This window comes from Pseudomonas sp. GL-R-26, from assembly GCF_019947365.1.
Lineage (GTDB): Bacteria > Pseudomonadota > Gammaproteobacteria > Pseudomonadales > Pseudomonadaceae > Aquipseudomonas.
Map to the genome: position 1 here is coordinate 1 of NZ_JAGYGI010000011.1, position 115,343 is coordinate 115,343.

Genomic DNA, 115,343 nt, shown 5'->3' on the forward strand with positions numbered 1-115,343 from the left:
GTGGCTCGATGTCGTAGAGCAGGTCGATACGCCCGGAAACCGGGGTCCAGCCCAGGCTCACCGAGAAGAACATGATCAGGATCAGGCCCCACCAGAAGATCGGCATCGAGTATCCCGCCAGGGAGACACCCATCACCCCATGGTCGAACAGGGATCCTCGCTTGAGTGCCGCGATCACCCCGGCCAAGAGGCCCAGGACACCGGCGAACAACAGCGCGGCCGAGGACAGTTCCAGGGTCGCGGGGAATAGGGAGGTGAATTCGCTCCACACGCTTTCACGGGTTCGCAGGGATTCCCCGAGATCGCCGTGGGCCAGTTTGCCGATGTAATCCAGGTACTGGGCATACAGGGGTTTGTTCAGACCTAGGCGTTCCATTGCCTGAGCGTGCATTTGCGGGTCGACTCTGCGTTCGCCCATCATGACTTCTACGGGGTCGCCAGGGATCATGCGAATCAACGCGAAAGTCAGCAAGGTGATGCCGAAAAACGTGGGGATCAGTAACCCCAGTCGGCGGGCAATAAAACTCAGCATTTGGGTTTATCACTCCTTATTATTTTTGTAATGCCGGTCAGCGTGCTGGCCGTTCCCACCAGTTTTGGCCGCGTGGGTAAAGGCTCCGGCTCGACGTTTCCCGGTGTGGCGCTTGATTGTATTCGTTGTCGCAGGTGAGAAAGTCCTCACCGGTCTGGCGCCGGCTCGAGGAAGGGGAAAGGGGCCCTTGGCCGGCCCCTGTCGCTCACTGTTTGTTGTAGACGCCGTAGAAGCTGCTGAGTCCGAAGGGGCTGATCTGGAAGTCCTGCACACTGGTGCGCATCGGCTGGTAGACCGTGGAGTGGGCGATCGGGGTCATCGGCACCTGCGCTTTGAGGACATGCTGCGCTTCTTTGTACAGCGCGGTGCGCTTTTCCACATCGGCGGTGGCCTCGGCGGCGTTTACCAGTTTGTCGTAGCCAGCATCGCACCACTTGGAGAAGTTGTTGCCGTTGACCGCGTTACAGGTGTAGAGGGTGCCCAGCCAGTTGTCCGGGTCACCGTTGTCGCCAGTGAAGCCGATCAGCATGGCGTCGTGCTCGCCGGCGTGGCCGCGCTTGATGTACTCGCCCCATTCGTAGCTGACGATGTTGGCCTTGATGCCGATTTTGGCCCAGTCGGCCTGGAGCATTTCGGCCATCAGCTTGGCGTTGGGGTTGTAGGGGCGCTGCACCGGCATAGCCCAGAGGGTGATTTCTGTGCCTTCTTTCACGCCTGCAGCCTTCAGCAGCGCCTTGGCTTTTTCCGGGTTGTAGCCGGCGTCCTTGATGGTCTCGTCGTAGGACCATTGGGTCGGCGGCAGGCCGTTGACGGCCAACTGGCCGGCGCCCTGGTAAACGGCGTCGATGATGGCTTTCTTGTTTACCGCCATGTCTAGCGCCTGGCGTACTTCGAGCTTGTCGAACGGCTTGCGGGTGAAGTTGTAGGCGATGTAGCCAAGGTTGAAGCCTGGTTGACTAGGCATCTTGATGTTCTTGTCTTCCTGCAGCGGCTTGATATCGGCCGGGCGCGGGAAGGAGGTGATCTGGCATTCGTTCTTTTTCAGCTTTTGCATGCGCACCGAGGCGTCGGTGGTGATGGCGAAGATCAGATTGTCGATCTTCACGTCTTCAGGCTTCCAGTAATCCTTGTTGCCCTTGTAGCGAATCTGGGCGTCTTTCTGGTACTTGCTGAACACGAACGGGCCAGTGCCGATCGGCTTTTGGTTGATGTCCTGGGCCTTGCCTTCCTTGAGCAACTGGTCGGTGTATTCGGCCGACTGGATCGAGGCGAAGCTCATGGCCAGGTTCTGGATGAAGGCTGCGTCGACACCCTTGAGGGTGAACTTGACGGTATGGTCGTCGACTTTTTCGACCTTGGTGATGTTTTCGTTCATCCCCATGTCGGTGAAGTAGGGGAATTCGGTGGGGTAGGCCTTGCGGAACGGCATGTCCTTGTCGAGCATGCGGTTGAAGGTGAACAGCACGTCGTCGGCGTTGAAGTCGCGGGTCGGCTTGAAGTAGTCGGTGGTGTGGAACTTGACCCCGTCACGCAGGTGGAAGGTGTAGGTCAGGCCATCGGGAGAAACGTCCCAGCTGGTTGCCAGTCCCGGGATGACCTTGGTGCCGCCACGTTCGAACTGCGAGAGACGGTTGAATACGGTTTCGGCTGAGGCGTCGAAGTCGGTCCCGGTGGTGTATTGGCCTGGGTCGAAGCCAGCTGGGCTGCCTTCGGAGCAGAACACCAGGTTGCTGGCGGCGTGGGTGAGGCCGGAACCGAGGATCAGGCCGGCGGCGATCATAGTCTTGAACGTGGCTTTTTTGCGCATGCGAACCTCATTGTTGTTATTTTTGAGGGCGGCAGATCAGGTAGACCATTCCTGGGGGGATGCACCTGACCCTGCGGCTTTATGGGCGGTAGGCTGCCCGTCATTTACGAGCAGGCAGCCGAAGGCCGTCGTCATGGCTCGGGCGGTAGCGCTGAAGGGAAGAGGGGTGCTCGCGCCGCCGTCGGCCGAGGCAAAAATTAAGTCAATCTAAAATTAATTTCAACTTAAATTCAGTGATACTTACTTTTTGAAGGCGGCCGATCAGGCCGTGGGGTGATCGTCGAGCAGGCCCCCCATGGTGGTAACGACCAGCACTTCGGCAACTTCGTCGCCAGAATTGGCAATGGAATGCTGCTTGGTGGAGTCGAAATGCACCGATCCCCCCGGGCCGAGCGGGTAGGTGTGGCCTTCGATGGTGTAGACGATTTGCCCGGAGAGCACATAGGTAAACTCTGCGCCTTCGTGGGAGATGAGCTCGGACTGGTAGCCCACCGCCATGGTCATCTTCATCGCGTTGATCAGGTTGCCGGGGAAGTTGCTGGACAGGCGCTCGTAGACCAGTGGCTGGCTGCCGATGGAGTACCGTACGCGCAGGCCCTGGTGGGAGTCGGGCTGGGGCTGGGCGGGCTGGTCGAACAGGGTGTTGAGCGGAATGCCCAAGGCATTTGCGATTCTCGCCAGCGAGGAGATGGACACGCCAGTGAGGTTACGCTCCGCCTGGGACAGGAAGCTGGCTGTGAGGCCTGTTTCAGTGGCGACTTGGTTCAGGGTCTTGTTGGCGGCACGGCGGTGGCGGCGCAGCCGTTCCCCGATCTGTTCTGCGGTCATTGGCGTGGCTCGTGTTCTGAAAGGCGCCAGTATAGCGGGCAGCGCATTGTCGAAAAGGCTTTTCGCCTGATTGAAATTAAGTGGAGCTGAAAATACGTATTGACGCATTTTTAAGTCAGGCTTAAATTTCGAGCACTGCAACATAACTCAGGAGAATGAGATGACAGTGGGTGTAGGTGGCAAAACTCCGGAACAGGCGCTGGCCGGCCTGGCGAAGATGACCGCGGGCATGCAGCCCATCGGCCTCGACGAATACCAGTCACGCATTGCCAAGGCCCAGGGCCTGATGCGAGAGCAGGGCATCGCCGCCCTCTACCTGAACGCTGGCAGCAACCTGTACTACTTCACCGGGGTGAAGTGGAGCCCGAGCGAACGCATGGTCGGCGCCGTGCTGCCCGCCAACGGCCCGCTGGCCTATATCGCCCCGGCATTCGAAGAGGGCACCATCCGTGACTTCCGCGAGGTGGATGGGGTTATCCATGGTTGGCATGAGCATGAGAGTCCCTACCGCCTGCTGCTCGACATGCTCGCAGGAATGGGCATCGCCGCCAACGCAGTGGTGGGACTGTGCCCATCCCTGGCGTTCTTCATGTTCGACGCAATCCGCCGCCTCGGATCGGGCTTCGAGTTCGTAGACGCTTCTTGCGTGATAAACCTGTGTCGCTATCACAAGTCCGCTACAGAATTGGCGCTGATGCAGCGCGCCAAAGACATGACCTTGCAAGTGCAAAAGGCTGCCGCCAGCATCCTGCGCGCAGGCATCAGCACCACCGAGGTTGCCGAGTTCATCCGCGAGGCGCACCGCAAGGTGGGCGCGCCGGGTTCGACCTTCTGCATCGTGCTGTTCGGCGAGGCCAGCGCCTTTCCCCATGGGGTGAAGCACGCGCAGGTGCTCAAGGACGGCGACATGGTGCTGATCGACACGGGCTGCCTGCTCCACGGCTACCAGTCGGATATCACTCGCAGTTACGTGTTCGGCACCCCGAGCGACCGCCAGCGCGCCATGTGGAACCTGGAAAAGGCCGCCCAACAGGCCGCCTTCGACGCCGCGCGCCTGGGCGAACCCTGCCTGGTGGTGGATGCCGCCGCGCGGCTTAGCCTGGAAGCCGCCGGCCTCGGCCCGGACTACCAGTTACCCGGCTTGCCGCACCGCACCGGACATGGCATCGGCCTGGACATTCACGAGGGACCCTACCTGGTGCGTGGTGACCAGACGCCGCTGGCCGAGGGCATGTGCTTCTCCAATGAGCCGATGATTTGCGTGCCGGGCGAGTTCGGCATTCGCCTGGAGGATCATTTCTACATGACCGCCACTGGCCCGCGCTGGTTTACCGAGCCGAGCTATTCCGTAGACGACCCGTTCGGGTTGGAGGCCTGAGGGCAGGCGATTGTCCGAGGTGGCCAGCCATTCAAGAGGACTTGAGGTGGATTGCACGCAGCCTTTTTAGAACAACCGCATGCGAAGCAAATGTCCTGATTTTGCCTTATCCCGGCATGACCCCATCTTCATTCGAAGCTGTGTGCCGGTGAGGCAGGTATGCCAAACGACGGAGTTATCTGTCAGGGTCCGGTAGCGATCGCGATCGGGCCTGGCATTGATGATAGGGCTCTCAAACCGCCACTCAATGACATCAGCGACGTCAGCAAAAACAATCCCATCGGCATTTTTGATGGGAAAGTTTCAAATTCATGGAGTCACAAGGGTGCAGAGGAAGAAGCGTGATGGATTCACTGATACTTGATTTAACATAATATACATTACACGCAATACGATATTGCCAGATTGACCCCGACACACACAGATCTTGAAGCAAGCAACCACCTCATCCTCGCGTCAGCTTTCCGATCAATGCCCAATGCTCAGGAAACTGTTGCCCAAGCTTTTGCCGGTCACCCATTTCCATATCCGCGAAATCAAAGCCTGGCGAAACCGCTTCACTGATCAAACCGAATCCTGCTGCGCCGTGCATCACCTGCGAAGCTTTCCAGATGCCACCGGGCACGTGCAGTTGCAAGCATTGTCCGGCGAGAACGTCGTGACCCATCACGATGGTTTTCAATGTGCCGTCTGGAAAAATCAGCGTGTACTGAATCGGATCGCCCAGATGATAGTAATGAACGATGTCTGACTGGTTCAGATGGAAATGACCGATTGGAGCGTCCTGGGTCAACAGATAGTAAATCGACGTCATGCAATGTCGTTGGCCAGCGGACTTCAGGATCATGTTCTGGTCGTCCGATTGGAAGGTTCTGCGAAAGAAACCGCCTTCGATATGAGGCTCAAAACCCAGGGTTTTGATCAGCTCTGCAATTTTCGGGGTGCTTTGAGTCATTTTGTCTCCCTGCTTTTAAATCGTGACTTTATTGGCATAATCGAAGCACTTGACAACATAACTCGACTAAATAGTGCTTTAGTCGAGTTGGCTTTTATCCTTGCCCCGCACCCTGTCCTGCCATTTTACTCGCCCGGTTATCAATCGCCGACCGTTTGCTGCGCCCGCCAGTTTCTCGGAGAAAACCCGGTCCATTGCTTGAAATGGCGACTGAACACCGAGACGTCGGCATACCCAAGATTCAACGCCAGATCGGTGATGCTGGTTTTGTCTCGCAGCAGGTTTTGCTTGGCGATTTCCAGACGGGTTTCCTGTAGCAGTTGACTGAAACGGCTGCCTTCGGCTTGCAAGCGCTTCTGCAGGACCCGCGGTTGCAGACCCAGTGAGTTGCTCACCGCCTCGATACTGCACTCGCCCGTGTGCAAGAGTCCGCCGATCAAATGACAGACCTGGGCCTTGAGGTTGTCCGGGTACTGGTTCTTGAGCAGTTGCATACGATGCAACAGGTGTGTGCGCATCAGTTCTTCATTGGCCCGGGGTGAGCGCTTGAGGAACTCCAGAGGTTCGCAATAAAGCAAGTTTTGCTCCTCTGAAGTCAACTGGAACTTCGAAGTCCATGGCAGAAATCCGAACGACTTCCCTCCCCTCAGTCTCAGCTAAGTTTCGGTCCGTATCGTCTCCCTTGCGCAACTTCGGCGCTGCTCAGGAGAGGCAACCCGCCCATGAACCCCCTTACAGCCGGATGGCTCAACAAAGTACCCGAGGTGACGCTGTCATTCTGGGTGATCAAGATCCTGTCCACGACGGTGGGTGAAACCGGCGCGGACTTCCTCGCTGTCGATGCCGGCCTCGGCCTGGGCTGGACCAGCCTTGGCATGGCGACATTGCTGGCCATCGCACTGTTCATACAGATGCGCAAGACCGCCTGTTCGCCCGGGACCTACTGGCTGACCGTGGTGCTGGTAAGCATCGTCGGGACCCAGCTCACCGACATCCTGACCGACGTCCTCGACGTCAGCCTGTACACCAGCACCGCGGTGTTTTCTGTCCTGCTGGCACTGAATTTTCTGGTCTGGTACCGGATGGAGCACAACCTGTCGATCCGCGAGATCGTCACCCCGCGCCGGGAATGGTTCTACTGGACGACCGTGCTCTGCACCTTTGCGCTCGGCACGGCGGCCGGTGACCTGGCCACCGAGGCACTGGGCCTGGGCTTCACCCTCGGCGCCGTGATTTTCGCCGCGCTGCTCGCCGCGACCCTGGTGGCCTGGCGCCTGGGTGCCAATGTGGTACTGGCCTTCTGGATCGCCTACATCCTTACCCGTCCGTTCGGTGCATCTCTGGGCGATTTGCTGACCCAGTCCAAGACCTACGGTGGCCTCGGCATGGGTGCGACTTGGACCAGCGCGATCTTCCTGTGCGTCATCGTCCTGCTGGTTGCTGTCGCGCAGATGAGCGTCGGCAACCGCAATTCCGTCACTGAGTAACCTTTTCAATAGTTCATCAAGGAATCGTCATGCGCACTTTTCAAAACATCATTCGCCACGTCGCCATTGTCTCGTCGATCTTCCTCCTCAGCATTGCTGCCGGCTGCTCGAAACCTGCCGACAAGCCTGCTGCGGGTAGCCAATCCGGTGCAATGAGTGCACAACCCCAATCTGGTTCAAAACTGGGTGACCTGTCCGAGTTCCGCACCATCGCCGCCGACGTTGCCGCTATCGTCGATAAAAACGACCTGCCGGGCGCGAAGGCCCGCATCAAGGACCTGGAGAGCGCCTGGGACTCGGCCGAAGCCGGCATCAAGCCGCGCGCCGCGAGCGACTGGCATGTCGTGGACAAGGCCATCGACCGCGCGCTCGACACGTTGCGTGCCAGCAATCCGCAACTGAACGACTGCAAGGCCCGCATGGACGAGCTGATGAAGGCCTTCGATTCGATGAAAGGCGCGTAATAACCGGGCGGACAAACGCCGGTACAGGTGCTTCAATACAGGCGCGACGGTCATGACCGCCGCGCCTTTTTTTAGGAGCGGGACATGCGCATATTGCTGGTCGAAGATGACCCGATGATCGGGGACGCCATCCAGGGCGCACTGAGTGATGCGAGCTACGCCACCGACTGGGTGAAAAACGGCCTGACCGCACTCTCGGCGCTGGAAACCCAGCCCTATGACTTGGTGCTGCTGGACCTCGGGCTGCCAGGCAAGGATGGGCTGGATGTGCTCGACAGCATTCGCGGCCGCAACAACCCGGTGCCGCTGCTGATCATCACCGCCCGGGACAGCCTCGACGACCGCCTGCGCGGCCTTGACGGTGGCGCCGACGATTACTTGCTCAAACCCTTCGACATGGCCGAACTGTTGGCCCGCATGCGCGCCGTGCTGCGCCGCAAAGGCGGCAGCGCCCAGTCATTGCTCGACAACGGCGTGGTGGCACTGGACCTAGTGTCGAAACAGGCCAGCACGGCCGATAACCCCGGTGTGCAACTGTCCAGCCGCGAGTTCGCCCTGTTGCAGGCGCTGTTGATCCGCCCGGGGGCGATCCTCTCGCGCAGCGAACTCGAAGACCGCCTCTACGGCTGGGGTAATGAAGTGGAAAGCAACGCCGTGGAGTTTCTGATTCATTCGCTGCGACGCAAGTTGGGCAACCAGGTCATCAAGAACGTCAGGGGTATGGGATGGATGGTTTCAAAAAGCGCTTGAGCGACTCGGTCCAGGTACGGCTGTCGGTCGCACTGTCGCTGGCCATCCTGATCGTTGCGGTGCTGGCCGGGATATTTGCGTTCGTCTCGGCCCTCGACGAAGCCCACGAAATGCAGGACGAAACCCTGCGTCATGTGGCGGTCCTGTTCGATCGACAACGGATGACACTGCACTACCCCGCCGCTGAAAAAATCGCCGGTGACGACGAAGAATCGAGGGTCATCGTGCAATACCTGGCTGACAGCAACAAAGCCGTCGGCAACAACGACGACAGCGTCCTGCCACTGCCCTTCCCCACGACGCTGGCCGATGGTCTGTCGACCTTGAACATCGCGGGCGAAGACTTTCGCGCGCTGGTCCGCACCACCGCCCGGGGCGAGCGCATCGTCGTCGCCCAAGAGACGGGGGTTCGCGACAAGGAGGCACGTGAGAGCGCCTGGCGCAGCCTGCTGCCGTTTCTCATTCTGTTTCCTGTGCTGTTGCTGGTGGTGAGCGATCTGGTGCACAAGCTGTTTCGTCCCATCGCCACCCTCTCCGATGACATAGACCGACGCGACAAACAGGCCCTGCACCCGATCGACGAACACCATCTGCCCACCGAGATCCGCCCTTTCGTCGTGGCCATCAATCGCTTGCTGGCACGGGTTGCGCAATCCATGGAAACCCAGCGCCGCTTCATCGCCGACGCTGCCCACGAACTGCGCTCGCCCATGACCGCCCTGTCGCTGCAAGCCGAGCGACTGAAAGCCACGCCCATGCCGACACAAGCCGTCGAACGCCTGCTGCCGTTGTCCCGCGGCATCGAGCGCAGCAGAAAGCTGATTGATCAGTTGCTGGCCCTGGCCGCCGCGCAATCGAATTCAGAGCGGCCGCAGACCACGGTTTCGGTCCTTGCGGTCTATCGGCGGGTGCTGGAGGACCTGTTGCCCTTGGCGGAACGCAAGAGCATCGACATCGGCGTTGAAAGTACCGAAGACGTGCAGGTCGTCATCAACGAAATGGACCTGCTGATCCTGATCAAGAATCTGGTGGACAACGCGATTCGCTACACCCCAAGTGGCGGACGCGTCGACCTGTCGGTGGAGCAGGCGCAGGACACCGTGATCCTTCAGGTCAAGGATTCCGGCCCTGGTATTACGGCCGACGAGCAGATGCGCGTGTTTGACCCGTTCTATCGCAGCGTGGGAACAGAGGAAGCAGGCTCCGGGTTGGGCTTGTCCATCGTCAACGCCATCGCCGAGCGTACGGGGGCTCGGGTGCGCCTGGGTTTCTCGGATGAGACGAACAAGCGCGGGTTATGTGTCTCGGTCGAGTTGCAAAGAGGCTCAGGCTAAATCCCTATGTATCACAGTGTGTCAGCGCGACCTCTCGATACACTGACTTTCATCCGGCCGGCGATTCGACACAGGCCGGATACGTTGCCGCGTTTCAATGCAAGCAAGGTTTGAAGGGGCACAGACCGGCCCCCTGACCCATGGCTGGTAATGGAGACATCCCATGAAGAAGGCACTGCACAACAGCAAAACCAGCAACACTCGCCGCCACCTGGTCGGCCCTTCGATCCTCGCGCTGACACTGTTTGGCGTGCTCGGCGCGGCCCACGCGCAAACGGCCGCCACCGCGCAGCCAGCGGCGACCCCTGCCGCGACCACGCAGGCGGCGCCCTTGCCCTTCGGCCCACTCAAGCATGTCAACGCCGGACTGCTGAACGTGGCGTACGCCGAAACTGGCCCGGCCAACGGGCCGGTGGTGATCCTGCTGCACGGCTGGCCGTACGACATTCACAGTTATGACGAGGTCGCGCCGTTGTTGGCCGCCAAGGGCTATCGGGTGCTGATGCCCTATGCGCGCGGCTATGGCGATACGCGTTTCCTGTCCGTAGAAACCGAGCGCAATGGCCAGCCGGCTGCGTTGGCCAGTGATGTCATCGACTTTATGGATGCCCTGAAGATCAAACAAGCGGTGCTCGGTGGTTATGACTGGGGGGCGCGTTCGGCCGATATTGTCTCGGCGCTGTGGCCGGAGCGGGTCAAGGCACTGGTCTCGGTCAGCGGTTATCTGATCGGCAACCAGGCAGCCGGCAAGAACCCGCTGCCCCCCAAGGCGGAATTGCAGTGGTGGTATCAGTTCTACTTCGCCACTGACCGCGGACGCGCCGGTTACGAGAGAAACACCCATGACTTCGCCAAGCTGATCTGGCAACTGGCTTCGCCGAAATGGGCGTTCGATGACGCCACCTTTGACCGCAGCGCCAAGGCACTGGACAACCCCGACCATGTCGACATCACCGTGTTCAACTACCGCTGGCGCCTGGGCTTGGTCCAGGGTGAAAGCCGATACGAAGCGCTGGAGCAGAAACTGGCCACGGCGCCGTCCATCAGCGTGCCGACCATTACCCTTGAAGGCGATGCCAACGGCGCACCGCACCCGGCTCCTGAGGACTATGCCAAGCGCTTCACCGGCAAATACCAGTTCCGGCTGATCACCGGCGGCATCGGCCACAACCTGCCGCAGGAAGATCCGCAGGCGTTCGCAAAGGCGGTGATTGATGCCGATCATCTTTGAGGTCCATCTGACGTCCTCGCGCCTGCGCTGAACAGCTGCCGGCACAAAAGCGGCTCGTTTCACTCAACGGGCCGTTTTTGTGCGCGCCGTGAAGCTGAAGTGTGTCGTGATCGACGATTATTCACCATGTGCATCAACAACATCGGGATAAAGATGGGCTATCTTGTCAGCAACTCACCTGCATCAGGTGACTGCCAACAAGTAAGGACGCTTCATGAATCGTTTGCCCCGGCGCCACGCCCTCTTCGCCTTGACTTTCGCCAGTACGCTCACAGCCGCAGCCCTGTTGAGTACTCCGGGTTACGCAGCGCAAGCCACTGGCGCCGCTCCGGCCGCCAGCCCTGTCTCGGGCCCTGTTGCCGGCACCAAAGTAACTGAATCGTACGTACGCATGATGGCGCGCGAGGCGTATTTCTGGGGTTGGCCGATGGCCAACATTTTCAATCGTCGCCAGACCTTCAAGGACTTGCCGGAACCCGGCTTGATGGGCGGCATCGTACCCGTGGCCCCGATCAATCGGCTGTCAATGCTCAGCGACTACATCGACCCGGCCGAACGGCTGGTGGCCTGCCCGAACCAGGACGTGGTGTACGGCGCCGGCAGCATCGCCCTGGACATTGAGCCGGTGGTGCTGCAAGTGCCGGACTTCGACGGCCGCTTCTGGGTGTATCAGGTGGTGGACCTGCGTTCCGACAGCTTTGCCGAGATGGGTAAGATGTATAACACCCAACCGGGCTTCTACCTGCTGGTCGGCCCGGACTGGAACGGCAAGGTGCCGCCAGGCATCAAGCGGGTATACCGGGCGCGTACGAACACCGGGTTCGTGATCCCTCGGGTATTCCAGGACGACACCGCCGCCGACCGTCTGGCCGTGCAGCCGGCATTGTCGGGCATCGACATGTACCCGCTGTCGCAGTACGACGGCAATATGAAAAAGCGCAACTGGGCCAGGCTGCCGAAATTCCCGGCCCAGGCTTCTGAAGGCAGCGCCGAAACCAAATGGGTGGTGCCGGAGAAGTTCTTCGACGAACTGCCGGCCCTGCTCAAGGACGCCAAGCCATTGCCGGGCGAAGAAGCCCGCTACGCACAAATGGCTGCCCTCGCGGCCATCGCCAAGGCCGACCCGCAACTGCGCGCCGTGATGATCGACGAGGCGAAAAAGGCCGACAGCGAAGTGATCGACCCGCTGTTGCAGTTCCGCAACTACGGCCTGCAATTGCCCAATCACTGGAGCACCGTCAGCAACGGCGCAGCGTTCGGCACCGACTATTTCACCCGTACCGCCGTCGCGCGCTCGAACATATTCGTCAATCAGCAGAAAGAGACCAAATACTTCTACCAGGACCTGGATGAAAACGGCCTGCGCCTCAACGGTCAGTACGGCTACAGCGTCACGTTCGCCAAAGGCAAGCTGCCACCGGTCAAGGGGTTCTGGTCGCTGACGCTGTACAACGAACAGCACTTCTTCTCGCCGAACGAGCTCAAGCGTTACTCCATCGGCACCAAGAACAAGTCCCTGCAAACCAACCCTGACGGCTCGCTGACCATTTACGTGCAAAGCGAATCACCGGGCAAGGACAAGGAAAGCAACTGGCTGCCCTCGCCCAAAGGCGCCGAATTCTCGCTGTACATCCGCGCCTACTGGCCGCAAGCCGATGCCCTCGACGGCGACTGGACCCCGCCGGCGGTGGTGAAAACCAATTGAACAGGACCTGAAAAAATGAGCGCCCAGGTGGCGCTCATTTCATTTTGGTGGCATGGAAACCCCAAAACCCTGTGGGAGCGAACTTGCTCGCGATGGCGGAGTGTCAGCTGACATCAATGCTGGATGTACCGGCCACATCGCGAGCAAGCTCGCTCCCACTGGGTATACCGGCTCCCTCCGGCATCCGCTCCCGAAGCAAACCTCAGGTCGACGACTGACAGGCGCCCTTTTGCGGTACCAGACGAATATCGACACGACGGTTGGCATCCCGCCCCGCCTCGGTGTTATCAAAGACAGCACACCGATTCAATATTCCCGACCCGATCTACGTAACCATGACCACCTCACTCACCCTCGTAAGGACAGTGTCATGGCCATTGCAAAGGCAGTACCCGGCAAAACCCTGCTGACCCCGACCGACCACACCCTGATCATGATCGACCACCAGTCGCAGATGTCCTTCGCGACCAAGTCGATCGACGCCGTCACCCTGCGCAACAACGCCGCACTGGTGGCCAAGGCAGCGCGTGGCTTCAAGGTCTCGACCATTCTCACCACCGTCGCCGAGAAGAGTTTTTCCGGACCGATCTTCGACGAAATCAAGGCTGTGTTCCCGGAACACAACGTGATCGACCGCACCAGCATGAACACCTGGGAGGACGAGCGCATTGCCGTGGAAGTCAACGCCATCGGCAAGCAGAAGATTGTCCTCGCCGGTCTGTGGACCTCCGTTTGCATCGTTGGCCCGGCGTTGTCGGCGATTGACCAGGGTTTCGAGGTGTATGTGATTGCCGACGCCTGCGGCGACGTCAGCACCGAGGCCCATGAAATGGCCATGCAGCGCATGATCCAGATCGGTGCCCGGCCGATGACCTCGCTGCAATACCTGCTGGAACTGCAACGCGACTGGGCCCGCAGCGAGACGTACGACGAAACGGTGAAAACCTCGATTGCCAACGGTGGTGCCTACGGTCTGGGCCTGATCTACGCCAAGACCATGTTTGGTGCGTCCGAAGGCCATTAAGGTCCGTTGAAAAAACCGGCGACTGCGTTCCGACGCAGTCGCTGGCCCGGTGGTGACCCATTGATGATCCTTTCCCCGCAAGACTCCCGGGCGGCCATTGCCCTGTGCTTCTGCCTATTGACTACCCACGCACTGGCCGAAGAATCGGCGAAAGACTCCGTAGGATTTTTCGAGGGTGCGAGCCTCGGCGTGCTCAGCCGGAACTTCTATCTGAACAGCGACTATCGATCGCCCTCGCCGACCGGCAAGAACTACAAGGCTGAATGGGCCCAAGGTTTTATCAGTGCTTTTGAATCCGGCTTTACACCGGGCACGGTCGGCTTCGGCCTCGATGCCCATGCCTTTTTGGGACTCAAGCTCGATGGCGGCAAGGGCCATTCCGGGACCGGATTGCTGCCAGTAAGCAGTGACGGTCGTAGCGAAAGCAACTACTCCAGCGGTGGCGGCGCGATCAAGCTCAAGGCATCGAACACCACCTTGGCATTTGGCGAAATGGAGGTCGAATCCCCGGTGTTCGACACCGCGGACAAGCGCCTGCAGCCGGAGTACGCCACAGGTTTTCTGCTCAACAGCCGCGAAATCGATGGCATGAACCTGCAGGCCGGGCACTTCACGGCGTTCAAGAATCAGGACAGTGCTTCAGGCAAGGGCAACTTTTTCGGTTATGGCGCCAATACCGAGGCCGGCGGCATTTCGTTTGTCGGCGCCGATCTGTTTACCCAAAGCCCGGTTGGCGGCGCCCTGTATGCATCGGATCTGACTGACACCTGGCATCAGTACTACGGCAACCTGCACTTCAAGCAGGCCGAGGTGTTCCTCGACGCCAATCTCTATCACACCCGGGACACCGGCCAGGCGCTGGCCGGTGCCATCGACAATACGGCGTATAGCCTGTCCGGCCAATACACGCTGGGCGCCCATGGGTTCACCCTGGCGTACCAGAAAGTCGACGGTGATACGCCGTTCGATTTCGTCGGCGGCGACTCCATCTATCTCGCCAACTCGATCAAGTACGCCGACTTCAACGGCGCCCACGAACGCTCCTGGCAGGTTCGTTATGACCTGGACCTGACTGCCTTCGGGATACCCGGTCTGAAATTCATGACCCGCTACGTCACCGGCGACCAGATCGACGGCACCCATGCGCCACAAGGCGGGGCCTACAACCCGTTCGACCCGGCGACCGGCACCTTCGCGCCGCAACAAGGTGATGGGGGCAAGCACTGGGAGCGAGACATTGATTTGAAGTACATGATCCAGACGGGTGCGGCGAAGGACCTGTCGGTGCAGGTATCGCACGTTTCGCACCGGGCCAATGAGGCGCAGGCGGGTGATGACATAGACCGGATATATGTAGTGATTCAGTACCCGCTGGGGTTCTGAGAAAAGTATTCGGCAATGTTTGGAATGCATTCAATTGTTGGAGCGGACTTGCCGCAAAGCTGCAATTTCTGTTGGGATTGGATGGATCGCAATAGAGGCTCGATTGCTCGATACCGCACCAAGAGTATGATAGTTTGCACGCAGTCGACCATCTCCGTGGAGGCCCAATCATGGGAACCGTACGAAAAACCATCACTGTGACTGACCAGCAGGACAACTGGATCAAAGCGCAGATAGAAGCGGGCCATTACACCAACGACAGCGAATATATTCGCGATCTGATCCGTCGTGAACAGGAGCGCAGCGCTGAACTCGAAACGATCCGTGCCGCCCTTCGGGAAGGTGAATCCAGCGGAAAACCTCGCCCATTCGATCCAGCTGCATTCAAACAGAGAATGTTAACCGCGCATGGCTGAGTATCGTCTAACGCCTGCCGCAGAGGGTGACCTTGAGGCAATCTGGAGTTATACCGCTCGCCAGTGGGGCCTGGATCAGGCCAATCGCTATATTGACATTCTTACCTCAGCATTTGCGCAATTGGCCGAGCGCCCGAAAAAGGCGCCGGCCTGCGACACTATCCGTCCTGGTTATCGGCGCTGCAGTGTGGAGCGGCACATGATCTATTTTCGAATCACTGCGTACGGAATTGCGATCATCAGGGTCCTTCATGATCGGATGGAAGCGCAGCGCAATCTCTGACGATCCATTTCGCAATCCCGTGTAAAAACTGGACGAATGTATTGCTTCGAGCAACTGCCATCGCGAGCAGGCTCGCTCCCACAGGGGATTGGGTTGAGTCAGAAGGTTTGGGGATGATTGGCGGAAGGCAGCCGGAGTCGAACCTGCCCGGGAACGGATGCCGTCCCCAACCGGGTTTGAAGCCCGGCCGCGCCACCGGGCGCGATTGCCTTCCTTGAAGTCATGCCTTTGAATCAGTGCTCTGTGCGCTGGGCCAACGCACTGTCCAGGCGTATCTGCCGACGATCACCAAAACGCCGGGTCAGGCCGATACGGTCGAAGTACTCCAGGATCTGGATGCTGCGCTTGCGACCCAGACCCACCGCATCACGAAACGCTGCCACCTGGATCACCGGGTTTGCGTTTGCCAGTTGCAACAGCATAGCCGCCAATCGTCGAATCATGCTGTCGGTGTAAAACAGATCGCGCACCACTTGATGGAGCAGCCCCAGCCGGGCCATTTTGAGCAGCAATGCGCGGACGGTTGGCTCATCATGCCCCAGGTCGCGCACCCAGGGCGGATCGAATCCGGCTTGTTCGAACAACGGCTGCAAGCATTGCCACAAGGCCTCATCTTCCTCACTTAAGCGCACCTGATGTTCGGGCAGGTGCAACCACGGTCCACTGCTGACCATAACGCCGCTGACCAGCAGTTCATCGAGCAGGCTGATAAACGTCGAGCGTTCCAGAGTGCTACCGGCAAATCGGCGCAGGCGATCCCGGTCCGGCCCCATCTGATCCGGTTCTTGCTGATGAAAACGTGCGAGGTGCTCCAGTACTGCTGCCTTCAAGGCTTCCCAACGGCTGGCACTGAACAGCAACGGGCCTTGGCGGGTGTCGATCAGGCGCACGTCAGCGGGCAACAGCCAACTGCTGCGCGGTCGGTTGAACTGCCGCTCCAGGCGCTGCGGATCAAGCCCTGTGTCGCTATGGGCCAGCAATGCCGGCAAAACATCTTCCAGCCCGGCACTGCTCGCCAGCGCACCCAGTTGAGCCAGACGTTCGGGGCTTCGGCGTTGCCGGGTGGGTGCAAACGGATCGAGCACCCGGCCACCACCCAGCGTACGTTGGGCACTCTGGTCGCGCAGGATCAGCGGGTCGCCTTTCACCGCATGCACCGCTATGTTGAGCAGCAGTTGCGCAAACATCCGTCCACCGGGTGCCAGGCTGGTGCCTTCCAGCAAGGCGACTCGCCCGGTGACGTCCTGGGTGCCGAGGTGCACGTGCACCGGTTGAAAGTGCTCGAAGGCCCGGGGTTCGCCGGCCAGCAACTGCATGTCGATATCCAGGCGCTGGGTGGGCGCATACAGGCCTTCGGCGAGTAACCAGTGGCCGCGATGGATGTGTTCCAGGGCCAGCCGTTCGGCACTCAGATTCAGTGCCACGCGCTGGCCGGAAAAAGCATGGTCGGCGGCCTGGTTTTGCGCGTGCAGGCCGCGAATGCGCACCGGTTTGCCTTGTGGTCCCAACAGCAGGGTATCGCCCACCGCGACCTGGCCGGACAGCGCCGTGCCGGTCACCACGATACCGGCCCCGGCCACGCTGAAGGCCCGATCGATCGCCAGGCGAAAACCACCTTCGGTGCTGCGTTGCTGTACTTCACGCTGGGCTTGCAGCAATTGTTGGCGCAGGGTTTCGATGCCCTCGCCGGTCACGCTCGACAGCACAATCAGCGGTGCATCGGCATAGGGTCCGGGCGCCAGCAAGGTACGGATCTGCTCGCGCACGTCCTGTACTCGGGCGCTGTCGACCCGGTCGCACTTACTGATCGCCACCAATGCCCGGGGGATACCCAGCAACTGGACAATCGCCAGGTGCTCGCGAGTCTGCGGCATCACCCCGTCATCGGCGGCCACCACCAGCAACACCAGATCGATGCCCTGCGCCCCGGCCAGCATGTTGTGGGTGAAGCGCTCATGGCCGGGAACGTCGATGAATCCGGTCAGCGGCGCGTCCGCCTCCAGCGCGGCATACAGGTAGCCGAGGTCGATGGTCATGCCGCGCTCGCGCTCTTCGCGGCGCCGGTCACCCGCCTGACCGGTCAGCGCCTGGAGCAGCGCCGTCTTGCCATGGTCGATGTGCCCTGCGGTGCCGACAATCACCCTGCCCGGCCCTCCACCTGTAATTGATCGAGTTGCGCCAGCCATGCCGGTTCGTCGTCCAGTTGCCGCAGGTCCAGCCACAGGGCGTCGTCGTCGATGCGCCCGAGGACCGCAATCGGCAAGGCGCGAAAGGCTTCTTCCAGCGTCAACAGGGATCGCCCGCGCAAGCGCTTGGACGTCAGCGGGCGCAGACACAGCGCGGCGCTGGCCAGCCGCGCCACCGGTTGGCTGCCACTGCCGATCATGCCCAGCGCCGGCATGGCGCTGACGCTCCAGCCATCACCCAGCACCTGGGCCAGCGCCGGTCGCAAACGCTCGGCCTGGGCGAGAATCTCGGCCTGTGGCCGAGTCAACAAACGCAGGCTTGGCAAACGCTCGGCGAGGCGATCAGGGTTGCGGTACAAACCCAGCACCGCTTCCAGGGCGGCCAGAGTCATTTTGTCGACCCGCAGCGCCCGTTTGAGCGGGTTTTTCTTGATCCTGGCGATCAGATCCTTGCGCCCGACAATCAACCCGGCCTGTGGTCCGCCGAGCAGTTTGTCGCCACTGAAGGTGACGATGTCCGCACCATCCAGCAGGGCCTGGCGCACCGTCGGCTCTGCCGGCAAACCCCAGCGGGTCAAGTCCAGCAGGCTGCCGCTGCCGAGGTCTTCGAGCAGCGGCAAACCGTGCAGGTGGGCCAGTTGCGCCAGTTCGGCGGTCGGCACGCTCGTTGTGAAGCCTTGAATGCTGTAGTTGCTTGCATGCACGCGCATGATCAAGCCGCTGCGCGGACCGATGGCCGCCTCGTAGTCGCGGACATGGGTGCGGTTGGTGGTGCCGACCTCAATCAGCTTCACCCCGGCGCGGGCCATGATGTCGGGAATACGGAAAGCACCGCCGATTTCAATCAGTTCGCCCCGGGAGATAATCCCTTCCTTGCGCGCACCGAGGCTGTTGAGGGTCAAGAGGACGGCTGCGGCATTGTTGTTGACCACGGTCACCGCTTCGGCGCCGGTCAGTTCGCGGATCAAGCCTTCGATCAGGTCGTCGCGATCTCCGCGCTTGCCGCTACGCAGGTCGAATTCGAGGTTGAGCGGATAGCGCGCGGCCATTTGCACCGCCTCGATCGCTTCTTCGGGCAACAGTGCCCGGCCGAGGTTAGTGTGCAAGACCGTGCCGGTGAGGTTGAACACCCGACGCACATGGCTGCGATGCTGGATTGCCAAGCGCTCGCCGACCCTGCCCGCCAGTACCTCAGGGCTGACTTCAACAGCTTCGAGCAAACCCTGCCGTACCCCTTCGCGCAGTTCATCCAGCAATAGCCGCAAGGTGGTCAACAAGGCGTCGCGCCCATAGCGCTCGGCCAACGGCTGGCACGCCGGGTGACGCAACAGACTGTCGATGGAAGGTAGACGCAGGGGTTGGCTGGCACTGCGTGCAGACATCTGGCGCTCCTGAAAACGAATGACCCTCGCGCCAGAGTGTAGACGCTGCGGTTACTCGTCTCCCGGCGCCAGCAACAGATTCGGTGCCAGACGCTGATAACCGTCCTGAGTCAGGCGCATGTCGAGCATCAGACTGGACAGGTCGGCCGACAACGCTTCGGCGTCCGCATCGTTCTCCAGATAGAGCAACTTCAGATAGCTGTTGCAACCGGGGCAGATTTCGGCGCGCAACGGCGCCTGGTTGGCGGCATGGCGATCATCTTCAAGGCTGAGGTATTCCAGGCCCTTGCTCTGCTCGCAATACACGCACTTGACCCGCACCACATGCCACTCGCAGGCGCACAGCGAACAGACCAGATAACGCAAACCGTTGTGCTTGCCGCGATGACGGATGACCCCGGCCATGGCCGGCGAGCCACAGGCCGGGCATTGGCTGAGGCTGTCGCCAGCGGTCAGCGCAAGGTTCGGCGTACTCAACAGCCAGTGGCTCCAGGCTGTTTGCAACGCCGCACCGAGGAACGGTACCAGCGCGGCCGGTACCAGCGAATACTGGCCGCTGACCAGCGCCACTGCCCAGGCACGACGTTGTCCGGTACCGGCCAGGCGCAAGCTGTCCACGGCATCGGCCACGACGGATTGCGGCGGTGCGCTATAGCGCTGCAACAAGGCATCGAGGTAAAGCTGCCAATCGTCTTCGCGCGCCAGGCTGTCGGCCGCGAACGGCGGCAAGCCGTGTTGCTGGCACAATTCGATGCGTTGTCGGTCGAGGGGTTCACTTTGCGGCGGGTCGTCCAGCACCTGTTGCTGCACCCGGCACAACCCGGCGATCAGGCGCAGGTAGTCGGCCAGCGGGTGCCCTTTGGCCAGGGTTTCCAGACGCTGGGCGCGCAGGCTGAACAGGTCATGCGGTGGCATGTAAAGAAACGGCGGCGAACTGGCCGCCGCTTCGATTTCTCCAGGTTCGAGGATGGTTGGCAAATGTCAGCCCTTTTTGGTGATCGGTCGCTTGGGTGCTTCGTCGCGGGTCTCATCTTGAGTCACTTGGCGATACCAGAGTTCGTGGTGTTTCCTGGCCCAGCCGCGGCTGACCCAGCCGTGCAACATGGCGCTGACCGAGCCCTTGATCCAGATGCCGGCATAGATGTGCACGATGATGCTCAGGATCAGCACAAAAGCGGCCAACGCATGCAGTAACATCGCCCAGCGTATCGCGGTGATGCCGAAATACTCGCTGAAGTACGCACGCCAGATCACCAGCCCGCTGAACAACAGCACCAGCATGCACAGCAGTAAAGTCCAGAACAGCAACTTCTGCCCGGGGTTGTACTTGCCGATGGGCGGGACGCCCTCCTCTTCATTTTTCATCACCCTATCGATGCGCTTGAGCCACAGGCGGTCATTGGCGATGAAGTAGTTGGCGCGCCAGAAGCGAATGACCAGGCCGAGGAACAGCAGGAACATCAGCACGCCCATGAACGGGTGCAGGATGCGTGTCCATGGCCCGCCGCCGAACAGGTTGCTGAGCCAGAACAGCGCCGGGTGGAACAGCGCCAGCCCGGACAGCCCGGCCATGAGGAACAGAATCGCCACCAGCCAGTGATTGGTGCGCTGGTTGCTGGTGTAGCGCAGGATCGTCTTGTTGCTCATGGCCTGCCCTCCCCACGGGGATCGAAGGTGTGCACCGACGGATCGACTTCATGCACGGCGTTGTCCGGTGGGTCCGGATGTTCATCCTCTTCGACGATTTGCGGGCCGACGCGCACGTAGTGGAAGAACCCTGCCAGCACCGCTGCGCCCATGGCCAGCAGCGCCAGGGGTTTGCTGATGCCTTTCCACAGTCCCACCAACGGGCTGATCGCCGGGTGATCGGGCAAGCCGGCGTACAACCTTGGCGTGTCGGCGTGGTGCAGCACGTACATCACGTGGGTGCCGCCGACGCCTTCGGGGTCGTACAGGCCGGCGTTTTCAAAGCCCCGGCTCTTGAGGTCGACGATGCGCTCGGCCGCGTGTTCTTTCATGTCGTCCTTGGAGCCGAACACGATGGCGCCGGTCGGGCAGGTTTTCACGCAGGCCGGTTCCAGCCCTACCGCCACCCGGTCCGAACACAAGGTGCATTTGTAGGCTTTGTGATCCTTTTGCGAGATCCGTGGAATGTTGAACGGACACCCTGTGATGCAATAGCCGCAACCGATGCAATGATCCTGATCGAAATCGACGATGCCATTGGCGTGCTTGATGATCGCCCCCGGGCTGGGGCATGCCGCCAGACAACCGGGCTCGGCGCAGTGCATGCAGCCGTCCTTGCGAATCAGCCACTCCAGGTTGCCGGCGTCGGTTTCATGCTCGGTGAAGCGCATCAACGTCCAGGTTTCTGCGGTGAGGTCTTGCGGGTTGTCGTAGGTGCCGTGGTTGTGACCGACTTCGTCCCGCAGTTCGTTCCATTCAGAACAGGCGACCTGGCAGGCCTTGCAGCCGATGCATTTGGTGGTGTCGATCAGCTTGGCGACTTCCTCCATGCCGCGCACCGAGGGCGCGGGTGTGGTGGTGGCCGAGCGGGCAATGATGTCTTGGCTGGCCATTTAGACTTTCTCCACGTTGACCAGGAATGACTTGGATTCCGGGGTCTGGGTGTTGCCATCGCCGAGGAACGGCACCAGGGTGTTGGTCAGGTAACCGTGGCGCGTGAGGCCGGTGAAGCCCCAGTGCAACGGAATGCCGATCTGGTGCACCACCTGATTGTTGACCTGCAGCGGACGAATCCGCTTGGTCACCACGGCCACCGCTTCAATGAAGCCACGCTTGCTGCTGACCCGTACCCGGTCGCCAGCGACGATGCCTTTTTCCTTGGCCAGCACTTCGCCGATTTCCACGAACTGCTCCGGCTGGGCAATCGCGTTGAGCTTGCAATGCTTGCTCCAGAAGTGGAAATGCTCGGTCAGCCGGTAACTGGTGGCGGCGTACGGGTAATCCTTGGCCACGCCGAGGGAATCCCACACCGAATCGAAGATCCGCGCCGCCGGGTTGCTGGTGGCTTTCTTGTTTTGCGGGTGCAGCGGGTTGATGCCGATCGGCGTCTCGAACGGCTCGTAGTGTTCCGGGAACGGGCCTTCGTTCATCTTGTCGACGGCGAAGAATCGCGCCACGCCCTCGGGGTTCATGATGAACGGATTCATCCCCGCTTCCGGCGGCACGTCGGCCTTGTAGTCCGGCACATCGGTGCCGGCCCAGGTTTTGCCGTTCCACCACACCAGGCGTTTTTTCGGATCCCACGGCTTGCCTTGCAGGTCCGCCGAGGCGCGGTTGTAGAGGATCCGCCGGTTGGCCGGCCAGGCCCATGCCCAGCCTTGATGCTGGTGCATGCCGAATGGGTCGCTGTTGTCGCGGCGGGCCATCTGGTTGCCCAGTTCGGTCCAGCTGCCGCAGAAAATCCAGCAGCCGGACGCGGTGCTGCCGTCATCCTTGAGTTGGCCAAACCCGGCCAATTGTGAATTGCCCTTGATTGCCGCGCCCGTCGCGTCGGTGAAGTCCGTGGTGGCGTAGCCGTTGATTTCCTTGGCCAGCTCTTCAGGCGAAGGCTCGTCGGGGATTTTGTACGCCCAAGACAATTTGAGCATCGGATCGGGGTATTTGCCGCCATTAGCCTGGTAACGTTGGCGCAGACGCAGGAACAGTTCGCTCATGATCCGTATGTCGGTGCGCGCTTCGCCAGGACCATCCGCGCCCTTCCAGTGCCATTGCAACCAGCGACTGCTGTTGACCAGCGAACCGTCCTCCTCGGCAAAACAGGTGGTGGGCAGGCGAATGACTTCGGTCTGGATGTCGGCGCTGTTCACGTCATTGTACGGCCCGACCTTATGCCAGAACTCCGAGGTCTCGGTGGCCAGCGGATCCATCACCACCAGCCACTTCAACTTCGCCAACGCGAGCATCACCCGGTTTTTGTCCGGCAGCGCCGCGATAGGGTTGAAGCCCTGGCACAGGTAGCCATTGACCTTGCCCTGGCCCATCAGGTCGAACACCTTGAGGATGTCGTATTGGGGAATGTCCAGTTTCGGCAGGTAGTCGTAGGCCCAGTTGTTCTCGGCCGTGGCGTTGGCGCCGTACCAGGCTTTCATCAGGCTGACGTGGAATTTGCCGTAGTTCTGCCAGTAGGACAGTTGCCCCGGGCGTAACGGTTTTTGCGTGCGCTTGACGATGTAGGCGTTGTAGTCCTGCTCGGCATCGCCGGGTAGCGAGAGGTAGCCCGGCAGTGAGTTGGACAATAAGCCCAGGTCGGTCAGCCCCTGGATGTTGGAGTGCCCGCGCAAGGCGTTCACGCCCCCGCCCGGCATGCCGACGTTACCCAGCAGCAGTTGCACCATCGCCGCGCTGCGGATCATCTGCGCGCCAGTCGAGTGCTGGGTCCAGCCCAGGGCATAGAGGATGGTCATGGTCTTGCCCGGCGTCGAGCAAGTGGCGATCTCCTCCCAGATTTTCTGCATGGCATCGACCGGCATGCCGCAGATCTGGCTCGCCAGGTCAATGTTGTAGCGGCTGTAATGCTGCTTCATCAATTGATAGACGCAGCGTGGGTTCTGCAGGGTTGGGTCGACTTTGGCAAAACCGTCTTCACCGAGCTCATAGCCCCAGCCAGATTTATCGGTGTAGAGGCGCTTGGCCGCGTCGTAGCCGCTGAAAATCCCGTCCTCGAAGCCATAGCCGGCTCTGACGATGAACGACACGTCGGTGTAGTTGCGCACGTATTCGTGCTGGATCTTGTCCTCGGTCAGCAGGTAATTGATCAGCCCGCCCATGAAGGCAATGTCGGTGCCGGTACGGATTGGCGCGTAATAGTCGGCCACCGAGGCGGTCCGGGTAAAACGCGGATCGATCACGATCAGCCGCGCCTTGTTGTGCGCCTTGGCTTCGGTCACCCATTTGAAGCCGCACGGGTGCGCTTCTGCTGCGTTGCCGCCCATCACCAGAACCAGATTCGCGTTGGCGATATCAGTCCAGGTGTTGGTCATGGCACCACGGCCGTACGTCGGGGCAAGACTTGCCACCGTCGGGCCGTGTCAGACACGCGCCTGGTTATCAAACCCCAGCATGCCGAGACTGCGCACCACCTTGTGGGTGATGTAGCCGGCTTCGTTGGACGCCGCCGACGCCGCGAGGAACCCGGTGGTCAGCCAGCGGTTCACCGTTTGGCCCTGGGCGTTCTTCTCGATGAAGTTGGCGTCGCGGTCGGCCTTCATCAGGTCGGCGATGCGATCGAGGGCTTCATCCCAGGAGACGCGGGTCCATTCGGTGCTGCCGGGTTTGCGCACCTGCGGGTATTGCAGGCGGCCGGGGCTGTGAATGAAGTCCAGCAGGCCTGCGCCTTTGGGGCAAAGGGTGCCACGGTTTACCGGGTGGTCGGCGTCGCCTTCGATGTGGATGATGTTTTGTGCGACGTTCTTCGCCGTATCGCCCTGGCTGTACATGATCACGCCGCAACCGACCGAGCAATACGGGCAGGTGTTGCGGGTTTCATGGGTGTGGGCGAGCTTGAAGTGACGCACCTGTTCGGCAAAGGCAACCGTCGGGGCCATGCCCAACGCGCCCAGGCTAGAGCCTGCAAGGCCGATACCGGCGACCTTGAAGAACTGACGACGGCTGAGATCCATCGTGCACTCCTGATCAGGTGGAGCCCGGTACATGGCCGGGCTTTTTTGAACAACCACGGTCGGGGCAGTCTGGCTGCCGACACTACAAACTGTAGTCAATGCTGTCGAATTCACCATGACAGCCGACCGTCGGACGATTTCCGGTGGGCGCCCAAGGCACACAACCTGTGGGAGCGAGCTTGCTCCGGGCGGCGATCCGACGATGGCGGTGGGTCATGCAACATCGATGCTGACTGTACTGGCCCCATCGCGAGCAAGCTCGCTCCCACAGGGCTTGGCGTTTATCATGGTCAGCATTCCAATCCAGCTTTCATGAGACTACGCATGACTTTCGATTTTGATCAGGTGTTCGACCGCCACAACACCGGCAGTACCAAGTGGAGCCGCTACCCGGCCGACGTGTTGCCGATGTGGGTCGCCGACATGGACTTCGCCGCGCCACCGGTGATCATCCAGGCCCTGCAAAAGCGACTGGAACACCCGATGGTCGGCTACAGCGTGGCCCAGGATGACCTGCGCGAGGCGATCGTTGCCGATCTCTGGAACAAGTACGCCTGGCGCGTAGAGCCCCAGGAGTTGATTTTCCTGCCGGGCGTCGAGTCCGGTTTCAACATGGCGTTGAAGGCACTGGTGCAGGCGCCACAGAATGTCGTTGTGCAGGTGCCGAACTACCCGCCGCTGCGCCATGCGCCCGGGCATTGGGGCCTGAACAAGGTCGAGTTGAATTTCGATGCGCAAGCCGACGGCACCTACACCACGCCGCTGGATACCCTGAGCCAGTCGCTGCAAGGTGGTGGCGCACTGCTGCTGAGCAACCCGCACAACCCGCTGGGCAAGGCCTTTCCCCGCGCAGAGCTGCAAGCCATTGCCGATATTTGCCTTGAGCATGATGCCTGGATCATTTCCGACGAGATCCACGCCGAGTTGTGCTTCGACGGCCGCACGCACATTCCGATGGCGACCCTGAGCCCGCAAGTCGCCCAGCGCACCATCACGCTGATGTCGGCAAGCAAGGCCTACAACATTGCCGGCCTGAAGACCTCGTTCATGATCATCCAGGACCGCCATCTGCGCGAGAAGGTCAACCACGCCCGTTGCGGCATGGTCGACAGCGTCAATCCGCTGGGCATGGAAGCCACCCGGATCGCCTACAGCGAAGCCGCGCCATGGCTGGCCGAGCTGAAGGTCTACCTGCAAGGCAATCGCGACTTCCTGGCCGAGGCCGTGCGCACCCGCCTGCCGGGCGTCACCATGAACCTGCCGCAAAGCACCTACCTGGCGTGGCTCGATTGCACGGCACTGGGGCTGGACGACCCGCAGCAGTTCTTCATTGAGCAGGCCAAGGTCGGTTTGAGCGCCGGCCTGGACTTCGGCGATGACTGCAAGCAGTTCGTACGCCTGAACTTCGGCTGCCCACGGTCGCTGCTGGAAGAAGGCATTGCGCGGATGGAGCGCAGCTTGCGCCATCTCAAGGCCTGACCCGCTCTCAGCAATAACGAAGATCCCTGTGGGAGCGAGCTTGCTCGCTCCCACAGGGCGCCCGATGCTGTGATGCTACGAACAATTGCCTGCCATGGCCCACCAACGCGGCAGCAACTGCCTGACCTTGCTCTCGCCAAAACGGTCGTCGATCAACATCACCACCCCTTGATCCTGTTGCGTACGGATCACCCGTCCAGCGGCCTGTACCACTTTCTGCACACCGGGATAAAGGTAGGTGTAGTCATAACCGGCACCGAAAATCGCGGCCATGCGCCGTTTCAGTTGCTCGTTCACCGGATTGAGCTGCGCCAGCCCCAACGTGGCGATAAACGCGCCGATCAATCGGGCGCCGGGCAAATCGATGCCTTCACCAAAGGCCCCGCCCAGCACCGCAAAGCCGACACCCTGGCCGTCGGCGTGAAACTGATCGAGAAACTGCTGACGCTGCGCCTCGCCCATGCCTCGGGATTGCGACCACAGGTTGATGTGCGGATGTTTCTCGGCGAGTAACTGCGCCACCTGCTGCAAGTAATCGAAACTGCTGAAAAACGCCAGGTAATTGCCGGGGCGCTCGCAGAACTGTCTGGCGATCAAGTCCACGATCGGTTCGAGTGATGCCTGGCGATGTACGAACCGCGTGGAGATCTGGTCAACGATGTGCACTTGCAGTTGATCGGCGTGAAACGGTGACTCGACGTCGATGCACACCGTGTCCGCCGGTGTCCCCAGTAAATCGGCGTAATAGTGCCGGGGGCTGAGAGTCGCGGAAAACAGCACCGTGCTACGCGCGGCGGTCAGGCGCGGGCGGATGAACCCGGCGGGGACCACATTGCGCAGGCACAGTTGCGAGAGATTGCGCTGGCGCTCGAGGTCGCGCTTGCTGATGTCGAACAGGAACTGCTCATCGAACAGTTCGGCGACCCGGCAAAAGTGCAGCATGTCGAAGTAGAACCCCTGCAGTGCGCTATCCAGGCCTTGTGGGTGATCGTTGAGGTAGTCACCGATGCTGGCGCTGCACGATGACAGTGCCTGAAGCAGCTTTTCCGGTGCCTTGTCATAGGCCTGATAGGCGCCGGTTTGCGCGTTATGCAGGGCATTCCACTCGCGGTTGACCCGCTGCATCGGTTTTTTCAGCACTTCGGGCGCGGTTTTGCGCACGCCATTGAAGGTCGCCTGATCGAGGCTGGCGCTGTACATCTGCCGGCCGCGTTCCACCAGGTTGTGGGCTTCGTCGACCAGCACCGCGACCTTCCAGTTGTTGGCCTGGGCCAGGCCGAACAGCAACGCGCTGAAATCGAAGTAATAGTTGTAGTCGGCAACCACCACGTCGGCCCAACGCGCCATCTCCTGGCTCAGGTAATACGGGCAGACGTCGTGGTCCAGGGCAACCTCGCGCAAGGCGCTCTGGTTCAACAGGCTCAGTTGGCTGGCCGCCTGCCGTGCGGCGGGCAGGCGATCGTAGAACCCCCGGGCCAGTGGGCAGGACTCGCCGTGGCAGGCTTTGTCCGGATGTTCACAGGCCTTGTCCCGGGCGATCATCTCCAGCACCCGCAACGGCGGCGCATCGGCGCTGGTTAGAATCACTTGCGCGGCGTCCAGGGCCAGTTGCCGTCCCGGTGTTTTCGCCGTGAGGAAGAACACTTTGTCCAGTTGCTGCGGCGCCAGGGCCTTGAGCATGGGGAACAAGGTGCCCAGGGTCTTGCCGATGCCCGTGGGCGCCTGGGCCATCAGGCAGCGCCCCGTGCTGATGGCCTTGAACACCGACTCGGCCAGATGGCGTTGCCCCGGTCGAAAACCGGCATGGGGAAAGGCCAGGCCCTGCGCCGCCCGATTGCGCCCTTCTCGATGGGCGACTTCCTGCTCGGCCCATTGCAGGAACAGCGCGCAATGCCGCTCGAAGAATTGTTGCAGCTCGATGGCGTCGAAAGGTTCGACCAGGCAGGTTTCCTTTTCGCTGACGATGTCGAAATACACCAGAGCCAAGTTGATCCGTGCCAGTTCCAGTTTGCGGCACATCAACCAGCCGTAGATTTTCACCTGGGCCCAATGCAACTGGCGGTGGTTGGCCGGTTGTTTGCCCAAGTCGCCGCGGTAGGTCTTGACCTCTTCCAGGCAGTTTTGCCCGGGGTCATAGCCATCCGCCCTGCCCTTGACCGTCAAGGTCTGATGCTGGCCCTCGAGGGCGACTTCGCTTTGGTAGCCCTCGCTGCGCCGCGAGGCCACCGTACGGTGACCGACGATACCTTCCAGCGCGGTCGGTGACGGTGTGAAGCGCAGGTCGAGGTCGCCGACCTTGGCGGTGAACTCGCACAGCGCCCGCACCGCAATGCTGTAGCTCAATCGTCCTGCTCCGCCCATTGCACGTAGCACACGGCGATGGGCATCTGGTGTTCGTGGCAGAACTCCAGCCAGCGCAACTGGTTGTCCTGAAGGCGATCGCCCGGGCCTTTGACTTCGATCATGCGGTAGGTCTTTTGCTGCGGCCAGAACTGGATAAGGTCCGGCATGCCGGCGCGATTGGCCTTGATGTCCAGCAAGAGGCGGTTGAACCAGTGCTTGAGGTGTTCGGCCGGGAGGCAATCGAGGGCCTGCTCCAGCAACTCTTCGCTGAGCACGCTCCAGAACACGAACGGTGACTGCACGCCCCACTTGGCGGCATACCGTTCGCGGATGGTCTGCCGATAGCGCCCGTCATCGAGTTCGGCCAGGCACGCCTGAAACAGCTCGGCCCGGCGGACCTGGAAGTCTTCGCTGAGCAGATCCACCGGCCCGCGCTGGAACGGGTGAAAAAACGCACCCGGCAACGGCGCGAAAATCGCTGGCCAGCACAGCAGGCCAAACAGTGAATTGACCAGGCTGTTTTCCACGTAGTGCACCGGCGCCGCTTCTTGCGCCAGATGCGCCTGAACGTAGAACTCCACCGATAACGCCGGGTCAGTCCTGGGCAATTGCAGGTCCAGGCGCTGCATTTCCCGAGGCGCAGCCCGCTTGATGGGCGGCCCGCCGAGCTTGCGCCGCAGGCGTGGCAGCACGCGGAGCAACTGCTGGTGTTCGGCGGCGCTTTCCGGCGCCTGCTCGGCCTTCTCGGCCAGGTCCATGGCCTGTTCAAACTGACCGCTGCGTTCCAGCACGCGAATCAGCCGCGCCCGCGCGCCGGGATAAGCACATTCGCGGTACAGGTTCAGGGCCATGGAGAAATCCGCGATGCGCTCGCAGTACTGGGCCATCTGGAACAGCAGCTTGCCGCGCCGGCGTTGCAACCACGGATTATCCAGCGCCAGTCCCTTGATCCGCTCCGCCACCTCTTCCAGCGTTTCACCGGCCTCGAATTGTTGCTGGTACGCGTGCAAGAGGACGCAGGCATCCACGTCTTCGCGGCTGCGCAAACCGCGGGACTCGGCGCAGAATTCGACTTTTTCGTAGGTGTAGATACCGAGGTCAGCCAACACGAACTCCGACCAGTCCTGATACAGGTTGCCGAAAAACATCAGGCGCAGGCGATCGCACAATTGCATGATGGTCAGGCTGAACAGGCGCTCGTCCAGGGCCGGGCACCAGTCGTTGAAGCTTTGTACCTGGGGAAACTGCTCGCACAGCGCCGGCAGCCAATCGGCTTTCTTGCCTTTGGGGTGATCGATTGCCGGGCCAAAGGCCTGGAGGATTTCACCCTTGAGCAGCACCTCGAACAGAGCGTCGACTGTCAACGGTATTCGCTCATCGACCCAGCCAAGCGCTAACAGCGGCCCGACGGCGCTGCCGGTATCGCCGATTTCCTCGTAATGCAGTTTGCTCGCCCTGAAATGAACGCCCTTGCGCATGACCATTCTGACCAGCAGTGCCTGCGATTCACGGGGCAACCGCTTAAACTCATTAATGAAACGCAGCTCGTCGACGCTCAGCACATCGGCAAAGCGCTGATCAAGCCAATCAAGCACTTGCATGAAGTTGTTCAAGTAATAGAACGGATCGTCGAGGGGATTTGCGGTCACTGGAAAAAGGGCCATGGCGATGGATACTGGTTATGCATACAGATACCAGTTCCACGCCGCGTGGCGCAATCGGAAAAGGATAAATGGCGGCGCTGTACAGAATTTTCCCAAGGCAGTAGAACTTTCCGCCCCCTGGCGGCACCAACCGCCATACAGGTGCAGTGACAGCCTCGGGCTGATGGCGCTGCCTTAACCTACGGGAGGTGATCATGGACATCAAGACATTGGGCCTGCCCCTGGCTGTAGCGGCCTTGCTGGCGCTGGCCGGTTGCTCGACGCCAACGGTGGTGACGCTGCAGAACGGCACTCAATACCTGACCAAGGACATGCCGAAGACCAAAACCAAGGACGGGTTCTTTGAGTTTGAGGACATTTCCGGTGCGATGGTGAAAGTCAGGGCCGATGAAGTAGCGACGATTCGCGAAGAAGACTGACGTTTCTCCTGGCACGATGTGGCAGGTTTCGAGCACTGCTTTACACTCGATAGACCCCGTGCGACCGAATGACTGTGCAACGCTTCGACACAGGCGTTGCAATACGGGCATCACGCAAAGACTCAGGTGACGCCGAAATGAAAATGGTCATGCCACTTCTGGCCTCTGTGCTCGCCGTCAGCACGTGCATGACGGCGAGCCTGTGTGATGCCGCCACAAAGGCAAAACCCAAGCCAAAGCCCTTGCCAACGTACAAAACCAGTTTCGATTGCGCCACCCCCCAGGCATCCGCCGAAAAGCTTGTCTGTCACGACGCTCAACTGGCGCGCATGGATCTGGAGCTCAATCGTCTTTATCTCCTGGCGCTCACCGACGAACACTCAGTGCCGCGCCCGAATAAAGTCGAGATTGACCAGCGGTTCTGGCTTGAGTCCCGTAACCAGTGTGGTGGCGGGACTCAAGCCAAGGCCTGCGTCGTGCGAAGTTATGCCGAGCGTGCGTTCCAACTGCGCCAGGGTTCGGCCATTGCGAGAACCAAGGACCCAAGCAGGCTCACGGAAGGCCCGTTGGCTTATCGTTGCGCAGGGTTTAATGCATTGGTTGCCGCCACCTTCTTTACGGTCGAACCGGGCGTGGTGTTCCTCAAATGGGCCAACTCCTCGGTGACGCTGAACCAGGTGCCGAACAATTCAGGAAACCAATACACGGGCAAGGATTACAAGGGCAGCTACAGCTTCTGGCAAATCGGCGATGAGGTGTTTTTCCAGATACCCGGCTCAGGCCAGATGAGTTGCGCAGCCGAGCCGGTCGGCTGATGACGATGGCAACGGGACGTCCTGTCCCGTTCGCCTGACCAGCTTTCAGCTGCCGGTGCGAATCTTGTTCCACGCTCGCGTGCGAATCCGGTCGATATTCAACGGCATGGCTTCCAGGGCAAACAGCTTGCCCATCATTTCCGGACTTGGGTAAACCTTGGTGTCGTTCTTGATGGCTGGATCGATCAGGCTGTCAGCCTGTTCATTGCCATTGGCGTAATGCACATAATTGCTGATGCCGGCCATGACGTCCGGGCGCAGCAGGTAGTTCATAAAGGCGTAACCGGCCTTTTCATCCGGGGCATCGACCGGCATGGCAACCATGTCGAACCAGATCGCGGCGCCCTCCTTGGGAATCGAGTAGCCGATGTCGATACCGTTCTTGGCTTCCCTGGCGCGGTTTTCCGCTTGCAGGATGTCACCGGAAAAGCCGACCGCGACGCAGATATCGCCATTGGCCAGGTCACTGGTGTACTTGGACGAGTGGAAATAGCTGACATATGGCCGCACCTTCATCAGCAGGGCTTCGGCCTTCTTGTAGTCTTCCGGGTTCTTGCTGTGATGGGGCAGCCCGAGGTAGTTCAACGCCGCCGGCAGCAGCTCCGGGCCGTTGTCGAGGATGGCCACCCCGCACTTCTGCAACTTCTGCATGTTCTCGGGCTTGAAGATCAGGTCCCAGGAGTCCACCGGGGCGTTGTCCCCCAGCACGGCCTTGACCTTGGCAATGTTGTAGCCGATGCCGGTGCTGCCCCACAGGTACGGGAAGCCGCGCTCGTTGCCCGGATCATTGGTCTGCAACGCCTTGAGCAACACAGGGTTGAGGTTCTTCCAGTTCGGCAGCTGACTCTTGTCGAGTTTCTTCAGCGCGCCGCCTTCAATTTGCCGGGCCATGAAGTGGTTGGACGGGAACACCACGTCGTAGCCGGATTTGCCGGTCATCAACTTGCCATCGAGGGTTTCGTTGCTGTCATAGACGTCATAGGTGACGTCGATGCCGGTTTCTTTCTGGAAGTTTTTCGTGGTGTCTGGCGCGATGTAATCCGACCAGTTGTAGATCTTGACGGTTTCGGCGGCGTGGCTGATCGATGCAACCAGCATCAGCGGGGCCAGAGTCAGTGTCTTTCGCAGCATGGGTCGATTCCTGTAGGTTTTTTTTGTTGGCAGGCAATCAAAGGATCAGCTTTCAAATTTCAAAGAATTGAAAATTCAAAAAATCAGGACATAGGTCTTGCGCACGGTTTCCTGGATGTCCCAAATGCCGAGGCTGTTGGCCGGCAACATCAGTGCGTCGCCGGCTTCTATGTACAGGGGCTCGCCGCCGTCCGGGGTAAAGGTGCAGCGGCCCTGGATGAAGTGACAGAATTCCTGGGCGACGATCTGCCGCCGCCAGCGCCCGGGGGTGCATTCCCAGACGCCGGTCTCGACGCCGTCGTCGCGTTCGACGCTGGTGGTCGAAGCCACGGCCACCGGGGTGCCCAGGGGCACGGCGACCGGATTGGACTCTTCCAGTTTCAGGGTTGCGGTGTTCTTGAATTGCGTGATGCTCATGGGAATACCTGTCGATATAGCCTGTAGATGAGGAGCGTGCCGTTTAGTGCATGAAACCTTCCATGAAACCGGCCACCCCGCTGGCCAGCTTGCGCCGCCAGGGCGCAGTGGCCGGGTTGGCGAGGGTCTGGTCCTCATGGACAAAGCTGCGGATGATCGCGTTGTAGCCGAGCCAGCGGATCGGCTCCGGCTCCCAGGCCCGCAGTGCATCGAGGCCACGCTGGGGAATGACCCACGGCTGGCGCACCAGATCGGTGTCGCGCCCCAGGATCAGGTCGGCCAGCGTGCGGCCCCCCAGGTTGCTGGCACCAACGCCCTCCCCGCCATAACCGCCCGACAGGGCAATGCCGTTGGCCCGGTCGCAAAGCATGTGCGGCTGGAAATGCCGGGACATGCCCAGGTTGCCGCCCCAGGAATGGGTGATCTGCACGTTCTTCAACTGCGGGAACAGTTCGCCGAACAGGTAGCGCCGCAGCTGTATTTCGTCAGTGGTCAGGTCGAAGTCGTGCCGCAGCTTGCCGGCGAACTGGTAGCCACCACGGGCGCCGAAGATCAGTCGGTTGTCAGCGGTGCGCTGACCGTAGGTGACCTGGCGACTGGCCTCGCTGAACGCCTGGCCACGACTCAGGCCGATTTCGTCCCAGGTGGCCGCCGACAAGGGCTCGGTCGCGACGATCAGGCTCTGCACCGGCATCTGGAAACGCCCCAATGGCGGCAGCGTGACGGAATAGCCCTCTACCGCCGGCACCACCCAGCGACTACGCACCGAAGCTTTCGCCGTGCGCAGGCTGCCGGACTGCCAATGGGTGACCGGGCTGTTTTCATAGATTCTGACGCCCAGGCGCTCCACCGCCCGGGCCAGCCCCCGTACCAGCCTAGCCGGGTGGATGGTCGCCACGTGCGGCGCGTAGATGCCGCCGTAGGGTTTGGCGATGCGGATCTGTTGCGCCAGTTGTTCCGGGGTCAGCCAGCGATAGTGGCTGTCGTTGAGGCCCCGACGGTGGAGATCGTCCAGGTAATGACGCAGGCTGGCCTCCTGCTCCGGGTAGCGCGCGGCGCAATACAGCACCCCGCCTTTACGGTAATCGCAGTCGATCCCCTCACGTTCGAGGACAATCTCCACTTCATCCGGAATGCTGTGCAACAGATGGTAGGAGGCCCGGCGATCTTCGACTGATAGATTGGCCAACAGGCGATCCTCACCCAGCAAATTGCCCATCAGCCAGCCACCATTGCGCCCCGACGCGCCGAAACCGGCGGTTTGCGCCTCGACAATCGCGATGTTCAGGTCTGGTTTGTGCTGCTTGAGGTAGTACGCGGTCCAGAGCCCGGTGTAGCCCGCGCCGATGATCGCCACGTCGACATCCAGGTCCCGCTCCAGCGCAGGACGCGCCAACAGAGGCTCGTCGAGTTGGTCCATCCACAAACTGATAGTGCGCCACGCCGGCATGCAAGACTCCGCCACTCAAACTTCGATGGCATCGATCCTAGTGCGTGGGCTCAGGCGCTGTCTTGCGCGCGTGCACGCAAAGAAATTTGTTTGACGTAGGCCTTGGGCGACTGGCCGGTGTGCTGGCGGAAACAGCTGTAGAACGCCGACAGCGAATTGAATCCGGCAGCGAAGGCCAGCTCATCGATGCGCACTGGCGGCGTCGCGGCATCCAGCGCTGCGAGCAAATGTTGCAGGCGCGCCTGGTTGACGTAGCGGTAGAAGCTCTGGCCCAGCACCTGATTCAACAGGTAGGAAATCTGGTTGCGGCTGTAGCCACACTCCTTCGCCACCCGTTGCAGATCGAGCTCCGGGTCCAGATAAGGCTGTTGACCCTGGAAATACTGCTGCAGGTCATCGGCCATAAAGCTCAATTGGCGCGGCGACAGGCCGAGCCGGCTGACCGCCGGGCGCTGATTGCCGGACGTTTTGCTGCCGGGTTGCTCGTGCACCAATGACGCATATTCATTGACCCGCCAGATCAGCCCGTCCTTGACGGTAATCGCTTCGCTGGCGCGAAACGACACCAGCCCTTCACCGCCGCGCAGGGTGATGCGGTACTGAATGAACGCCGTGTTGCCGTCCAGTCGAATGCGGTCGGAATGCTCCAGCGCTTCATCCGGATCCCGGGGCATGCTGCTGCGCACATACTCGCGCAACTCGGCCAGGCCCATGACCTTGTTCTGGAAGAAATCGTTGTACTGGACTTCAGGGTGATAAAGCGCCATGACGCCATCCAGATCCCGGTGCTTCCAGCGCAAGTGATAGCGCATGACCGTCTCGCCCGTGGCCTGGGTTTGCAGCGGGCCATCATCATCGGCGTGCATTGTACATCTCTGCGGGAAAACACCGAGCTTGCCCAACTTGTGCGTTGTCTTCAACGACTAAACCGATGATGGCGGGCGCCCGCAATCGGCCGATAAGCGTGAGCCGGATCAAAAAAAACGCCGGCAATCGCCAAACGACCTGAAAACTCCACATTATTTTCACATCCGGATGCTACTTTTAAAAACTGTCACTGGTTGAACCAATGAAGGTTCTTCCCTCCTACCATGAGCTAACGGACGCGCTCGATAATGAAGGCGGGCAACACATGAATATAGGGTTCAGTAAGGTCACGTTTCCAAACGCCTGCCAGCTGATGCGCTGGCATTTTCATCCCATGGGTTTCGAGGCGAGCATGGACGCGCCGGGCAGCATGATTGCCCGTCTTTTTGATCGTGCCACTGGCGAGACCATGATCGCCATTGCCGGTATTCCGTGCGCCACCGTCATGAATGCTGCGGATGTAGAACTGATAATCGAAGCGGTGGAGGATGAACTTGAAGCCTTCGTACCACCACAAGCCCTCAGGAGTTATGCCTGAAGGCTGAACGCCCACAAAAAAGCCCACGTCAGGTGTAATACCGTTCATTTAAGAGATAGAGCGAGCAATAAGTAACCTGTGGCGAGGGAGCTTGCTCCCGCTGGACTGCGCAGCAGTCCCATTTTAGGGCCGCTTCGCGCCCCAGCGGGAGCAAGCTCCCTCGCCACAGATACAGTGTTCGTCCTTAAGTGAACAGCATTACACGTCAGGTGGGCTTTTTTGTGGGCGAACTGGTGGTATCCCCCCCGCAAAAATGGTCATGCGTCAACTGTCACTTCTGAGCGTTTACAGGGTATCGATGGGCGGGCTGAATGAGCACTGCCGTGCCACGGCATGCAAATTCATCGGATGGAGTGAAGTCATGACGACTCAAGATGCTGCTCGAACATTGGATCAATCCGGCAGCCTGGACCCCGGTTTTGGCGACAATCAAAACGGCACTATCTTATTGCAAGGTACAAAAGTAGAAGCCATCGCTGTCTTGAAAGCTGAAGGCGCTAATCAAGGAAAAATCATCGGCGCCATCAGCAATGGTTCCAGCGCATTCACACTGTTTCGCCTCGACAAGACAGGATTGCTGGACAGATCATTCGGACCAGACGGAACAGGTTATGCGACAGGGCGCTTTGGCGCAGATACAACCCTCCCCACTGTAAGAACCCTGACCATAATCGACAACGGCAGCATTCTGGTAACGGGAGATGTACGACAATCCTCGCTAGGTCCCCACTACCCTGCTGCGGCGCTTTTCAATAGCAATGGAACACCGAATCTGGTGTTTGGCACCTTCAGGTTTGAAGAAGCGCCACCTACATTGCCTGTTGAATCGAGTGTCCCGATTCCCCTGAACGACGCCGAAGCGAAGGCCGGGAAAATCCTGTTTGCCGTCAACAACAGCTCCCCGGGGCCTTACCGCAATTGGGGCTTGTTGATTCAATTGACGCTCAATGGTGAGCTGGACAAAGACCTTGATGGGCGAGGCTACGTCTACTTTCGGCACAATAACGAAAACACGACAACGGTCGGCGCGGTAACACAGACTGACGGCACAATCGTGTTGGCCGGATATACATCCAGTCATGCCTTTCTGGCCGGATTCACCTCCAATGGCAAGATCGACACGACGTTTGGAACAGGAGGTATCAAAACATTTGAGTCCCCCGAAGGTGCGATCAGGCTCAGTAAAGTGCTTGCACAACCCGATAACAAACTGATTGCTGTCGGCACAGTGACAAAGAGCCCTCAGCGAGGATGGGTGACAAGGACACTCAGTAACGGAACTTCGGACAACACCTTTAATAACGGCAATGAATTCATTACCCAGTTCCCCTTTCGGAGCTTGCAGTGGAACTCGGCAGACATTGACTCGAAAGGATCGATCGTGGTGGCAGGGGAAATAGATCAACGCTTATGCATAGTCGGCCGAATCACTGAAGATGGCCGCGTAGACACCACCTTCACTCCCACGGGTTTAAGTGACCCGAACGCGGCAGACACACCCAATGTGACGACCAGTGTCGCTGTGCAGAGCGATGCTCGAATCATTGTCGCCGGGATCAAAACAGATGCGTCGGTGAGTGGTTACGTTGGTTAAAGCATCGAAGGCGTCCTGACCTGTTTCTGATACTGAACATGTTTGCCCAGGCTGACGCCTTCGCGAGCAGGCTCTCTCCCACAGTATCCGGTGTTGTTCATAAATCTCGACCAGCACCAATTCCAGTGGGAGCGAGCTTGCTCGCGTCAAGGCCGCATTGGGAGTACCAGGTTGAACTCTGCATGTTCGCCATCTGGCGAATGCCCATCTTGTCGAAATATTGGGCTCAAGCAGAAGCCTTGCCCTGTCGATGGTCGACAAAGAACGCCTTGCCCTTGCCGATCCGGTCGGAGGCCTTGGGCATGTTCGCGGCCTGGGTGTCTTGGGCGTCGACGTACCAGTAGCAATGGCTGACGGCGCGGGTTATACCCACGTACGCCAGCCGCAGGATCTCGTCCTTCTGGGCGTTGTCGTAGGGTTCGCTGTCACCGGCCTTGCCCAGGCCCGCCATCCGGTAAACCTGATTCTTGTAAGGCGAGCTGGTCAGGTGCTGGCAATCGCCTAGCAAAAACACTGCATCGGCCTGGAGGCCCTTGGCGCTGTGATAGGTCAGTTGCTTGAGCCTGCGAGCCTCATACGGCAAGCTCGAATCAGCATTAAGTACTGGCTGAATATGTTGTTCTATCAATGCCTTATCGCTACTTCTTCGATAAAGCATCAAGATCGAATCACCCTTGCGGTAATGCTCCATCAGGCGTTGGGCCATGCCCTGGTCATCACGATCGAGGACGTTCACCGGCAGCAATGCCTTGGGTTCACCGCTGGCCTTGGCTTTTTTCCCGGCAATCGCCGGTGCTGCACGCACGATGTGCTCGGCGGCATCGATGATGTGCTGGTGGCTGCGGTAGTTGTCGCTGAGCATGACCTTGGTGGTGCTCGGCGACGGGAACTCCTTGTTGAACTCCATGAAGTAGGTCGGCGAACTGCCGCGCCAACCATAGATGGACTGCCAGTCATCGCCCACACAGAGCAGCGAGGAACGCTGGGCTCCGCGCCCTACGTGCATGGCCGGTCCGCGACTGCGGATCTCTGCCAGGCTGGCCCTGATCCAGGAGACGATTTGCGGCGAGACATCCTGGAATTCGTCGATCATCAGGTGTGACAGCGGCCGCAGCAGCTCATCGCCGAGCAGCTTGAGGTTCTCCGGCGAATGCTCGCTGAACAAGGCGAACATCCGGTTGTAGGTCATGATCGGCGGCTTCTGATCCAGCAAGTGATCTTCCAGCGCCCGCCAGTAAAGGCTCAAGGCTTCGAAGAAGAATCGGTCGGGATCGTCCTTGGCGAAACTCATCTGAGCCACGGCGCCCGGCACGTCCAGCCCGAGGTTTTCGATGAACCCGGCGGCGGCGACAAAACAATCGAGCAGCGGTGCGGAAGCGAGCTCGCCCTTGACCTTGTAATCGAAGCCCGGCCCGGCACTGGCATCGCCGGCAAGCGAGGCCAAAACGCGCTTTGATGACTCGTAACTATCAAGCCATATCAAAGGCTTACGACAGAAAGCTTGAAACAGGGTGCGCTTTACTGCCCACTCTGCGCGCACCGTCAGCTTGGCGTTCGGTCGCGTGACCTGCGGGTTTTCCCGAGGATCGAACCCGAGTACCACCCAGGCATCCAGGGACGGGATGTAGCCGTGACAATGGAACGTCGAACCGTTGATATCGAACGACTGGCGATTCGGTTCGATGCCCTTGAAGGGCCAGGCACCTGCGCGAAACCATAGGTCCTCGATGGCATCGCACAGTTCTTCATCGCGTTTGGCCGCCAGTTCGGTCACGCCCATGCGTTTCTGCACATCCGGGTGATCGCGCTCCAGCTCCTTGAGTTGCAGGGCATGCCGGGACAATGGCTTGATCAGCTCGCGAAAATGCTCATCGTCACTGTGCAGACGGTGATAGCAGGCGTTGAGCTGCTGGCGTTGAGCGTCGTTGATCCGTAGATCGAACGGATTGCTATCGGCCTCATTATCACCCTGTGCGGCCCGCAGGCTGAGGTTCTCGAAAGCCTGCAGGCGCTCGAAACCCGGAAGGTTGCGCACCATCGGCAGGATCCGCGAGTGAAAGGTGCGCACCAGATCCCGCGCCTCCTTGAAACTGATCGCGCGGCCCCAGAGCGCAAACAGTTCGATCAGCTTGTTGATGAAGTCCTTGCGCGATTCACGGGTGAAGGTCACCACCGTCATCGAACTCAGTTCGAAGCCCAGGTAATGGGTCAACAGTAAGATACGCAGCACCAGGGTGGTTGATTTGCCTGCACCGGCACCCGCGATCACCGAGGTGGACGGTGTGTCGCTGAAGATCATTTTCCACTGTGCGGCACTGGGTTGGGCATGGGCCGGCAACAACCGGACGACATCGGCCTTCATGCGCTTCTTCAACTCGGCGCTCAACGGCAGGCGCCAGTCGTCGAACAGCAGGTCATCGACATTCGGCGGTCGGTGTTCAGTGCTGCGCGAGTCGCGGATCAGCAGGACCTGCCGACCCTCCTCCAGGCCTTCGAGCTTGCCTTCCTTGTAGCCGTAATCGACCCCGGCGCTGTGACCGCTGCGAAATCCGTCGGCCTGGCCATGCAACCACGACGCACGATGCTGTGCGTGCAGGCGGGTCAGGCTGTAGCCGAAGAATCGGGCGAGCAATCGCTTGACCAGCGGCATCTCGGCCAGGGGGCGAAGTTCAGGCGGAAGATCGGGGGTGTGTTGCGGCACGCGGACTGACTCCAGGGTGTGAGGCTGTTGAGCGCTATGGTGTCTGCATTTGCCGTCGAGTTCTAGTCAATTGCTTATGACTCATTGGCTTATGCGATGAAGTGAAAGCTGGATGAGAAACTTTCGAGTTCGTTTTATATCAATCCATTCGATGGGAATGCTGCATTTTTTACGCTTTTTATCGATTGTTGCCTGTTGGATGATGGCCGTCATCACTCACCGGTCTCGCTTCGTGGCTCAGGCACCTGGCCCCATGACGAACCTTTTCTGGAGACGATCATGCTTGAACTCAGACCTTTCAACTCCCTCGGCGGCGCTCACCACGGCTGGTTGGATGCTCACCACCATTTTTCGTTCGCCGAATACTACGATCCCAAGCGCATGAACTGGGGCAACCTGCGAGTCTGGAACGACGACGTGATCGCTCCCGGCACCGGTTTCCCGCAACACCCGCACCGGGACATGGAAATCATCACCTATGTCCGTGAAGGCGCCATTACCCACCAGGACAACCTTGGCAACAAGGGCCGCACCGAAGCCGGTGACGTCCAGGTCATGAGTGCCGGTACCGGGATCGCCCACAGCGAGTACAACCTGGAAGCGACGCCGACCAGGATTTTCCAGATATGGATCATCCCGAACGAGTCCGGCCTGGCCCCGTCCTGGGGCGCCAAGCCGTTCCCGAAGGGCAACCGCGAAGGTTTTGTCACCCTGGCCAGCGGCAAGGATGGCGACGATCAGAGCCTGCGCATTCGCGCCGATGCCCGGCTGGTAGCGGCCAACCTGAAGGCCGGCGAGTCTGCCGAATACCCGCTGGACAAGGGGCGTCGTGCGTACCTGGTGCCGGCCACTGGGGTCATTGAAGTCAATGGCTTGCGTGCACAAGCTCGAGATGGTGTCGCGGTTGCTGATGAGCAGGTTTTGCGAGTGACTGCCATCGAGGACAGCGAGATTGTTCTGGTGGATCTGGCTTGATTCGGTAATTGCCGGACGGCACAAAAAAAGGGCGACCGTGAATGGTCGCCCCTTTTTTTGCTGATCCGGAATCCCTTTGTGGCGAGGGGGCTTGCTCCCGCTGGGGTGCGAAGCGACCCTGAAACCGGCAAACGCGGTTTCATGAAACACCGCATCGTCTGGATTTACGACTGCTTCGCAGTCGAGCGGGAGCAAGCTCCCTCGCCACAGTTCTCACTCACCACAGTGCCCGCGATCACTTCGCGGAAATGGCACCATCCACCAGTGTTTGCGCCTCGGCCACCAGTTGCTTGAGGTGGTCGTCGCTGACAAAGCTTTCGGCGTAGATCTTGTAGATGTCTTCCGTGCCCGATGGGCGCGCCGCGAACCAGCCGTTCTCGGTCATGACCTTGAGGCCGCCAATGGCCTGGTCATTGCCCGGTGCGTGGCTGAGGATGCTCTGGATCGGCTCGCCTGCCAGTTGGGTCGAGGTGACCTGTTGCGGCGACAGCTTGCTCAACAGCGCTTTCTGCTCCGGATTGGCCTTGGCATCGACCCGCACCGAGAACGGCTCACCCAGTTCATCGGTCAAGGCACGGTACGCCTGGCTCGGGTCGCGACCGGTCCGCGCGGTCATCTCGGCGGCCAGCAGGGCCGGAATCAAACCGTCCTTGTCGGTGCTCCAGACGCCGCCGTCCTTGCGCAGGAACGAGGCACCGGCGCTTTCTTCGCCGCCGAAACCGAGGGATCCATCGAACAGGCCGTCGGCAAACCATTTGAAACCGACCGGCACTTCGTACAGGCGGCGATCCAGGCGCTTGGCCACGCGATCGATCAGGCCGCTGCTGACCACGGTTTTACCCACGGCGGCATCGGCGCGCCATTGCGGACGATTCTGGAACAGGTAGTCGATGGCCACGGCGAGGTAGTTGTTCGGCGCCAGCAAACCACCAGACGGCGTGACGATGCCATGGCGGTCGTGGTCCGGGTCGCAGGCAAATGCCACGTCGAAGCGCTCTTTCAAGCCGATCAGGCCTTGCATGGCGTGGCTGGACGATGGGTCCATGCGGATCTGGCCGTCCCAGTCGACGGTCATGAAACGGAAGGTCGGGTCGACCTCTTTGTTCACCACGTCCAGGTCCAGGCGGTAATGCTCGGCGATCGCCGACCAGTAGCGCACCCCCGCTCCACCCAACGGATCGACACCCAGGCGCAGCTTGGCGTCGCGGATGGCGTCGAAGTCGATCACGTTGATCAGGTCGGCGACATAGGTGTTGAGGTAATCGTGACGATGGGTGGTGCTGGCCTTCAGTGCCTGCTCGTAGCTGATGCGCTTGACGCCAGCGAGCTTGTTGGCCAGCAGTTCGTTGGCCTTGGCTTCGATCCACTTGGTGATGTGGGTATCGGCCGGACCACCGTTGGTTGGGTTGTACTTGTAGCCACCGCTTTGCGGCGGGTTGTGGGACGGCGTGATGACAATGCCGTCTGCCAGGCCGCTGGTGCGACCGCGGTTGTAGCAGAGAATCGCATGGGAAATGGCCGGTGTCGGCGTGTACTCGTCACCCTCGGCGATCATCACGGTCACGCCGTTGGCCGCCAGTACTTCGAGGGCGCTGGCGCCGGCCGGCGTGGACAGCGCGTGGGTGTCGATGCCGACAAACAGCGGGCCATCGATGCCTTGAGCTTCGCGGTACAGGCAGATCGCCTGACTGATCGCCAGCACGTGCCATTCGTTGAAACTCAAGTCGAACGAGCTGCCCCGGTGCCCGGACGTGCCAAAGGCAACGCGCTGGGTCGAAATCGCAGCATCAGGCTGGCCGGTGTAATAGGCCGTTACCAGTCGCGGGATGTCGACCAACAATTGTGCCGGTGCCGGTTTACCCGCAAAAGGACTGAGTGTCATGCAAAACCTCTGGAATAGAGTGGTTCAGGAATTGGGTCGCAGTTTACTGGCAGTTTGACCGCAACGCGATGAGATCGATCCAATACAGTGGGGGTTGTTATTTTTTGTCTCACTCACTCGATTGATTCCAGGCGCAGCGCATCCCCCAGCAGTCCCAGCGCGGCCGCCAGGTTGTGATCGCCGCCGAAGGTATGACTCAGGCGCAAATGCTGCCCGTACAGTCCGTGGAGGCTGAACAGCTCGCCCGGCGCGATGACCACCTGATGCGCCAGCAGGCGCTGGAACACACGACGGACATTGACCCGACGCAACGAGCGCACCCAGATCGTTGCGCCACCTTCTGGTTCGACGAAATGCAAGGCATCACCCAATCGCTCCTGCAACAACAGGGTCATTTGACACTTGCGCTCCTTGAGCAGCCGGCGCAGCACCAGCAGGTGTTGATCGATACGACCGCTGCTGTACAAGCGGGCGATGGCTTTCTGGCGAATCGGTGAAAGACGAAAGGAACGCAGTAGAAAGTGCCGTTGCAGCTCAGCGCTCAAATGCCTGGAAAGCAGATAACCATAGGGTGCTTCAGGCCCGATGATTTTCTCGAACGTGGAAAACACCATCAGCCGTTCAGGGTCCAGCAAGTCTCGAAAGCGCACGCAGCCGAGGTCGAATCCGAGTTCGCCATAACAGTCGTTTTCCAGCACCCAACTGTCATGCGCGGCCAACAGCCGGGCGATGGCCTGCCTGTTTTCGTCAGGCGCCAGGCTGCCACGGGGCATGTTCAGGGCCGAGGACAGCATCACCAGCCTTACCGGCTCGGTATCCAGCAGCATGTTGAGCCGTTCCGGATCCAGGCCACCATCGGCTTGCACAGGCAGTTCAATCACCCGCACGCAAGCGGCTTGAAACAAACGCAGGATCGTCCAGTCGCACGGCGATTCGACCACCACTGTGGCATCTTTCAAGCCCAGCACGGCGATCAGGATTTCCAGTACACCGCGAAGGTCGGCGCCGATGTAGACATCATCGGCGTGCCAGTAACGCATGGGAGACGTGGTGTAGCGTGCTGCCAGGGCGGTGCGCAGTTCGAGTTCGCCGCAAGGCTGCGAAGGCGACTGCGGCTGGCGGGGGTACTGGCGCAACAACTCCCGCTCCAGCAGCAACAAAGGACTGTCGAGTGGCTGCAACAACGCCGGTTCATCGGCGCTCAGCACCAGCATCCCCGGACGCCTGGCATTCACATAGACCGCCTCCAGCAGGTCGCTGCCGCTGTCCTGCGGGTTGATTGAAGACACCGGCAACGCGTAGTAACCGGACTTGGCTACCGAATAGACCCGCCCTTCTTTCTCCAGCAGCGAATAGGCGTATTGAATGGTCGAGATCGACACATTGAGACGCTCCGCCAGATGCCGCAGCGACGGCAGGCGGATGCGCGAATCCCCTTCAGACTCGTTGATCAGGCTGACCAGGTATCGATAAACCGCCTGATAGGCGAAATCCGTTTCTCGTGGACCTTTCATGGGCGAAGGCCAACCACGCTGGCTGAAAATCCGCCCACGCTCAGTGACCCGCTGACCATTCATCCACCGACGTGATGCCGGCGTCAGGATCGTCCGGCGTATTTTGCGATGCGGCCCTTTGGATGATGGCTTCAGGCGCCCCGCCATCGCCTGCGGGCGTCCACTCCATGCGGTAAAGCTGGCCGATCAGGCTGACGGGCAGTCCGCTGACATCAATCATCCATTGCATGATTTGTTCGGCCACCGGATGCCCCTGCATGGCCTTGTGCAACTCGGGCATGGCCACCAGCATGCCCGGATGGCACTGACGCAGAAATCGCTCGAGCCCCGCACCTTTTTCGATAAAGGGCGCAAACAGCAGGCACACCAGTTGTGCTTCGCTCAGGCCCAGGTTCTTTTGCGCCTCGGCCGCCGCCCGGGCGCGCAATTCGGTCAGTATCGCCGGATTGCCGAATTGCTCGATGGCCTGCTCGCACAAGCGCTCGGGCAAACGCTTGCGACGCATCATCACCAAGGCACGTTGCAGGTATTGCGCAACACCGGATTCGTAATTGCGATTCTGCACGAAGCACGCATGCAACCCTCGGACGTGCGCGGTGATCGATGGACTGACGAATTCGTTGTCGCTGATCTGCGCGGACAGTTCGTCTGGCTGGAAGCCGAGAAATTCAGTCAGCAATGGCCAGCGCTCTTCCAGGTTGCTGACCAGCAGGTCGTGAATGTCGATGCAGGCCGTACGACGACAGGTCTCAAAACGCTCTTGCGGACGCCATGGGGCCTGGCCGTAATCGGCGTAGAACCCGTGATAACAGTCGCTGCCCAGCTCATCGAGCAATGTAAACAACCCCGCATAACCGGGCTCACCCGTGTGGGAAAACTGGAGCCCGGCCTTGGTGGCGGCACGTTTCAATCCCTCGATGAACTGCTTCTGCTGACGCGGCGTGTCGCTGATGAGCAAGGCGTCGACACCAGCGTCCCAGCGGGCGATTTGTCCATAGAACTCTCCCGTGGCCAGATAACCGTCATCCCACAGGTCGAACCCGTCGCGCCATTCCCGTCGATGGCCGATCATCAACAGGTTCAGGCGGCTAGACTCGCGACCGGCGTCGGAGATCGGCGTCAGGTGGTTGAACGGCAAGACTTCCCGATCATCAACCATCAACACCTCGACCCGGGGATCGTCATAGACAAACAATGCGCTGTTGGTCCGGTGCATGTTTTCCACGGCTGCGCCACTTGCCCCGTTCAATCGCAACGAGGCGATGCGCAACTGAAATGTCGCCGGCGTCCGCGTGGCGATGGTCAACTGCGCAGCACGCAACAGCGCCAGGGTGTAGCAGTTGTCACGGGCCCCGGACTGGATCGCCAACACCTTGTAATCGCCAATGCGCTCCATGCCCCCGGCCGCTACTGCCAGGCGCTGAATCAACAATTGCAATGCAGTGCGTTCGGCACGGGAGAAAAAACCCAGCAATCGCTGCAGCACTTGTTGATAGACATAGTTCATCGCTTGGTCATGGATGCTGGTCATCTTTATTTACCTGATACTCGTAAGTTCAATATCGTGCAGACAGCAAATCCCGTTGGACTGTCTGCACGAATGGAGTCATGGACTTTATTGCCAAATGCTAACACTTGAATTTTCTTGAAATCATTTGAAACGATCGCAACACCCCCTCGATTTGACGACAATGGCGAGGCTGTAGCGCCCGGCTGGAAAGGGTTTGCTCGCTTGAAGTCGAAGTCCTAGGAAATATCCGACAAAGTCCCACAGACACTTAATACAAGAAATAAGGAAGGAAGTTGTCGCTGTCTTTTTGGCAACTAAACAACAACCAACTAATTTGGAGATTTGCACCGATGGCGCACAGTGAAAAGTTTCAGCCTGACACCCAGCCATGACTCATTCCTTGAGATGAAAGTAATCATTCAATTATCAGGGCTTAGTGGCTGATTAGAAGCTACAGATTACGGGCAAAAACCAGTTCAGTTGCTGGACCGGCCTGCGGATCGACGGATTTCGGGGCGCAAACGAAAGAGTCCGTGCGGGCACGGACTCTTGGGAGGGCTGTTGGGTGAGTGTTAGGCCGGTTCGACCAGCAGCGCGACCCGTTCGCGACATGGGCATTCGTCCATGTAGCGGTGTGCTTCGACAAACTCGGCAAACGGGAAGACCCGAGTCTTGAGCGGCAGCAGAACGCGGTCGGCGGTCAGCTGATTGATGTCGCGCAAGGCGCGTTGCAGTGCGGCCTGGTCCTGGGTGATGCCCAGTTCCGGCTTGCCCGTGAAGTTGCCGATGCAGTGCACGAAGAACTGAATGTTCTTCTGGAACGCTGCGCAGGCCGGGAAAGGCGTCTGGTTGCCACCTTGCAGGCCGTACAGCACCAGGCTGCCGCGAGGTGCCAGCACATCGCCCAGCAACGACATCTGCGGACCGCCCAAACCATCGAACACCACGTCCACGCCACGGTTATCGGTGATCTTGTTGATCCGCATCAGCAGATCTTCTTCCTCGGTGACGATCACTTTATCGGCACCCAGCGACAGCAGGTATTCACGTTCCTCCGCGGTCTTGGTCGCGGCGATCACTCGAACACCCAAGGCCTTGCCCAGTTGTACGAACGAAGGTCCGGCGCAATGACTCGCGTCAGTCACCAGGGCGAATTGACCGGGCTTGACCCGTGCCAGATCCGCATAGGCGAAATAGGCGATCAACAACGGCGTGTAGTGCACGCTGGCTTCAATCGGGCTGAGCACATCCGGATAACGGGTGACTGCCGAGCGCGGCAAAACGATCTGCTCGCCGTAGACCGGGTAGTCGTTCGGGCTTTGGGCCGGAAAGCTGGCGACCTTGTCACCGACCGCCAGGTCATCGACGCCATCGCCGACAGCGGTGACGATACCGGCCATCTCCTGGCCCAGGCCTGAAGGCAGACGGGCATGGGACGGGGCCAGGTTCTGGCGCCAGAGAGTGTCATACCAGCTGATGCCAATCGCCTCGACGCGCACCTGCACTTCGCCCGGCGCAGGCAGAGCCGTCGCATGCTCTTCGCATTTGAGCACCTCGGCTGGACCAAACTTGTGAAAACGGATCGTGCGGGACATCGCAAACCTCGCCAAATGAACCTCTAATGCCTTGAACTCTAGCTGGGCTTTCAACCCAACACTATCTGTGGCTATTAATAGTCGACATGCCTGTCATTGATTCCGCAGCGGCGGCAACATCGTCAAATGTTGTAAGAAACCGAAGCAGCCTGTGTAGGAAAAACTGAATTACCCGGTGCAGAGTACCAGCCTTTCCCCGTAATATTCCCGCTGGCCATTGTTCTCATATGGCCGCCCACGTCAAGCTTGCTGACTCTGCCAGGACTCCAGATGAATCGTAATGACCTGCGTCGTGTCGACCTGAACCTGTTGATCGTTTTCGAAACATTGATGCACGAACGCAGCGTGACCCGTGCTGCGGAAAAACTGTTCCTCGGCCAGCCCGCCATCAGTGCGGCGCTCTCGCGCCTGCGCGGCCTGTTCGATGACCCTTTGTTCGTGCGTACCGGCCGCAGCATGGAGCCGTCCGCCAGGGCGGTCGAGATCTTCGCCCTGCTCTCGCCGGCGCTGGATTCGATTTCCACCGCCGTCAGCCGTGCGGCCGAGTTCGATCCTGCCACAAGTACCGCCGTGTTCCGCATCGGCCTTTCGGACGACGTCGAGTTCGCCTTGCTGCCAATGCTGCTCAAGCGCCTGCGTGCCGAATCGCCGGGGATTGTGCTGGTGGTGCGCCGGGTCAACTACATCCTGATGCCGGGGTTGCTGGCATCCGGTGAGATATCCATCGGTGTCAGCTACACCACCGACCTGCCGGCCAACGCCAAGCGCAAGGTACTGCGCCGCAGCCAACCGAAGCTGTTGCGTGCCGACACCATGCCGGGGCCGTTGAGCCTGGATGATTACTGCGCTCGCCCCCATGCACTGGTGTCGTTCGCCGGCGACCTCAGCGGTTTCATCGATGAAGAACTGGAAAAGCTCGGGCGCAAGCGTCATGTGGTGCTCGCCGTGCCGCAGTTCAACGGGTTGAGTACCCTGCTCGCGGGCACTGACATCGTGGCTACGGTGCCCGATTACACTGCTGATGCACTGACCGCCGCGGGCGGTGTGCGGGCCGAAGATCCACCGTTGCCGGTGCGCAGCTTCGAACTGCATATGGCCTGGCGCGGGTCGCAGGATAATGATCCGGGGGAGCGCTGGTTGCGGTCGCGGATCCAGATGTTCTTCGGGGACCCTGAGAGTCTCTAGGCGTCGCCGGGCAGGCTGTTCAGCCTGATCATTTCTGCCTTTTGATAGACCATGGAGATCCATCCACTTCCAGTGGTTTGCTACATTCGGGGGCATATTTGAGAGCATGCTTTGGATGGTTTGAAAAGGATGCCCCCAGCCTAAGGCCAAGCACGCTATTGATGAGGATAGCTCCGACCGGACTCTCTGCGAGTCGATAGACCGGCCTGAGGCTTTCAGCGCAACGGTGGGGATCCGGACAGTCTCACATAACCGAGCACTTCAGCCGCACAAGCCAATAAATACAGGGGGTTTATCCTCCGGGCACCTCCGATCAAATCCAGCTTCCTCCGGTACATTCAGACATACCGAGTACACCTTTATCGCCGCAGTGGAGGACCTTGCGCGCGATGAGGCTTGGGCGGCAGTAACGGTGGATTGCTCATGAACATCGACTGGGTTGAGTGGTTCATATCAGTATGCGATGCTGACTTGGTAGCCCCTGATCAGGGACTCAATCAGCTATACTTGCCAGGCACTGACATTGGGGTGCCGAAAATGGAAAAGCTGAGTCTGCAGACCAAGAAGGCGTGGTTCGCCAAGCACCGCAAGGCCAATTTCGCCGCCAGCCTGCGCCTGGAAGGTTTCGTGCCTTCTCCAAATGATGGCGACATCAAACTCCCTACCCGAGAAGCTGCCCTTAAAGCTGTGCGGCACGTCAAAGTTTGAGTCACGACAAATACGGCACTGACCAAGCCCCGGATTGCTATCCGGGCACCGAGGTTCTAGTAAACCTGCTCGACCTGCATGACGCCGATGACCTTGATGAGGCTGAGCGCTATCTCAACGAAGTCGCCTTGGCGCGACTGGAGTTCGTCGACCCCCCTTACAACGTAGCTACCCTGAAGCGGATCCACCGCACTTTGTTTGCTGAAGTTTACGAGTGGGCTGGAAAGATCCGCACACTCGCAATCAGCAAAGGCGACACTAGATTCTGTAGCCCGGAGTTCATCGAGAAGGAAATCGGAAAGGAACTTTCCAAGATTGCGAATGCGGGTTGGTTTGAAGGGTACCCCCGCCACTTGCTTGTTGCGTCCATAGCCGAGTCCTACGGCACGATCAATGTTGCGCCCCCCTTCAGGGAGGGTAATGGCCGGACCCAGCGGATCCTCTTTGAATGGATCATCCTCAATACGGGATATACGATCGATTGGAGCCTGGCTGATCGCCAAGAGTGGATCGATGCCTGCATACACTCGTACTACGGCGATGATGATGGCCTGACCGGCGTCTTTGATCGATGCATCGGAACGAAGATTCAAGAAGATCAGCCACTGAACTAATAAAAAGAGCGCCATCCATCAGACCGCGTGAAAATGCGGTCTGCCTCCACTTGATGGAGCTCATGGTCACGCGTTGACGTCGACCACTACGCGGCCCTGGACTTTGCCTTCGAACATTCGGCCGATCACCGCGGGCACCTCCGCCAGACCCACCACCTGCGTCGTGCGCGCGAGTTTGCTCAGATCGAGATCGCTTGCCAGGCGCGTCCAGGCCTGGATTCGGGACTCGTACGGGGCATTGACGGAGTCGATGCCAGCAAGGGTTATATTACGCAGGATGAAGGGCAACACCGACCCTGGAAGATCCATACCCTGAGCCAGACCGCAGGTCGTCACCACACCGCGATACCGGGTCTGCGCCAATACGTTCGCTAGCGTATGACTGCCGACCGAGTCCACAGCACCAGCCCATTTTTCAGTCGCTATCGGTGTTCCCTGGGCAGAGAGCGTTCGGCGATCGATGATCTGCGCCGCACCTAGACGGGTCAGATAATCTTGCTCCTCAACGCGCCCGGTCGATGCGACCACGCGATAGCCGAGACCGGAGAGAATCGCAATCGCGATCGAGCCGACTCCGCCATTGGCGCCAGTGACGAGGACGTCACCGCGAGCCGGTGTGAGACCGCCATGTTCCAGCGCCAGTACCGACAGCATCGCCGTGTAGCCTGCCGTGCCGATAGCCATTGCGTCCTTGGTCGAGAATACGTCCGGAAGCTTGACCAGCCACTCGCCTTTTACACGTGCCTTCTGAGCAAATCCGCCGTGATGGGTCTGGCTCAACCCCCAACCATTGGCGACTACGCGATCCCCCACACTGATGCCGGGGTAAGCCGAGGCTTCGACGGTGCCGGCAAAATCGATCCCGGCAATCAATGGAAACTGCTTGATGACGTCGGCGTATCCACTCAGCGCCAGCGCATCCTTGTAGTTAACGGTTGAATAGTCGACCTTGACGGTAACGTCGCCAGGCATGAGATCTCGCTCATGCATATCAACTACGCTGGCCGAAATCTTATCGTCTGTCTTTGTTGCGAGCAGTGCTTTGAACGACATCATATTCTCCTCAATGACCCTGCGGGTCGAAATCAACTGAAGGCACCAACGCCTCGCGCAACTGAAAAACTAGTGCAGGTCAGGTAACGTTTTGTCAGGATGTTCGGGATCGAGAAAAGCCAGCGCCTGCGCTACGAAATTGGCGTGATTCTGGAAAATCGCACCATGTCCGGCATCTTCATAAATGATCAGTTGCGAGTTCGGGATGCGGCGGGCCATATCAGTAGAGTTCACTGTCGGCACCATGATGTCGTTATCACCATTGGCGATCAGAACCGGGATCCGGATACTGCCGAGATCCTGGGGTGCCTGCCGCCCCCACGCCTTGATCGCCTTCAACTGTCGCGAGAAGGCACTTGGTGTGGGTCCCTTGTCCCGATCCGTTTTGCGCTCCTTCAGTCGTTTCAAGAAGGCCTTCGCGGCTTGGCGACCATTGGTCGAGGCTGTGAAGAACAGATAGAACTTCGGATCCCGCAGCGTCAGTAACCCCTTGATCATCAAGGGCCAGGATGCCGCCCCTACCTTGTCAATGTCTTTGCCGCCCGCCGGCCCCGTACCCGCCAGAATGAGCTTGCGTACCAGGTCGGGGGCTTTGAGCACGATGTCCTGTGCCACGAATCCGCCAAGGGAAAAACCGATTAGATCAACCTTCTCCAAGCCCAGCCCGTGGATCAGGGCTATAGCATCCCGCGCCATTTCATCAATGGTCAGGGGCGCTGTTCCTCCCGATGCGCCGATGCCCCGGTAGTCAGTGGCGATGACGCGATGCTTACTGGCAAGACCATCGATGATCAGCGGGTCGAAGTTGTCCAATACCGCGCCCCAATGGTTAAGAAGAATCAGCGGCACTGCGCTGCGAGGCCCCAGGTCACGGTAGGCAAACACGGTCCCTGCGACATTGATCGAGCGGTTCACGGCAGTTACGTAGGACGTACCCGATCCAAGGTGAGTGTCGGAATGGGTCATTGTTTACTCCGTGCGTCTGATGTGGACCGGGAGTCCTGATCTGGGGAGGTCCCGGTCTGCTTTATGTCGATTGAAAGTGATGACGCCCCTACCCCTGCGCGTCGTCGGAATACTTACGAGGGCGTGCGATACCGCTCTGCTACATGCGCTTGTCTAATGTCTGAAATGAGCGCTTGTCGCGCGGCATCCAGAGCGGTCCAGCGACTGGCGTCATGCAGTGGCGGGATGGTCACAAGCTCACGCCGATCGAAGCCCACCAGCGCGGCATCCACCAGCTCACCCACCTCCATCAGTTCCGGCAGCGCATTGATGTCGATGCCCGCACGCCCCCAAATCTCCGTGCGGGTACCGGCAGGAAGCACAGCCTGGACATAGACGCCTTTGGGCGCGAGTTCCAGACTCAGCCCCTGGGATAGGAACAACACAAAGGCCTTGGTGGCGCCATAGACCGACATGCCGAACTCCGGCGCCAAACCAACCACTGAGCCGATATTGACGATCGCGCCTTCACCAGCCTGCGCAAGCCGAGGGGCGATAGCGCTGGCGAGTCGCACCAACGAGGTTGTGTTGAGCGCGATGAGTCGAGCGACATCGTCGGTCGTCTGCTCGATGAAGCTGCCAGACTGGGCTGCCCCGGCGTTGTTAATGAGGATGCCGATGCGCGAATCATCGCGCAGGCGCGTCTCGACGACGGCCAAGTCGCCGGGCTGGGTGAGATCGGCCTGGAGGATATCGACAGCGACGCTGTGTTCCTCACGCAGGCGAGCCGCAAGCGTCTCCAGCCTGACTTTGTCGCGGGCAACCAGCACCAGATCGTGGCCGCGACGTGCCAAGCGCTCGGCATAGGTGGCGCCGATGCCGGAGGAAGCGCCGGTAATCAGGACTGCGGGATGGGTAGTCATGTATTTGCTCTCTTGATCAGGTGAACCCATGTCGGGCATGCAACGTTCAAAGTCGACACCGCGCCAGTGTTACAGGGCACTGGCGTCGCCGAGGGCCGGATAGTCGATGTATCCCGCAGCACCACCACCGAACAGCGTGGTCGGATCGAACGACGCCAACGGCGCTGCGGTTTTCAGACGTTCCACCAGATCGGGGTTGGCAATGAATGGGCGCCCGAACGCGAAGAGGTCTGCCTTGCCTTCGGTGAGCCGGGAGGTAGCGAGATCCAGGTCATAACCGTTGTTGGCGATGTAGGTGTTCCTGAATCGCCGGCGCAGGGAATCAAAGTCGAACGGTGCGACCTCGCGCGGCCCGCCGGTCGCGCCCTCGACGACATGGAGATAGACGATGCCCAAGGCGTCGAGCTGATCGACGAGGTAGTCGAACTGCCCCTGTGGATCGCTGCTCGAGACACCATTGGTGGGCGAAACCGGCGAGATACGAATGCCGGTGCGCTCGGCGCCGATCTCACCCACCACTGCTGCCGTCACCTCCAGCAGCAGCCGAGCGCGATTTTCGATCGACCCGCCGTAGGCATCGGTGCGTACGTTGGCACCGTCCTTGACGAACTGGTCCAGCAGATAGCCATTGGCGCCATGGATCTCGACGCCATCGAAGCCTGCGGCAATAGCGTTTGCTGCGGCCTGGCGGAAATCGTTGACGATCCCGGGCAGTTCGTCGAGCGCCAGCGCCCGAGGCTCGGAAACGTCGACAAAGCTGTTGTTGACGAACGTCTTGGTTGCGGCCCGAATGGCCGAGGGCGCCACCGGAGCGGCGCCGTTCTCCTGTAGATCAACATGCGAAACTCGTCCGACGTGCCACAACTGCAGGAAAATTTTCCCGTTCTTCGCATGGACGGCATCGGTGACCTCACGCCAAGCGTCGATCTGCGCTTGCGAGTAGATGCCGGGCGTATCCTGGTAGCCCTGCCCCTGCTGAGAAATCTGTGTGGCCTCGGAAATCTGCAGGCCGGCCGACGCCCGCTGGCTGTAATACGTTGCAGCGAACTCGCTTGGAACGAAGCCCGCGCCGGCGCGGTTGCGCGTCAGCGGCGCCAGGACCACCCGGTTGGAGAGCGCCAGGGAGCCGAGGGTGTAGGGCTCAAATAAAGTTTTTTCGGTCATGCCTTGTTTCTCCCACGTTGACTGATGGTCGTTGTTGTGAGTGTGCATCGCCATACGATCGGCGCTTTCAGGTGGGCGGCGTTCATGGCCTGAGCCCTTCCAAAGTTAGCGAGCCGTTATGATGTCGATCATAATCTTATCCGTCAATAACTTTGATTATGATTGACATCAATGTATATTGACCGCCTGACAGTCAGCAGATTCAAAAGAGGCATGTGGGTATGAGAGTCACCAAAGCGCAGGCACAAGCGAATCGAGCGCACATCGTCGAGACGGCCTCCGCCCTGTTTCGTGAACGCGGCTATGACGGTGTGGGGGTGGCGGAACTGATGGCCGCTGCCGGGTTCACCCATGGCGGGTTCTACAAGCACTTTCGCTCCAAAGCCGATTTGATGGCTGAAGCAGCGGCGAACGGGCTTTCGCAGAGTCTGGTCAATAGCGCAGGCCTCGACGTCACCGAGTTCGTCAATATTTACATGTCACGGGCTCACCGTGATGGCCGCAACGTTGGCTGCACGATGGCAGCCCTCTGCGGGGACGCTGCGCGTCAGTCAGAGGAGATCAAGGCAACGTTTGCCGACGGGATCGAAAGCTTGCTGGCAGCCCTTGAGCCTGGGGATTCGCTGGGCGACGTGGATCCGCACACAGTACGAGCACAGATGATCGACATGCTTGCCCATGTGATCGGCGCAGTCGTGTTGTCGCGGGCTTGCCCGGATGATTCCCCACTGACGGATGAGATTCTGGAGGTCTGCCGCGAAAAAACTCTCGCGACACTGTCACCGTCGCAGTCCACGTAGTCGTTGCCTCAGCGGCAATCCCGAGCAGGGAAGTTTTCAGCAAGACTGCAAGGGATGGCTTGCCAAAAATGCGGCGACTCGCTCAACGACCTCGTCTGGCCGGGAATCAGCAAAAAAATGTCCGCCCACTATCGCAGAGGCCTCCATCACTGTGCAGCGATCCACCCAAGTGGCGGGTAAATCATATTGCTTGGCCATCGCACCCGAGGCGCCATAGAGAATCAGCGCGGGCGCGGTGATACGTCGTCCGGAGCCTGACAAATCGTCCTCCAGATCCACAGTGAGCGTGGCGCGATAATCGTTGCAAAACCCAGCGATCGTCGCCGGATCACGCCAGGCTTTCCGATACGCCGCCAGTTGGTCTGCATCGAAATCCTCCGGCCCTGCGGCACCCCAGCCGAACAGGCAACTCTCGAAGAAGAAATCGGGATCTGCCTCAATCATGCGCTCCGGGAAGGGTGCGGGCTGAGAAAGGAAAAACCAGTGCCAGTAACTGTGGGCTACGCCCTTGCGCAGATCTGTCAGCATCACAGCCGTAGGAACGATGTCCATTAGCGTGACGCTCGCCACCTTGTCTGGATAATCCAGTGTCATCCGGTATGCAGTGCGCGCACCACGGTCGTGTCCAACAAGATGGAACCGTTCATGCCCGAGCACACACACATCAATTCGACCTGATCCGCAGCCATGGCGCGAAATCCGTAGTTCGACAGATCCGGTTGAGCCGGCGGCTTAGACGATGCGCCATACCCACGCAAATCAGCACAGACAACCCGATAGCCACGCGCGACCAGCCCAGGTGCGATACGCGCCCAGAGTGCCATGGTCTGCGGAAAACCATGGAGCATCAGTATGGGTTCGCCTGTACCCGCTGCAACACAGGCAATTTCTACATCACCTGCGGTAATTCGGTGCGTTTCGAAGTTTTCGAACATGGACGTCGTCTCGTTACTTTACCTTGACGATGACCTTGCCTTTTGCCCGGCCGGTTTCAACATAAGCCAAGGCATCCGGGGTCGATTCGAATGGAAAAACCCGATCCACCACCGGGCGTATGGCCCGGGAATCGATGAGCGCGGTAATCTTGCGCAATTGCTCACCGCTGGCTCTCATATAAAGAAATGAATAGCTGACACCACGACGCTTGGCTTTTTTCCTGATCCCATAACTCAACAGACGCATGACCAGTTTCAGGAACCCGGACAATCCAGCGCTTTTCGCAAAGTCCACATCCGGTGGTCCAGAGATTGAGATGAGCTTTCCACCCGGCTTCAGGATGCGTAACGATTTTTCGAGAGTCTCTGTGCCGAGGCTGTTCAAGACCACATCGTAGTCGTGCAGGATCTTTTCGAAATCGTCTTTGCGGTAATCGATCACGATATCCGCACCGAGACGCTTCACCCATTCGACATTCGCCGTGCTTGTGGTCGTCGCGACGGTCGCCCCCAGGTGTTTGGCCAGCTGAATGGCCAGTGTTCCCACGCCACCGGAGCCCGCATGGATAAGCACCTTTTGACCTTTCTTCAGGTTCGCTTTTTCGACCAGCGCCTGCCACGCGGTCAAACCAACCAGAGGGATCGAAGCCGCTTCTTCCATGGTGAGACCTTTCGGCTTGATCGCCAGCGAGCCTTGATCGATCGCAATGAATTCGGCGAATGCACCGATTCGATTGTCATCGGGCCGTGCATAGACCTCATCACCGGCCTTGAATTGCTGCACGCCTGAGCCGACCCGTACGACGACCCCAGCCAAATCATTACCCAGAATAAGCGGCATGCGATACGGCAAAATCATTTTGAACTCACCGTCTCGGATTTTTAAATCCAGAGGATTTACACCCGCCGCATGGATCTGGACAAAAACATCATCCTTGCCCAATTCAGGTTCTGGTATTTCGGTCGCCCGTAACGCAGCCTTTTTTCCATAGCGTTCGATAATGAATGCTTTCATCGTGCTTCCTTATTCCTGGCGTACCCAGGTTTGTGAGCGCCCTAATACCGGCACGCCAATGTAGCCGCGCACGCTGAGCTTTTTGCCGTTGTCGGTCAGGTAGACTTTACTGCTATAGACCTTGCCGTTATCCGGATCTAGGATTTGGCCACCGGTGTACTCTTCGCCATCCTTTCGCAAACCGGTCAGAACGGTCAGGCCTACAATCGGCACATTCTTGTTCACGCCTTCACATTTCTCGCACCTCGGATTCTGATTTTCTTTGAGAGCGGGAAACGCTTTTTCGATAATGCCCTTCAGAGTGCCATTGGATTCGGTGATTCGAATCAACGCCCTCGGCTTGCCACTGACATCGTCGATGTTTTGCCACAGGCCAACCGGCGAATTGTCGTCTGCCCACAGTGCCGATGACATGATTGCTGCTGCCAGGGTGAGTCCAAAGACACCTGTTTTGAGCGTACGCATTGTCTGAATCCTCATGATTGAGCGCTTGCAGATCTATAACGCTGTTATTTGATAAACATAACGCCGTTATGGCAGTATTGCAACATGACCACTGATAACTCACTCCCTAATGCCCCCACCCGCCTCGTCGAGGCAACCATCCGTGTGCTTGCGACCAGCGGCCCGTCCGAAGTCAAGGCCCGTTCGGTAGCGAGCGAAGCCGGCCTGTCGACGATGGGGGTTTACACACACTTCGGCGGAGTGCCGGAACTTCTACAAGCAGTCGCTGACGAGGGATTCAAGCGGTTGGCTGCAGTCTTCAAGCGTGTGCCAATCACGGATGATCCGATAACCGACTTATGTGCGATGCTCCTGGCTTGCCGAGACCTTGCACGAAGCAATCCCCATCTGTACGACTTGATGTTTGGTCTTTCGATTGACGGCAGATATAGCCCCTCACGAGGTACCATGACATCGATTGCAAATGGGCAATCGGAAGCCTTCAAGGCGACATACGCGATTCTGATCGACGCGTGCGCTCGCTTGGTTGATGCCAAATGCGTTCGCAAAATCGATCCTGCTCTCATCGCGCCACAGCTGTGGAGTGCCGCGCATGGATTCATCATGCTCGAACTCGCTGGCCACTTCTCAGGTATGGAAAATCCTGCTTCGCAGATCCTGGTAGCGACGTGTAACAACATTGTTGTCGGCTTGGGAGCGAAGCGCGAAAAAGTGGAATCTTCCACTGCTGGCGTCATTGCCGGGTCGGCAACTGCGCTAGAACCTTGAAAAAACCGCGCAACCATGCAGTCACGCGGTGCGAACAGTATTTCAGTTCAAGTACGCAGCCACTCGGCATGTTCAGAGGTTGGGTCAACCGGTTCGCTCATGCAGAGAAGGGACCGGTCATGACAGATGCTCGTATGCTTTGCGGCTCAGTGCTCATATGTGCAACAGGATAGGGATCTGTATCGAGGCCACGCGCTGATTATCAGGTTGGCCGGGCACGCCACTGGACGGTTTCGTAGCGACCGCTTCACCTCGCTCATGAACACCTTCGTTATTGCGGGCCTGTGGAATCTGCGCCATGGCGTACTCGGCAAGTGCCGTGATGGTCAACGCAGGATTAACCCCGGGATTTGCAGGCATCGCAGCGCCGTCACACACCAACATGTTCTGGTAACCAAAAACGTGCAGGTTCTGATCAATCACGCCGCGTTGGGCATCGGCGCCGATCACGGCGCCTCCCAGCACATGGGCTGTTGTCGGAATGTTGCCCAGCGCTTCCAGTACGTTGCTCTGGGCGATACCGCCCGTGTGCCTGGCCAACCACTGAGCGGCCTGATTACCCATCTCGATATACGTCGGATTTGGCTTTTTGCGGTTCTGCTCGGTGACGAGGCGATAGCCGCGGCCCAGCCAACGCTTCCTGGGACGCAGTGCAATCGCATTGTCCAATGTCTGCATCACCAGCAGCATCACCATGTGTCGGCTCCAGCCCCTTGGCCACATTGACTTGAGCCATCGCACCGGGTGCAACACGATATTCCCCAGCCACTTCAACGGCCGCGTCACGCGGTTACCCTTCCCGACCAATAGCGTGCAAAGCAAGCTCAGGAAGTCCGCATTGCGACCATAGGTGAGAAACTCGATGTGGGTATCCTGATCGACGTGCACACTGCTGCTGGCGGTGACATCGTTCCAGGTTTTGCGGTCCTCGGGCAGGCGCACGTTCAGAACCGATTCGCTGTTGGTGCGCACCAGTTCACCAAGACGATCGCTGACCCGGGGCAACGAGCCGCCGTGTTTGCAGTTGGCCAGTAATTCGTTGGTACCGAGAGCCCCGCCGGCGAAGATCACTCCGCGGGCGGTGTAAGTATGGCGATCACGGGCGAACCAGGCGCCAGGGCGCTGGGTGGTCACACGGTAGCCGTCACTGCCATCGGCTGCCCCGATTGGGTTCACATCAACAACCTCGCGCTCTGCCAATATCTGCACGCCGCGTTTCTCTGCGAACCACAGGTAGTTTTTCACCAGCGAGTTCACGGCACCGACGCGGCATCCCACCATACAGGCGCCGCAACGTATACACCCGGTACGGTCAGGCCCTTCCCCACCGAAATAGGGGTCCTTGACGGTTTTGCCCGGTTCGCCAAAGAACACTCCGGTGGGTGCTCGGGTGAATGTGTCTTCGGTTGCGAAGTGTTGCGCCATCTCCCGGGCCAATTGCTGGTTCGTCGAGTCGAATGGCACCGTCTTTACCCCAAGCATGCGCTCGGCCGTATCGTAGTGAGGCTGCAATAGCCTGTCCCAGTGACCGAGCGCGCGCCACTGCACGTTTTTGAAGAACTCTGGCTTGGCGCGGTACAACACACCGCCATACACGGTGCTACCGCCACCGACACCCGACTGGCTGGGAAAAAAGACATGGCGAAACAGCGACATGCGCATGATGCCCTTCAAACCCAATGCGGGTGCCCACAGATACTTGTTGAACTGCCAGGCCGACTTGGGAAGGTCTTCGTCGCGATAGCGACGGCCGCGCTCAAGTACCCCGACGCGATAGCCTTTCTCCACGAGGCGCAGCGCCGAGACGCTGCCGCCAAATCCCGATCCGATCACCAGCCAGTCGAAGTCTGCGTTTTTCATGATGTGTCCCCTTCTACGTGCCGGTTGCTTTTCGCCTAAAGTCCATCAGGTAATTACCTGTCAATCGACAGGTTCGGTCCACATCTTGCGCAGTCTCAACTTGTCGACTTTGCCCACGGCATTCTTTGGCAGGCTGTCGATGATGTTGATCGTGGAAGGTCGTTTATAACGCGTCAGCCGGTCAGTGCAGTGCTCATTCAAGCCCTCCTGGGTACCGGCGAATCCCGTACGAAACGCGACGTAGGCAACAACAATTTCGCCAAGGGTCTCGTGAGGGACACCAATCACTGCTGCTTCAAGAACCCCCGAAAATTCGAACAACACATCCTCGATCTCCTTCGGATAGATGTTCTCGCCTCCGCGAATGATCATCTCTTTAAGGCGCCCGACGATGGCCAGATAACCGTCTTCGTCGATCCGGCCAATGTCGCCAGTGTGCAGCCAGCCATCGACGATGGTCTTCGCTGTTTCCTCGGGCTTCCCAAGGTAACCGCGCATGACGTTAGGACCTTGAACCAGTACCTCGCCAGTGGCGCCCTGCGGCAAATGCACACCGCTCGGGTCGGCGATTGCAATGCGTTGCCCGATGAAGGGCAGCCCGACCGTACCGACCTTGCGTAGGCCGTCGAAGGGGTTGATGGTCGAAGCGCACGTGCCTTCGGACAGGCCATATCCCTCAAGCAGCGGAAAACCGAAGCGAGCTTCAAATTTTTTCAGTAGTTGCGCCGATGCAGGCGCCGCGCCGCAGATGCCATACCGAAGACTGGAGGTATAAGGTTTTACCTCACGAGGTAACGCGTTAAGCATTGCGTAGATGGTTGGCACTGCAGAGAAGTACGTGGGTCGAAGCCACTCGACATCCTCAAAAAACGTGTCGACGTTGAAACGCTTGCGAATCGAAACCCGACCACCGCTTGATAGCGGGACAAGAGTGCTCACCACAATGCCGTTTACGTGAAAGAGTGGCAGTATCAATAAACAGTGGTCTGCTGCCGTGACCTTGAGTGAGTTTCGTCCCATTTCCGACATGGCTTCAATATTGGCGTGATCGAGCATCACGCCCTTCGGCAGGCCGGTAGTGCCACTGGTGTAGATCAACAATGCCAGTGCGCCAGGCTCTTCAAAGGGTACACCGGTGTAGGACGCCCCCATTTCCAGAGTGGCGACAGGCAGAGACTGCAGATTCGGGACTATGACTTCGCCGCTGGCGTTGATGAGCAGCTTCGCCCCCGAATCAACCAGTTGATGAGTGGCTTCCTTGCTGGTCAGCCCAGGATTGATCGGCGTGACCGCCGCCCCCAGACGCCAGGCGGCGAACATCGCCACCACAAACTCCACCTGGTTGGGCAACATGATAGCAACGACGTCTCCAACGCCCACCCCCCTGTCCGCGAATACTCCCGCTGCCGCGAGGACTCTGGAATGGAACTGCCGGTTAGTCAGGTTGCTGCTGTCGTCAGCGATGCACAGACCATCAGGCTCTGTCACCGCGCGCAAATCTGAAAGTTTGGAAAAGCACATTATTGTTGTTCTCTCTGAAAGTGACGGAAACGCTTGAATCAATTGGCTGAAGAGCCGAGTAGATGTTTCGTCAGAAATTGAGTCTGATCCTTCACCAGTTCTTCGAACGCGTCGCCCATATAGAACTCGAAATGCCCCGCCGCGTAGAGTTTGGTTTCTCCATGCGGCGCCTTGCGCACCAAGGCGATCGTCTGTTCCGGTGGCGTGACGGTGTCAGTGGTGCTGACGCAAAACAGGATGGGGAGCTTCACCTTGGAGGCGGAGCGTCCGGGTCGATAAGCCATGATTTCCGGGAGCACCCGTGCGGCGACGTGATTGACGAACACCATCCCCTTCGGCACCAAGGCCAGATAACCCGGCAGGGCATCATGCGCATTCATCAAGGCTGGCTGACCGGGAACGGCAGCGATTGGCACCATCACGGGCGGGCGACCCAGTAGCCTGGCTGCAAAATCACGCAGGAGCACCGGCGTTACCTGCAGCGAACCCTTCACACCCAGCGCGGCAGCTGAAGCAAGACCGTCGGTAAAGGGGCACTGGCTGATAGCCGCCAGTAACTCGGGGTGTCGGCTGGCCACCGTGATTGCATGCCCTCCCCCAAACGAGCTTCCCCATACGGCAACCCGCCGCCCATCGACATCTGCGCAACCTTTGACGAAGTCCAGCGCGGCATCCCAATCAGCCAGTTGCCGCTTCACAGACATCAATTGTCTGGGCCGACCACCGCTGTCTCCGAAATAACGGTAGGTGAAGGCCAATGTAGCGATTCCCGCAGCAGCGAATCGCTCGGAAAAGGCGTCGAGGCGCATCTCGCGAACCGCACCAAGTCCGTGTCCGAGCACTACAATCGGCGGTTTCTCTACGCCGACCGGCAGGTAGAGCCAGGCTGAACAATAGGTTTCGCCCGAGTCAAAGCGAACATCCTGGCGAGTGAACGGGTAGGTAAGCGGTGACATTTGATTCATTTCCTCCCTCCCCCGTTTTGCAGGGGCAAGGAGCCTTGCTCAAGGGTTTGCTCGAAAATGGCCGGGTTGTAGAACGGCACGTTGCCGTCCCGATCGGTGCGCTCAAGGTATTCAACCATGAGCGATTGCGCAGTCTCGGTCGGCGAGATCTTGATGAATTCGGTACGCTCCATATGCAGCCCCTCGTCGAGGGTGGCTGACCCGCCGAAGTACACGGCTCGCTTGACTGCCTCAATCGCCCCTTTGGGTCGGGAACCCAGATGCCCGGCCAGCTTGACGGCACGATCAAGCAGCGCATCTGAAGCAACCACTTCGTCGATGTATCCTATTTCGAGCGCCTTCTGTGGCGACACCGGCCGACCTTCAAGCATCAGCATCAGCGCGCGATGGGCGCCGACCAGTCGTGGTAATCGCTGAGTGCCTCCGCCACCGGGAAGGATTCCAAGAAGCACCTCGGGCTGCCCGATGAAGAAATCGCCATCCGCCATCAGGCGGACGTCACACGCTAGCGCGAGCTCGCTGCCAAGTCCCAGCGCAGATCCATTCAGCGCGGCGACGAAAATGACACCACTGCGGTTCATCCGTAAAAAAGTGTCGTGCAGCTTGTCGAGTTGCATCCCGCCATCCAGCGGTGTCAGAGACGCAGCTGACGCCAATGGCGCAATACCGCGAACGGTCTTGGCGGTTCGAGCGATCGCCGAGGCCGTACTGCGCCCGACCGACGGGATACTCTTTCCACCTTCCTGCAGCCAACGAACGTCTGCATGACCGATGAAACGCTCAGGATGAGTTCCGGTGAGCACCACCGCTGTTACCGCGGTATCGGACTCCAGCTTGTCCAATAGCGCCGCAAGCTCATTGGCCATGTCCAACCCCATCAGCCCGTGTGGACCTCCATCCAGCCGCGCAATCAACACAGAGCCACGGGACTCCATATCAAGGTACTCGGGCGGTGTATGCATCTTCGTCATCTATTGGATCCTCCGGTGACAAACGTAGAGAGCAAGCGCTCCCATCAGTATTTCCACCTCCTGACCAGTCATCAGATCAGCCAGAGACAGATAACACTGTTATTGCAAAACATAACACCGTTATATTACTCTCGCAATATGCACTGACCTGTACACAAAACCTCAATGCTCAGCTTCTGAAGGGAACCTCTGAAATGAAACCGCACATCACTGTGGTACAGAGCAATCAAACAGCCAGAAACCCGACTGAATCCCTTCTTCCTGAATGGAGACCAGCCATCTTCGTCACAGGCGCGGCTTCGGGAATCGGTCGCGCCTGCGCTGAGTTGTTTGCGCGGCGCGGTTGGTTCGTGGGGCTATACGATATCGATTCAGAGGGTGTCGCCGCGGTCGCCGCGACCCTGGGAGAGGGCAACGCCGTCTGCGGTGCGCTCGACGTGAGCGATCCCCAAGCCTGGAAGCAAGCGCTTGTGGATTTCTGGGCACATAGCGGCCAGCGGCTTGACGTGTTGCTCAATAACGCCGGGATTCTCGCCGCCGGGCAATTTGAAGCTGTACCGTTGACCAGACACCAGGCAATGCTTGACGTGAACGTTCAGGGAATGATCACCGGCTGTCACAGCGCCTTCCGGTACCTGCGAGGCACGCCCTGCTCTCATGTCATCAATATGGCCTCTGCCACCGCAATCTACGGACAGCCTGAACTTGCAACCTACTCGGCGAGCAAGTTCGCCGTGCGCGGATTCACCGAAGGACTCGACCTCGAATGGGGAAAGTTCGGCATTCGCGTGAGCGATATCTGGCCGAGCTTCGTAAAGACCGCAATGGCTGATGACTACGGTCGTATCCCCAGCGCCAGATCGCTGGGTATCCGGCTCACGTCGCACGACGTCGCATCGACCGTGTGGGTTTGCGCGACGTCGAAACGACGAATCCACAAGACCCACTGGACAGTCGGCATGCAAGCCGGATTCCTGTCGTTCGCTACACGTCTCGCGCCTGCGGCTCTGACCCGCTGGGTCGTCCAACGCATTGCGCGATAACGGACAGGCTCACGACACAACTATACTTTTTATATAGCGCAACCGCAAAGCGAACGGTATAGTGAAATCAATAAGAATGACTCAACCTGTTCAGTGAGCGATACATGAAAGCGACCGTGAGATCAGCCGTCCAAGGGCCTGGAACATCGCCCAATTCCTTCGACTTGAGGCAGCAGTGGCTTTTCACTGTATTTCAACTGAGCGGAATTTTGTACAATGCGCCATGACAAACAAAACCTACGGTCAACTCTGCCCCTTAGCCCGGTCGCTCGACGTACTCGGAGATCGCTGGACGCTGCTCTTGATTCGCGAACTCCTGTTAGGTCCGAAGCGTTTCAAGGATCTGCTCGCGATCCTGCCTGCAATGGGTACAAACCGACTGTCCGAACGCCTGGCCATGCTGGTGCAGAACGGCGTCATTCAACAAGTCACCCTGCACACACCTTCCGCCACGCCCGCTTACGAGCTGACGGACTTGGGCGAGCAACTACGCAAGCCGGTGATCGCGCTGGGATTCTGGGGGTTGAGCCTGCCGATCGACGAACGCATCGATCCGTCCAGTGCTCGTGCGGAGCTCATAGCCCTGTGCCTGACAGGCTCGAACGATTCGGCAGCGAGCGCCGGTTTGCAGGAGTTGTACGAGTTCCAGGTGGGGGCGGAAGTCTTCCATATTCGAGTCAACGACGGGAACCTGTTGGCACGCTCCGGGCCGAGCGAAGAGCCCATCGACGTCAAAATACAATGCGACATGGAAACCTTCATTGCATTAGTCCTGCGCCAGATCACGCCAACTCGCGCCCTTCGCGAAGGTCATGCAAAGCTGTTGCAAGGGGATCGGCCAGCCTTCACACGAGTGTGCAAAGTACTCGAATACAAGCCCTAGGACTGCCGGCCTTTCCCCCTTCCCCTCGCGCCATGCGGATCGAGGGGGACTTGCCCGCCCGGCATCCGTCATTGCCTCTTTATCAGCGAGTTGCTTGCAGCCTTGTAACCGCGTCTGGCCCGAGGGTACTTGCCTGCCAGGCAAGGCTCTTCTTTCCATCAACGCAACTTGCAACCCCAAGATATATAAATAGGGCAATCGTCTGAGCCTGTGATATTCCAGAGAGGGCTTTGCAACTAAAAAACAACTACGAGTCTGCAAGATCCAATTAACACTCCCTACTCCAGCCCGGCCGGCACTGTTGATGTATACGGCCGCCCACGATTTCTATTCATCCCGACAACAACAACAACAACAACAACAACAACAACAACAACAACAGGTACCGCCAGATGAACCATGAATATCTTTCTGCACTTCGCCCTTCCCAGAGATCAGTGCTGCGTTTGAAACGTCATCCTGAGACAGGGTCCACCCCGATACTCAAGTCAAGCAAAGCGTTGTTCATATTCACTCTGTCATTGGCTATCTGTGGGCAGGCAACTTTATCTTTAGCCAATGGATTATCTATTAACGAGCAAAGCGTCAGCAGTGCCGGAACTGCTTATGCCGGGCGCTCGTCCGCGGCCCTGGATGCGAGTACTGTCTATGGGAATCCGGCCGGCCTGAGCAAGCTAAAGCGCAGGGAAGTGAGCGGAGGGTTCGCCTTGTTCAAAGTCAATAGCGATATTAAAAATGCTCATGGCGATGCGCCAGGCACCAACAAAGGAGATTCCGTACCCCTGACGACAATCCCTTTTGGCTATTTATCCATACCGATTGACGAACGCTTCACTTTCGGCTTGGGCATGTACGCGCTCTATGGTCTTGTGAACGATTACGAAAGTTCGTTCCAGGGACGCTACCATGGCTCCTATAGCAAGGTTCAAGTTAAAACCCTGAACTCCGCCGTTGCTTATCGCATCAGTGATCATGTCTCTGTCGGAGGCGGGCTGACATTGAACCGTATCGAAAACAATATGCAAACCTACTTGGCCACAGGGCAGCTCAATGGGGGCACCGACACGAAGATCACTATCAAGGGTAACGATAACGCCGTTGGCTATAATTTCGGCCTGATGATCGACCTGAATGATTCCACCACGTGGGGCATCACCTATCATTCAAAACTTGATTTTCACGTCAACGGCCATACGCAGGTGAGCAACTCGCCAAGTGCTTTCGGTCTCGATGGCAAATACAGCAATAAAATAGACATCACGTTGCCAGAGTCGCTGGACACATCGTTTACCCATCACTTTGACGAGCGCTGGACTGGCTACCTGGGCGCGACCTGGACCCGATGGAGCCGCGTTCAGAGGATCGAAGCCGTTAATAGTGGAGTACCGCCGTTGGGCCAGCAATTGGGATTTAACAGCTTCGGAGATGACTTTAAATTACATGACACCTGGTCGATGGCTATTGGGGCCTCTTACCAACTTTCCCCGCAATGGCTGTTGCGCAGCGGCTTCGCCTACGATCCATCACCTGCCCGCAACGCCGATCGAAACGTCCGACTCCCCGTGGGCGACCGAAAAGCTGTGACGCTGGGTATAGGGTTCTCTCCCAACACCGACCTGACCATCGATTTGGCTTACGGCTATCTATGGGAATCAACCACCTCCGTCAGCCAGACAAATACAACCGGCGTACAGCCAGGCTACAGCGCAAAATACGACAACAGCGCGCACATTATAGGTACACAGATAACCTATCGTTTCTGATTTGCCCCTTCCTGCGTCTACGTCTACAGCCCAATAATACTATATCATTCGTATAGCTATGAGAATATACGAATGGTATAGTCATCCTGAAAGAATCACTCCTGCAACCAGTGCCCGCAGCACCATTACAAAAATAAGGAGACCGGCATGACCAGTTTTTTCACGCCTCTACGCAGTGCTTGCCTGAGCAGCACGCAATGAATCCATCTTTCGATTTCGACTACATCGTGATCGGCTCCGGATTCGGTGGCAGCGTGTCCGCCTTCCGGCTGACAGAAAAGGGCTACCGCGTTGGCGTAATGGAGATGGGCCGACGCTGGACGGCCGAGGACTTTCCAAAATCCAACTGGGACGCGCGGCGCTGGATGTGGCGACCCGGGCTGAAGATGTTCGGTTTCTACAACATGCGCCTGTTCCGTCACGTGATGATCGTCAGCGGCAACGCAGTCGGTGGCGGATCCATCACCTATGCCAACGCCTTGCTGACACCGCGCGATAGCGTATGGAATGAGGGTTCCTGGGCCGGCCTGGCGGACTGGAAACGAATCATGCCGCAGTACTACGCCACAGCGGAGAAGATGCTGGGCGTGACCGAGAGCAAGATCATGGGCGAGGCTGATCTACGCCTCAAGAAAATGGCAGATTTGCAAGGCGTGGGCCATACGTTTCACGCCCCCCGCGTAGGGGCCTTCTTCGCTCCCGACGGAGAAGCAGGCGGCAAGAGCTACCCGGATCCCTACTTCAATGGTGAAGGCCCGGCGCGCGGGACTTGCACCGGTTGCGGTGGCTGCATGATGGGTTGCAAGCACAACGCCAAGAACACACTCGACAAGAATTACCTTTATCTCGCAGAAAAACGTGGCGCCCAGGTTTTTGCCGAAACCAGGGTGGTGGACGTGCGGCCGATCAACGGCAAGGAGGACGGCAGTGACGGCTATGAAGTCCTCACTGAGTGCTCGACCACCTGGTTCGATAAGCAGCGCCGCAGCTTTCGCTGCCGCGGCGTGGTCTTCGCCGCGTCGTCGTTGGGCACAATGGAATTGTTGTTCCGGCTCAAGCAAAAAGGGTCGCTGCCGCGCATCAGCGACGACCTCGGAAAACGTGTGCGCACCAATGCCGAATCCCTTATTGGCGTACGCTTCCCGGCCGCGGACAAGAGCATGTCGCCGGGACTGGCGGGGGGTGGCAGCATCTATCTCGATGAGCGCACACATATCGGAGTCGTGCGCTACCCGGAAGGCTCGGACGCCATTGGCCTCATGATGACCTTGCTGTGCGGCGGACGCCCGGGGTGGAGGCGAATATTGACCTGGCTGTGGACGCTGCTCAAACATCCGCTGCAAGCATTGCTCGTGCACAACCCCGCCGGTTTCGCCCGTCAGACCATGTTGTTGCTGGTGATGCAGGCAGTGGATGCGTCTCTCGACATGCGGCTCAAGCGTCGCTGGTTTTGGCCATTCGCAAAACAGCTCGCCAGCGAGGGTGGTCCCATCCCGACCTTCATTCCAGAGGCGAACGCGTTTGCCGAAAAGGGCGCAAAAGCGCTCGGTGGCATACCCACCACCTTTCTGTCCGAGATCTTGTTCAACATCCCGACCACGGCCCACTGCATGGGCGGCTGTGCGATGGCGGACTCGCCGGAGCGCGGCGTGATGGACGTACAGAACCGGGTCTTCGGCTATCAGAACTTGCTGGTTTGCGACGGCTCGATGCTCAGCGCCAATCTCGGGGTTAATCCAAGCCTGACGATTACCGCGCTGACCGAGCATGCCATGTCGTACATCCCATTGAAAAACACTCAATCCCGGCGGGTATCGGACTCCATCCCGCTGCACACCCTTCAATCATGAAACAGCCCTTATTGAGAACTCACCATGACCGCCGCCTCGCCTGAAGAAAATCTGCTGAACCAGCCTTTACAACTCCCGAACGGCAGCGTTTTTCGCAACCGCCTCGCCAAGGCGTCCATGAGCGAAACGTTGGGTACCTACAACAATCACCCGACGTTAAAACTGGTCGAGTTGTACCGGCGCTGGTCCGCCTCCGGCATTGGTTTGCTCATCACCGGAAATGTGATGATCGACCGGCGTGCGCTCGGTGAACCAGGCAACGTGGTAATCGAAGATGAAGCGGACCTGCCTGTGCTCCGCCAGTGGGCCCGTGCGGCAACCGAGCAGGGAGCGGCGATCTGGGTGCAGCTCAATCACCCCGGCAAGCAGTCGACCAAAGGCTTGAATGCCAGCAACCTCGCGCCATCGGCCGTCCCCTTTCGCGAGGACATGGCCGCGCTCTTCGAGACCCCACGCGAAGCCACCACGGCCGAGATCGAAGACATCATCAGGCGCTTTGGACGCAGCGCGGCCATCTGCAAGGAGGCCGGCTTCAGCGGCGTGCAAATCCACGGCGCACACGGTTATCTGATCAATCAGTTCCTCTCGCCACACCACAATCGGCGTACGGATGAATGGGGTGGCAGCCCGGAAAAACGTCGACGTTTCGTGTTGGCTGTTTACGCCGAGATTCGCCGCCAGGTCGGTGCCGAATTTCCCGTCGGCATCAAGCTCAACTCAGCAGATTTCCAGCGCGGAGGCTTCACCGAAGAGGAATCGATGGCGACGATTCATGCACTTGCCGAAGCTGGCATCGACCTGATTGAGATTTCGGGAGGCACCTATGAGGCTCCAGCCATGAGCGGCGGGCTCCAGGAGACGAAAAAAGCGTCCACCGTAGCACGCGAGGCTTACTTTCTTGAGTTTGCTGAAAAGGTGCGCGCCTCGATCAAGGTGCCTTTGATGGTCACTGGCGGTTTTCGCAGTGCCGCCGCCATGAACGCTGCGCTGCGTTGCGAAGCGCTCGATGTCATTGGCCTCGCGCGCTTATTGGCCATTGATCCCGAGGCACCGGCGGCCCTACTGCAAGGGCGGGACAGTTCGCAACGTGTACGGCCGATCACCACAGGCATCAAGCAAATCGATCAGATGGGCGTCATGGAAATCTTCTGGTACACGCTGCAGCTCAAACGAATCGCCAATGGCGGTGATCCGCGCCCCAACGAAAGTGGGTTGTGGGCGTTTTCAAAATCAGTGATGAAAAGCGGCTGGGGCACGTTCCGTACGCGGCGCATGCGCGCACGGGCCTGAGCCCGAGGCTCGCTCGCATCGATCGCCACAATAACCACTCTGGAAGACGCCAATGACCGACACCCATTTCACCGCCCCCACTCGCTTCGTGGAAGTCGACGGGGATAAATTTGCCTATCGCCGCTGGGGCAACAATACGACAGGCCAGCCCCCTCTGTTCTTTCTTCAACATTTCCGCGGCGGTATGGATCATTGGGATCCACTCATGACGGATGGCTTGGCTGCGGGGCGCGAGGTCATCCTCTACAACGGTCGTGGAATTGCCTCTTCTTCCGGCAAACCGCGTAACCGGATCGAACATATGGCCGACGACGCTGCTGCGGTGATCCGCGCACTAGGCCTGTCCAAGGTCGATGTTTTAGGTTTCTCACTCGGTGGTTTTCAAGCCCAGGACCTGACACGACGCCATCCCGACCTCGTGCGCAAGCTCATGCTGCTCGGCACTGGACCTCGTGGCGGTAATCCGGATTCAGACCCTGGAGTGCTGGAAGCTGCACCGCGCCCCGTTCCGACCCTCGAAGACTTTCTGTTTCTGTTCTTCGGTCGATCCGCGGCGGCGCAGCAGGCCGGACGTGATTTCTGGGAGCGCCGCCATCAGCGTGTCGACCAGGACCCACCCAGCTCTCCTGAAGTAATACAGGCCCAGATCGAAGCGAATATGTACTATTTGCCAAAGCTGGACCCGAACGATCCTTTCAATCATCTGCGCGAGATCAAACAGCCGACGCTCATTCTGAACGGTATGAATGACGTTATGGTTCCAACGGTCAATTCCTGGTACATGGCTCAGAACATCCCGAACGCCCAACTGTTCTTGTACCCGGATGCCGGTCATGGTGCTCAATTCCAATACCCTGAGCGTTTTCTCAAACACGCCATTCAATTCCTCAACGAGTCCCCCCTTGCGGAGCAAGCTCACCATGCTGAAGTTTAAATTTTTGTTATGGGCGTTGACCAAGCTATTACAGAGAACAATCAAAAAAAGTCCTGACTGTGCAAAATACGTTAAAGGCAAGGAGCTGGTCTTTCAAATCCAAACGCATGACGGAGTGGGTCGCTACTTCACCCTTAAAAACGGCAAGATAAAATCCTCTACCGGTTTGACTGAAAAGCCAAAATTCACCCTGTCGTTCAGAGATGCAGCAAAGGGATTCGCCATTCTGTCTGCCAAAGATAGTAAAGATGCATTTCTGACAGGATTGCGTAAAGAGGACTTGGTTATCCGCGGTGACTTTGTTGAAGTGATGTGGTTCCAGGGATTAACTGAATACTTGCCGCCCGGTAAAAAAACATCAGCATTTTACCCTTCGACGCGCTAGGAATTTGATGCAGTGAGCCCTGCTGGATCTGACAGTCACCCGCTTTTTTATGGGTGCCTGTCAGATCTGACTTTCTCGCCGTGATCTTAGTGACTACTCAAGAGTTTTCGGGCTCAGTCAGCCCCCCCGTTTCGGTCGCTCGTGTTCTGGGTCCGAGTGGGGGCAAAAGTGGGGGCATCGCTAAGTTTTTTCGGCCTTAAACCACCGCCATAGAGCCAAGTCAAAATGTTCTTTGGCGACCCTGAGAGTCTCTAGGCGTCGCCGGGCAGGCTGTTCAGCTGATCATTTCTGCCTTTTCATAGACTATGGAGATCCATCCACTTCCAGTGGATTGCTACACTCGGGGGCATATCTGAGGGCATGCTTTGGATGGTTTGAAAACGATGCCCCCAGCCTGAGGTCCAACAGTCCCCCTCTCAAAAACTCACCCGCTGCTGTTCCCAAACACCGCGGAATGAAGGTAGGTCGAAGATGCTCTCCTCTGCCCAAGTGCGTGAGCAACCGAGTGATACCTCCTGTGCAATTAGGATCGCAGGTGTAGCTTGCCAAGCTGAATTCAGACCTCACTCCGACGCTTTTCAAAGCGCTGCCAGAAAGTCGGCAGCTCACCCCTAGGATGCTGGAGGCTTGACCAGTCCTCTAACAGACGTGACACCGTAATCCTTCGTGCATCGTATGGAGCACGTACACTCCATTCGCTTCTGGGCTATTCGGGTACCAGTGGCATGATTGCCCCATGCAGAGCCTGCGCTTGGCCGACTAGTAGCCAGTTGCTACTTAGCCGCCTCATCGCCATGCTATGCAGCAAACGGGATCCAATACATGGAGCGAAAGGTGTCGGACGACGACTTGCTGATCCAGCTTACCCAGCAACACCCTGACTTCTGCCGCCTGCGCACGGAGCTGGAAGAGGCGAAAAGCCTTGGCTTGGCGCCGCGGATTGCCGTATGAGGACTGATGAATGCTGGCAAGAGCGCACTGCTCAACGGCCTGACCGGGCATGTCGAAACGGAAGTCTTTGAAACCAAGGCGATACGGGCAACCACGCGATTACTGGCGTTGGAGCATGAAGGACGCTTCTATCTGGATACCCCGGGGATCGACGCCTGCGATGAGGATGACCGACTCGCGTGGTTGGGCCTGGCCAATGCCGATGTGATTTTGTTCGTGCACAACTTGTGTACTGCCACGCTCGAACAAATCGAAACGACCTTCTTGTGCGAACTCAAGCGCCGTCGCCCGGATCTGGAGCGCCACCTAGTGGTGCTGCTGACTCATGCCGAAAGCGCCACACAGAGGGAAGTGAGCGAGCAGGCCATAGGCAAGATCTTGCAGTCGCTGTTCGGGACCGTGCCGGCCACCTTCGCAACCTCGTTTACCACCCTGCGCAACGGTGTGCGCAAGGGCAGCGCCAAGCTGCTCGAACTGAGCGGCTTTGACCCTTTGCGCGAGCACCTGCAGGCGCATCCGGCGCTGCTTGAGCCAGGCCTGAGCAAACAGCGCGCCGAACGCGACGATCACCGCCGTGACGCCCTGGAGCGTTTCCTCGACCAGCAGATCGCCCAGCGCAAAATGAGTACCACCTATATTGACCATCGAGCCAAAGACATTTTGTTTGCCCATGAAGCAACCGTTTGGCTTTCAGGAGGGGGTTAGCGCGAGAAGTCAAATTTGATCCTTCGATCAGACCGAGGCCCTCGAGTCGACGAATGATCGGTTGCAATTGCTGAGGGTTGAGTCCCGTAAGCTCCTCCCGATCTTCACCGACGACCGCTGCCCGCGTGAATGTGGTGTAGCCGAGCCACGTTCTGGTCGATGCGGTCTTGGACCGTGCGCAAAGTGTCTTGAGTAATAGCGCGTGGGTATAGATTCTCGGCGATGGTTGCAAACCGGCTCGCTACATCACAAATGCCGTCAATCACTCTTCCTGCAGCGTCCGGGGGCACCTCGGCTTCCTCGGCAAGTCGAAGCATTTGCGTGCGGGAAATCGACAGGGCTTCCCCCATCACATCCATCTGGTGATACCCACTTGGCCCCTCGCAGAAGGTCACGTCGTAAGCCGGCGACAGTCTCCACTGACCGTCTTGCGACATGATGTAGGCAAAGTTCTTGGGATGATCATCTCTGTTGTTGAACGCAACATTGAAGACGGCACGTTCGAAGGCCACCGCCATCCCTCGCACGTCGTTGGTACACATCTGTGTTGCCCGCAAGAAGTTGACGTAGTCCAACACCCCCGGAGACCGGTAATTTGCCCCCGTAAAGGCCGCGAGGCTTTGCATGGGTACACGCAGACCATCCCGGCGGTCAAATCGCTTACTGGCAAACGCTGCCAACCCATTAGGCAGACTGAAGTACTGCGTGTCAGGGGTCTCGATACCGCACATGCGCAGGCACTCGGCGTAGACCATTTCGATAGCGCACACCTCGGCATGTTCTTCTTTGGCCGGGAACTTAATCAACCATGCTTCAAAGCCCGGCGTGACGGCAGTGGTAAACCCGCCAGTTTCGGGATCGCGATAGACGAGGGCCTTAGGCCTTGCACCTTGAGGCGAGCCGCCCACCAGCAGCAACGTCTGCAGGAACTCGCCACCGCCTCCATGGAGCACTTCCTGCACTTCGGCGGCAAGCTGTTCCAGCGGGATGTGGACTTCAGATTCCTGACCTTCGGGTGCCACGGGCTCAAACGTCATGGCACCCATCGCATTGCTACCGATGTAGGCCAGCCGTTCCAGTGAGCCGATGCGCGCCGTGGTGAGCCCGCGGCGCCTGAACATACGGTCCATCAGCAACATGCCCCACCCATCCGGCAACGAGTCGTAAACAGGCCCTGGCAAGTACAGTTGGTGGTCTGGAAAATCTCGGCGCAACTGAGCCCCCTCCAACGGCAGCGTGTAGGAGGACAGTTCCAAGCCCCTTTGCCTGGCTTCATTGCTGTACTCGAACACGATCAGCGGGCGACCGGTCAGGGCGGTCGTGGAGACCAGCGTGCCCCATTGCCATCGCTCACCCCAGCCCTCGTAGAAGACGTTCACCTGCTCAAGCATTGCCGGACTTCCTCTTTGTACGGAGACGATTGGCGCTGTTTTCGTAGCGCCGAATATCCTCGATGCTTTCCAGCTTTGGCAGGAACAGGCCTTCGAGTTCCTTGGTTCGGCCAAGGGCCATCGCCACCCGGACCACGTTCTCGAACCCGACATTGCGCCCGGCTTCAAGGTTGGACACGGTGTTGGTGCCGATGCCGGCACGCCCGGCCAAGTCGGCTTGTGTCATGTCCAGCGCCAAGCGCTCTGTGCGCAAGCGATCGCAGAGGCGCTTGACGACCTCACTCGGCTTGCTGAAGCTTAAATCCAACATAGTGTGTACCCAGCCCATTCTGTGCCAGTTAGTTCCCAAAATTATAGAATTAACGCCAAGTCCTAACAAGTTGCGTAACTCCCAAATTTTGTGCCTTATTGCTTTTTTTCTGGATTTAGCCACAATTCACTGGACTTACCTATCATCAAGCCCAAGGGAAGGCCGCCCCGGGCGGAGCTAACTATTGGCGGCCGTTCAGAATCGTATTGTTAGTGAAGACCTGGCTTCCACCCGAATCCAGTCGGTAGAGCATGGTAAAACCAAATAGCTGAGCAGAAAGTTACGCTCCTGCGGCTGAGCATGCTGATAGAACGGGTGAAGAATGGGCGCGAGGACAGAAGGCGATCCGAGGGATGATTGATGTTATCCATCCAGTCTTCGATCCAATCGGCTTTTACAGGGCTTCGAGGCTCGTCAAGCTGTACTCCTGCTGGCGCGCACGCAGGGATCGTTGTAGCAGGCAATTATTAGGGCGGTGGGAGCCAGGCGTGCCTCAATGACGTGTGGCAGCCTTTAACCCCAACGTGAAAATCACACCAAAAGCCACCCGGCGCCACGCTGGAACTATGGCAGGATTCACCCTTCTCGATCGCTCGCCCACCAAGTGAGGATTGGGGGCAAAAATGGGGGCAAGCTAAAACTTTCTCGACCTGAAACTACGGTCCTAGAGCCCAGTCAAAATGTTCTTCGGGGATCCGGATAGCCTCTGAGAGGGCGGCGCAGGCCTGAATGAAAACGGGCGCCTTTACAGGCGCCCGTTTTGTTGTAGCGGGTTGCATGACCGACATCGGGTGCATCGACGTCTAACCGGGGAAGATCAGCAAAAGAATTTCGTATACCCTAGCGCTATCTCACTCCAAATGACCGCCGCCGTGAACCTACCCAAACTCAACGCCCCCGACCTTGGTAACACGCCTTCGACTTCGGAAATCATCACCCGCCATCTGCGGGATGCGATTGTCGCCGGGCATTTTGCCGAGGATGAGCCGATTCGCCAGGACGACATCGCCCGCCAGTTCAATGTCAGCAAGATCCCTGTGCGCGAAGCCCTCAAGCGGCTGGAGGCCGAAGGGTTGGTGATGTTCCAGCGCAATCGCGGGGCGATGGTCACGCGGGTTTCCGATGCGGAACTGGCGCAGATGTTCGAAGTGCGGATGTTGCTGGAGGACAAGATTCTGCGCCTGGCCATTCCGAACATGACCGAAGAGACCTTCGCCCGTGCCGAGCGCATCTGTCAGGAGTTCATCGGCGAGGACGACGTGGGGCGCTGGGCCGAGCTCAACTGGGAGCTGCATTCCTGCCTGTACGAGCCGGCGCAGCGACCGTTTCTGGTGAGTCTGATCCGTTCGGTCAACGACAAGCTGGAGCGTTATCTACGCATGCAGATGAGCTTGTCGGCCGGTAAGGAACGGGCCGATCACGAACACCGCGAGATCCTGGCGGCCTGCCGCGCCGGGGATGTGGACCTGGCGGTGAAGCTTCTGGACGAGCACATTGCCGGCGTCTGCACGACCCTGTTCGAGCACCTGCCCCACACCCACTGACAACTGCGGATGCTGTGCCGATTTCGTCATCGACACAGACTAAATCCATCAAGCCGACACCCCGCCGCACGGGCCACTCTTGCGTTCACTCAACCGAATGGACGTGGCCCTCCCATGAAGCGCATCTCTGTGATCGACTCCCACACCGGCGGCGAACCGACCCGCCTGGTGACCGCCGGCTTTCCTGATCTGGGCACTGGCAGCATGGCCGAACGGCGCAAGCTATTAGGCGAACAGCATGATCAATGGCGCGCCGCCTGTATGCTGGAACCACGGGGCAGTGACGTACTGGTGGGCGCCCTGCTCTGCACGCCGGTGGATCCTGGCGCCTGTGCCGGGGTGATTTTCTTCAACAACACCGGTTATCTGGGCATGTGCGGCCACGGCACCATCGGCCTGGTGGCGTCGTTGGCGCACCTGGGCAAGATCGGCCCCGGCGTGCACAGCATCGAAACGCCGGTGGGCACGGTACAGGCAACCCTGCACGAAGACCATTCGGTGAGCGTGCGCAACGTGCCGGCCTACCGTTATCGCAAGGCGCTGGCGGTGCAGGTGCCGGGCATCGGCCAAGTGGTCGGTGATATCGCTTGGGGCGGCAACTGGTTTTTCCTGATCGCCGAGCATGGCCTGCGGGTGGCCGGCGACAACCTCGAAGCGCTGACCGCTTACACTTTCGCCGTGCAGCAAGCACTGGAAGCCCAAGGCATTCGCGGTGAAGACGGCGGCTTGATCGATCACGTCGAGTTGTTCGCCGATGACGATCACGCCGACAGCCGCAACTTCGTGCTCTGCCCCGGCAAAGCCTATGACCGTTCGCCCTGCGGCACCGGCACCAGTGCCAAACTGGCATGCCTGGCCGCCGACGACAAGTTGCAACCGGGGCAGATCTGGCGCCAGGCCAGCGTCATCGGCAGCGAGTTCGAGGGTTCCTACGAACTGCAGGGTGAGCGCATCGTGCCGACCATTCGTGGTCGCGCGTTCATCAGTGCCGAGGCGAGCCTGATCATCGAACAGGACGACCCCTTCGCCTGGGGCATTCGTCCATGAACGAGGGCCAGGTGGCCGATGTGATCGTGATCGGCGCCGGCATTATCGGCGCCGCCTGTGCCCAGGGGCTGGCCCGTCGCGGCTTGCAGGTGCTGGTGCTGGACGCCGGCCTGCACGGCGCCACGGCCGCCGGCATGGGCCACTTGCTGGTACTCGACGACAACCCCGCCGAGCTGGCTCTGAGTCAATATTCGTTGCAGCGCTGGCGCGAACTGGGCGCGGACCTGCCCGACAGCTGTGCCTACCGCTGCAACGGCACGCTGTGGCTGGCGGCGAATGCCGAAGAAATGGCGGTGGCCCACAGCAAATTCCTGAACCTGCAAGCCCAGGGCGTGGCTTGCGAACTGATCGGCGCCAGTGCCCTGCGCCAGCGCGAACCGGAACTGAGCGAAGGACTGGAAGGCGGCTTGCTGATCAATGGCGACGGCATTCTATACGCCCCGGCAACGGCCAGATGGATGCTCGAAACACCCAACATCCGCCAGCGCCGGGCACGGGTCAGTGCGGTCGATGGCAACCGCGTCCGCCTCGATGATGGTCACTGGTTGAGTGCCGATGCCGTGGTGTTGGCCAACGGTATTCAAGCCAACGAGCTGTGCCCGGAATTGCCCATCGAGCCGAAAAAAGGCCACTTGCTGATCACTGACCGCTACCCCGGCAGGGTCACCCATACGCTGGTGGAACTGGGTTACGTCACCAGTGCCCACAACGCCACGGGGCCGTCGACCGCCTGCAATATCCAGCCGCGCCCCACCGGGCAACTGTTCATCGGCGCCTCGCGACAATTCGGCACCACCGACCCGCAGGTCGAAGGCTGGATGCTCGCGAAAATGCTCAAGCGTGCCGCCGAGTACATGCCGGGGCTGGCCCGGCTCAATGGCATCCGTGCCTGGACCGGTTTGCGCGCTGCCAGCCCCGACGGCTTGCCGCTGGTGGGCCAACATCCACAACGTCAAGGCTTGTGGCTGGCTGTCGGTCACGAAGGACTGGGCGTAACCACCGCCCCCGGCACCGCCGATTTACTGGTGGCGCAACTGTTCAACGAAACCCCGTCACTGGCCGCACAACCTTATCTGCCCCAGCGTTTTCTCGGAGAACCGGTCTATGCCTGAATTGTTGCTGGACGGCCACGCCCTGGAAGTCGCCGAAGGCACCAGCGTCGCCGCTGCCCTGGCGTTGGCCAGTGACGGCTGCACGCGCACCTCAGTCAGCGGTCAGCGCCGTGCGCCGCTGTGCGGCATGGGCATTTGTCAGGAATGCCGGGTGACCATCGATGGCTGGCGTCGCCTGGCTTGCCAGACCCTGTGCCGTGACGGCATGCAGGTGGAGACTCGCCCATGAATGTATACGCTGATCTGTTGATCATTGGCGCTGGCCCTGCCGGGTTGAGCGCCGCCCTTGCCGCCACCCCCAGCGGCGCCCGCATTGTCATGCTCGACGACAACCCGCTGCCGGGCGGGCAAATCTGGCGCGACGGACCTCAAGCCAACGTGCCCGGTCAGGCCCGGCGCCTGCGCGAGCGTCTGGCGTCGTGCAACAACATCCGCCATCACGCCGGTACTCGGGTGATCGCCGCCCCCGGCGCGAAACAACTGCTGGTGGAAGATGACGACCATGGCTGGTTGATCAGCTACGACAAACTGATTCTGTGCACCGGCGCCCGTGAACTGCTGCTGCCCTTCCCCGGCTGGACCCTGCCGGGTGTCACCGGTGCGGGTGGTTTGCAGGCGCTGATCAAGGCCGGTTTGCCGGTGCAGAACGAGCGCGTGGTGATCGCCGGCAGCGGCCCGCTGTTACTGGCCAGTGCCGCCACCGCCAAACAGCATGGCGCGCAAGTGCAACGCATCGCCGAACAAGCCAGCCGCAGCGCCGTCGCCGGTTTCGCCGCGCAACTGCCGCGCTGGCCCGGCAAATGGCTGCAATCGTTCAGCCTGTTCGACCACCACTACCGCACCGCCACCCACGTATTGGCGGCGCTCGGCACCGACCGAGTGGAAGGCGTGCGCCTGCAACAACAAGGCAACATCGTCGAACTGGAATGTGATCGGCTGGCCTGTGGATTCGGGTTGATTCCGAATATCCAGTTGGGTCAGGCACTGGGTTGTGCCATCGAAGGTCAAGCCATCGCGGTGGATGCCTGGCAGGCCAGCAACCGCGCCGATCATTATGCGGCGGGCGAATGCACAGGGTTCGGCGGCAGTGAGCTGGCCTTGGTGGAAGGTGCGATTGCCGGCCACGCTGCGGTCGGCAATCTGGAAGCCGCCAAGCAGTTGTGGCCGCGCCGGGCGCGCTGGCAGGGTTTCGCCAAGGCGCTGAACGGCGCGTTCGCCCTCGACCCGCGACTCAAGTCCCTGGCCCAACCCGACACCCTGGTTTGCCGCTGCGAAGACGTGCCCTACGCGGCATTGACCGGTCACTCTGACTGGCGCGAAGCCAAACTCGCCAGTCGCTGCGGCATGGGCGCCTGCCAGGGCCGGGTGTGTGGCGGTGCAGTGCAGCATTTGTTTGGTTGGCAGCCCTCAGCACCGCGCCCCCCCTTCAGCCCGGCGCGGATCGAAACCTTGATGTCCCTGGACGATACCCCGCCAGCGTGATGACCACGCCAGGGGTTTCGGCCACGCTGCCGAGTCTCTATGATCCCGGGGGTCACCCTCAGACCCCCAGCGCCATGTATCCCTCGCTCACCACCTTTAAACCTTGCGATCTGCCGACGCTGCTGAACAGCCTTCAGCCCATCGCGCCGTTGCTCGATACCCTGTCGGACGTGGTGTTTTTCATCAAGGACTGCGAGGCCCGCTACGCCTTCGTCAACCAGACCCTGGCCCGGCGTTGTGGTTTCAAACACAGGGACGAGCTGCTGGGGCGCACCGCCGAAATGGTCTTCCCGGAACGCTTCGGTCCGCTGTACACCGAGCAGGATCGGCGAGTGCTGTCCAGCGGTCGCGAACTGGCCGATCAGCTGGAGCTGCATTTGTATTATGGCAATCAGCCGATCTGGTGCCTGACCCACAAACTCGCCTTGAAGGATGAACAGGGTCGAATCGTGGGCCTGGCCGGTATCTCCCGCGACCTGCAATCGCCGCAGTCGAACCATCCGGCGTTCCAGAAGCTCGCCGCCGTGGATGCCCATATCCGCCGCCACTTCGCCCGCTCCATCAGCCTCGCCGAACTGACCGCCATCGCTGGCTATTCCGTGGCGCAATTGGAGCGGCACTGCAAACGGGTGTTCCAGCTCACCCCACGGCAAATGATTCACAAGGCGCGCCTGGAAGAAGGTTCGCGGTTGTTACTGCACACCGGGTTGCCGATTACCGAGATTGCCTTGCGCTGCGGGTATACCGACCACAGTGCCTTCAGCCGGCAGTTTCGGGCGTTGACAAGTTTGTCGCCGAGTCAGTATCGCGATAACCAGCGTTAGGTTTGGGGGCATATCCGTTGCTGCGGTAACGGCCGCTTAGGGTTCCGCCCTTACGGCGGGTCACTTGGAAAAGCCCCAAGTAACCAAGGGCTCTTGCCCCTGACATTCGGTGCCTCGCCTAGGCTCGGCATGCCCTCGCTCCGGTCCTGCTCCGTGGGCCCGCCGCCATCGGCCATCCATGGCCGGGGGCGGCTAACCCGGCATCCATGCCGGGTTGCCCACTACGCAGAACCTCCTCTCGGCCTCTCGAGGGGGCGTGTACCACAACAGCAAAAGCGAGGCGGCCTACCGGCCGGCCTGATCGCGATCATCGTCGTGTTTCTTCCGCAGAAATTGGCGTATGTCCGTTAATAGCATCTGTACGCGGTCGGTGTAGGAGCTAGCGAAGCCTGCGATCCTTTGATCTTCAGCAATCGTTCTGACATCGGTGGTTCAACGCCGCACACAGCATTGACCAGTGTTCCTTAAAGGGGCGCCCGCGCTACCGCTGCTCCCATATGTAACACCTGCCCCCGATACCTTGGCGTCACCGTGCCTCGGGTTGCACCGCTACAAAACCTCTACGCCAAGGCCTGACAACTAATTCACCCCTCGGACTGGAATTAGGCACGCTGATTGCTATTGTTAATATCGTATACGAAATCCCCAATACGATTTTCAACAGCACTTCACATCAACGAGGCCTCTATGAAAAACCCCGCATTTGCCGTAGCCCTCAGCGCTGTTCTCAGTACCTCCTTTATCGCCACTGCCCAGGCCGACAAGCTCGACGACATCATCGGCTCGGGCAAGCTGCGTTGCGCCGTGACCCTGGACTTCCCGCCCATGGGCTTTCGCGATGCCAGCAACTCGCCTGCCGGCTTCGATGTGGACTATTGCCGCGACCTGGCGAAGATCCTCGGGGTCGAGGCCGAAGTGGTGGAAACGCCGTTCCCGGATCGCATTCCGGCATTGGTCTCCGGGCGGGCTGACGTGATCGTCGCGTCCACCTCCGACACCCTCGAACGCGCCAAGACCGTTGGCCTCACCGTGCCCTACTTTGCCTTCCAGATGGTGGTGCTGACCCGCGACGACACCGGCATCAACGGCTTCGACGACCTCAAGGGCAAAGCAGTGGGCAACACCAGCGGCACCTATGAGGCCATCGCCCTGGAGAAAGATGTGAAGAACTGGGGCTCGGGCAGTTTCCGAGCCTACCAGTCGCAGAGCGATACCCTGCTAGCCGTCGCCCAAGGCCACATTGATGCGACCGTGGTCACCAACACCGTGGCCGCCGCCACCCTCAAGTCGGGCAAATACAAAAACCTGAAAGTCGCCGGTAACGCCCCGTACGTCATCGACTACGTGTCCCTGGGTGCCAAGCGCAGCGAGTTCGGCCTGCTCAACTACCTCAACCTGTTCGTCAACCAACAGGTGCGCACCGGTCGCTACAAGGAGCTGTTCGTTAAATGGGTTGGCACCGAGATCCCGCCGACCAACCTGACCGTACCTCAGGTCTACTACTGAGATGTCCGGCATGCCTAGGCCAATGTCTCTGACCGGGCGCAGCCTGGTGGCGGGTGCCGCGCAAGGCGCCCTGCTGTTCGCCGATGTCGGCTTGAGTTTCTGGGGCGGAGTCGATCCCTGCACGGGTGAAGTCATCGACCGCCATCACCCGCTCAGCGGCCAACACCTGGCCGGCCGCGTGCTGGCGATTCCCAGTGGTCGCGGCTCGTGCACCGGCAGCAGTGTGTTGATGGAACTGATCAGCAACGGCCATGCACCGGCAGCACTGGTGCTGGCCGAACCCGACGAGATCCTGACCCTGGGTGTGCTGGTGGCGCAGACTATTTTTGCCCGTTCCCTGCCGGTGCTGTGCATCGGCAGGGAGGCCTTCGCCGCTTTACGCGGCCAGGCTTTCGCCCGAGTCGAAAATACAACGCTGAGCCTGTTCGATCACCTGCCGAGCGATGCCTGGCAGGGACTCGACAGCCCATTACCCAACACCGACACCACCGCCTCGATCGCGCTCACTGAGCACGATCGGGCGCTGCTCGACGGCCGGCATGGCAAAGCCGCGCAGATGGCCATGCAGATCGTCCTGCGCATGGCCGAACTGCAAGGTGCCAGCAGCCTGGTGGATGTCACTCAAGCGCACATCGACGGCTGCATTTATACGGGACCGGCGAGCCTGCGTTTTGCCGAACAACTGGTGCAATGGGGAGCAAAAGTACGAGTGCCCACCACCCTCAATTCAATTTCCGTCGACCAGCGCCGTTGGCGCGAACTGGGTATCGACCCGGCACTGGGTGAACCGGCCAGTGCCCTGGGCGATGCCTATATGGCGATGGGCGCGCAACTCAGTTTCACCTGCGCGCCGTACCTGCTCGACACTGCACCGAAGGCTGGCGAGCAAATTGTCTGGGCCGAATCCAATGCGGTGGTCTACGCCAACAGCGTGCTCGGTGCACGCACCCTGAAATACCCGGATTACCTGGACATCTGCATCGCCCTCACCGGCCGCGCGCCGCTGATCGGCTGCCACCTTGACGCACAACGCAAGGCCCGGTTGCAGATCGAATTGCCCGCCCTCGGTGAACTGGACGATGCCTTCTACCCGTTGCTGGGTTATCACATCGGTGCGCTGGCCGGCAGCCGCGTACCGCTGGTGCTGGGACTGGAAAAACGCAAGCCGAGCCTGGACGACCTCAAAGCCTTTGGCGCGGCTTTCGCCACCACCTCGGCGGCACCACTGTTCCATATCGCCGGGGTCACTCCGGAGGCCATTGACCCGGCGCAGGTGCTGGATGCGGACACTTCCATTCCCGTGGAAAAAATCCGCCTGAAGGACCTGCTGCCGAGTTGGCGCGAACTCAACAGTGCTCGCGATAACCGGGTGGATGTGGTGTCGCTGGGTAACCCGCACTTTTCCCTCAGCGAGTTCGCTCACCTGGCGCGACTGTGCCGGGGACGACAAAGACACCCGGATGTGGTGCTTGCCATCACCTGCGGCCGTGCGGTGCTGGAGCAGGCCCGCGAGGCCGGGCACATCGCCGTGACAGAAGCTTTTGGCGCGACCCTGGTCACCGACACGTGCTGGTGCATGCTCGGCGAACCCGTAATCCCCCTGGCGGCTAAAAACCTGATGACCAACTCGGGCAAATACGCCCACTACGCACCGGGCCTGGTCGGCCGCAAGGTGCACTTCGCCAGCCTTGCCGAATGCGTCGACGCCGCCTGCACCGCCACGGCCAGCGGACGTTTGCCAGCCTGGTTACAACCTGCTGCCCTACTGGAGAGCCCTGCGCATGTTTGACTACAGTTTCCAATGGCGCTCAGCCCTGCGCGCGCTGCCGGACATGCTTGCCGGCGCGGTGGTGACGTTCGAAACCGCCGCACTGTCGATGATCTTCGGCGTGCTGATCGCCCTGGCCCTGACGGTGATGCGCGAAGCCAAACACCCATTATTGCGCGGTTTCGGCAACGGCTGGGTATCGATTGCGCGCAACACCCCGTCGCTGTTCCAGATCTACATCCTCTACTTCGGCCTCGGCTCGCTGAACCTTCACGTCAGTTCATGGTTCGCCCTGCTGGCCGGGATCACCTTCAACAATGCAGGGTATCTGGCGGAGAACTTTCGCGGCGGCCTCAAAGCGGTTCCCCACACACAAGTGCGTGCGGCGCGTTCCCTCGGCATGAGTGCCTTCCAGGCCTATCGCATGATCATCGTCCCGCAACTGCTGCGGATCGTGTTCTACCCACTGACCAATCAGATGGTCTGGGCGGTGCTGATGACCTCGCTGGGGGTGATCGTCGGGCTGAACAATGACCTGACGGGGGTGACCCAGGAATACAACGTCAAAACCTTCCGCACCTTCGAATACTTCGCCATCGCAGCGGGGCTGTATTACCTGATTGCCAAGGCAATCGTTGCGGCAGCCCGGCTGATGGCCTGGCGGTTGTTCCGTTATTGAGGAGCTGTCCATGTTTTCCACCGATTTTTCCTCCAATGACCTGATGTTCCTGCTCAACGGTGCGTGGGTCACGATGCAACTGACCTTCTGGTCGATCATTCTCGGCTCCGTGGCTGGGTTGTTCTTCGGCCTGCTGCGCGCCTTGTTGCCTCGGGCCAGCCTGCCGCTGGCGTGGGTGCTGGACGTGTTTCGTAGCGTGCCGTTGCTGATCCAGTTCGTGCTGTTCAACTCGCTCAAAAGCATCGTCGGTTTGAACATCAGTGCCTTCAGCGTCGGCTGCATTGTGCTGGGGGTGTATGCCGCGGCGTACTTCACCGAAATCGTGCGCGCCGGCGTGTTGGCGGTACCGTTCACCGTGCGCCGGGCCAGTCGTTCGTTGGGCCTGAGCTTCTTGCAGGACTTGCGCTGGATCGTCCTGCCAATGGCCACTCGGGTGGCGTTCCCTGGCTGGCTGAACCTGGTGCTCGGCGTGATGAAAGACACCGCGCTGGTGATGTGGATCGGCATCGTCGAACTACTGCGCGCCTCGCAAACCATCGTCACCCGCATCCAGGAACCTCTGCTGGTGCTGTGCATCGCGGGCCTTATCTACTACGTCATGAGCCTGGTGGTCGCACGCCTGGGCGCTCGTCTGGAAAGAAGGTGGCAAGAAAATGATTGAGATCGACAACGTACATAAATCCTTCGGCAACCTCGAAGTGGTCAAGGGCGTCAACCTGACGGTGAACAAGGGCGAGGTGGTGTCGATCATCGGCGGCTCCGGCTCCGGCAAATCGACCCTGCTGATGTGCATCAACGGCCTGGAACCGATCCAGAAAGGCAACATCCGCGTTGACGGCGTCGAGGTCCATCACAGCGCCACCGACCTTAATCGCCTGCGGCAGAAAATCGGCATCGTGTTCCAGCAATGGAATGCCTTTCCGCATCTGACGGTGCTGGAAAACGTCATGCTCGCACCGCGCAAAGTGCTGGGCAAAAGCAAGGCCGAAGCTGAAGAGTTAGCGGTGAAGCAACTGACTCACGTCGGTCTGGGCGACAAGTTCAAGACCTTCCCTGGCAAGCTGTCCGGTGGACAGCAGCAACGCATGGCCATCGCCCGGGCCCTGGCCATGTCACCGGATTACATGCTGTTCGACGAAGCCACTTCGGCCCTCGACCCGCAACTGGTCGGCGAAGTGCTGGACACCATGCGCATGCTCGCCGAAGACGGCATGACCATGGTGTTGGTGACCCACGAAATCCGCTTTGCCCGGGACGTGTCCGACCGTGTGGCGTTCTTCCGCAATGGCCTGGTGCATGAGATTGGTTCGCCGGATCAGGTGATTGGCAATCCGGTGCATGCGGAAACAGCGGCGTTTCTCAAATCGGTGAAATAACTAACGGCCCAATCGCGAGCAGGCTCACTCCTACAGGGTTAGCGGTGCACATCGAACAGTGTAGGAGCGAGCCTGCTCGCGATGAGGCCCGCACGGACAAAACAAGGATCAAGTCATGCGTTCATCAAAAGTCATTCATGTAGTCAGCTGCCACGCCGAAGGCGAAGTCGGCGACGTGATCGTGGGCGGTGTCGCCCCGCCGCCCGGCGCCACCGTGTGGGAACAGTCGCGCTGGATCGCCCGGGACGAAACCCTGCGCAACTTCGTCCTCAACGAACCCCGCGGCGGCGTGTTCCGCCACGTCAACCTGCTGGTCCCGGCCAAGGACCCACGGGCGCAGATGGCCTGGATCATCATGGAACCGGCGGACACCCCACCGATGTCCGGCTCCAACTCGTTGTGCGTCGCCACCGTATTGCTCGACAGCGGCATCCTGCCCATGACCGAGCCGCAAACCCGCCTGGTGCTGGAAGCGCCCGGCGGCCTGATCGAAGCCGTGGCCGACTGCCGGGATGGCAAGGTGCAACGGGTGGAAGTGAAAAACGTGCCGTCCTTCGCTGATCGACTGGATGCGTGGATTGAAGTCGAAGGCATCGGCTCGCTGAAGGTTGACACCGCTTATGGTGGCGACAGTTTTGTGATTGCCGATGCCAAAGGCCTGGGTTTCTCCATCCGCCCGGATGAAGCGGCCGATCTGGTGGCGGTCGGGCTGAAAATCACTCGAGCGGCCAACGAACAACTGGGCTTCGTGCATCCGCTGAATCCCGAGTGGTCGCACATTTCCTTCTGCCAGATCGCCGCGCCCATCGTCCATGAGAACGGCATCGCCACCGGCGCCAATGCGGTGGTGATTCAACCGGGCAAGATAGACCGCTCCCCCACCGGCACTGGTTGCTCGGCGCGCATGGCGGTGTTGCAGGCCAAAGGCTTGATGCAGGTTGGCGAGCGCTTTGTCGGCCGTTCGATTATCGGCTCCGAGTTCCACTGCCGCATTGATTCGCTGACCGAAGTCGCCGGCCGCGCCGCGATTTACCCGTGCATTTCCGGCCGGGCGTGGATCACCGGCACCCATCAATTGCTGCTCGACCCAAGCGATCCGTGGCCACAAGGCTATCGCCTGTCCGACACTTGGCCCGGCGCCTGATCACGCAATCCCTGAACCCCCAGACCAACGGCCAGTAAAAACCCCTGAAAACCAAAAAAAACACTAGCCGAGCATGGTCATTTTAAATATCGTATACGAAATACAATTAACGAACCGGAGGCAACAATGAGCAAGCGCATTAACTGGAGTGGCGTCTTCCCCGCAGTGACCACTCAATTCAACGATGACTTCTCCATCAACCTGGAAAAAACCCATCAGGTGATTTCCAACGTGATCCGCGACGGCGTGTCCGGCCTGGTGGTCTGCGGCTCGGTAGGTGAAAACACCTCGCTGAGCGCCGAAGAAAAAATCGCCGTGACTGAAGTGGCCGTCGATGCCGCCCGTGGTCGCGTGCCGGTGATTTGCGGCGTGGCAGAGTTCACCAGCATACAAGCGGCCAAGGTCGCCAATGCCGTACGCCGGGTCGGCGTCGATGGCGTGATGCTGATGCCGGCGCTGGTCTACGGTTCCAAGCCGTTCGAGACCGCCGAGCATTACCGCTACGTGGCGAAAAACGCCGACGTGCCGCTGATGGTCTACAACAACCCGCCTATCTATAAGAACGACGTCACCCCGGACATCCTGATTTCCCTGGCCGACTGCGACAACGTGGTGTGCTTCAAGGACTCTTCCGGCGACACCCGCCGCTTCATCGACGTGCGCAACGAAGTCGGTGACCGTTTCGTGCTGTTCGCCGGCCTCGACGACGTGGTGCTGGAAAGCATCGCCGTGGGTGCCGAAGGTTGGGTCTCGGGCATGTCCAACGTGTTCCCGAAAGAGGGCGAAACCATCTTCCGCCTGGCCAAGGCCGGTCGTTTCGCCGAAGCCATGCCGATCTACGAATGGCTGATGCCGATCCTGCACCTCGATGCCCGTGCCGACCTGGTGCAGTGCATCAAGCTGTGTGAAGCCATCGCCGGTCGCGGCAGCGCTTTGACCCGTCCGCCACGCCTGGCCCTGCCGGAAGCCGACCGCGTATTCGTCGAGCAGATCATGGCCAAGGCGTTGGCGAGCCGCCCGGAACTGCCGGACGTCGGTCTCTGAGTGATTGCCGGGCGGGCCTTTACCGGCCCGGCCCGGCTGCCCGTTTTTTCGCGCCTTAACAAGGTACGTCAGCATGTCGAATCCTCAGCACACGCAAAGCGCAACCACACCCTCGGGACTCAAACGCGTAGTGGCCGCCGCCATGGCTGGCACCGTCGCTGAATGGTATGAATTCTTTCTCTACGGCACCGCCTCGGCGCTGGTCTTCGGTCAGCTGTTCTTCCGCCAGACCGACAGCCCCGTCGACGGCATCATCGCCGCCTTCGCCTTGTACGCGGTCGGCTTTCTCGCCCGGCCGTTGGGCGGTTTGGTATTCGGTCACTACGGTGACAAATTCGGCCGCAAACGCCTGCTGCAACTGAGCCTGGTAGTGGTCGGCATCACCACCTTCCTGATGGGTTGCCTGCCTGGCTTCGACCAGATCGGTTACGCAGCGCCGGTGCTACTGGTGCTGTTGCGGTTGATCCAGGGCTTCGCTTTCGGTGGCGAATGGGGCGGCGCGATTCTGCTGGTGTCCGAACACTGCCCGGACAATCGTCGGGGCTTCTGGGCCAGTTGGCCGCAAGCCGGGGTGCCGGCCGGCAACCTGGTGGCCACGGTCGCCCTGCTGCTGTTGTCGTCGAACCTGTCAGAGCAACAGTTCCTTGCCTGGGGCTGGCGCGTGGCGTTCTGGTTCTCGGCGGTAGTCGTGTTGATCGGTTACTGGATTCGCACCAGCGTCGATGACGCGCCGATCTTCAAGGAAGCCCAGGCCCGTCAGGTACAGACCAAACAGCAACAGCTCGGTGTAGTGGAAGTGCTGCGTCATCACTGGCGTTCGGTGCTGGTGGGAATCGGCGCACGCTTTGCCGAGAACATCCTCTACTACACCGTGGTGACGTTCTCGATTACCTATCTGAAACTGGTGGTGCACAAGGACACTTCGCAAATTCTGCTGCTGATGTTCGGCGCGCACCTGGTGCACTTTTTCCTGATCCCGCTGATGGGCTATCTGTCGGACATCGTCGGGCGCAAGCCGGTGTACCTGACCGGCGCGGTGCTCACAGCGTTCTGGGGTTTCATCGGTTTCCCGATGATGGACACCGGCAACAACTGGCTGATCATGGCCGCCATCACCCTGGGCCTGGCCATCGAGTCGATGACTTATGCGCCTTACTCGGCGCTGATGGCTGAACTGTTCCCGACCCACGTACGCTACACCGCTCTGTCCCTGTGCTACCAGGTGGCGCCGATCTTCGCCGGTTCCCTGGCACCGCTGATCGCCATCACCTTGCTCAACAAGTACCACAGCTCGACTCCGATCGCCTGGTATCTGGTGGGCGCCGCGCTGATTTCCGTGGTGGCTGTCGGCCTGACCCGCGAGACCCGTGGCAAGTCATTGCGCCTGGTGGATGCCGAGTCGGCGGCGCGGGTTGCTGCCGTAGACGCAGCCGTGCCAGCCACCCCGCGCCGGGGTGACTCTTTGGCTTGATGGCCCTGAAAGATCGCAGGCTGCGGTCTTTTGCCCTTACCCTTTCCAGACCGGAGATTTTCAATGCTCGAAATCCTTGGCCACAACTACATCGGCGGAGCGCGCAGCGCCGTCGGCGGCATCATCCTGAACAGCCATGACGCCAGCACCGGCGAAGCACTGCCCTACTCTTTCGTGCAAGCCACCGCGCACGAAGTCGACGCGGCCGCCCAGGCCGCTGCGGCCGCCTATCCAACCTTTCGTAATTTGCCGGCGATGCGCCGGGCGCAATTCCTTGAAGCCATCGCCGCGCAACTGGATGCCCTGGATGACGAGTTCGTTGCCCTGGTGACCCGTGAGACCGCCCTGCCCAGCGCCCGGATTCAGGGCGAGCGCGGGCGTACCAGCGGCCAGATGCGTCTGTTCGCTCAGGTCCTGCGCCGGGGCGATTTCTACGGCGCGCGCATCGACCGTGCCCTGCCGGAGCGTCAGCCGCTGCCACGGGTTGACCTGCGCCAGTACCGGATCGGCGTCGGCCCGGTGGCAGTGTTCGGCGCGAGCAATTTTCCGTTGGCCTTTTCGACTGCTGGCGGCGATACCGCAGCGGCCCTGGCCGCCGGTTGCCCGGTGGTGTTCAAGGCCCACAGCGGGCACATGGCAACCGCCGAATGCGTGGCCAATGCGATCCTGCGCGCCGCCGAGCAGACCGACATGCCCAAGGGTGTGTTCAACATGATCTACGGCGCGGGTGTCGGTGAAGCGCTGGTCAAGCACCCGGCGATTCAGGCCGTCGGTTTCACCGGCTCGCTCAAAGGTGGCCGTGCCCTTTGCGACATGGCCGCCGCACGGCAACAACCCATCCCGGTGTTCGCCGAGATGAGCAGCATCAATCCAGTGTTGGTATTGCCCGAAGCCTTGCGCGCGCGGGGCGAGAAAATCGCCGGTGAACTGGTGGCATCGGTGGTCCAGGGTTGCGGGCAGTTCTGCACCAATCCGGGGTTGGTCATTGGTATTCGCGCCCCTGAATGGACGGCGTTCTCTGCGCGACTAAGCAACCTGATGGCCGCACAACCGGCGCAAACCATGCTCAATGCTGGCACCCTCGACAGCTATGAAAAAGGGCTGCGGGCCTTGCTCGAGCATCCGGGCGTGACGCACCTGGCGGGCCACGACCAGATGGGCAATCAGGCGCGGCCGCAACTGTTCAAGGCCGACGTCAGCCTGCTGCTCAATGGGGATCCGCTGCTACAGGAAGAAGTGTTCGGGCCGACCACCATTATCGTTGATGTGGCGGACAAGGTTGAGCTGCGGCAGGCGTTGAACAGCTTGCACGGGCAACTGACTGCGACATTGATTGGCGAAGCATCGGATCTTCAGACCCATGCAGACCTGCTGGTACTGCTGGAACAAAAAGTCGGCCGGGTACTGTTCAACGGTTACCCCACCGGGGTCGAAGTCTGCGATGCCATGGTCCATGGCGGGCCTTACCCTGCAACCTCCGACGCCCGTGGCACGTCGGTTGGCAGCCTGGCCATCGAGCGATTCCTGCGTCCGGTGTGCTACCAGAACTGCCCGGACGCCTTGCTACCCGACGCCTTGAAAAATGCCAACCCGCTGGGGATTGCACGGCTGGTGGATGGCAGCAGCCAACGCGACTCAATCTAGAAAACCGCACAAAGAACTGTGGGAGCGAGCCTGTACGCGAAAGGGCCATCAGCTTCAGCCTCTTCGTTGACTGACACGCCGCCTTCTCGAGCAAGTCGGATCGCCGCACCGCCGCTCCCACAGGATTGAGCACGTTGATTCAATCAGGCGAGCAAGGCCTTGAGGTCGTTGTACAGCGCCTCGGGAATTTGCACGCCTTCCACCAGGCTGCGTACCCGCGCCGCGTAACGTCGTTGCGACGGTAAGCGTGCGCCCTGCCCTTCAATGCCCTGGAACAATGTTTCGGCCCGGGCCAAATGTTCTTCAGTGGCGTCCCCCAGAAAGCGCCGAGGGTCCAGGGCGATGATCAACTCGCCATGGTACGGCGACGACTTGCTGCCCCCGTCGTAAGCCAACGACTCGGCACTGGTCAGGTCACCAATCAGCGGCCCGGCAATCAACTCCACCATCGCCGCCAGCGCCGAACCCTTGTGCCCGCCGAACGTCAGCATCGCGCCGCTGTCGAGCACCACGTTGGCGTCGGTGCTCGGCTGGCCTTGGGCGTCGACGCCCCACCCTTCGGGAATCGCCTTGCCGGCACGCCGGTGCAGTTCGATATCACCACGGGCAATCGCGCTGGTGGCGAAGTCGAACACAAACGGATCTTGCCCCGCACGCGGCCAACCGAAGGCAATGGGATTGGTGCCGAACACCGGCAGTCGTCCTCCAGCCGGCGCCACCCAGGCGTGGCTCGGATTACACGCCAGTGCCACCAGACCGGCAGCCGTCAGCTGCTCGATCTCCACCCACAGCGCCGAGAAATGTACACAGCGGTTGATTGCCAACGCCGCAATGCCGTTGGCCCGGGTTTTCTGCGCCAGCAACGGCAACCCCGCCTGAAACGCCAACTGCGAAAACCCACCACCAGCATCCACCCGCACAATCGACGGCGCCTGGTCGATCACCTGTGGCTCGGCATCGGCTGACACCTTGCCGGTCCGCAGGGAATTCACACACCCCAGAATCCGGTACAAACCGTGGGAGGCACAGCCATCACGTTCGCCAGCAATCACCGTCGCCGCCACCGCTTGTGCATGGGCCAGATTAAAACCGTTGTGCAACAAGATCGATTCGGCCAACTCACGGGCTTCGATCAGGGTCAGTCGGATCATGGTCATCTCCTTGGACAGACCGGTCAGAGTGGTCTATCCGAGGCGTTATGGCTTGATGGGTTTGGGCATTGGCGGTGACGAAATTGGCATAGCGCAGGCCGTTGGACCCCGTTAATCCAATGGCTGATGAGATCCAGTGTGGGAGCGAGCCTGCTCGCGAAGGCCACACCTCTGTTTCAAGACTGATTGATGCTTTTGCGGCAACACAGAATTGCCATCGACCTGATTGATAGACCTCTGCGCAAGGCGCAGGCTAGAGAGCTGATTTGGCCTCTCATATCATTCCGAATGATAGTTACCTTCGCCCCATTCGATTCGTGAGATACAAACCCGCCGCGCATCATTCGCCAATCTCAATACATTGGCGGATGCATCCATGGAACAGTCACTCAAACATTTGCGCTTCCCGTTGGCTTTGTTGGCCGTAGTGGTGATCAGCGCCTGCGGCAAGGCCCCGGAAACCGCCGCCAGCATGCCTGCGGCCAAGGTCAGCGTGGCCAAGGTGCTTGAACAACCGGTCAACGAGTGGGACGAATTCACCGGCCGCCTCGAAGCGCCGGAAACCGTCGAAATTCGTCCACGGGTCTCCGGCCAGATCGATGAAGTGGCGTTCACTGAAGGCGCCCTGGTCAAGAAAGGCGACCTGCTGTTCCAGATCGACCCGCGTCCGTTCCAGGCTGAGGTCCGCCGCCTCGAAGCCCTGGTTGCACAATCGCGCGCCAATGCCACCCGCAGCGAAAACGAAGCCCAGCGCGGTGAGCGTCTGCGCACCAGTAATGCCATTTCCGCCGAGCTGGCCGATTCGCGCACCAGCGCCGCCCAAGAAGCCCGTGCCGCCGTCGGTGCCCTGCAAGCGCAACTGGACCTGGCCAAACTGAACCTGAGCTTCACCCGCGTGACTGCTCCAATCAGCGGCCGCGTCAGCCGTGCCGAAATCACCGCCGGCAACCTCGTAACTGCCGACACCACCCCACTGACCAGCGTGGTCTCCACCGACAAGGTGTACGCCTACTTCGACGCGGACGAGCGTGTATTCCTCAAGTACACCGAGCTCGCTCGCCAGGGCAAGCGAGGCGCCACGACCCCGGTCTACATGGGACTGTCCAATGAAGACGGCAACCCGCACCAGGGCGTGATGAACTTCGTCGACAACCAGGTCAACCCGAAGACCGGCACCATCCGTGGCCGCGCCGTGTTCGACAACAGCGATGGCAGCTACACCCCGGGCCTGTATGCACGCCTGAAACTGGTGGGCAGCGGCACCTACAGCGCCATGCTGATCAATGACGAAGCGGTCGGCACTGACCTCGGCAAGAAGTTCGTGCTGGTGATGGATGCCGACAACAAGACCGCCTACCGCGCGGTGGAGCTGGGTCCGAAGATCGAAGGTCTGCGCATCGTGCGCAACGGCCTGAGCAAGGACGACACCATCATCGTCAAGGGCCTGCAACGGGTACGCCCTGGTTCACCGGTCACCCCTGAAGTGATTCCGATGGCCAGCGAACAAACCCTCGCGGCACTCGCACAACAACGCCAAGCGCTGGAAGCCAGCAACCTGCCCCAAGTCGCGCCTGCCAAGGTTGCGCCGGGTACGGCTGTGAAACTGGCTGCCACGACCCCACGCGGTTAAGGGATTTTTACGATGAATTTTTCCCAATTCTTCATTTCGCGGCCGATCTTCGCAGCGGTGCTGTCGCTGCTGATCCTGATCGCCGGTGCGATCTCGCTGTTCCAGCTGCCGATCAGCGAATACCCGGAAGTGGTGCCGCCGACCGTGGTGGTCCGCGCCAACTTCCCGGGTGCCAATCCCAAGGTCATCGGTGAAACCGTGGCCGCGCCCCTGGAGCAGGCCATCACCGGCGTTGAGAACATGCTGTACATGTCCTCGCAATCCACCGCTGACGGCAAGATCACCCTGACCATCACCTTCGCTCTGGGTACTGACCTGGACAACGCGCAGGTGCAGGTGCAGAACCGCGTGACCCGCACCGAGCCGAAGCTTCCCGAGGAAGTGACGCGCATCGGTATCACCGTGGACAAGGCGTCACCCGACCTGACGATGGTGGTGCACTTGACCTCGCCGGACAAACGCTACGACATGCTGTACCTGTCCAACTACGCCCTGCTCAACATCAAGGATGAGCTGGCGCGCCTGGGCGGTGTCGGTGATGTGCAGTTGTTCGGCATGGGCGATTACTCCCTGCGTGTGTGGCTTGACCCGAACAAGACCGCTTCGCGCAACCTGACCGCCACCGATGTGGTCACGGCGATTCGTGAACAGAACCGCCAGGTAGCGGCCGGTGCCCTGGGTGCGCCTCCTGCACCGAATGCCACGGCATTCCAGTTGTCGGTCAACACTCAGGGCCGTCTGGTGTCCGAGGAAGAGTTCGAGAACATCATCATTCGCTCTGGCGACAACGGTGAAATCACTCGCCTCAAGGACATCGCCCGCGTCGAACTGGGCTCCAGCCAATACGCCCTGCGTTCGTTGCTGAACAACCAGCCGGCGGTGGCGATCCCGATCTTCCAGCGCCCTGGCTCCAACGCCATCGAGATCTCCAACGAAGTGCGGGCCAAAATGGCCGAGCTGAAGAAGAGCTTCCCCGAAGGCATGGATTTCAGCATCGTCTATGACCCGACGATCTTCGTGCGCGGTTCGATCGAGGCGGTGGTTCACACCCTCTTCGAAGCGCTGATCCTCGTGGTGCTGGTGGTGATCCTGTTCCTGCAAACCTGGCGCGCCTCGATCATTCCATTGGTCGCTGTGCCGGTATCGCTGATCGGTACCTTTGCCGTGATGCATCTGTTCGGTTTCTCGCTCAACGCCTTGTCGCTGTTCGGCCTGGTGCTGGCGATCGGTATCGTGGTGGACGATGCCATCGTGGTGGTGGAGAACGTCGAACGGAACATCGAACTTGGATTGACCCCGGTCGAAGCCACCAAGCGCGCCATGCGTGAAGTGACAGGTCCGATCATTGCCACGGCGCTGGTGCTGTGTGCGGTGTTTGTTCCGGCGGCGTTCATTTCCGGCCTGACCGGCCAGTTCTACAAGCAGTTCGCCCTGACCATCGCGATTTCCACGGTGATCTCGGCCTTCAACTCCCTGACCCTGTCGCCGGCCCTGGCCGCGGTATTGCTCAAGGGTCACGACGCGCCGAAAGACCGTTTCTCCAAGGTGCTGGACAAGATTTTCGGTGGCTGGTTGTTCCGTCCGTTCAACCGCTTCTTTGAAAAGGCCAGTCATGGTTACGTCGGCACCGTTGCCCGTGTGATCCGCTCAAGCGGCATCGCCCTGCTGCTGTACGCCGGCCTGATGGTCCTGACCTTCTTCGGCTTCTCCAGCACCCCGACCGGTTTCGTACCCGGCCAGGACAAGCAATACCTGGTGGCCTTCGCGCAACTGCCGGATGCCTCGAGCCTGGACCGTACCGAAGACGTGATCAAGCGCATGTCCGAGCTGGCGCTGAAACAGCCTGGCGTGGAAAGTGCCGTGGCCTTCCCTGGCCTGTCGATCAACGGCTTCACCAACAGCCCGAACGCCGGCATCGTGTTCGTGACTCTGAAACCGTTCGACGAACGTAAAGACCCGAGCATGTCCGCCGGTGCGATTGCCGGTGCCTTGAACGGCCAATACGCGAACATCCAGGAAGCCTACATGGCGATCTTCCCGCCGCCGCCGGTACAAGGCCTGGGCACCATCGGTGGTTTCCGTCTGCAGATCGAAGACCGGGGCAACCTGGGCTACGAAGAGCTGTACAAGGAAACCATGAACATCATCAACAAGAGCCACAGCGTTCCGGAGCTGGCTGGCTTGTTCACCAGCTACACGGTGAACGTGCCCCAGGTCGATGCCGCCATCGACCGCGAGAAAGCCAAAACCCACGGCGTGGCCGTCAGCGACATCTTCGACACCCTGCAGATCTACCTGGGTTCGCTGTATGCCAACGACTTCAACCGCTTCGGTCGCACCTATCAGGTCAACGTCCAGGCCGAACAACAGTTCCGCCTCGAATCCGACCAGATCGGCCAGCTGAAAGTGCGTAACAACAAGGGCGAGATGATCCCGCTGGCGACCTTCATCAAGGTCAGCGACACCTCGGGCCCGGATCGCGTGATGCACTACAACGGTTTCATCACCGCTGAAATCAACGGTGCGGCAGCCCCCGGCTACAGCTCCGGCCAGGCCGAAAAAGCCATCGAGAAACTGCTCAAGGAAGAACTGCCCAACGGCATGACCTACGAATGGACCGACCTGACCTACCAGCAGATCCTGTCCGGTAACACTGCGCTGTTCGTGTTCCCGCTCTGCGTACTGCTGGCGTTCCTGGTACTGGCGGCTCAATACGAAAGCTGGAGCCTGCCACTGGCGGTGATCCTGATCGTACCGATGACCCTGCTGTCGGCCATCACCGGGGTGATCGCTTCCGGTGGCGACAACAACATCTTTACCCAGATCGGCTTGATCGTATTGGTGGGGCTTGCCTGTAAGAACGCGATCCTGATCGTCGAGTTCGCCAAGGACAAACAGCTGGAAGGCCTCAACCCGCTGGCCGCGGTCCTGGAAGCTTGCCGCCTGCGTCTGCGGCCGATCCTGATGACTTCCTTCGCATTCATCATGGGTGTTGTGCCCCTGGTGTTCTCCAGCGGTGCCGGTGCTGAAATGCGTCATGCCATGGGTGTAGCGGTGTTCTCTGGGATGCTCGGGGTGACCTTCTTCGGTCTGTTGCTGACGCCGGTGTTCTACGTACTGATCCGTAACTTTGTCGAGCGCGGCCAGGCACGCAAAGCCGCCAAGGCCGCCCTGAAGCTGGAGTCGCATTGATGAGTTTGAAAGCCTTCCTGCCGAGCCTGCTGGTACTGGCCCTGAGTGCCTGTGCCGTGGGCCCGGACTACAAGACGCCAACCACCGAGGCGGCCCACATCACGGCCGCCACCGATGGCGCCGCCGGCCAGAAGAATTTTGACCGTTCGCGTTTCGAAGGCATCTGGTGGCAGCAGTTCGAAGACCCGACTCTCAACCAGCTGGTGACGAAATCCTTGCAAGGCAACCGTGATTTGCGCGTCGCCTTCGCCCGCTGGAAAGCGGCGCGGGCGATCCGCGACGACGTCAGCAACGACGCCATGCCGACCATCACCAGTCGCGTCAGCAGTGACCTGGGCAAAGGCCAGATTCCGGGCCAGACCACCGACCGGGTCAACAGCGAACGCTATGATCTGGGCCTGGACATGGCCTGGGAAATCGACTTGTTCGGTCGCATCCAGCGCAACCTGGAGTCGGCCAACGCCGAGCAACAGGCGTTCGAGGCCGACCTGTACCAACTGCAAGTCACCATGATTGCCGAGCTGGTGGATTCCTACGGTCAACTGCGCGGCGCGCAGTTGCGGGAGAAAATTGCCCTGGCCAACCTGGAGAACCAGCAGGAGTCGCGCAAGATCACTGTCAGCCTGCGTGATGCCGGCGTCGGAGACCAGCTCGATGTGGAGCGCGCCGATGCGCGACTGGCGTCGGTCGAAGCCAGCGTGCCGCAATTGCAGGCCGAGCAAGTCCGGCAGAAAAACCGTATCGCCACCCTGCTGGGTGAACGTCCGGACATGCTGAGCGTGGACCTGAGCCCGAAAGACCTGCCGGCGATCGCCAAGGCTTTGCCGATCGGTGATCCGGGTCAACTGCTGCAACGCCGTCCGGACATTCTCAGTGCCGAACGCAAACTGGCTTCGGCCACGGCGCGTATCGGCGTGGCCAAGGCGGATCTGTTCCCTCGGGTCAGCCTCAGCGGCTTCCTTGGCTTTACGGCCGGGCGCGGTTCGCAGATCGGCTCCTCGGCGGCCAACGCCTGGGCGCTGGGTCCGAGCATCACCTGGGCTGCGTTTGACCTGGGCAGCGTCAAGGCCCGTTTGCGCGGCGCCGACGCCGATGCCGAAGGCGCCCTGGCGACCTACGAGCAACAAGTGTTGCTGGCCCTGGAAGAATCGGAAAACGCTTTCAGTGACTACGGCAAACGCCAACAGCGCCTGATCTCGCTGATTCGCCAGAGCGAGTCCAGCCGCTCGGCTGCCGACCTGGCGGAGATCCGCTACCGCGAAGGCACCGCCGATTTCCTCGTGCTGCTCGACGCCCAGCGTGAACGCCTGGCGGCCGAAGACACCCAGGCCCAGGCTGAAGTCGACCTGTATCGCGGCATCGTCGCGATCTACAAGGCCCTCGGTGGCGGCTGGCAGCCGGAGACGGTGGCCAGCAGGTAATGCGGTTTTAAAGCGCTCCTTTGGTTGGCCGCAACCAACCAATTTCCTTGCCCTGCGTCTCATTCGGTCGCGGGGCTTTTTTTTGAATCCGCCACCAACCCATGTAGGAGCGAGCCTGCTCGCGATAGCGGTGTGTCAGTCGACATCATCTTCGAATGTGAGTCCGTCATCGCGAGCAGGCTCGCTCCTACAGGGGGTCAGTGTTGGTCTTTGGAGCTGTGGTTTTCCTGGACGGTCACAGTGGCGGTAGTCCCCGCTCTCAGGTTGTTTTTACCGGCATAGTCGGCATCGATCTCGATCCGCACCGGCACCCGTTGCGCCAGTTTGATCCAGGTGTAACTGGGGTTGATGTTGGCCAGCAGGCGGCCACCGGGAAGGTTTTCCCGGTCGGCGATGGCGAAGGCAATGCTCTGCACTTTGCCGCCGAACGTTTCGCCACTCATCAACTCGATCTTGACCCGATCACCCTCCCCGATCCGCGGCAACTTGGTTTCTTCGAAGTAACCGCTGACATAGAACGATTCACTGTCCACCAGCGCCAGCAAGGGACCGCCGGCCGAGGCGTAGTCGCCCTCCCGGGTCAACAGGTTGGTGACATAGCCGGTCACCGGGGAGACGACATGGGTACGCTGCAAGTCGAGCTCGGACTGGGTCAAGGCCGCTATAGCCAGTTGCACGTTGGCCTGGGCCAACACCAGATTGGCCTGGTTACGCAGCAGGTCTGCCTGGGCCACAGACACATCGGTGTTGGCCTTCTCCCACTCTTCGCCGGAAATCGCCGAACGATCCTTGAGCGTGCGCCGACGCTGCTCCTCACTCTGGCGTTGTTTGAGCAAGGCTTCGCTGGCGGTAATGGCCGCCTGGGCCTGCCCCAGCGAGGCTTTCGCCACCTCCACCGCGCGTTTGGAATGCTCCACCGCCAGGGTGTAACGCGCCGGATCGATCTCCAGCAGCGCCTGGCCTTTGTTCACATGCTGGTTGTCCTGCACGGCCAGGCTGACGATTCGCCCCGAAACGTCGGCGGACAAGGTCACCACATCGGCACGCACCCGGGCATCCCGGGTCCAGGGCGCGCGGGTGTAATGCTCCCAGGCGAACCAGCCCAGGATGAAGGCCAGCAGTACCACCGCTACCGTCGAGAGTCGGGAAAGGATGTTCTTCAAGGCATCAGGCTCCCATGACCAGAATCAGCGTGGCGCAGACGCAGGCGTACAGCGCGCCTTCGAACAACGCCTCGTGCCAGACGAACTGCAGCACGCCGAGGCGCCGCAACGTCCAGTCCAGCAGCAGGAAAATCGGCAAGCCCAGCAGCAGCGCCTGGGCAATCGGGGGCAGATAGGCACCACCCACTTCCAGATCAATGGGCAAGGACAGGGTCTCCTTCAAGGCCTGAGGGTTGAAAGTAGCCGCGATAGCGTTCGACGAACGAGACCACGATCAACAGCGCCACGCGCATGCGAAACACCGACCACAAGTGCTCATGGACATCGGTATGCAGGGCATCCAGGTCGTCGCCCAGGGTGTGAAGGCTATCAAGCACCAGCGCCACTTCGACCCCGGGCCGGCCGGCGACCAGCCTGCCTGTTTCCCGGACTGTCGAAAACAGGCGACTTTGCAGATCCGGGCTCAGCAGTGCGTTGTTCTGCCCCTGCTGTCTGAGCTGATTCAAGGCAATACCCAGTGCCATGCAGGCCAGGCTGACTTGAAACAGTTCGCGCGATTGTGGCTCCCGGGTCGCGGGCAGTAGCCCCAGCATCATGGTCAGGCGGTCAACCATGCGGCTCTCGAAGGCAAACTGCTGCTCATCGGTCGCCGAGGTTTTCAGCAAGGCGTACACCTGCTCGCCGTTCTCTTTGTGGAGCCGGCGCATGCGCAAATCCGGCATGTACGGAAAGATCAGCGCATAGACACTCAAGGCCAGTACGGTCGCGCAGGTATAGGCCCCGGCAAACTCGAACCACTGGATGGCGGTGTTTTGCCCGATCCCTACGTTCAACGGGCCAAGCAACAAAAACGTCGTGAGCCCCAGGCCAATGCCGGTACCTGTGGTGGGTGGGCTGGCCAATCCCACCGCTACGGCGTAGAGCAAGGGCACCAGCAGCAACGCAAGCATCTCGAAATTGCTGATCATCGGCACAAACAGAAACTGAAGGAGCGCCGAGGCCACCAGTGCCAGCCCGAATCCCCGGGCATAGCTTTGCACCGCCAGCAGCGGCCGGGGAAACGTCGACATCAGCGAGCACAGGATGCCCAACAGCACCATCCCGCCTCGGGCACCGTCCCAGCCGGTTTCGATCCAGATCAGACCGGCGATCAACAGTGCGGAAAAGGCCCGGATGGCGTTCATGGTCGCCAGGGTAAAGTCCAGGTGCAGCGGGTTTTCCCGCCCGCGATACACGCTGCTGGCCGGACGCCCGCTCTGGATGGCATCGCTCAATTCCAGAATCTGCTCAAGCTGCTGTAGCAGGCGCGCCTGTTCCCAGCGCAGCGACCAGGCCAGCGAGCGCAAGGTGGCCGGTAGCGGCTCGGTCAATTGTTCGGCCCTGTAGGCGAGCTCATCAAAGCGTTGTTGCAGCGAGGTGAAATGGTGGCGCTTTTCACTGGACAGCGAACGCCCCTCTTGCGCCAGCTCATCGAGAAAGGCCAGTTCTTCGGCGCGCAGCCGTTGAATCTCTTCAGGCAACTCGCCCTCCCAGCGCTCGGTCAACAGCAGCCGCTGGTGGCGCAAGGCAGTCAGCCGCGCGGTCAATAGCACCAGTTGGTTGCCCAGCAGTTGCACCAGACCGTTGGCACTGCGTAACCGTGGTGCATCGAAGTACATGTGTCGACGCACGCCCTCCAGGCCGCTGATCTGGCCCAGCAGCTGCATTTGCCGCTGTTGGAAGTCAGCCTCGCTCTCCTCTGTGCGGATGACGGCGCTGGCGTGGGTCGCCAGCAACCGGGTGATTTGATCGATCCTGGCGAAGTAATCCCGGGCCACGGCCTCTGGCCTGGCGGTGAGCAGGCTGACCACGCACACGCAGGCAACCGCCAGCAAGGTTTCGGTGAGGCGGGTCACCGCCAGTAAAAAGGTGCCGTCCTGATCGGGAATCGCCAGCAACGCGATGACCACGGCGGTGTAGCCACTGAGTACGAATGCCCCGGAACTGGTGTAGCGCAACAGCGTGCCACCGGCAGTGCACAGCGCCAGCCACAGGGCCAGGGTGGTGATGAACGGCAACGGTGCCTGGGGAAATATCGCCATGATTGCCACCGCTACGACGGCCCCCGTGGTGGTACCGATGACTTGGCCAAAACTGCGGGCCAGCACCATGCCGCCCAGTGGCTGGCTGATGATGACCACAGCCATGATCGACCACTTGGGCTGGTCCAGGTCGAACAGAAACGCCAGGTACAGGGTCAACAACCCGGCCGCGATGGTTCGCAGGGCAAACAGCAACACCCCGGGGCCGGGGTTGAGCATGGCCTTGAAGTACTGCAACAACCCTTGCATGGGAACACTCGTCGAGACACCTCCAGCAAGCGTAGTCACTGCTGCGGGGCCTCGACAGGTTTTGCTGTCGACGCAGCCTGCAGGTCCATCGATAGTCGGCTGAAGGGCTGTTCAACCGTTTGAATCAAGCGTGAACGTCGTCAAGGTTTGACTCAAGGCCTGGCCTGACCGAAGCTGGCGCCTTTGCAAAAGCTTGCCAGCTTCCGGATTCCTGCATGCCCAAGTCCCGCCGCATTCTGTTTATCAGCCTCTTCGCCCTGCTCGTCATCGGTTTTGCGTGGTTTTCCCTGCGCGATACCACCCCGGTGGTTCCCGAAGCCATCCAGCATGGCTACAGCGAAGCGCTGGCGGCTGCCCGTGCCGGTCAACCGGGTGCCGCGCGGGTGCTCTATCAGCAATTGGCCCGTCCGGACCTGTCCCCCAAGCGTCGTATCTGGTTGCATGCCGAACTGCCCAACTACCCAAGCTCGGTGGCCCTGAAGCTGGCGGATGCCGACTTGCAGAACGAGTCGCCCGACGTACGTATCGCGGCGATCAGGAGCATCAGCGGCCTGGTCCCGAACGGTCAGCGCAGTCTGCTGCTGGGCCCATTGCTCGAAGACAGCGAACAAAGCGTGCGGCTGGAAGCCATCAACGCGCTGCTGGGGTTGTCCCCGGATGACCTGGGTTTGTATTTCGGGCCGCTGGAACAAGCCATCGATGCCTGGGAGCAAGTGCTCAGGAGCGAGCCACAAAGCGCTGAAAACCAATACCAGCTGGCCCGACTGCATTTGCACAACGCCGAACTCAAGGAAGCGCAACAGGCGCTGGACAACACCCTGCGTCTGGCGCCGGACAACCTGCCGGCGCTGGTGCTGCAAATCGAAGTGCTGGATAAACAGGGCCAAAACGACGCCGCCCGGCAACTGTTGGCCAGGCAACTGCAGGCACAGCCCAACTCCGCCTACCTGCAACATGCCCTGGGGCTCTGGCTGCTGCATCACGAGCAAAGCGAATTCGCCCTGCTCGGCCTGTCCAAGGCCGTCGAACTTGAGCCCAATAACCGCGATTACCGCTACGACCTGGCCACCACGTTGCACGGTGAGCAGGAGCTCGAAGCGGCGCAGAAACAGTTGCAGGAAGTCGTTCAGCGACATCCCAACGATCGCAAGGCTCGGGTGCTGCTGATCAATTACTGGAAGGAAAGCGGGCAGCTGCAAAACGTGCAGGTCCTGTTGGCCCAACTCGAACAGATGAACCCCGATGATCCGGCGTTGCAACAAGGGCTTTGACCCCGACTGAAATTTCGTTGAACCGTCGTCCTGGCCAGGGGTCAAGTGAAAAGGCAGCCTATTGCCATACGTCGCAATGGCAGCCTCGTTGACCCTGGCCATATGAGGACGCTTGTTTGTCTCTATCCAACGATTTGAACCGAGCCAAGGCCGCCACCGGTATCGAAGGTCTGGACGATATCCTCAACGGCGGATTGTCCCGTGGTCGTGTGTGTTTACAGGGAGGCGAGTTCCGCCAGGACGCCTTGTCCCATGGATGGCAACTGGACAATATCCCGTGAAGGCCGTACAAGCGACACCCGAACGCGCCATCATCCTTGCACCGCGGGGGCGCGACGGCCAGATTGCCTTGATGATGCTCAAAAAGGCAGGGCTCCACGGGGTGATCAGTCGCGACCTGCCGGGATTGTGCGCCGAGCTGGAACAGGGTGCCGGCCTGCTGCTGATCTCTTCCGAGGCGCTGCTGGGTGCTGATCTCGAACCGCTGATCCGCCTGATTGAACAGCAGCCCACGTGGTCGGACCTGCCGATCGTGTTGATGACAAACCATCGTGGCCCGCAACAGAACCCGGCATCATGCTTCGGCGCGCAATTGGGCAACGTCACCTTCCTTGAACGGCCTTTTCACCCGGTCACACTGATCAGTCTGGCCACCACCGCCTTGCGCGGGCGACGACGACAGTACGAAGCCAGGGATCGCCTGATTGACCTGAGCCAAAGCAAATTGCGCCTGCAAAACACCCTCGAAACCCTTGAACAGCAGGTGGAGGAGCGCACCGCGCAACTGCGCCACAACGAAGAAGTGCTGCGCCAGTCGCAGAAAATGGAAGCCGTCGGCCAGCTCACCGGCGGCATCGCACATGACTTCAACAACATGCTGACCGGCATCATCGGCAGCCTGGAGTTGTTGCGTCGACGTCTGGCCCGGGGGCGAACCGAAGACCTGGACAGCCTGATCGACCTGGGGGTGACGTCGGCCAACCGCGCGGCAGGCCTGACGCACCGCCTACTGGCGTTTTCCCGGCGCCAGTCGCTGGACTCCAAACCCGTGGAGATGAACAGCCTGGTGATCTCCATGGATGAACTGCTGCAACGCAGCATCAACGAAACCATTTGCCTGGACATGCAACTGGACGAACAGCTGTGGGTGGCCGAAGCCGACCCCAATCAACTGGAAAGCGCCCTGCTCAACCTTGTGATCAATGCCCGCGATGCCATGCCCGATGGCGGCAAGCTGCTGGTCTCGACCTCCAACCAGCACTTTGACGAGGACTTCACTCAAGGCCAGAGCAATCTCGATGCGGGTGACTACGTGGTACTCAGCGTCACCGACACCGGCTGTGGCATGCCGCAAAGCACCATCAACCGCGCCTTCGACCCCTTCTTCACCACCAAGCCCATCGGCCAGGGCACCGGGCTGGGGTTATCGATGATCTATGGTTTCAGCAAACAGTCTGGAGGTCACGTCGCCATCCACAGCGAAGTGGGCAAAGGCACCACGGTGAGTCTGTTTCTGCCGCGCTTTGGCGGTGACCTGCCCCGGGACCATCCACTGGACGTCGAACATTCACCTTTCGCCAACAATGGCGAGACGGTGTTGATCGTCGAGGACGATCCGGCGGTGCGGGTGCTGGTCAGCACGGTGTTGAGCGATCTGGGTTATGCCTACGTCGAGGCCTGTGATGGCGATAGCGCGGTGCCGATACTCGATTCGGCTCAGCGCATCGACCTGCTGATCAGCGATGTCGGGCTGCCCGGCATGAATGGCCGGCAACTGGCGGAAATCGGTCGGCAACTGCGGCCCGATCTCAGGGTGCTGTTCATCACCGGCTACGCCGAACACGCCGCGGTGCGCGGTGGGTTCCTCGATCCGGGCATGCAGATGATCACCAAGCCGTTTACCTTCGACCTGTTGACGGCGAAGGTCAGGGAGATGATCAGGGTCTGAACGCTTACGAAAGCATGTCCTGCATCAATTCCTGCAATTTATCCAGATCGAAGGGTTTGTCCAGGATCGGCGCCTTGCGTGTGATCGGGCTGTCGGTTTCTCGGATTTCCTGGGCATAGCCGCTGATGAAAATCACCTTGAGTTCCGGTCGCAGCTTCACGGCGGGCTCGGCGATCTGCACGCCGGAGATTCCTCCGGGCAGGCGGAAGTCGGTGATCATCATGTCCAGGTGCGGTTTGCTCGCCAGGATCTCGAAAGCCTGTTCGCCGTTTTCGGCCTGCAACACGCGGTAACCTTCGCCCGACAGATAAGCGGACAGCACCATCAGAATCGAGGGGTCGTCCTCGACGACGAGTACTACATCTTGTGCATCTTCGCTCATGGGAAGCCTTTGTTCGGTCAATTGCTGCTGATACGACCGTGGGGTCGATCAGAGGTTGCGTTTACCTGGCTGTTTTCCTACAGCGGCAGACAAACGCGAAACAAGGCGCCTTCGCCAATCCTGCTCTGGACGGTAATAGTACCGCCATGGGCGGCCACAATCTGTTCTGAAATAAACAACCCCAGGCCCAGACCGGCGACGGCGTGTTTGGCCGATACCCGCTCGAACTGCTGGAAGATCCGCTTCTGATTTGCCTCGCTGATGCCGATCCCTTGATCCTGCACGTCCATCAGCGCCTGGCCACCTTCACTGTAGACCTTCACCGAGATCGGGCTCTTGGCTCCGTAGCGCAAGGCGTTGGTCAACAGGTTGGAAATGACCTGTTCAATACGAAACTCGTCCCAGTTTCCGATCACCGGTTGCGCGGCATCGAGCGAGACCGAGGCCTCGGCGGCGTCGATCTGCTGGGAAAAGTTGTGCAAAACGTCGTGAACCAGCGTCGAAAGGTCAACGCGCGTCGGACGGATCGACAACTTGCCGGTGCGAATGCGCGAGACATCGAGCATGTCTTCGATCAAGCGGATGAGGCTTTTGATCTGCCGCTCGTCGCGGTCGACCATCGCGTGCATCTTGTCCAGGGTAAACGCGGCGGCGTTGTCCCGGGCCAGGTGCATCTTGCGTAGCTGGGTTTCAAGGATCAGTCCGTTGAGCGGCGTGCGCACTTCGTGGGCGACGATGGACATGAAGTCATCGCGCATGCGCACCGCCTGCTCCAGTTCCAGTTGAGTACTTTGCAGTTGCTTGAGCAGGGTCTCCTGTTCGCGGCGACTTTGCTCAAGGGCCAGCACTTGCTCCTTCATCGCCTTGCTCTGGCGATACAGGTCGACGAACACACTGACCTTGCTCTTGACCGCCTGGATGTCCAGCGGCTTGTGCAGGAAGTCCACGGCTCCGCTTTCATAGCCCTTGAACGCGTAGTTCAGTTCACGCCCGGCGGCGCTGACGAAAACGATCGGGATGTTCCTGGTCTTTTCCGTGCCACGCATCAACTCGGCCAACTCGAAGCCATTCATGCCGGGCATCTGCACATCGAGGATGGCCAAGGCGAATTCGTGTTGCAACAACAGGGACAAGGCTTCGTCGGCGCAAAGGGCCTTGTAGACGATGCGGTCCTCACGCTTGATCAGTGCTTCGAGCGCCAGCAGATTCTCCGGTAGATCGTCCACGATCAGCAGTTTGGCCTTGATATTACTCAGCATGCGATTCGTTCCAGTTCGACAAGCAAACGGCCGATGCCACGTACAGGAAGTATGTGGTCCGGCTGGTGCATCTCCAGGGCGGCCTGGGGCATGGTGGCGACCTGAGCCTCTTGCGGGTCTTGCACGATGGTCAGGCCACCGCGCTGCTTGACCAGGGCCAGGCCGCGCGCGCCATCGCGGTTGGCGCCGGTGAGCAGTACCGCCGCCAGATTGGCGCCGTACGCATCGGCGGCCGATTCGAACAGGTAATCGATGGCGGGTCGCGAATGATGCACGCGAGGCTCCAGGCTCAGGGAAAAGCTGCGGTCCCGCTCCACCGACAGGTGATAACCGGGCGCGGCGAAATACAGTGTGCCGGCTTTGACCGGGGTCTTGTCGCACGCTTCCAGCACCGGCAGGGCAACCCGGCGAGAGAACACGTCCGCCAGCTGGCTGCGGCGCTCGTCCGGCATGTGCAGCACGACAATGATTGGCAGTGCGAAGCCTTCGCGCAGCGGGCCGAGGATGTTCAACAGCGCCTCGACGCCACCGGCGGAGGCACCGATCACGATCGCTTCGATCGCCGGCAACTTCGTTGCACTGTTCATGATTTTCGATAGATCCGTTCTTGTTTGACCAACGGTTCGAACTGATCGCCGAAGGCTGAGAAATCCGGGGTTTCCTTACTGCCCAGTACCAAAAAACCGCGATGGCAGAGGGACTCATGAAACAGTCCGAATGCCCGATCTTGAAGTTTTTTATTAAAATAAATCAGTACGTTACGACATGAAATTAATTGGGTTTCGGAAAATACGCTGTCCGTCGCCAGGCTGTGATCGGCGAAGGTCACGTTCTCGCGCAGGGTCTTGTCGAAAATCGCGTACCCATAGGCCGCCGTATAGTAGTCGGCAAACGAACTCTGGCCACCGGCCTGCTGATAATTAGCAGTGTAGGCGCGGACGTTCTCCATCGAGAAAATCCCTTGCTTGGCCTTTTCCAGCGAGCGCGGATTGATATCGGTGGCATAGATGATCGTGCGGTCCAGCAGGCCCTCTTCGCGCAACAGAATGGCCATCGAATACACCTCCTCACCGGTGCTGCATCCGGCGATCCAGACTTTGATCGAGGGGTAGGTTCGCAGCAGCGGCACCACTTCCTTGCGGATGGCCAGGAAGTGCGAGGGGTCGCGAAACATCTCGCTAACCGGAATGGTCAGCAACTGCAGCAGTTGCATGAACGCGGCGGGGTCGTGCAGGACCTTATCCTGCAATGCCGAGATGGTGTTGCACTCGAACTGGCTCAACGCATGGTTGACCCGGCGCTTGATCGAAGCGCCGGAGTAATCTCGAAAATCGTAGCTGTACTTGAGGTAGATCGCCTCGATCAACAACCGCAGTTCGATTTCGCTGTTTCGCTCCACTGAAAAACTGCCCTCCACTAGATCCGTTCCATCTTCGGTAACCACACGCGAATCAGCGAAAACAGGCGATCGAGATCGATGGGCTTGGCCAGGTAATCGTTGGCGCCGGCCTGCAGGCAGCGCTCCTGATCGTCCTTCATGGCCTTGGCCGTCACCGCGATGATCGGCAGCTTGCGCCAGCGCGGGTCCTTGCGGATTTCAACGGTGGCTTCAAAGCCATCCATTTCCGGCATCATCACGTCCATCAACACCAGATCGATGTCTTGCACCTCATTGAGTCGTTCAATCGCTTCGCGGCCGTTGCGGCCAATGACCACGACTGCGCCCTTATGCTCCAGGGCGCTGGTGAGGGCGAAAATGTTGCGCACATCGTCATCCACCAGCAGCACCTTGCGGCCTTCGAAGACCTTGTCGCGGCTGCGGGCGACCTTGAGCATCTTCTGCCGTTCATGGGACAACCGTGATTCGACTTTGTGCAGAAAAAGCGTCACCTCATCCAGCAACCGCTCTGGCGAGCGTGCGCCCTTGATGATGATCGAACGCGAATACTTGCGCAGTTCGGCCTCTTCATCCCGGGTCAGGTTGCGCCCGGTATAGACGATAACGGGCGGAAAGGAGCAGATGTCTTCGGTGGACATGCGCTTGAGCAAGTCATTGCCGAGCATGTCCGGCAACTTGAGGTCGATGATCATGCAATCGAAGACCGACGTGCGCAGCAGGTCCAGCGCCTCCTGAGCCAGGCCAACGGCGGTGATCTCGATGTCATCGTCGCCGATCAGGCGGGCAATGCTGTCGCGCTGCAAGTCGTCGTCCTCGACCAGCAGCACGCGCTTGACCTTCTGGGTCAACTTGGCCTCGAGGCGTGCAAACACGTCCTTGAGTTCCTCGCGGGTGGTCGGTTTGACCGCATAGCCAATGGCGCCCATGTGCATCGCCGCCTCGACCCGGTCTTCGACCGAAATCACATGCACCGGGATGTGCCGGGTTTCGGCGTGTTCCTTCAGGCGTTGCAGCACGGTCAGGCCGGAATGATCCGGCAGGCGCATGTCCAGCAGGATCGCATCGGGGATGAACGCCTTGGCCAGTTCGTAGCCTTCGTCGGCACCGTGGGCCACCAGGCATTGATAACCCAGTTCATGGGCCAGGTCGTAGAGGATGTGCGCAAAGTTCGCCTCGTCCTCCACCACCAGAATGCAGCGGGTGGTGAACGGCCCCTTGTTGCGATCGTCGTCGAAACGCGGAATGTCAACTTCGGCCACCAAAGGCGACAACGTAGGCGGCAATACACTCGGCGCTGCCGCAGGAGCGGCTCGCATCGGTTCGACAGGCACTTCGCCAGGTTCCACGTACTGCTGCGGCAAGACCAGGGTAAACACACTGCCCTGCCCCGGCGTGCTGGTCACACTGATGGAGCCGCCGAGCAAGGCCGCCAGGTCACGGGAAATCGACAAGCCCAGCCCGGTGCCGCCGTAACGCCGATTGGTGGTGCCATCGGCCTGACGGAACGCTTCGAAAATGCTTTCGTGCTGATCCACATCGATGCCGATTCCGGAATCGCGGATGCTGAACACGATGCCGTCATTCGGCGCCGTGGCGACGGACAGGCCGACGCTGCCGCTTTCAGTGAACTTCACGGCGTTGGACAACAGGTTCTTGAGCACTTGCTCCAGGCGCTGGCGGTCGGTGAACAGCATCAGCGGCGCACCGCCCTGCACATCCACCTGGAAATCCAGCTGCTTGTCCGTGGCCAATGGCTGGAACAGGCCGCGCAGGCCATCCACCAGCCGGGCGACGCTGGTGTTCTCTGGATGGATCTCCAGCTTGCCGGCCTCGACCTTGGAAATATCCAGAATGTCGTTGATCAGGTGGAGCAAGTCATTGCCGGCGGAGTAGATCGACTCGGCGAATTTGACCTGCTCGGCAGTGAGGTTTTCTTCCGGGTTTTCCGCCAGCAACTTGGCCAGGATCAACGAGCTGTTGAGCGGCGTACGCAACTCATGGGACATGTTGGCGAGGAATTCGGACTTGTACTTGCTCGAGCGCTGCAATTCTACTGCGCGATCTTCGAGCTGGATCTGGGCCTGATTGAGTTCGGTATTCTTCAGATCCATGGCGTCGCGTTGCTCGGCCAGTACTTCTGCCTGCTCGGCAAGTTGTTCGTTGGTCTGCTCCAGCTCCACCTGCTGGGTTTCCAGGTGAGCCTGGGACTCCTTGAGAATCCGCGACTGCTCTTCAAGCTCTTCGTTGGCGGTCTTGAGTTCTTCCTGCTGAACCTGCAATTCTTCGTTGAGTTGCTGGGTTTCGGCCAGTACCTCCTGCAAACGCTGGCGATAGCGTGCCGCCTCGATCGAGGTGCCGATGTTGCCGGCTATCAGCTCAAGCAATTCAACGTCACGGTCCGTCAGTGGACGCAGAAAGCCCAACTCGATCACGCCATTGATCCGCTCGTCGTCGCTGGTTGGCACCACCAGCACACTGCGGGGCAAACCGTCACCGAGGCCCGAGCTGACCTTGAAGTAATCCCCCGGGACCTCGTCCAGGCGAATCAGCCGTGCCTGCTGCGCCACCTGGCCGACAATGCCTTCGTCGCTGTAGATCTGCTGTTCACGATCCTCCTGCTCACGGGAAAAACCGTAGGTGGCGATGCGCCTGAGGCCGCCGTGGTCTTCGCGCACATAAATGGCCGCCACGGCGGTGCCCAGGTACTGCGCGCAGAATTGCAGGATGTTGCGACCCAGCATGTTCAGGCTCAATTGCCCCAGCACTTGCTCGGCCAGCTCGGTCTGGCCGTTGCGCAGCCAGGCCTGCTGCTCCAGGTGATGGGCGCTGGCCTGTTGGGCGGCAAGGTTGACGCTGTAGTTCTGCGACAGGGTCAACAAATCGCGGCGCCCGACATACGACAGCAACCCGCTGACCCCGGCTATGAACAACAGGTAGAGGCTGATGCTCGTGATCGTGGTGCGCCGCACTTCATCATTGCGCGATGCGCGCAACTGTTGCTCGGTGTCGATCACCGCCTCGAACTGCTTGCGAATTTCATCGGTCAGGCGTTTGCCGCGTCCGGCCTTGACCACGGCGCGATAATCGCCGTTGCTGCGCTGCAAATCGATCATCGATTGCGCGTAGTTGGTCCACTCCTGCTGCAAGGCCTGCAACCGTAACAAGCGATCAGTCTGCACCGGATTGTCGGCGGTCAGTTCGAGCAAGGAGTTGAGTTCCACGGCGATGCGCGGCTTGGCGGTTTCGTAGGGATCGAGGAAGTGTTCTTCGCCACTGAGCAGGAAACCGCGCATCCCGGTTTCCAGGTCCACGGTCAACTTCACCGCTTCATTGGCGTTATTGATCACCCGGTCGGTGTGTTCCACCCACTGGATCGTCGACAACAAATAGGTGATCAGCGACACGAAGAACACGGCGCTGATGAGACCCAGACCCAACGGCAGGCTGATGTTGCGACTCAGGAGTTTACGAAATCGTTGCTCATCAACCGAGGACGCGGAGGTCATGGGGCAGGCCTTGTCGAACTGTCAGAATGCAAGGAGTTTGCCCCAAAACTGGCACATTGATCCAATTTTCTGACATGTTTGCGCGCAAGGTCCTACATTCCGCTGCTCCCGTTCCAGTGCACGGGTTATCCTTGCCTGACCTGCGCCGCCAATCCTTTTTCCAACGCATTGGGAACTTGTCGGGATCCGCCACTTGCTCATGCAAGAGTCAGGTGATTTCCAGCGCCCGGCAATGCCAATCTTTTTCGGGGATTCGACTATGTCATCCGCCAACGCCTCCACCATCCTCGTCGTCGAAGACGATGCCATCGTGCGCATGCTGATCGTCGACGTACTGGAAGAGCTGGAATTCAAGGTGCTGGAAGCCGATGGCAGCGAACAGGCGCTGGAGACGCTCAAGGACGTGAGCCAGCAAATTGACCTGATGATGACTGATGTTGGCCTGCCGGTCATGGACGGCCGCGAACTGGCCACCCTCGCCCGCACGTTACGCCCCGACCTGCCCATCCTGTTCGCCAGCGGTTATGCCGAAAACATCGAAGTGCCTGTCGACATGCACGTGATCGGCAAACCCTTCTCCATTGATCAGTTGCGCGACATGGTCAAAGGCATTCTCGGGTGACCCTGCGCTGTGCTGTGGTTTAATGCGCGGCTTTTTCGTCCCTGCCCTGTCTTCGCTTCAAGGAAATCCTGTACATGATTGAGCCCCGCGCAACCAAAGTCCTGGTCATTGGTTACGTCTGGCCCGAGCCCCGCTCTTCCGCGGCCAGCGGGCATGTCATGCAGATTCTCGAGGTTTTCCTGGAACATGGCTGGGACATCACGTTCAGCAGCCCGGCAGGCTTCGGCGAGCAACGCGCAGACCTGACAGCGTTGGGTATTCGCGAAGTCCCCATCGAGCTGAACAACAGCAGTTTCGACGCATTCATCAGCGAACTGGCGCCGGACATCGTGCTGTTCGATCAATTCATGATGGAGGAACAGTTCGGCTGGAGGGTCGAGAAGCATTGCCCCGATGCCTTGCGCGTGCTCGAAAGCTGCGACCTGCAAAGCCTCCGGCAGGGTCGGCATCAACGCCTCAAGGAGCGCTTGAAGGCCAGTGACGACAACAATGACTTCAGCGACCTGTTCGCCCCAGCGTCGCGCGACGAATTTGAACACATGGCCAATACCGATATGGCGAAGCGCGAAATCGCCTCATTTTATCGTTGTGATTTGACGCTGATGGTTTCCGAAGTGGAAATCGAATTGCTGGCCGAGCAGTTCCGGTTTCCCCGCTCCCTGTTGCACTGGTGCCCGTTGATGGTCGATGTTCCGACTCGTGCGCCGGTACCCTTTGAAGACCGGGCACACTTTCTACATATCGGTAACTTTCGCCATGCACCCAACTGGGATGCGGTGCTCTGGTTGAAAACCGCTATCTGGCCGCTGATTCGCGAGCAGATACCCGGCGCTCAATTGCATATCTATGGTGCCTACACACCACCCAAGGCGACTGCCCTGCATAACCCGGCCCAGGGTTTTCATGTCATGAACTGGGCAGAAGACGCCTTGCAAGTCATGTCGTCGGCGCGGGTTTGCATGGCGCCTCTGCGTTTTGGCGCGGGAATCAAAGGCAAGATTGTCGATGCGATGCTCTGTGGCACACCGAATGTGACGACGCCAGTCGGCGCCGAGGCGATGCATGGCGAAGAGGCATGGCCCGGTGCAGTGACCCGTTCGGCACGTGAGTTCGCCGATCATGCCGTGCAACTGCACAACGACAAGACTCGCTGGCAGGATGCCCAGGCGCACGGACAAACCCTGCTTGCCGGCCGCTACCGCAAATCCGTTCATGGCCCGGCCTTGATCCAGCGGCTGGTCGATTGCCAACGGGATATGGTCAACATCAGACGAGATAACTTTACCGGCAGCATGCTGCGTCATCACCAGCACAAGAGCACTCAATACATGGCGCAATGGATCGAGGCGAAAAACCGACTGAATCAGGAGTAGCTCGCCCTCCTTGAGCGCGCCTTGCACGAACAGACGCATCGGCGGTAGTAGCGCTATCGATCCGGCAAGAGGCATGATCCGGACGGGATAACAACACAAGCGCCCTGACATGACCCGCACCGCCAGAGTCACCGATCCTTCCTATGAGTTGATGGACGACCACAACGGCTTGTCCATCATCTACCGCCAGCATGGTTTCCCCTGCCCGCTGGTGCGCTGGCATTTCCACAAGGAATACGAGCTGCACCTGATCGTCGCCAGTTCCGGCAAGGTGTTCATCGGCGACTACATCGGCAACTTCTATCCGCAAACTCTATTCCTGACCGGTCCCAACCTGCCCCACAACTGGATCAGCCAGGTCGCCGAGAATGAAGTGGTGCCCAAGCGCGACATGCTGGTCAACTTCACCGACGAGTTGTTCGACAGCGGCTATCAGGTGTTCGCCGAACTCAAGGCCCTGGCACCGCTGCTGGAGCGCGCGCAGTACGGCATCGAGTTTCGTTGCAAGCACACCATCGGCAAGGCGATGGATCTGATGCAGCGCATTGCCGATACCACCGGTGTGACCCGTCTCGGGCACTTTTTCATTCTGCTGGAATTGCTCGCGGCCACCGACGACTACCAATTGCTCTCTGGCGCCACAACCCCGCAACTGGCCGACGAGCACAACATCGATCGCACCAACCGCGCAGTGGATTACATTTTTGCCCACTACGCCCGGGATTTGACGCTGGAGGAAGTCGCAGATCATCTGGGCATGAAACCGACTTATTTCAGCCGGGTATTCAAGCAGGCCACCGGGCGCAATTTCATTGAATTCGTCAATCGCCTGCGCATCAGCAAGTCCTGCGAGTTGCTGGCCGATGGCGACAAGCCGGTGACCGATGTCTGCTTCGAATCGGGCTTCAACAATATTTCCAACTTCAACCGACGCTTCCAGCAACTCAAGGGCATGACGCCTTCGCATTACCGGC

At 59.8% G+C, this 115,343-nt stretch carries 98 protein-coding genes, 1 tRNA gene and 2 pseudogenes (1 of these 101 running past the window's edge); 54 read left to right on the top strand and 47 right to left on the bottom strand.

Features of this window, described 5'->3' with window-relative positions; genetic code table 11:
- The 3 genes from KGA96_RS13185 to KGA96_RS13195 form a co-directional block, all read right to left on the bottom strand.
- On the bottom strand, positions 1-532 hold a 532-nt coding region (locus KGA96_RS13185), incomplete at its 3' end, for an ABC transporter permease subunit (RefSeq protein ID WP_223513117.1).
- Between the two features lie 205 nt (positions 533-737).
- Positions 738-2,312 carry an ABC transporter substrate-binding protein gene (locus tag KGA96_RS13190; protein WP_404942375.1) on the bottom strand — a complete coding sequence of 525 codons (1,575 nt, stop codon included), beginning with the start codon at positions 2,310-2,312 and terminating at the stop codon, positions 738-740.
- 288 nt (positions 2,313-2,600) lie between these two features.
- Positions 2,601-3,167, bottom strand: a complete 567-nt coding sequence (locus KGA96_RS13195) for a helix-turn-helix domain-containing protein (protein ID WP_046043350.1) — start codon at positions 3,165-3,167, stop codon at positions 2,601-2,603.
- Between the two features lie 160 nt (positions 3,168-3,327).
- Here KGA96_RS13195 and KGA96_RS13200 point away from each other — a divergent pair, with 160 nt between their 5' ends.
- A complete protein-coding gene (locus tag KGA96_RS13200) occupies positions 3,328-4,545 on the top strand; it encodes a M24 family metallopeptidase (protein WP_046043348.1) in 1,218 nt (405 codons plus the stop codon).
- Between the two features lie 445 nt (positions 4,546-4,990).
- Here the strand turns inward: KGA96_RS13200 and KGA96_RS13205 are convergent, their stop codons facing one another.
- A complete protein-coding gene (locus tag KGA96_RS13205) occupies positions 4,991-5,500 on the bottom strand; it encodes a cupin domain-containing protein (protein WP_223513119.1) in 510 nt (169 codons plus the stop codon).
- 140 nt (positions 5,501-5,640) lie between these two features.
- Positions 5,641-6,078 carry a helix-turn-helix transcriptional regulator gene (locus KGA96_RS13210; RefSeq protein ID WP_223513122.1) on the bottom strand — a complete coding sequence of 146 codons (438 nt, stop codon included), beginning with the start codon at positions 6,076-6,078 and terminating at the stop codon, positions 5,641-5,643.
- A gap of 144 nt (positions 6,079-6,222) precedes the next feature.
- Here KGA96_RS13210 and KGA96_RS13215 point away from each other — a divergent pair, with 144 nt between their 5' ends.
- The 10 genes from KGA96_RS13215 (at position 6,223) to KGA96_RS13260 (ending at position 15,577) form a co-directional block, all read left to right on the top strand.
- Positions 6,223-6,987, top strand: coding sequence for a membrane protein (locus KGA96_RS13215; RefSeq protein ID WP_046043343.1), 765 nt, complete (start codon positions 6,223-6,225; stop codon positions 6,985-6,987).
- 29 nt (positions 6,988-7,016) lie between these two features.
- Positions 7,017-7,451: a hypothetical protein gene (locus tag KGA96_RS13220; protein ID WP_223513125.1), complete on the top strand. Its 435-nt coding sequence runs from the start codon at positions 7,017-7,019 to the stop codon at positions 7,449-7,451.
- A gap of 84 nt (positions 7,452-7,535) precedes the next feature.
- Positions 7,536-8,201 carry a response regulator transcription factor gene (locus KGA96_RS13225; RefSeq protein WP_223513129.1) on the top strand — a complete coding sequence of 222 codons (666 nt, stop codon included), beginning with the start codon at positions 7,536-7,538 and terminating at the stop codon, positions 8,199-8,201.
- Positions 8,177-9,535, top strand: a complete 1,359-nt coding sequence (locus tag KGA96_RS13230; protein WP_046043340.1) for an ATP-binding protein — start codon at positions 8,177-8,179, stop codon at positions 9,533-9,535. The genes KGA96_RS13225 and KGA96_RS13230 overlap by 25 nt, the downstream gene beginning before the upstream one ends.
- 163 nt (positions 9,536-9,698) lie before the next feature.
- Entirely contained in the window at positions 9,699-10,766 is a 1,068-nt protein-coding gene (locus tag KGA96_RS13235) for an alpha/beta fold hydrolase (protein WP_046043339.1), read from the top strand.
- A 214-nt stretch (positions 10,767-10,980) separates the two neighbouring features.
- Complete coding sequence (locus KGA96_RS13240) at positions 10,981-12,471, top strand: DUF1254 domain-containing protein (RefSeq protein WP_185754854.1); 1,491 nt, start codon at positions 10,981-10,983, stop codon at positions 12,469-12,471.
- 370 nt (positions 12,472-12,841) lie between these two features.
- Entirely contained in the window at positions 12,842-13,495 is a 654-nt protein-coding gene (locus KGA96_RS13245; RefSeq protein WP_046043338.1) for a hydrolase, read from the top strand.
- 63 nt (positions 13,496-13,558) lie between these two features.
- Positions 13,559-14,878 carry an OprD family porin gene (locus KGA96_RS13250; RefSeq protein ID WP_185754853.1) on the top strand — a complete coding sequence of 440 codons (1,320 nt, stop codon included), beginning with the start codon at positions 13,559-13,561 and terminating at the stop codon, positions 14,876-14,878.
- A 170-nt stretch (positions 14,879-15,048) separates the two neighbouring features.
- Complete coding sequence (locus tag KGA96_RS13255) at positions 15,049-15,294, top strand: type II toxin-antitoxin system ParD family antitoxin (RefSeq protein WP_046043337.1); 246 nt, start codon at positions 15,049-15,051, stop codon at positions 15,292-15,294.
- A complete protein-coding gene (locus KGA96_RS13260) occupies positions 15,287-15,577 on the top strand; it encodes a type II toxin-antitoxin system RelE/ParE family toxin (RefSeq protein WP_008015847.1) in 291 nt (96 codons plus the stop codon). Before KGA96_RS13255 ends, KGA96_RS13260 begins: the two co-directional genes overlap by 8 nt.
- 118 nt (positions 15,578-15,695) lie before the next feature.
- On the opposite strand, the gene KGA96_RS13265 is transcribed toward KGA96_RS13260, so the two are convergent.
- The 7 genes from KGA96_RS13265 to fdnG all read right to left on the bottom strand — a co-directional run bounded on the left by KGA96_RS13265 (position 15,696) and on the right by fdnG (position 24,790).
- A tRNA-Sec gene (locus KGA96_RS13265) sits at positions 15,696-15,791 on the bottom strand.
- 19 nt (positions 15,792-15,810) lie between these two features.
- Positions 15,811-17,718, bottom strand: a complete 1,908-nt coding sequence (gene selB / locus KGA96_RS13270) for a selenocysteine-specific translation elongation factor (protein WP_223513132.1) — start codon at positions 17,716-17,718, stop codon at positions 15,811-15,813.
- Entirely contained in the window at positions 17,715-19,145 is a 1,431-nt protein-coding gene (gene selA, locus KGA96_RS13275) for an L-seryl-tRNA(Sec) selenium transferase (protein ID WP_223464156.1), read from the bottom strand. Before selA ends, selB begins: the two co-directional genes overlap by 4 nt.
- 51 nt (positions 19,146-19,196) lie before the next feature.
- A complete protein-coding gene (fdhE, locus tag KGA96_RS13280) occupies positions 19,197-20,123 on the bottom strand; it encodes a formate dehydrogenase accessory protein FdhE (RefSeq protein WP_223464154.1) in 927 nt (308 codons plus the stop codon).
- Positions 20,124-20,126: 3 nt separating this feature from the next.
- A complete protein-coding gene (locus KGA96_RS13285; RefSeq protein ID WP_223464152.1) occupies positions 20,127-20,792 on the bottom strand; it encodes a formate dehydrogenase subunit gamma in 666 nt (221 codons plus the stop codon).
- Positions 20,789-21,724, bottom strand: a complete 936-nt coding sequence (fdxH, locus tag KGA96_RS13290) for a formate dehydrogenase subunit beta (protein ID WP_046043332.1) — start codon at positions 21,722-21,724, stop codon at positions 20,789-20,791. The genes KGA96_RS13285 and fdxH overlap by 4 nt, the downstream gene beginning before the upstream one ends.
- Entirely contained in the window at positions 21,725-24,790 is a 3,066-nt protein-coding gene (gene fdnG, locus KGA96_RS13295) for a formate dehydrogenase-N subunit alpha (RefSeq protein ID WP_185754852.1), read from the bottom strand.
- 324 nt (positions 24,791-25,114) lie between these two features.
- On the opposite strand from fdnG, the gene KGA96_RS13300 reads away from it, so the two are divergent.
- Positions 25,115-26,269: a MalY/PatB family protein gene (locus tag KGA96_RS13300; RefSeq protein ID WP_223513135.1), complete on the top strand. Its 1,155-nt coding sequence runs from the start codon at positions 25,115-25,117 to the stop codon at positions 26,267-26,269.
- A 75-nt stretch (positions 26,270-26,344) separates the two neighbouring features.
- Here KGA96_RS13300 and KGA96_RS13305 read toward each other — a convergent pair whose 3' ends face one another.
- Both KGA96_RS13305 and KGA96_RS13310 read right to left on the bottom strand, forming a co-directional pair.
- On the bottom strand, positions 26,345-28,612 hold the full coding sequence (locus KGA96_RS13305) for an ATP-dependent DNA helicase (protein ID WP_223513138.1): 2,268 nt from the start codon (positions 28,610-28,612) through the stop codon (positions 26,345-26,347).
- Positions 28,609-30,276, bottom strand: coding sequence for a VRR-NUC domain-containing protein (locus KGA96_RS13310; protein WP_223513141.1), 1,668 nt, complete (start codon positions 30,274-30,276; stop codon positions 28,609-28,611). The genes KGA96_RS13305 and KGA96_RS13310 overlap by 4 nt, the downstream gene beginning before the upstream one ends.
- 194 nt (positions 30,277-30,470) lie before the next feature.
- Here KGA96_RS13310 and KGA96_RS13315 point away from each other — a divergent pair, with 194 nt between their 5' ends.
- On the top strand, positions 30,471-30,695 hold the full coding sequence (locus tag KGA96_RS13315; RefSeq protein WP_046043323.1) for a YgdI/YgdR family lipoprotein: 225 nt from the start codon (positions 30,471-30,473) through the stop codon (positions 30,693-30,695).
- Positions 30,696-30,832: 137 nt separating this feature from the next.
- Complete coding sequence (locus KGA96_RS13320) at positions 30,833-31,510, top strand: MliC family protein (protein WP_046043322.1); 678 nt, start codon at positions 30,833-30,835, stop codon at positions 31,508-31,510.
- A gap of 45 nt (positions 31,511-31,555) precedes the next feature.
- Here KGA96_RS13320 and KGA96_RS13325 read toward each other — a convergent pair whose 3' ends face one another.
- The 4 genes from KGA96_RS13325 to KGA96_RS13340 form a co-directional block, all read right to left on the bottom strand.
- Positions 31,556-32,641, bottom strand: coding sequence for a polyamine ABC transporter substrate-binding protein (locus KGA96_RS13325; protein WP_223513144.1), 1,086 nt, complete (start codon positions 32,639-32,641; stop codon positions 31,556-31,558).
- Between the two features lie 75 nt (positions 32,642-32,716).
- A complete protein-coding gene (locus tag KGA96_RS13330) occupies positions 32,717-33,058 on the bottom strand; it encodes a cupin domain-containing protein (protein WP_046043320.1) in 342 nt (113 codons plus the stop codon).
- A gap of 43 nt (positions 33,059-33,101) precedes the next feature.
- Positions 33,102-34,508, bottom strand: coding sequence for an NAD(P)/FAD-dependent oxidoreductase (locus KGA96_RS13335; protein ID WP_046043319.1), 1,407 nt, complete (start codon positions 34,506-34,508; stop codon positions 33,102-33,104).
- A gap of 50 nt (positions 34,509-34,558) precedes the next feature.
- Entirely contained in the window at positions 34,559-35,374 is an 816-nt protein-coding gene (locus KGA96_RS13340; protein WP_223513147.1) for a helix-turn-helix domain-containing protein, read from the bottom strand.
- A 266-nt stretch (positions 35,375-35,640) separates the two neighbouring features.
- On the opposite strand from KGA96_RS13340, the gene KGA96_RS13345 reads away from it, so the two are divergent.
- Complete coding sequence (locus tag KGA96_RS13345) at positions 35,641-35,913, top strand: DUF1652 domain-containing protein (protein WP_046043362.1); 273 nt, start codon at positions 35,641-35,643, stop codon at positions 35,911-35,913.
- A 361-nt stretch (positions 35,914-36,274) separates the two neighbouring features.
- A complete protein-coding gene (locus KGA96_RS13350; RefSeq protein WP_223513155.1) occupies positions 36,275-37,507 on the top strand; it encodes a hypothetical protein in 1,233 nt (410 codons plus the stop codon).
- A gap of 226 nt (positions 37,508-37,733) precedes the next feature.
- Here the strand turns inward: KGA96_RS13350 and KGA96_RS13355 are convergent, their stop codons facing one another.
- The gene (locus tag KGA96_RS13355; RefSeq protein ID WP_223513158.1) at positions 37,734-40,208 is read right to left on the bottom strand and encodes a UvrD-helicase domain-containing protein; all 2,475 of its coding nucleotides are present in this window, start codon (positions 40,206-40,208) and stop codon (positions 37,734-37,736) included.
- Between the two features lie 279 nt (positions 40,209-40,487).
- Here KGA96_RS13355 and KGA96_RS13360 point away from each other — a divergent pair, with 279 nt between their 5' ends.
- Positions 40,488-41,183 (top strand): pirin family protein, encoded by a 696-nt coding sequence (locus KGA96_RS13360; protein WP_046043314.1) that lies wholly within the window; start codon positions 40,488-40,490, stop codon positions 41,181-41,183.
- Between the two features lie 235 nt (positions 41,184-41,418).
- Here KGA96_RS13360 and pgm read toward each other — a convergent pair whose 3' ends face one another.
- The 4 genes from pgm to KGA96_RS13380 all read right to left on the bottom strand — a co-directional run bounded on the left by pgm (position 41,419) and on the right by KGA96_RS13380 (position 47,684).
- Positions 41,419-43,065, bottom strand: coding sequence for a phosphoglucomutase (alpha-D-glucose-1,6-bisphosphate-dependent) (gene pgm / locus KGA96_RS13365; RefSeq protein ID WP_223513161.1), 1,647 nt, complete (start codon positions 43,063-43,065; stop codon positions 41,419-41,421).
- Positions 43,066-43,178: 113 nt separating this feature from the next.
- Positions 43,179-44,579, bottom strand: coding sequence for a PLP-dependent aminotransferase family protein (locus tag KGA96_RS13370; protein WP_223464138.1), 1,401 nt, complete (start codon positions 44,577-44,579; stop codon positions 43,179-43,181).
- A 40-nt stretch (positions 44,580-44,619) separates the two neighbouring features.
- On the bottom strand, positions 44,620-46,110 hold the full coding sequence (locus KGA96_RS13375; RefSeq protein ID WP_046043311.1) for a hypothetical protein: 1,491 nt from the start codon (positions 46,108-46,110) through the stop codon (positions 44,620-44,622).
- Positions 46,111-46,661: 551 nt separating this feature from the next.
- Complete coding sequence (locus tag KGA96_RS13380; protein WP_046043310.1) at positions 46,662-47,684, bottom strand: zinc-dependent alcohol dehydrogenase family protein; 1,023 nt, start codon at positions 47,682-47,684, stop codon at positions 46,662-46,664.
- A gap of 270 nt (positions 47,685-47,954) precedes the next feature.
- Between KGA96_RS13380 and KGA96_RS13385 the strand changes: the two genes are divergently transcribed.
- The 3 genes from KGA96_RS13385 (at position 47,955) to KGA96_RS13395 (ending at position 50,191) form a co-directional block, all read left to right on the top strand.
- Positions 47,955-48,869, top strand: coding sequence for a LysR family transcriptional regulator (locus KGA96_RS13385; RefSeq protein ID WP_046043308.1), 915 nt, complete (start codon positions 47,955-47,957; stop codon positions 48,867-48,869).
- Positions 48,870-49,406: 537 nt separating this feature from the next.
- Positions 49,407-49,577 carry a YhfG family protein gene (locus KGA96_RS13390; protein WP_185754855.1) on the top strand — a complete coding sequence of 57 codons (171 nt, stop codon included), beginning with the start codon at positions 49,407-49,409 and terminating at the stop codon, positions 49,575-49,577.
- A 194-nt stretch (positions 49,578-49,771) separates the two neighbouring features.
- Complete coding sequence (locus KGA96_RS13395; RefSeq protein WP_317850346.1) at positions 49,772-50,191, top strand: Fic/DOC family protein; 420 nt, start codon at positions 49,772-49,774, stop codon at positions 50,189-50,191.
- Between the two features lie 66 nt (positions 50,192-50,257).
- On the opposite strand, the gene KGA96_RS13400 is transcribed toward KGA96_RS13395, so the two are convergent.
- The 4 genes from KGA96_RS13400 to KGA96_RS13415 form a co-directional block, all read right to left on the bottom strand.
- The gene (locus KGA96_RS13400; RefSeq protein WP_046043361.1) at positions 50,258-51,244 is read right to left on the bottom strand and encodes an MDR family oxidoreductase; all 987 of its coding nucleotides are present in this window, start codon (positions 51,242-51,244) and stop codon (positions 50,258-50,260) included.
- Between the two features lie 69 nt (positions 51,245-51,313).
- Positions 51,314-52,210 carry an alpha/beta fold hydrolase gene (locus KGA96_RS13405; RefSeq protein WP_223464127.1) on the bottom strand — a complete coding sequence of 299 codons (897 nt, stop codon included), beginning with the start codon at positions 52,208-52,210 and terminating at the stop codon, positions 51,314-51,316.
- Between the two features lie 113 nt (positions 52,211-52,323).
- The gene (locus KGA96_RS13410; RefSeq protein WP_046043303.1) at positions 52,324-53,112 is read right to left on the bottom strand and encodes an SDR family NAD(P)-dependent oxidoreductase; all 789 of its coding nucleotides are present in this window, start codon (positions 53,110-53,112) and stop codon (positions 52,324-52,326) included.
- A gap of 69 nt (positions 53,113-53,181) precedes the next feature.
- A complete protein-coding gene (locus tag KGA96_RS13415; protein ID WP_046043359.1) occupies positions 53,182-54,276 on the bottom strand; it encodes an alkene reductase in 1,095 nt (364 codons plus the stop codon).
- Positions 54,277-54,497: 221 nt separating this feature from the next.
- On the opposite strand from KGA96_RS13415, the gene KGA96_RS13420 reads away from it, so the two are divergent.
- The gene (locus KGA96_RS13420; protein WP_046043302.1) at positions 54,498-55,076 is read left to right on the top strand and encodes a TetR/AcrR family transcriptional regulator; all 579 of its coding nucleotides are present in this window, start codon (positions 54,498-54,500) and stop codon (positions 55,074-55,076) included.
- A gap of 36 nt (positions 55,077-55,112) precedes the next feature.
- On the opposite strand, the gene KGA96_RS29635 is transcribed toward KGA96_RS13420, so the two are convergent.
- From KGA96_RS29635 to KGA96_RS13435, 4 genes are read right to left on the bottom strand one after another with little or no spacing between them, the layout of a single operon-like run.
- On the bottom strand, positions 55,113-55,670 hold the full coding sequence (locus KGA96_RS29635; protein ID WP_263286973.1) for an alpha/beta fold hydrolase: 558 nt from the start codon (positions 55,668-55,670) through the stop codon (positions 55,113-55,115).
- Positions 55,667-56,011, bottom strand: coding sequence for an alpha/beta fold hydrolase (locus KGA96_RS29640; protein WP_263286974.1), 345 nt, complete (start codon positions 56,009-56,011; stop codon positions 55,667-55,669). The genes KGA96_RS29635 and KGA96_RS29640 overlap by 4 nt, the downstream gene beginning before the upstream one ends.
- Before the next feature lie 13 nt (positions 56,012-56,024).
- Positions 56,025-57,026: an NADP-dependent oxidoreductase gene (locus KGA96_RS13430; RefSeq protein ID WP_046043299.1), complete on the bottom strand. Its 1,002-nt coding sequence runs from the start codon at positions 57,024-57,026 to the stop codon at positions 56,025-56,027.
- A gap of 9 nt (positions 57,027-57,035) precedes the next feature.
- Complete coding sequence (locus KGA96_RS13435) at positions 57,036-57,491, bottom strand: DUF2147 domain-containing protein (RefSeq protein WP_223464124.1); 456 nt, start codon at positions 57,489-57,491, stop codon at positions 57,036-57,038.
- Positions 57,492-57,575: 84 nt separating this feature from the next.
- Here KGA96_RS13435 and KGA96_RS13440 point away from each other — a divergent pair, with 84 nt between their 5' ends.
- Positions 57,576-58,259, top strand: a complete 684-nt coding sequence (locus tag KGA96_RS13440) for a TetR/AcrR family transcriptional regulator (RefSeq protein WP_046043296.1) — start codon at positions 57,576-57,578, stop codon at positions 58,257-58,259.
- A 153-nt stretch (positions 58,260-58,412) separates the two neighbouring features.
- Here the strand turns inward: KGA96_RS13440 and KGA96_RS13445 are convergent, their stop codons facing one another.
- From KGA96_RS13445 to KGA96_RS13460, 4 genes are read right to left on the bottom strand one after another with little or no spacing between them, the layout of a single operon-like run.
- Positions 58,413-60,119, bottom strand: a complete 1,707-nt coding sequence (locus tag KGA96_RS13445) for an FAD-dependent oxidoreductase (RefSeq protein ID WP_223513171.1) — start codon at positions 60,117-60,119, stop codon at positions 58,413-58,415.
- A 60-nt stretch (positions 60,120-60,179) separates the two neighbouring features.
- Complete coding sequence (locus KGA96_RS13450; protein WP_046043295.1) at positions 60,180-61,640, bottom strand: class I adenylate-forming enzyme family protein; 1,461 nt, start codon at positions 61,638-61,640, stop codon at positions 60,180-60,182.
- A gap of 38 nt (positions 61,641-61,678) precedes the next feature.
- Positions 61,679-62,605 (bottom strand): alpha/beta hydrolase, encoded by a 927-nt coding sequence (locus KGA96_RS13455; protein ID WP_046043294.1) that lies wholly within the window; start codon positions 62,603-62,605, stop codon positions 61,679-61,681.
- A complete protein-coding gene (locus tag KGA96_RS13460; protein ID WP_046043292.1) occupies positions 62,602-63,576 on the bottom strand; it encodes an enoyl-CoA hydratase/isomerase family protein in 975 nt (324 codons plus the stop codon). The genes KGA96_RS13455 and KGA96_RS13460 overlap by 4 nt, the downstream gene beginning before the upstream one ends.
- Before the next feature lie 194 nt (positions 63,577-63,770).
- Between KGA96_RS13460 and KGA96_RS13465 the strand changes: the two genes are divergently transcribed.
- From KGA96_RS13465 to KGA96_RS13500, 8 genes are all read left to right on the top strand, one after another.
- Positions 63,771-64,619 carry an SDR family oxidoreductase gene (locus KGA96_RS13465; RefSeq protein ID WP_223513174.1) on the top strand — a complete coding sequence of 283 codons (849 nt, stop codon included), beginning with the start codon at positions 63,771-63,773 and terminating at the stop codon, positions 64,617-64,619.
- A 223-nt stretch (positions 64,620-64,842) separates the two neighbouring features.
- Positions 64,843-65,502, top strand: a complete 660-nt coding sequence (locus KGA96_RS13470; protein WP_046043291.1) for a winged helix-turn-helix transcriptional regulator — start codon at positions 64,843-64,845, stop codon at positions 65,500-65,502.
- Between the two features lie 392 nt (positions 65,503-65,894).
- Entirely contained in the window at positions 65,895-67,265 is a 1,371-nt protein-coding gene (locus KGA96_RS13475) for an outer membrane protein transport protein (RefSeq protein WP_223513177.1), read from the top strand.
- 197 nt (positions 67,266-67,462) lie between these two features.
- The gene (locus KGA96_RS13480) at positions 67,463-69,115 is read left to right on the top strand and encodes a GMC oxidoreductase (RefSeq protein ID WP_046043290.1); all 1,653 of its coding nucleotides are present in this window, start codon (positions 67,463-67,465) and stop codon (positions 69,113-69,115) included.
- A gap of 24 nt (positions 69,116-69,139) precedes the next feature.
- Positions 69,140-70,405, top strand: coding sequence for an NADH:flavin oxidoreductase/NADH oxidase family protein (locus KGA96_RS13485; protein ID WP_223464121.1), 1,266 nt, complete (start codon positions 69,140-69,142; stop codon positions 70,403-70,405).
- Positions 70,406-70,457: 52 nt separating this feature from the next.
- Positions 70,458-71,339: an alpha/beta fold hydrolase gene (locus tag KGA96_RS13490; protein ID WP_046043288.1), complete on the top strand. Its 882-nt coding sequence runs from the start codon at positions 70,458-70,460 to the stop codon at positions 71,337-71,339.
- Complete coding sequence (locus KGA96_RS13495; protein WP_046043287.1) at positions 71,326-71,724, top strand: hypothetical protein; 399 nt, start codon at positions 71,326-71,328, stop codon at positions 71,722-71,724. Before KGA96_RS13490 ends, KGA96_RS13495 begins: the two co-directional genes overlap by 14 nt.
- Before the next feature lie 957 nt (positions 71,725-72,681).
- Complete coding sequence (locus tag KGA96_RS13500; RefSeq protein WP_223464119.1) at positions 72,682-73,380, top strand: GTPase; 699 nt, start codon at positions 72,682-72,684, stop codon at positions 73,378-73,380.
- 104 nt (positions 73,381-73,484) lie between these two features.
- Here the strand turns inward: KGA96_RS13500 and KGA96_RS13505 are convergent, their stop codons facing one another.
- The 3 genes and pseudogenes from KGA96_RS13505 to KGA96_RS13515 all read right to left on the bottom strand — a co-directional run.
- Entirely contained in the window at positions 73,485-74,771 is a 1,287-nt protein-coding gene (locus KGA96_RS13505; RefSeq protein ID WP_223464111.1) for a type II toxin-antitoxin system HipA family toxin, read from the bottom strand.
- On the bottom strand, positions 74,764-75,081 hold the full coding sequence (locus tag KGA96_RS13510) for a helix-turn-helix domain-containing protein (protein WP_046043284.1): 318 nt from the start codon (positions 75,079-75,081) through the stop codon (positions 74,764-74,766). Before KGA96_RS13510 ends, KGA96_RS13505 begins: the two co-directional genes overlap by 8 nt.
- A gap of 195 nt (positions 75,082-75,276) precedes the next feature.
- Positions 75,277-75,420: pseudogene (locus tag KGA96_RS13515) on the bottom strand (hypothetical protein); the annotation flags it as partial.
- Positions 75,421-75,941: 521 nt separating this feature from the next.
- On the opposite strand from KGA96_RS13515, the gene KGA96_RS13520 reads away from it, so the two are divergent.
- The 15 genes from KGA96_RS13520 to KGA96_RS13590 all read left to right on the top strand — a co-directional run bounded on the left by KGA96_RS13520 (position 75,942) and on the right by KGA96_RS13590 (position 91,722).
- Positions 75,942-76,625, top strand: a complete 684-nt coding sequence (locus tag KGA96_RS13520; protein ID WP_007994315.1) for a GntR family transcriptional regulator — start codon at positions 75,942-75,944, stop codon at positions 76,623-76,625.
- A 114-nt stretch (positions 76,626-76,739) separates the two neighbouring features.
- On the top strand, positions 76,740-77,672 hold the full coding sequence (locus tag KGA96_RS13525) for a 4-hydroxyproline epimerase (protein WP_223513180.1): 933 nt from the start codon (positions 76,740-76,742) through the stop codon (positions 77,670-77,672).
- A complete protein-coding gene (locus KGA96_RS13530; RefSeq protein ID WP_223513183.1) occupies positions 77,669-78,784 on the top strand; it encodes an NAD(P)/FAD-dependent oxidoreductase in 1,116 nt (371 codons plus the stop codon). Before KGA96_RS13525 ends, KGA96_RS13530 begins: the two co-directional genes overlap by 4 nt.
- Positions 78,777-79,013 (top strand): 2Fe-2S iron-sulfur cluster-binding protein, encoded by a 237-nt coding sequence (locus tag KGA96_RS13535; RefSeq protein WP_223513186.1) that lies wholly within the window; start codon positions 78,777-78,779, stop codon positions 79,011-79,013. Before KGA96_RS13530 ends, KGA96_RS13535 begins: the two co-directional genes overlap by 8 nt.
- Entirely contained in the window at positions 79,010-80,266 is a 1,257-nt protein-coding gene (locus KGA96_RS13540; protein ID WP_223513189.1) for an FAD/NAD(P)-binding oxidoreductase, read from the top strand. Before KGA96_RS13535 ends, KGA96_RS13540 begins: the two co-directional genes overlap by 4 nt.
- Positions 80,267-80,340: 74 nt before the next feature.
- The gene (locus KGA96_RS13545; RefSeq protein WP_046043277.1) at positions 80,341-81,090 is read left to right on the top strand and encodes an AraC family transcriptional regulator; all 750 of its coding nucleotides are present in this window, start codon (positions 80,341-80,343) and stop codon (positions 81,088-81,090) included.
- Between the two features lie 687 nt (positions 81,091-81,777).
- Entirely contained in the window at positions 81,778-82,596 is an 819-nt protein-coding gene (locus tag KGA96_RS13550) for a transporter substrate-binding domain-containing protein (protein WP_046042020.1), read from the top strand.
- Between the two features lie 10 nt (positions 82,597-82,606).
- Positions 82,607-84,385, top strand: coding sequence for an aconitase X (locus KGA96_RS13555; RefSeq protein WP_223513192.1), 1,779 nt, complete (start codon positions 82,607-82,609; stop codon positions 84,383-84,385).
- Positions 84,378-85,043 (top strand): amino acid ABC transporter permease, encoded by a 666-nt coding sequence (locus KGA96_RS13560; protein ID WP_223513195.1) that lies wholly within the window; start codon positions 84,378-84,380, stop codon positions 85,041-85,043. Before KGA96_RS13555 ends, KGA96_RS13560 begins: the two co-directional genes overlap by 8 nt.
- Before the next feature lie 10 nt (positions 85,044-85,053).
- Positions 85,054-85,704, top strand: a complete 651-nt coding sequence (locus KGA96_RS13565; protein ID WP_046042022.1) for an amino acid ABC transporter permease — start codon at positions 85,054-85,056, stop codon at positions 85,702-85,704.
- Positions 85,697-86,419: an amino acid ABC transporter ATP-binding protein gene (locus KGA96_RS13570; RefSeq protein WP_046042023.1), complete on the top strand. Its 723-nt coding sequence runs from the start codon at positions 85,697-85,699 to the stop codon at positions 86,417-86,419. Before KGA96_RS13565 ends, KGA96_RS13570 begins: the two co-directional genes overlap by 8 nt.
- 115 nt (positions 86,420-86,534) lie before the next feature.
- Positions 86,535-87,563 carry a trans-3-hydroxy-L-proline dehydratase gene (locus KGA96_RS13575; RefSeq protein ID WP_008018645.1) on the top strand — a complete coding sequence of 343 codons (1,029 nt, stop codon included), beginning with the start codon at positions 86,535-86,537 and terminating at the stop codon, positions 87,561-87,563.
- 126 nt (positions 87,564-87,689) lie between these two features.
- Positions 87,690-88,607, top strand: a complete 918-nt coding sequence (locus KGA96_RS13580) for a dihydrodipicolinate synthase family protein (protein WP_046042025.1) — start codon at positions 87,690-87,692, stop codon at positions 88,605-88,607.
- 73 nt (positions 88,608-88,680) lie between these two features.
- Positions 88,681-90,078: a fosfomycin efflux MFS transporter AbaF gene (gene abaF, locus KGA96_RS13585; protein ID WP_223513198.1), complete on the top strand. Its 1,398-nt coding sequence runs from the start codon at positions 88,681-88,683 to the stop codon at positions 90,076-90,078.
- 63 nt (positions 90,079-90,141) lie between these two features.
- Positions 90,142-91,722 carry an aldehyde dehydrogenase (NADP(+)) gene (locus KGA96_RS13590; protein ID WP_223513201.1) on the top strand — a complete coding sequence of 527 codons (1,581 nt, stop codon included), beginning with the start codon at positions 90,142-90,144 and terminating at the stop codon, positions 91,720-91,722.
- 143 nt (positions 91,723-91,865) lie between these two features.
- Here KGA96_RS13590 and KGA96_RS13595 read toward each other — a convergent pair whose 3' ends face one another.
- Entirely contained in the window at positions 91,866-92,873 is a 1,008-nt protein-coding gene (locus tag KGA96_RS13595) for an Ldh family oxidoreductase (protein ID WP_046042029.1), read from the bottom strand.
- 376 nt (positions 92,874-93,249) lie between these two features.
- On the opposite strand from KGA96_RS13595, the gene mexE reads away from it, so the two are divergent.
- Genes mexE through KGA96_RS13610 form a run of 3 tightly spaced genes read left to right on the top strand, consistent with a single transcriptional unit; the run spans position 93,250 to position 99,116 of the window.
- The gene (mexE, locus tag KGA96_RS13600; RefSeq protein WP_046042030.1) at positions 93,250-94,503 is read left to right on the top strand and encodes a multidrug efflux RND transporter periplasmic adaptor subunit MexE; all 1,254 of its coding nucleotides are present in this window, start codon (positions 93,250-93,252) and stop codon (positions 94,501-94,503) included.
- A 12-nt stretch (positions 94,504-94,515) separates the two neighbouring features.
- Positions 94,516-97,695, top strand: a complete 3,180-nt coding sequence (locus KGA96_RS13605; RefSeq protein ID WP_046042031.1) for an efflux RND transporter permease subunit — start codon at positions 94,516-94,518, stop codon at positions 97,693-97,695.
- Positions 97,695-99,116, top strand: a complete 1,422-nt coding sequence (locus tag KGA96_RS13610) for an efflux transporter outer membrane subunit (protein WP_046042032.1) — start codon at positions 97,695-97,697, stop codon at positions 99,114-99,116. The genes KGA96_RS13605 and KGA96_RS13610 overlap by 1 nt, the downstream gene beginning before the upstream one ends.
- A 197-nt stretch (positions 99,117-99,313) precedes the next feature.
- Here the strand turns inward: KGA96_RS13610 and KGA96_RS13615 are convergent, their stop codons facing one another.
- The 3 genes from KGA96_RS13615 to KGA96_RS13625 are packed head-to-tail and all read right to left on the bottom strand — an operon-like array spanning position 99,314 to position 102,609.
- Positions 99,314-100,279, bottom strand: coding sequence for an HlyD family secretion protein (locus KGA96_RS13615; RefSeq protein WP_046042033.1), 966 nt, complete (start codon positions 100,277-100,279; stop codon positions 99,314-99,316).
- 4 nt (positions 100,280-100,283) lie between these two features.
- Positions 100,284-100,484, bottom strand: a complete 201-nt coding sequence (locus KGA96_RS13620) for a DUF1656 domain-containing protein (RefSeq protein ID WP_032829912.1) — start codon at positions 100,482-100,484, stop codon at positions 100,284-100,286.
- Positions 100,474-102,609, bottom strand: a complete 2,136-nt coding sequence (locus KGA96_RS13625) for an FUSC family protein (protein WP_046042035.1) — start codon at positions 102,607-102,609, stop codon at positions 100,474-100,476. Before KGA96_RS13625 ends, KGA96_RS13620 begins: the two co-directional genes overlap by 11 nt.
- 215 nt (positions 102,610-102,824) lie before the next feature.
- On the opposite strand from KGA96_RS13625, the gene KGA96_RS13630 reads away from it, so the two are divergent.
- The 3 genes and pseudogenes from KGA96_RS13630 to KGA96_RS13640 all read left to right on the top strand — a co-directional run bounded on the left by KGA96_RS13630 (position 102,825) and on the right by KGA96_RS13640 (position 105,828).
- The gene (locus KGA96_RS13630) at positions 102,825-103,880 is read left to right on the top strand and encodes a tetratricopeptide repeat protein (RefSeq protein ID WP_046042036.1); all 1,056 of its coding nucleotides are present in this window, start codon (positions 102,825-102,827) and stop codon (positions 103,878-103,880) included.
- A gap of 116 nt (positions 103,881-103,996) precedes the next feature.
- Positions 103,997-104,152 (top strand): annotated as a pseudogene (locus KGA96_RS13635) (circadian clock protein KaiC); the annotation flags it as partial.
- On the top strand, positions 104,137-105,828 hold the full coding sequence (locus tag KGA96_RS13640) for an ATP-binding protein (RefSeq protein ID WP_263286975.1): 1,692 nt from the start codon (positions 104,137-104,139) through the stop codon (positions 105,826-105,828). The pseudogene KGA96_RS13635 and the gene KGA96_RS13640, both read left to right, overlap by 16 nt.
- Before the next feature lie 4 nt (positions 105,829-105,832).
- On the opposite strand, the gene KGA96_RS13645 is transcribed toward KGA96_RS13640, so the two are convergent.
- The 5 genes from KGA96_RS13645 to KGA96_RS13665 all read right to left on the bottom strand — a co-directional run bounded on the left by KGA96_RS13645 (position 105,833) and on the right by KGA96_RS13665 (position 112,374).
- Positions 105,833-106,210 carry a response regulator gene (locus tag KGA96_RS13645; protein WP_007970583.1) on the bottom strand — a complete coding sequence of 126 codons (378 nt, stop codon included), beginning with the start codon at positions 106,208-106,210 and terminating at the stop codon, positions 105,833-105,835.
- Positions 106,211-106,287: 77 nt separating this feature from the next.
- Entirely contained in the window at positions 106,288-107,469 is a 1,182-nt protein-coding gene (locus KGA96_RS13650) for a hybrid sensor histidine kinase/response regulator (RefSeq protein WP_046042040.1), read from the bottom strand.
- Complete coding sequence (locus KGA96_RS13655; protein ID WP_046042041.1) at positions 107,463-108,056, bottom strand: chemotaxis protein CheB; 594 nt, start codon at positions 108,054-108,056, stop codon at positions 107,463-107,465. Before KGA96_RS13655 ends, KGA96_RS13650 begins: the two co-directional genes overlap by 7 nt.
- On the bottom strand, positions 108,053-108,868 hold the full coding sequence (locus KGA96_RS13660; RefSeq protein WP_404942364.1) for a CheR family methyltransferase: 816 nt from the start codon (positions 108,866-108,868) through the stop codon (positions 108,053-108,055). The genes KGA96_RS13655 and KGA96_RS13660 overlap by 4 nt, the downstream gene beginning before the upstream one ends.
- 17 nt (positions 108,869-108,885) lie before the next feature.
- Positions 108,886-112,374 carry a response regulator gene (locus KGA96_RS13665; RefSeq protein WP_223513214.1) on the bottom strand — a complete coding sequence of 1,163 codons (3,489 nt, stop codon included), beginning with the start codon at positions 112,372-112,374 and terminating at the stop codon, positions 108,886-108,888.
- Positions 112,375-112,633: 259 nt separating this feature from the next.
- On the opposite strand from KGA96_RS13665, the gene KGA96_RS13670 reads away from it, so the two are divergent.
- From KGA96_RS13670 to KGA96_RS13680, 3 genes are all read left to right on the top strand, one after another.
- Positions 112,634-112,996 carry a response regulator gene (locus KGA96_RS13670; protein WP_046042127.1) on the top strand — a complete coding sequence of 121 codons (363 nt, stop codon included), beginning with the start codon at positions 112,634-112,636 and terminating at the stop codon, positions 112,994-112,996.
- Positions 112,997-113,070: 74 nt separating this feature from the next.
- Positions 113,071-114,369, top strand: coding sequence for a glycosyltransferase (locus KGA96_RS13675; protein ID WP_223464095.1), 1,299 nt, complete (start codon positions 113,071-113,073; stop codon positions 114,367-114,369).
- 109 nt (positions 114,370-114,478) lie between these two features.
- Positions 114,479-115,343 carry the 5' portion of an AraC family transcriptional regulator gene (locus tag KGA96_RS13680; RefSeq protein ID WP_046042045.1) on the top strand. The gene runs 41 nt beyond the window's last position, so the window shows 865 of its 906 coding nt (coding positions 1-865); the start codon lies at positions 114,479-114,481; its stop codon lies beyond the right edge, outside the window.

Coding starts and splice junctions, on each gene's coding strand:
- KGA96_RS13465 (WP_223513174.1), top strand. CDS start 63,771: ATGAAACCGCACATCACTGTGGTACAGAGCAATCAAACAGCCAGAAAC.
- KGA96_RS13190 (WP_404942375.1), bottom strand. CDS start 2,312: ATGATCGCCGCCGGCCTGATCCTCGGTTCCGGCCTCACCCACGCCGCC.
- KGA96_RS13610 (WP_046042032.1), top strand. CDS start 97,695: ATGAGTTTGAAAGCCTTCCTGCCGAGCCTGCTGGTACTGGCCCTGAGT.
- KGA96_RS13505 (WP_223464111.1), bottom strand. CDS start 74,771: ATGCTTGAGCAGGTGAACGTCTTCTACGAGGGCTGGGGTGAGCGATGG.
- KGA96_RS13360 (WP_046043314.1), top strand. CDS start 40,488: ATGCTTGAACTCAGACCTTTCAACTCCCTCGGCGGCGCTCACCACGGC.
- KGA96_RS13405 (WP_223464127.1), bottom strand. CDS start 52,210: ATGACCCATTCCGACACTCACCTTGGATCGGGTACGTCCTACGTAACT.
- KGA96_RS13520 (WP_007994315.1), top strand. CDS start 75,942: ATGACCGCCGCCGTGAACCTACCCAAACTCAACGCCCCCGACCTTGGT.
- KGA96_RS13595 (WP_046042029.1), bottom strand. CDS start 92,873: ATGATCCGACTGACCCTGATCGAAGCCCGTGAGTTGGCCGAATCGATC.
- KGA96_RS13285 (WP_223464152.1), bottom strand. CDS start 20,792: ATGAGCAACAAGACGATCCTGCGCTACACCAGCAACCAGCGCACCAAT.
- KGA96_RS13460 (WP_046043292.1), bottom strand. CDS start 63,576: ATGACGAAGATGCATACACCGCCCGAGTACCTTGATATGGAGTCCCGT.
- KGA96_RS13490 (WP_046043288.1), top strand. CDS start 70,458: ATGACCGACACCCATTTCACCGCCCCCACTCGCTTCGTGGAAGTCGAC.
- KGA96_RS13445 (WP_223513171.1), bottom strand. CDS start 60,119: ATGAAAAACGCAGACTTCGACTGGCTGGTGATCGGATCGGGATTTGGC.
- KGA96_RS13310 (WP_223513141.1), bottom strand. CDS start 30,276: ATGGCCCTTTTTCCAGTGACCGCAAATCCCCTCGACGATCCGTTCTAT.
- KGA96_RS13440 (WP_046043296.1), top strand. CDS start 57,576: ATGACCACTGATAACTCACTCCCTAATGCCCCCACCCGCCTCGTCGAG.
- KGA96_RS13455 (WP_046043294.1), bottom strand. CDS start 62,605: ATGAATCAAATGTCACCGCTTACCTACCCGTTCACTCGCCAGGATGTT.
- KGA96_RS13480 (WP_046043290.1), top strand. CDS start 67,463: ATGAATCCATCTTTCGATTTCGACTACATCGTGATCGGCTCCGGATTC.
- KGA96_RS13630 (WP_046042036.1), top strand. CDS start 102,825: ATGCCCAAGTCCCGCCGCATTCTGTTTATCAGCCTCTTCGCCCTGCTC.
- KGA96_RS13485 (WP_223464121.1), top strand. CDS start 69,140: ATGACCGCCGCCTCGCCTGAAGAAAATCTGCTGAACCAGCCTTTACAA.
- KGA96_RS13655 (WP_046042041.1), bottom strand. CDS start 108,056: ATGAACAGTGCAACGAAGTTGCCGGCGATCGAAGCGATCGTGATCGGT.
- KGA96_RS13670 (WP_046042127.1), top strand. CDS start 112,634: ATGTCATCCGCCAACGCCTCCACCATCCTCGTCGTCGAAGACGATGCC.
- KGA96_RS13625 (WP_046042035.1), bottom strand. CDS start 102,609: ATGCAAGGGTTGTTGCAGTACTTCAAGGCCATGCTCAACCCCGGCCCC.
- KGA96_RS13415 (WP_046043359.1), bottom strand. CDS start 54,276: ATGACCGAAAAAACTTTATTTGAGCCCTACACCCTCGGCTCCCTGGCG.
- mexE (WP_046042030.1), top strand. CDS start 93,250: ATGGAACAGTCACTCAAACATTTGCGCTTCCCGTTGGCTTTGTTGGCC.
- KGA96_RS13575 (WP_008018645.1), top strand. CDS start 86,535: ATGCGTTCATCAAAAGTCATTCATGTAGTCAGCTGCCACGCCGAAGGC.
- KGA96_RS13410 (WP_046043303.1), bottom strand. CDS start 53,112: ATGACTACCCATCCCGCAGTCCTGATTACCGGCGCTTCCTCCGGCATC.
- KGA96_RS13475 (WP_223513177.1), top strand. CDS start 65,895: ATGAACCATGAATATCTTTCTGCACTTCGCCCTTCCCAGAGATCAGTG.
- KGA96_RS13300 (WP_223513135.1), top strand. CDS start 25,115: ATGACTTTCGATTTTGATCAGGTGTTCGACCGCCACAACACCGGCAGT.
- KGA96_RS13675 (WP_223464095.1), top strand. CDS start 113,071: ATGATTGAGCCCCGCGCAACCAAAGTCCTGGTCATTGGTTACGTCTGG.
- KGA96_RS13535 (WP_223513186.1), top strand. CDS start 78,777: ATGCCTGAATTGTTGCTGGACGGCCACGCCCTGGAAGTCGCCGAAGGC.
- KGA96_RS13345 (WP_046043362.1), top strand. CDS start 35,641: ATGAATATAGGGTTCAGTAAGGTCACGTTTCCAAACGCCTGCCAGCTG.
- KGA96_RS29635 (WP_263286973.1), bottom strand. CDS start 55,670: ATGACACTGGATTATCCAGACAAGGTGGCGAGCGTCACGCTAATGGAC.
- KGA96_RS13470 (WP_046043291.1), top strand. CDS start 64,843: ATGACAAACAAAACCTACGGTCAACTCTGCCCCTTAGCCCGGTCGCTC.
- KGA96_RS13235 (WP_046043339.1), top strand. CDS start 9,699: ATGAAGAAGGCACTGCACAACAGCAAAACCAGCAACACTCGCCGCCAC.
- KGA96_RS13570 (WP_046042023.1), top strand. CDS start 85,697: ATGATTGAGATCGACAACGTACATAAATCCTTCGGCAACCTCGAAGTG.
- KGA96_RS13495 (WP_046043287.1), top strand. CDS start 71,326: ATGCTGAAGTTTAAATTTTTGTTATGGGCGTTGACCAAGCTATTACAG.
- KGA96_RS13385 (WP_046043308.1), top strand. CDS start 47,955: ATGAATCGTAATGACCTGCGTCGTGTCGACCTGAACCTGTTGATCGTT.
- KGA96_RS13200 (WP_046043348.1), top strand. CDS start 3,328: ATGACAGTGGGTGTAGGTGGCAAAACTCCGGAACAGGCGCTGGCCGGC.
- KGA96_RS13205 (WP_223513119.1), bottom strand. CDS start 5,500: ATGACTCAAAGCACCCCGAAAATTGCAGAGCTGATCAAAACCCTGGGT.
- KGA96_RS13525 (WP_223513180.1), top strand. CDS start 76,740: ATGAAGCGCATCTCTGTGATCGACTCCCACACCGGCGGCGAACCGACC.
- KGA96_RS13245 (WP_046043338.1), top strand. CDS start 12,842: ATGGCCATTGCAAAGGCAGTACCCGGCAAAACCCTGCTGACCCCGACC.
- KGA96_RS13510 (WP_046043284.1), bottom strand. CDS start 75,081: ATGTTGGATTTAAGCTTCAGCAAGCCGAGTGAGGTCGTCAAGCGCCTC.
- KGA96_RS13215 (WP_046043343.1), top strand. CDS start 6,223: ATGAACCCCCTTACAGCCGGATGGCTCAACAAAGTACCCGAGGTGACG.
- selA (WP_223464156.1), bottom strand. CDS start 19,145: ATGTCTGCACGCAGTGCCAGCCAACCCCTGCGTCTACCTTCCATCGAC.
- KGA96_RS13500 (WP_223464119.1), top strand. CDS start 72,682: ATGAATGCTGGCAAGAGCGCACTGCTCAACGGCCTGACCGGGCATGTC.
- KGA96_RS13380 (WP_046043310.1), bottom strand. CDS start 47,684: ATGTCCCGCACGATCCGTTTTCACAAGTTTGGTCCAGCCGAGGTGCTC.
- KGA96_RS13590 (WP_223513201.1), top strand. CDS start 90,142: ATGCTCGAAATCCTTGGCCACAACTACATCGGCGGAGCGCGCAGCGCC.
- KGA96_RS13335 (WP_046043319.1), bottom strand. CDS start 34,508: ATGCCGGCGTGGCGCACTATCAGTTTGTGGATGGACCAACTCGACGAG.
- KGA96_RS13350 (WP_223513155.1), top strand. CDS start 36,275: ATGACGACTCAAGATGCTGCTCGAACATTGGATCAATCCGGCAGCCTG.
- KGA96_RS13375 (WP_046043311.1), bottom strand. CDS start 46,110: ATGACCAGCATCCATGACCAAGCGATGAACTATGTCTATCAACAAGTG.
- KGA96_RS13195 (WP_046043350.1), bottom strand. CDS start 3,167: ATGACCGCAGAACAGATCGGGGAACGGCTGCGCCGCCACCGCCGTGCC.
- KGA96_RS13435 (WP_223464124.1), bottom strand. CDS start 57,491: ATGCGTACGCTCAAAACAGGTGTCTTTGGACTCACCCTGGCAGCAGCA.
- KGA96_RS13565 (WP_046042022.1), top strand. CDS start 85,054: ATGTTTTCCACCGATTTTTCCTCCAATGACCTGATGTTCCTGCTCAAC.
- KGA96_RS13645 (WP_007970583.1), bottom strand. CDS start 106,210: ATGAGCGAAGATGCACAAGATGTAGTACTCGTCGTCGAGGACGACCCC.
- KGA96_RS13650 (WP_046042040.1), bottom strand. CDS start 107,469: ATGCTGAGTAATATCAAGGCCAAACTGCTGATCGTGGACGATCTACCG.
- KGA96_RS13400 (WP_046043361.1), bottom strand. CDS start 51,244: ATGTCGTTCAAAGCACTGCTCGCAACAAAGACAGACGATAAGATTTCG.
- KGA96_RS29640 (WP_263286974.1), bottom strand. CDS start 56,011: ATGTTCGAAAACTTCGAAACGCACCGAATTACCGCAGGTGATGTAGAA.
- KGA96_RS13545 (WP_046043277.1), top strand. CDS start 80,341: ATGTATCCCTCGCTCACCACCTTTAAACCTTGCGATCTGCCGACGCTG.
- KGA96_RS13315 (WP_046043323.1), top strand. CDS start 30,471: ATGGACATCAAGACATTGGGCCTGCCCCTGGCTGTAGCGGCCTTGCTG.
- KGA96_RS13665 (WP_223513214.1), bottom strand. CDS start 112,374: ATGACCTCCGCGTCCTCGGTTGATGAGCAACGATTTCGTAAACTCCTG.
- fdxH (WP_046043332.1), bottom strand. CDS start 21,724: ATGGCCAGCCAAGACATCATTGCCCGCTCGGCCACCACCACACCCGCG.
- KGA96_RS13250 (WP_185754853.1), top strand. CDS start 13,559: ATGATCCTTTCCCCGCAAGACTCCCGGGCGGCCATTGCCCTGTGCTTC.
- KGA96_RS13420 (WP_046043302.1), top strand. CDS start 54,498: ATGAGAGTCACCAAAGCGCAGGCACAAGCGAATCGAGCGCACATCGTC.
- abaF (WP_223513198.1), top strand. CDS start 88,681: ATGTCGAATCCTCAGCACACGCAAAGCGCAACCACACCCTCGGGACTC.
- KGA96_RS13340 (WP_223513147.1), bottom strand. CDS start 35,374: ATGCACGCCGATGATGATGGCCCGCTGCAAACCCAGGCCACGGGCGAG.
- KGA96_RS13560 (WP_223513195.1), top strand. CDS start 84,378: ATGTTTGACTACAGTTTCCAATGGCGCTCAGCCCTGCGCGCGCTGCCG.
- KGA96_RS13240 (WP_185754854.1), top strand. CDS start 10,981: ATGAATCGTTTGCCCCGGCGCCACGCCCTCTTCGCCTTGACTTTCGCC.
- KGA96_RS13580 (WP_046042025.1), top strand. CDS start 87,690: ATGAGCAAGCGCATTAACTGGAGTGGCGTCTTCCCCGCAGTGACCACT.
- KGA96_RS13370 (WP_223464138.1), bottom strand. CDS start 44,579: ATGAAAGGTCCACGAGAAACGGATTTCGCCTATCAGGCGGTTTATCGA.
- KGA96_RS13530 (WP_223513183.1), top strand. CDS start 77,669: ATGAACGAGGGCCAGGTGGCCGATGTGATCGTGATCGGCGCCGGCATT.
- KGA96_RS13640 (WP_263286975.1), top strand. CDS start 104,137: ATGGCAACTGGACAATATCCCGTGAAGGCCGTACAAGCGACACCCGAA.
- KGA96_RS13330 (WP_046043320.1), bottom strand. CDS start 33,058: ATGAGCATCACGCAATTCAAGAACACCGCAACCCTGAAACTGGAAGAG.
- KGA96_RS13450 (WP_046043295.1), bottom strand. CDS start 61,640: ATGTGCTTTTCCAAACTTTCAGATTTGCGCGCGGTGACAGAGCCTGAT.
- KGA96_RS13260 (WP_008015847.1), top strand. CDS start 15,287: ATGGCTGAGTATCGTCTAACGCCTGCCGCAGAGGGTGACCTTGAGGCA.
- KGA96_RS13540 (WP_223513189.1), top strand. CDS start 79,010: ATGAATGTATACGCTGATCTGTTGATCATTGGCGCTGGCCCTGCCGGG.
- KGA96_RS13325 (WP_223513144.1), bottom strand. CDS start 32,641: ATGCTGCGAAAGACACTGACTCTGGCCCCGCTGATGCTGGTTGCATCG.
- KGA96_RS13230 (WP_046043340.1), top strand. CDS start 8,177: ATGGATGGTTTCAAAAAGCGCTTGAGCGACTCGGTCCAGGTACGGCTG.
- KGA96_RS13390 (WP_185754855.1), top strand. CDS start 49,407: ATGGAAAAGCTGAGTCTGCAGACCAAGAAGGCGTGGTTCGCCAAGCAC.
- KGA96_RS13550 (WP_046042020.1), top strand. CDS start 81,778: ATGAAAAACCCCGCATTTGCCGTAGCCCTCAGCGCTGTTCTCAGTACC.
- KGA96_RS13220 (WP_223513125.1), top strand. CDS start 7,017: ATGCGCACTTTTCAAAACATCATTCGCCACGTCGCCATTGTCTCGTCG.
- pgm (WP_223513161.1), bottom strand. CDS start 43,065: ATGACACTCAGTCCTTTTGCGGGTAAACCGGCACCGGCACAATTGTTG.
- KGA96_RS13320 (WP_046043322.1), top strand. CDS start 30,833: ATGAAAATGGTCATGCCACTTCTGGCCTCTGTGCTCGCCGTCAGCACG.
- KGA96_RS13255 (WP_046043337.1), top strand. CDS start 15,049: ATGGGAACCGTACGAAAAACCATCACTGTGACTGACCAGCAGGACAAC.
- KGA96_RS13605 (WP_046042031.1), top strand. CDS start 94,516: ATGAATTTTTCCCAATTCTTCATTTCGCGGCCGATCTTCGCAGCGGTG.
- KGA96_RS13555 (WP_223513192.1), top strand. CDS start 82,607: ATGCCTAGGCCAATGTCTCTGACCGGGCGCAGCCTGGTGGCGGGTGCC.
- KGA96_RS13225 (WP_223513129.1), top strand. CDS start 7,536: ATGCGCATATTGCTGGTCGAAGATGACCCGATGATCGGGGACGCCATC.
- KGA96_RS13430 (WP_046043299.1), bottom strand. CDS start 57,026: ATGAAAGCATTCATTATCGAACGCTATGGAAAAAAGGCTGCGTTACGG.